103 protein-coding genes, 3 tRNA genes, 1 pseudogene and 1 riboswitch (2 of these 108 only partly in view) are annotated in these 113,741 nt (G+C 61.9%); of the genes and pseudogenes, 59 read left to right on the forward strand and 48 right to left on the reverse strand.

Going from position 1 to position 113,741, the window contains the following annotated elements:
- The 10 genes from JY96_RS20495 to JY96_RS20540 form a co-directional block, all read right to left on the reverse strand.
- Window positions 1-1,081, reverse strand: the 5' end (the start) of a protein-coding gene (locus JY96_RS20495) for a TonB-dependent siderophore receptor (RefSeq protein ID WP_081961510.1). The gene continues 1,160 nt to the left of window position 1, outside the view; the window shows 1,081 of its 2,241 coding nt (coding positions 1-1,081); its start codon is at window positions 1,079-1,081; the stop codon falls past the left edge of the window.
- Between the two features lie 16 nt (window positions 1,082-1,097).
- A riboswitch (TPP riboswitch) is annotated at window positions 1,098-1,207 on the reverse strand.
- Window positions 1,208-1,224: 17 nt separating this feature from the next.
- Window positions 1,225-2,298, reverse strand: coding sequence for an NAD(P)/FAD-dependent oxidoreductase (locus JY96_RS20500; RefSeq protein ID WP_035040259.1), 1,074 nt, complete (start codon window positions 2,296-2,298; stop codon window positions 1,225-1,227).
- A 27-nt stretch (window positions 2,299-2,325) separates the two neighbouring features.
- Window positions 2,326-2,649, reverse strand: a complete 324-nt coding sequence (fdxA, locus tag JY96_RS20505) for a ferredoxin FdxA (RefSeq protein ID WP_035040261.1) — start codon at window positions 2,647-2,649, stop codon at window positions 2,326-2,328.
- 62 nt (window positions 2,650-2,711) lie between these two features.
- Window positions 2,712-3,536, reverse strand: a complete 825-nt coding sequence (gene cobA / locus JY96_RS20510) for a uroporphyrinogen-III C-methyltransferase (RefSeq protein ID WP_052162810.1) — start codon at window positions 3,534-3,536, stop codon at window positions 2,712-2,714.
- Between the two features lie 26 nt (window positions 3,537-3,562).
- On the reverse strand, window positions 3,563-4,888 hold the full coding sequence (locus JY96_RS20515; RefSeq protein WP_035040262.1) for a sulfate adenylyltransferase subunit 1: 1,326 nt from the start codon (window positions 4,886-4,888) through the stop codon (window positions 3,563-3,565).
- Complete coding sequence (cysD, locus tag JY96_RS20520; RefSeq protein WP_035040265.1) at window positions 4,888-5,838, reverse strand: sulfate adenylyltransferase subunit CysD; 951 nt, start codon at window positions 5,836-5,838, stop codon at window positions 4,888-4,890. The genes JY96_RS20515 and cysD overlap by 1 nt, the downstream gene beginning before the upstream one ends.
- A 23-nt stretch (window positions 5,839-5,861) precedes the next feature.
- Window positions 5,862-6,644: a phosphoadenylyl-sulfate reductase gene (locus tag JY96_RS20525; RefSeq protein WP_052162812.1), complete on the reverse strand. Its 783-nt coding sequence runs from the start codon at window positions 6,642-6,644 to the stop codon at window positions 5,862-5,864.
- Window positions 6,645-6,661: 17 nt separating this feature from the next.
- Entirely contained in the window at window positions 6,662-7,168 is a 507-nt protein-coding gene (locus tag JY96_RS20530) for a DUF934 domain-containing protein (protein ID WP_052162813.1), read from the reverse strand.
- Window positions 7,169-7,191: 23 nt separating this feature from the next.
- Window positions 7,192-8,913, reverse strand: a complete 1,722-nt coding sequence (locus JY96_RS20535) for a nitrite/sulfite reductase (RefSeq protein ID WP_035040268.1) — start codon at window positions 8,911-8,913, stop codon at window positions 7,192-7,194.
- 96 nt (window positions 8,914-9,009) lie between these two features.
- Window positions 9,010-9,789 carry a sulfite exporter TauE/SafE family protein gene (locus tag JY96_RS20540; protein ID WP_035040271.1) on the reverse strand — a complete coding sequence of 260 codons (780 nt, stop codon included), beginning with the start codon at window positions 9,787-9,789 and terminating at the stop codon, window positions 9,010-9,012.
- Window positions 9,790-10,003: 214 nt separating this feature from the next.
- Between JY96_RS20540 and JY96_RS20545 the strand changes: the two genes are divergently transcribed.
- Window positions 10,004-10,828 carry a patatin-like phospholipase family protein gene (locus tag JY96_RS20545; RefSeq protein WP_235333997.1) on the forward strand — a complete coding sequence of 275 codons (825 nt, stop codon included), beginning with the start codon at window positions 10,004-10,006 and terminating at the stop codon, window positions 10,826-10,828.
- Here the strand turns inward: JY96_RS20545 and JY96_RS20550 are convergent, their stop codons facing one another.
- The gene (locus JY96_RS20550; RefSeq protein ID WP_052162814.1) at window positions 10,829-11,326 is read right to left on the reverse strand and encodes a DUF192 domain-containing protein; all 498 of its coding nucleotides are present in this window, start codon (window positions 11,324-11,326) and stop codon (window positions 10,829-10,831) included. It abuts the gene before it with no gap.
- Window positions 11,327-11,442: 116 nt separating this feature from the next.
- Here JY96_RS20550 and JY96_RS20555 point away from each other — a divergent pair, with 116 nt between their 5' ends.
- From JY96_RS20555 to JY96_RS20595, 9 genes are all read left to right on the forward strand, one after another.
- Entirely contained in the window at window positions 11,443-13,833 is a 2,391-nt protein-coding gene (locus tag JY96_RS20555) for a cation-translocating P-type ATPase (protein ID WP_052162815.1), read from the forward strand.
- A gap of 14 nt (window positions 13,834-13,847) precedes the next feature.
- The gene (gene ccoS / locus JY96_RS20560) at window positions 13,848-14,024 is read left to right on the forward strand and encodes a cbb3-type cytochrome oxidase assembly protein CcoS (protein WP_035040277.1); all 177 of its coding nucleotides are present in this window, start codon (window positions 13,848-13,850) and stop codon (window positions 14,022-14,024) included.
- A 48-nt stretch (window positions 14,025-14,072) separates the two neighbouring features.
- Complete coding sequence (ccoN, locus tag JY96_RS20565) at window positions 14,073-15,500, forward strand: cytochrome-c oxidase, cbb3-type subunit I (RefSeq protein ID WP_035040279.1); 1,428 nt, start codon at window positions 14,073-14,075, stop codon at window positions 15,498-15,500.
- 13 nt (window positions 15,501-15,513) lie between these two features.
- Window positions 15,514-16,143 (forward strand): cytochrome-c oxidase, cbb3-type subunit II, encoded by a 630-nt coding sequence (ccoO, locus tag JY96_RS20570; RefSeq protein WP_035043855.1) that lies wholly within the window; start codon window positions 15,514-15,516, stop codon window positions 16,141-16,143.
- Window positions 16,144-16,155: 12 nt separating this feature from the next.
- Entirely contained in the window at window positions 16,156-16,293 is a 138-nt protein-coding gene (locus JY96_RS20575) for a cbb3-type cytochrome c oxidase subunit 3 (RefSeq protein WP_035040282.1), read from the forward strand.
- Window positions 16,294-16,307: 14 nt separating this feature from the next.
- Complete coding sequence (gene ccoP, locus JY96_RS20580) at window positions 16,308-17,243, forward strand: cytochrome-c oxidase, cbb3-type subunit III (protein WP_035040285.1); 936 nt, start codon at window positions 16,308-16,310, stop codon at window positions 17,241-17,243.
- 136 nt (window positions 17,244-17,379) lie between these two features.
- Window positions 17,380-18,870 (forward strand): cytochrome c oxidase accessory protein CcoG, encoded by a 1,491-nt coding sequence (gene ccoG, locus JY96_RS20585; protein ID WP_035040287.1) that lies wholly within the window; start codon window positions 17,380-17,382, stop codon window positions 18,868-18,870.
- Window positions 18,871-18,891: 21 nt separating this feature from the next.
- Window positions 18,892-19,149 carry a hypothetical protein gene (locus JY96_RS20590; RefSeq protein WP_035040290.1) on the forward strand — a complete coding sequence of 86 codons (258 nt, stop codon included), beginning with the start codon at window positions 18,892-18,894 and terminating at the stop codon, window positions 19,147-19,149.
- Between the two features lie 106 nt (window positions 19,150-19,255).
- The gene (locus tag JY96_RS20595) at window positions 19,256-19,543 is read left to right on the forward strand and encodes a hypothetical protein (RefSeq protein ID WP_035040293.1); all 288 of its coding nucleotides are present in this window, start codon (window positions 19,256-19,258) and stop codon (window positions 19,541-19,543) included.
- A gap of 71 nt (window positions 19,544-19,614) precedes the next feature.
- Here JY96_RS20595 and fnr read toward each other — a convergent pair whose 3' ends face one another.
- Window positions 19,615-20,331, reverse strand: coding sequence for a fumarate/nitrate reduction transcriptional regulator Fnr (gene fnr / locus JY96_RS20600; RefSeq protein ID WP_035040296.1), 717 nt, complete (start codon window positions 20,329-20,331; stop codon window positions 19,615-19,617).
- Between the two features lie 193 nt (window positions 20,332-20,524).
- Between fnr and hemN the strand changes: the two genes are divergently transcribed.
- The 3 genes from hemN to icd all read left to right on the forward strand — a co-directional run bounded on the left by hemN (window position 20,525) and on the right by icd (window position 24,232).
- On the forward strand, window positions 20,525-21,949 hold the full coding sequence (hemN, locus tag JY96_RS20605) for an oxygen-independent coproporphyrinogen III oxidase (protein ID WP_052162816.1): 1,425 nt from the start codon (window positions 20,525-20,527) through the stop codon (window positions 21,947-21,949).
- A gap of 24 nt (window positions 21,950-21,973) precedes the next feature.
- On the forward strand, window positions 21,974-22,822 hold the full coding sequence (locus tag JY96_RS22620; RefSeq protein ID WP_052162817.1) for a sulfite exporter TauE/SafE family protein: 849 nt from the start codon (window positions 21,974-21,976) through the stop codon (window positions 22,820-22,822).
- Window positions 22,823-22,978: 156 nt separating this feature from the next.
- A complete protein-coding gene (gene icd / locus JY96_RS20620; RefSeq protein ID WP_035040301.1) occupies window positions 22,979-24,232 on the forward strand; it encodes an NADP-dependent isocitrate dehydrogenase in 1,254 nt (417 codons plus the stop codon).
- A gap of 84 nt (window positions 24,233-24,316) precedes the next feature.
- On the opposite strand, the gene JY96_RS20625 is transcribed toward icd, so the two are convergent.
- Entirely contained in the window at window positions 24,317-24,607 is a 291-nt protein-coding gene (locus JY96_RS20625) for a cold-shock protein (RefSeq protein ID WP_052162818.1), read from the reverse strand.
- Window positions 24,608-24,898: 291 nt separating this feature from the next.
- On the opposite strand from JY96_RS20625, the gene clpS reads away from it, so the two are divergent.
- Both clpS and clpA read left to right on the forward strand, forming a co-directional pair.
- Window positions 24,899-25,252: an ATP-dependent Clp protease adapter ClpS gene (gene clpS, locus JY96_RS20630; protein WP_081961511.1), complete on the forward strand. Its 354-nt coding sequence runs from the start codon at window positions 24,899-24,901 to the stop codon at window positions 25,250-25,252.
- Window positions 25,249-27,567: an ATP-dependent Clp protease ATP-binding subunit ClpA gene (clpA, locus tag JY96_RS20635; protein WP_035040306.1), complete on the forward strand. Its 2,319-nt coding sequence runs from the start codon at window positions 25,249-25,251 to the stop codon at window positions 27,565-27,567. The genes clpS and clpA overlap by 4 nt, the downstream gene beginning before the upstream one ends.
- Before the next feature lie 56 nt (window positions 27,568-27,623).
- Here the strand turns inward: clpA and JY96_RS20640 are convergent, their stop codons facing one another.
- The 5 genes from JY96_RS20640 to JY96_RS20660 are packed head-to-tail and all read right to left on the reverse strand — an operon-like array spanning window position 27,624 to window position 31,897.
- Window positions 27,624-28,421 carry a UDP-2,3-diacylglucosamine diphosphatase gene (locus JY96_RS20640; RefSeq protein WP_052162819.1) on the reverse strand — a complete coding sequence of 266 codons (798 nt, stop codon included), beginning with the start codon at window positions 28,419-28,421 and terminating at the stop codon, window positions 27,624-27,626.
- 4 nt (window positions 28,422-28,425) lie between these two features.
- Entirely contained in the window at window positions 28,426-28,926 is a 501-nt protein-coding gene (locus JY96_RS20645; RefSeq protein ID WP_035040309.1) for a peptidylprolyl isomerase, read from the reverse strand.
- 3 nt (window positions 28,927-28,929) lie between these two features.
- On the reverse strand, window positions 28,930-29,517 hold the full coding sequence (locus JY96_RS20650; RefSeq protein ID WP_081961512.1) for a peptidylprolyl isomerase: 588 nt from the start codon (window positions 29,515-29,517) through the stop codon (window positions 28,930-28,932).
- Window positions 29,514-30,815 carry a murein L,D-transpeptidase family protein gene (locus tag JY96_RS20655; protein WP_235333999.1) on the reverse strand — a complete coding sequence of 434 codons (1,302 nt, stop codon included), beginning with the start codon at window positions 30,813-30,815 and terminating at the stop codon, window positions 29,514-29,516. Before JY96_RS20655 ends, JY96_RS20650 begins: the two co-directional genes overlap by 4 nt.
- Window positions 30,816-30,835: 20 nt before the next feature.
- Complete coding sequence (locus JY96_RS20660) at window positions 30,836-31,897, reverse strand: nuclear transport factor 2 family protein (protein WP_052162820.1); 1,062 nt, start codon at window positions 31,895-31,897, stop codon at window positions 30,836-30,838.
- 276 nt (window positions 31,898-32,173) lie between these two features.
- On the opposite strand from JY96_RS20660, the gene cysS reads away from it, so the two are divergent.
- The 6 genes from cysS (at window position 32,174) to JY96_RS20690 (ending at window position 38,207) form a co-directional block, all read left to right on the forward strand.
- Window positions 32,174-33,565 carry a cysteine--tRNA ligase gene (cysS, locus tag JY96_RS20665; protein ID WP_035040312.1) on the forward strand — a complete coding sequence of 464 codons (1,392 nt, stop codon included), beginning with the start codon at window positions 32,174-32,176 and terminating at the stop codon, window positions 33,563-33,565.
- Window positions 33,566-34,261 carry a DNA-3-methyladenine glycosylase gene (locus JY96_RS20670; protein WP_052162821.1) on the forward strand — a complete coding sequence of 232 codons (696 nt, stop codon included), beginning with the start codon at window positions 33,566-33,568 and terminating at the stop codon, window positions 34,259-34,261.
- Window positions 34,262-34,292: 31 nt separating this feature from the next.
- Complete coding sequence (locus tag JY96_RS20675) at window positions 34,293-35,264, forward strand: acetyl-CoA carboxylase carboxyltransferase subunit alpha (protein ID WP_035040314.1); 972 nt, start codon at window positions 34,293-34,295, stop codon at window positions 35,262-35,264.
- Between the two features lie 35 nt (window positions 35,265-35,299).
- Complete coding sequence (tilS, locus tag JY96_RS20680) at window positions 35,300-36,664, forward strand: tRNA lysidine(34) synthetase TilS (RefSeq protein WP_035043873.1); 1,365 nt, start codon at window positions 35,300-35,302, stop codon at window positions 36,662-36,664.
- A gap of 117 nt (window positions 36,665-36,781) precedes the next feature.
- Window positions 36,782-38,038, forward strand: coding sequence for an aspartate kinase (locus JY96_RS20685; protein ID WP_035040317.1), 1,257 nt, complete (start codon window positions 36,782-36,784; stop codon window positions 38,036-38,038).
- 78 nt (window positions 38,039-38,116) lie between these two features.
- Window positions 38,117-38,207, forward strand: a tRNA-Ser gene (locus JY96_RS20690).
- Window positions 38,208-38,287: 80 nt separating this feature from the next.
- Here the strand turns inward: JY96_RS20690 and JY96_RS20695 are convergent.
- Window positions 38,288-39,160 carry an HDOD domain-containing protein gene (locus JY96_RS20695; protein WP_052162822.1) on the reverse strand — a complete coding sequence of 291 codons (873 nt, stop codon included), beginning with the start codon at window positions 39,158-39,160 and terminating at the stop codon, window positions 38,288-38,290.
- 196 nt (window positions 39,161-39,356) lie between these two features.
- Between JY96_RS20695 and JY96_RS20700 the strand changes: the two genes are divergently transcribed.
- Complete coding sequence (locus JY96_RS20700; protein ID WP_052162823.1) at window positions 39,357-40,394, forward strand: recombination-associated protein RdgC; 1,038 nt, start codon at window positions 39,357-39,359, stop codon at window positions 40,392-40,394.
- 22 nt (window positions 40,395-40,416) lie between these two features.
- On the opposite strand, the pseudogene JY96_RS22995 reads toward JY96_RS20700, so the two are convergent.
- A pseudogene (locus JY96_RS22995) lies at window positions 40,417-41,061 on the reverse strand (alpha/beta fold hydrolase); the annotation flags it as partial.
- On the reverse strand, window positions 41,058-42,110 hold the full coding sequence (locus tag JY96_RS20710) for a M14 family zinc carboxypeptidase (protein ID WP_052162824.1): 1,053 nt from the start codon (window positions 42,108-42,110) through the stop codon (window positions 41,058-41,060). The gene JY96_RS20710 and the pseudogene JY96_RS22995, both read right to left, overlap by 4 nt.
- 161 nt (window positions 42,111-42,271) lie before the next feature.
- Between JY96_RS20710 and JY96_RS23650 the strand changes: the two genes are divergently transcribed.
- Window positions 42,272-42,409, forward strand: a complete 138-nt coding sequence (locus JY96_RS23650) for a hypothetical protein (protein ID WP_161784375.1) — start codon at window positions 42,272-42,274, stop codon at window positions 42,407-42,409.
- A 12-nt stretch (window positions 42,410-42,421) separates the two neighbouring features.
- Here the strand turns inward: JY96_RS23650 and JY96_RS20715 are convergent, their stop codons facing one another.
- Window positions 42,422-43,366, reverse strand: a complete 945-nt coding sequence (locus JY96_RS20715) for a CysB family HTH-type transcriptional regulator (RefSeq protein WP_035040341.1) — start codon at window positions 43,364-43,366, stop codon at window positions 42,422-42,424.
- Between the two features lie 344 nt (window positions 43,367-43,710).
- Here JY96_RS20715 and JY96_RS20720 point away from each other — a divergent pair, with 344 nt between their 5' ends.
- The 6 genes from JY96_RS20720 (at window position 43,711) to JY96_RS20745 (ending at window position 51,749) form a co-directional block, all read left to right on the forward strand.
- The gene (locus JY96_RS20720; protein ID WP_152606599.1) at window positions 43,711-44,130 is read left to right on the forward strand and encodes a hypothetical protein; all 420 of its coding nucleotides are present in this window, start codon (window positions 43,711-43,713) and stop codon (window positions 44,128-44,130) included.
- 27 nt (window positions 44,131-44,157) lie between these two features.
- Window positions 44,158-45,102 carry an LD-carboxypeptidase gene (locus tag JY96_RS20725; protein ID WP_035040343.1) on the forward strand — a complete coding sequence of 315 codons (945 nt, stop codon included), beginning with the start codon at window positions 44,158-44,160 and terminating at the stop codon, window positions 45,100-45,102.
- A 119-nt stretch (window positions 45,103-45,221) separates the two neighbouring features.
- Entirely contained in the window at window positions 45,222-47,441 is a 2,220-nt protein-coding gene (locus JY96_RS20730; protein WP_052162826.1) for an ABC transporter substrate-binding protein, read from the forward strand.
- A complete protein-coding gene (locus JY96_RS20735; RefSeq protein WP_035040345.1) occupies window positions 47,441-48,424 on the forward strand; it encodes an ABC transporter permease in 984 nt (327 codons plus the stop codon). The genes JY96_RS20730 and JY96_RS20735 overlap by 1 nt, the downstream gene beginning before the upstream one ends.
- Window positions 48,425-48,437: 13 nt before the next feature.
- The gene (locus tag JY96_RS20740; protein ID WP_035040347.1) at window positions 48,438-49,877 is read left to right on the forward strand and encodes an ABC transporter permease; all 1,440 of its coding nucleotides are present in this window, start codon (window positions 48,438-48,440) and stop codon (window positions 49,875-49,877) included.
- A gap of 12 nt (window positions 49,878-49,889) precedes the next feature.
- Window positions 49,890-51,749, forward strand: a complete 1,860-nt coding sequence (locus JY96_RS20745) for an ABC transporter ATP-binding protein (protein ID WP_035040349.1) — start codon at window positions 49,890-49,892, stop codon at window positions 51,747-51,749.
- A 5-nt stretch (window positions 51,750-51,754) separates the two neighbouring features.
- On the opposite strand, the gene JY96_RS20750 is transcribed toward JY96_RS20745, so the two are convergent.
- From JY96_RS20750 to JY96_RS20760, 3 genes are all read right to left on the reverse strand, one after another.
- Window positions 51,755-52,312: a DUF6160 family protein gene (locus tag JY96_RS20750; RefSeq protein ID WP_035040351.1), complete on the reverse strand. Its 558-nt coding sequence runs from the start codon at window positions 52,310-52,312 to the stop codon at window positions 51,755-51,757.
- A gap of 297 nt (window positions 52,313-52,609) precedes the next feature.
- Window positions 52,610-52,885, reverse strand: coding sequence for a DUF4404 family protein (locus JY96_RS20755; RefSeq protein WP_035040353.1), 276 nt, complete (start codon window positions 52,883-52,885; stop codon window positions 52,610-52,612).
- An 88-nt stretch (window positions 52,886-52,973) separates the two neighbouring features.
- A complete protein-coding gene (locus JY96_RS20760; RefSeq protein ID WP_035040356.1) occupies window positions 52,974-53,777 on the reverse strand; it encodes a glutathione S-transferase in 804 nt (267 codons plus the stop codon).
- A 66-nt stretch (window positions 53,778-53,843) separates the two neighbouring features.
- Here JY96_RS20760 and JY96_RS20765 point away from each other — a divergent pair, with 66 nt between their 5' ends.
- On the forward strand, window positions 53,844-54,818 hold the full coding sequence (locus JY96_RS20765; protein WP_052162828.1) for a GlxA family transcriptional regulator: 975 nt from the start codon (window positions 53,844-53,846) through the stop codon (window positions 54,816-54,818).
- 37 nt (window positions 54,819-54,855) lie between these two features.
- Here JY96_RS20765 and fabI read toward each other — a convergent pair whose 3' ends face one another.
- Window positions 54,856-55,638, reverse strand: coding sequence for an enoyl-ACP reductase FabI (gene fabI / locus JY96_RS20770; protein ID WP_035040358.1), 783 nt, complete (start codon window positions 55,636-55,638; stop codon window positions 54,856-54,858).
- A 68-nt stretch (window positions 55,639-55,706) separates the two neighbouring features.
- Between fabI and JY96_RS23655 the strand changes: the two genes are divergently transcribed.
- The 8 genes from JY96_RS23655 to JY96_RS20805 all read left to right on the forward strand — a co-directional run bounded on the left by JY96_RS23655 (window position 55,707) and on the right by JY96_RS20805 (window position 65,722).
- Window positions 55,707-55,877: a hypothetical protein gene (locus JY96_RS23655; RefSeq protein WP_161784376.1), complete on the forward strand. Its 171-nt coding sequence runs from the start codon at window positions 55,707-55,709 to the stop codon at window positions 55,875-55,877.
- Between the two features lie 20 nt (window positions 55,878-55,897).
- Window positions 55,898-56,557: a ribosome maturation factor RimP gene (gene rimP / locus JY96_RS20775; RefSeq protein ID WP_035040359.1), complete on the forward strand. Its 660-nt coding sequence runs from the start codon at window positions 55,898-55,900 to the stop codon at window positions 56,555-56,557.
- Entirely contained in the window at window positions 56,554-58,029 is a 1,476-nt protein-coding gene (gene nusA / locus JY96_RS20780; RefSeq protein ID WP_035040362.1) for a transcription termination factor NusA, read from the forward strand. The genes rimP and nusA overlap by 4 nt, the downstream gene beginning before the upstream one ends.
- A 60-nt stretch (window positions 58,030-58,089) precedes the next feature.
- Complete coding sequence (gene infB / locus JY96_RS20785) at window positions 58,090-61,155, forward strand: translation initiation factor IF-2 (RefSeq protein ID WP_035040365.1); 3,066 nt, start codon at window positions 58,090-58,092, stop codon at window positions 61,153-61,155.
- A 95-nt stretch (window positions 61,156-61,250) separates the two neighbouring features.
- Complete coding sequence (gene rbfA, locus JY96_RS20790; protein WP_052162829.1) at window positions 61,251-61,670, forward strand: 30S ribosome-binding factor RbfA; 420 nt, start codon at window positions 61,251-61,253, stop codon at window positions 61,668-61,670.
- Window positions 61,667-62,668 (forward strand): tRNA pseudouridine(55) synthase TruB, encoded by a 1,002-nt coding sequence (gene truB / locus JY96_RS20795; RefSeq protein ID WP_052162830.1) that lies wholly within the window; start codon window positions 61,667-61,669, stop codon window positions 62,666-62,668. Before rbfA ends, truB begins: the two co-directional genes overlap by 4 nt.
- Window positions 62,669-62,686: 18 nt before the next feature.
- The gene (gene typA, locus JY96_RS20800; RefSeq protein ID WP_035040367.1) at window positions 62,687-64,513 is read left to right on the forward strand and encodes a translational GTPase TypA; all 1,827 of its coding nucleotides are present in this window, start codon (window positions 62,687-62,689) and stop codon (window positions 64,511-64,513) included.
- Between the two features lie 87 nt (window positions 64,514-64,600).
- The gene (locus tag JY96_RS20805; RefSeq protein WP_035040370.1) at window positions 64,601-65,722 is read left to right on the forward strand and encodes an enoyl-CoA hydratase/isomerase family protein; all 1,122 of its coding nucleotides are present in this window, start codon (window positions 64,601-64,603) and stop codon (window positions 65,720-65,722) included.
- 94 nt (window positions 65,723-65,816) lie between these two features.
- Here the strand turns inward: JY96_RS20805 and JY96_RS20810 are convergent, their stop codons facing one another.
- The 3 genes from JY96_RS20810 to JY96_RS20820 are packed head-to-tail and all read right to left on the reverse strand — an operon-like array spanning window position 65,817 to window position 68,954.
- Entirely contained in the window at window positions 65,817-66,809 is a 993-nt protein-coding gene (locus JY96_RS20810; RefSeq protein WP_052162831.1) for a DUF1839 family protein, read from the reverse strand.
- A 13-nt stretch (window positions 66,810-66,822) separates the two neighbouring features.
- Entirely contained in the window at window positions 66,823-67,737 is a 915-nt protein-coding gene (locus tag JY96_RS20815; RefSeq protein WP_035040372.1) for an amino acid--[acyl-carrier-protein] ligase, read from the reverse strand.
- 47 nt (window positions 67,738-67,784) lie between these two features.
- Entirely contained in the window at window positions 67,785-68,954 is a 1,170-nt protein-coding gene (locus JY96_RS20820) for an acyl-CoA dehydrogenase family protein (protein WP_035040373.1), read from the reverse strand.
- A 304-nt stretch (window positions 68,955-69,258) separates the two neighbouring features.
- Here JY96_RS20820 and acpS point away from each other — a divergent pair, with 304 nt between their 5' ends.
- From acpS to JY96_RS20840, 4 genes are all read left to right on the forward strand, one after another.
- Window positions 69,259-69,738 (forward strand): holo-ACP synthase, encoded by a 480-nt coding sequence (gene acpS / locus JY96_RS23000; protein ID WP_161784377.1) that lies wholly within the window; start codon window positions 69,259-69,261, stop codon window positions 69,736-69,738.
- Window positions 69,739-69,774: 36 nt separating this feature from the next.
- Window positions 69,775-70,032, forward strand: a complete 258-nt coding sequence (locus tag JY96_RS20830) for an acyl carrier protein (protein WP_035040375.1) — start codon at window positions 69,775-69,777, stop codon at window positions 70,030-70,032.
- Between the two features lie 82 nt (window positions 70,033-70,114).
- Window positions 70,115-72,628 carry a glycoside hydrolase family 2 protein gene (locus JY96_RS20835; RefSeq protein WP_152606600.1) on the forward strand — a complete coding sequence of 838 codons (2,514 nt, stop codon included), beginning with the start codon at window positions 70,115-70,117 and terminating at the stop codon, window positions 72,626-72,628.
- A gap of 32 nt (window positions 72,629-72,660) precedes the next feature.
- On the forward strand, window positions 72,661-74,445 hold the full coding sequence (locus tag JY96_RS20840; protein WP_035040385.1) for an alpha/beta fold hydrolase: 1,785 nt from the start codon (window positions 72,661-72,663) through the stop codon (window positions 74,443-74,445).
- Between the two features lies 1 nt (window position 74,446).
- Here JY96_RS20840 and JY96_RS20845 read toward each other — a convergent pair whose 3' ends face one another.
- Together JY96_RS20845 and JY96_RS20850 are read right to left on the reverse strand one after the other, a co-directional pair.
- A complete protein-coding gene (locus tag JY96_RS20845) occupies window positions 74,447-75,571 on the reverse strand; it encodes an acyltransferase (RefSeq protein WP_161784378.1) in 1,125 nt (374 codons plus the stop codon).
- A gap of 47 nt (window positions 75,572-75,618) precedes the next feature.
- Complete coding sequence (locus JY96_RS20850) at window positions 75,619-77,250, reverse strand: alpha/beta fold hydrolase (protein WP_152606601.1); 1,632 nt, start codon at window positions 77,248-77,250, stop codon at window positions 75,619-75,621.
- Between the two features lie 331 nt (window positions 77,251-77,581).
- Here JY96_RS20850 and dusA point away from each other — a divergent pair, with 331 nt between their 5' ends.
- Window positions 77,582-78,604, forward strand: coding sequence for a tRNA dihydrouridine(20/20a) synthase DusA (gene dusA, locus JY96_RS20855; protein ID WP_035040404.1), 1,023 nt, complete (start codon window positions 77,582-77,584; stop codon window positions 78,602-78,604).
- A gap of 69 nt (window positions 78,605-78,673) precedes the next feature.
- Here the strand turns inward: dusA and efp are convergent, their stop codons facing one another.
- Window positions 78,674-79,228, reverse strand: a complete 555-nt coding sequence (gene efp, locus JY96_RS20860; protein WP_035040407.1) for an elongation factor P — start codon at window positions 79,226-79,228, stop codon at window positions 78,674-78,676.
- A gap of 106 nt (window positions 79,229-79,334) precedes the next feature.
- Window positions 79,335-80,516 carry an elongation factor P maturation arginine rhamnosyltransferase EarP gene (earP, locus tag JY96_RS20865; RefSeq protein WP_035040410.1) on the reverse strand — a complete coding sequence of 394 codons (1,182 nt, stop codon included), beginning with the start codon at window positions 80,514-80,516 and terminating at the stop codon, window positions 79,335-79,337.
- Window positions 80,517-80,575: 59 nt separating this feature from the next.
- Between earP and uvrC the strand changes: the two genes are divergently transcribed.
- The 10 genes from uvrC (at window position 80,576) to JY96_RS20915 (ending at window position 92,457) form a co-directional block, all read left to right on the forward strand.
- Window positions 80,576-82,684: an excinuclease ABC subunit UvrC gene (gene uvrC / locus JY96_RS20870; protein ID WP_081961521.1), complete on the forward strand. Its 2,109-nt coding sequence runs from the start codon at window positions 80,576-80,578 to the stop codon at window positions 82,682-82,684.
- The gene (locus JY96_RS20875; RefSeq protein ID WP_235334001.1) at window positions 82,671-83,219 is read left to right on the forward strand and encodes a hypothetical protein; all 549 of its coding nucleotides are present in this window, start codon (window positions 82,671-82,673) and stop codon (window positions 83,217-83,219) included. Before uvrC ends, JY96_RS20875 begins: the two co-directional genes overlap by 14 nt.
- Window positions 83,220-83,248: 29 nt before the next feature.
- Window positions 83,249-83,815, forward strand: coding sequence for a CDP-diacylglycerol--glycerol-3-phosphate 3-phosphatidyltransferase (pgsA, locus tag JY96_RS20880; RefSeq protein WP_035040413.1), 567 nt, complete (start codon window positions 83,249-83,251; stop codon window positions 83,813-83,815).
- Window positions 83,816-84,059: 244 nt separating this feature from the next.
- On the forward strand, window positions 84,060-84,332 hold the full coding sequence (locus JY96_RS20885; RefSeq protein ID WP_035040417.1) for an HU family DNA-binding protein: 273 nt from the start codon (window positions 84,060-84,062) through the stop codon (window positions 84,330-84,332).
- Between the two features lie 29 nt (window positions 84,333-84,361).
- Window positions 84,362-84,437, forward strand: a tRNA-Val gene (locus JY96_RS20890).
- A gap of 410 nt (window positions 84,438-84,847) precedes the next feature.
- Window positions 84,848-87,319 (forward strand): methyl-accepting chemotaxis protein, encoded by a 2,472-nt coding sequence (locus JY96_RS20895; protein WP_161784379.1) that lies wholly within the window; start codon window positions 84,848-84,850, stop codon window positions 87,317-87,319.
- A gap of 306 nt (window positions 87,320-87,625) precedes the next feature.
- On the forward strand, window positions 87,626-89,563 hold the full coding sequence (locus tag JY96_RS20900) for a SurA N-terminal domain-containing protein (protein ID WP_035040421.1): 1,938 nt from the start codon (window positions 87,626-87,628) through the stop codon (window positions 89,561-89,563).
- Window positions 89,564-89,603: 40 nt separating this feature from the next.
- Window positions 89,604-89,679 (forward strand) — tRNA-His (locus JY96_RS20905).
- 90 nt (window positions 89,680-89,769) lie between these two features.
- Window positions 89,770-91,743, forward strand: coding sequence for a DUF6538 domain-containing protein (locus tag JY96_RS22625; RefSeq protein WP_052162834.1), 1,974 nt, complete (start codon window positions 89,770-89,772; stop codon window positions 91,741-91,743).
- Window positions 91,744-91,788: 45 nt separating this feature from the next.
- Window positions 91,789-92,457, forward strand: a complete 669-nt coding sequence (locus JY96_RS20915) for a hypothetical protein (RefSeq protein ID WP_152606603.1) — start codon at window positions 91,789-91,791, stop codon at window positions 92,455-92,457.
- A 133-nt stretch (window positions 92,458-92,590) separates the two neighbouring features.
- Here the strand turns inward: JY96_RS20915 and JY96_RS23005 are convergent, their stop codons facing one another.
- The 12 genes from JY96_RS23005 to JY96_RS23390 all read right to left on the reverse strand — a co-directional run bounded on the left by JY96_RS23005 (window position 92,591) and on the right by JY96_RS23390 (window position 105,592).
- Window positions 92,591-92,767 (reverse strand): DUF3606 domain-containing protein, encoded by a 177-nt coding sequence (locus tag JY96_RS23005; protein ID WP_081961523.1) that lies wholly within the window; start codon window positions 92,765-92,767, stop codon window positions 92,591-92,593.
- Between the two features lie 1,148 nt (window positions 92,768-93,915).
- A complete protein-coding gene (locus JY96_RS20925) occupies window positions 93,916-94,509 on the reverse strand; it encodes an ATP synthase F0 subunit B (protein ID WP_035040429.1) in 594 nt (197 codons plus the stop codon).
- Window positions 94,506-94,799 carry a hypothetical protein gene (locus tag JY96_RS23385; protein ID WP_152606604.1) on the reverse strand — a complete coding sequence of 98 codons (294 nt, stop codon included), beginning with the start codon at window positions 94,797-94,799 and terminating at the stop codon, window positions 94,506-94,508. The genes JY96_RS20925 and JY96_RS23385 overlap by 4 nt, the downstream gene beginning before the upstream one ends.
- On the reverse strand, window positions 94,786-95,247 hold the full coding sequence (locus JY96_RS20930; protein ID WP_152606605.1) for a hypothetical protein: 462 nt from the start codon (window positions 95,245-95,247) through the stop codon (window positions 94,786-94,788). Before JY96_RS20930 ends, JY96_RS23385 begins: the two co-directional genes overlap by 14 nt.
- 297 nt (window positions 95,248-95,544) lie before the next feature.
- Complete coding sequence (locus tag JY96_RS20940; protein WP_152606606.1) at window positions 95,545-96,024, reverse strand: hypothetical protein; 480 nt, start codon at window positions 96,022-96,024, stop codon at window positions 95,545-95,547.
- A 34-nt stretch (window positions 96,025-96,058) separates the two neighbouring features.
- Window positions 96,059-96,208: a hypothetical protein gene (locus JY96_RS23660; protein WP_161784380.1), complete on the reverse strand. Its 150-nt coding sequence runs from the start codon at window positions 96,206-96,208 to the stop codon at window positions 96,059-96,061.
- A 77-nt stretch (window positions 96,209-96,285) separates the two neighbouring features.
- Entirely contained in the window at window positions 96,286-99,234 is a 2,949-nt protein-coding gene (locus JY96_RS20945; RefSeq protein ID WP_035040438.1) for a hypothetical protein, read from the reverse strand.
- Between the two features lie 438 nt (window positions 99,235-99,672).
- Window positions 99,673-100,074, reverse strand: coding sequence for a KilA-N domain-containing protein (locus tag JY96_RS20950; protein WP_369796203.1), 402 nt, complete (start codon window positions 100,072-100,074; stop codon window positions 99,673-99,675).
- 2,194 nt (window positions 100,075-102,268) lie between these two features.
- Window positions 102,269-102,847: a recombinase family protein gene (locus JY96_RS20960; protein ID WP_035040442.1), complete on the reverse strand. Its 579-nt coding sequence runs from the start codon at window positions 102,845-102,847 to the stop codon at window positions 102,269-102,271.
- A gap of 998 nt (window positions 102,848-103,845) precedes the next feature.
- Entirely contained in the window at window positions 103,846-104,139 is a 294-nt protein-coding gene (locus JY96_RS20965) for a hypothetical protein (protein ID WP_035040444.1), read from the reverse strand.
- Window positions 104,140-104,404: 265 nt separating this feature from the next.
- Entirely contained in the window at window positions 104,405-104,848 is a 444-nt protein-coding gene (locus JY96_RS20970) for a hypothetical protein (protein WP_152606607.1), read from the reverse strand.
- A gap of 159 nt (window positions 104,849-105,007) precedes the next feature.
- The gene (locus JY96_RS23390) at window positions 105,008-105,592 is read right to left on the reverse strand and encodes a hypothetical protein (protein ID WP_152606608.1); all 585 of its coding nucleotides are present in this window, start codon (window positions 105,590-105,592) and stop codon (window positions 105,008-105,010) included.
- Window positions 105,593-106,200: 608 nt separating this feature from the next.
- On the opposite strand from JY96_RS23390, the gene JY96_RS23395 reads away from it, so the two are divergent.
- Window positions 106,201-106,407 (forward strand): hypothetical protein, encoded by a 207-nt coding sequence (locus JY96_RS23395; RefSeq protein ID WP_152606609.1) that lies wholly within the window; start codon window positions 106,201-106,203, stop codon window positions 106,405-106,407.
- Here JY96_RS23395 and JY96_RS20975 read toward each other — a convergent pair.
- Window positions 106,364-107,404, reverse strand: coding sequence for a sulfate ABC transporter substrate-binding protein (locus JY96_RS20975; RefSeq protein ID WP_081961527.1), 1,041 nt, complete (start codon window positions 107,402-107,404; stop codon window positions 106,364-106,366). The genes JY96_RS23395 and JY96_RS20975 overlap by 44 nt on opposite strands.
- A gap of 170 nt (window positions 107,405-107,574) precedes the next feature.
- On the opposite strand from JY96_RS20975, the gene amrB reads away from it, so the two are divergent.
- The 3 genes from amrB to amrS are packed head-to-tail and all read left to right on the forward strand — an operon-like array spanning window position 107,575 to window position 110,100.
- A complete protein-coding gene (gene amrB / locus JY96_RS20980; protein WP_035040451.1) occupies window positions 107,575-108,399 on the forward strand; it encodes an AmmeMemoRadiSam system protein B in 825 nt (274 codons plus the stop codon).
- Window positions 108,386-108,967, forward strand: a complete 582-nt coding sequence (gene amrA / locus JY96_RS20985; protein WP_035040452.1) for an AmmeMemoRadiSam system protein A — start codon at window positions 108,386-108,388, stop codon at window positions 108,965-108,967. Before amrB ends, amrA begins: the two co-directional genes overlap by 14 nt.
- Complete coding sequence (gene amrS, locus JY96_RS20990; RefSeq protein ID WP_052162836.1) at window positions 108,964-110,100, forward strand: AmmeMemoRadiSam system radical SAM enzyme; 1,137 nt, start codon at window positions 108,964-108,966, stop codon at window positions 110,098-110,100. The genes amrA and amrS overlap by 4 nt, the downstream gene beginning before the upstream one ends.
- On the opposite strand, the gene JY96_RS20995 is transcribed toward amrS, so the two are convergent.
- Window positions 110,079-111,128 carry an NADP(H)-dependent aldo-keto reductase gene (locus JY96_RS20995; RefSeq protein ID WP_035040455.1) on the reverse strand — a complete coding sequence of 350 codons (1,050 nt, stop codon included), beginning with the start codon at window positions 111,126-111,128 and terminating at the stop codon, window positions 110,079-110,081. The two genes, amrS and JY96_RS20995, sit on opposite strands and share 22 nt — an antisense overlap.
- 130 nt (window positions 111,129-111,258) lie before the next feature.
- Here JY96_RS20995 and JY96_RS21000 point away from each other — a divergent pair, with 130 nt between their 5' ends.
- Complete coding sequence (locus JY96_RS21000; protein ID WP_035043915.1) at window positions 111,259-112,545, forward strand: O-acetylhomoserine aminocarboxypropyltransferase/cysteine synthase family protein; 1,287 nt, start codon at window positions 111,259-111,261, stop codon at window positions 112,543-112,545.
- 32 nt (window positions 112,546-112,577) lie between these two features.
- On the opposite strand, the gene JY96_RS21005 is transcribed toward JY96_RS21000, so the two are convergent.
- Window positions 112,578-113,279 carry a VIT family protein gene (locus JY96_RS21005; RefSeq protein WP_035040457.1) on the reverse strand — a complete coding sequence of 234 codons (702 nt, stop codon included), beginning with the start codon at window positions 113,277-113,279 and terminating at the stop codon, window positions 112,578-112,580.
- Between the two features lie 119 nt (window positions 113,280-113,398).
- Between JY96_RS21005 and JY96_RS21010 the strand changes: the two genes are divergently transcribed.
- Window positions 113,399-113,741, forward strand: partial view of an NADPH-dependent FMN reductase gene (locus JY96_RS21010; protein WP_035043917.1) — the 5' portion only. 209 nt of this gene lie beyond the right edge of the window; 343 of the gene's 552 nt are visible here — the first part of the coding sequence; it begins with the start codon at window positions 113,399-113,401; its stop codon lies off the right edge, out of view.

Raw genomic sequence — 113,741 nt, forward strand, 5'->3', positions numbered from 1 at the left:
CGCCATAGGTGCAGCCGCCCAAGGGGAAAGCCGCACGGTCATTGGACTTGAGCCTCTGCTCGCCAAAAGTCACCGTGCTCCTCCAGCCTTGACCCCAGTCGCTGCGCAGGCGGACGGTGCCCGTGTTGCCTTCGAACTGAACAGGTTCGGTCCATGGCTGGTTGTTCAGGTTGAGGTTGGGGTCTACATCGTGCGCAGAAGGCAGTTGGCCACCCAACAGGCTGAAGCCGGGGACGCTGGGCTGGCTCATGTAGCTGTGTTCGAACTCGGCCTCGATCGTGTGGGCGGTGTTGATGCGGCGATCAACGGCCAAGGCGAGCAACTGGCGATGGCCCTTGGTGTTGTCCACATGCGTGGCCAGGCGTTCGGTTGCGGCGTTGAGCCGCACACCCCACTCCTGGCGATCACCGGTGCGCTCGCTCAGGTCCACACTGGCCAGCATGTCACCCGCATCGTCAACCGACATCGTCGCCGTGCGAACGCGCGCATCAGGCCGCTTGACCACCAGGTTCACCAGGCCACCCGGCGCGCTCACGCCCGCTTGCATGCCGCTGGTCCCCTTGAGCAGTTCCACCGACGCCTTGTTGTCCAAGGGCAGGCGCGTCTCGGCGTTGATGGGCAGGCCTTCTCGGCGGTAGTTGTAGGCGTTGTCCAGCGTGAAGCCGCGGATGGTCAGGTAGTCCCAGTAACCCACCGTGTTGTACGAGTCTGTGGTGCTGGCGTCGAGCTTGGTCAGGTCGGCCAGACGCGTGGCCTGGGCATTGCGCAGCGTGGCCTCGCCAAAGCTCTGCGCCTGCACGGGCTGCTGCCACGCGGGGCCGTCACCCAGCCCGGCGATGCTGGCACGAGGCTGCCTGGGGCCTTGTGCCGTGACATTGACGCTGGGCAGGCTGTCTGCCGAGCCTTCGCTTTGCGCGTGGCTGGTGGCGCTGCTGATCAGGCCAACGATGGCCAGGCCAAGCGGGGACAGACGGTATCGGGCCTTGCGTTGAACAAAGGCGGTGGTGGGCTTGTGCATTGACTGCTCCGGCACGAAACGATGTTGTGTCGTCTCGTGGTCGGCAGGCACGCTGGCGGACATGGCCTGGCGGCTTGTCCGGTGCGCATCGTTGCTTCCCTACGCGAGAACGACCTCGGTCAGGTTCAAAGGGTGTTTCTCAGCGAAGCGCGTCCGGTGTCGGACGGCCTCGCACCCCTAGCGAAGGCTGGATTCTACCGGCTGGCTCACCTGGCCACACCCAGGCGCTGGTGCAGCAGCGGGCTGGTGGTGGTGTAGAGCAGGTGCTGCGGTGCGTCCGGGTGCACGGTGGCGGCCGCATGGTGCGCCGCCAACGTGGCCTCGTGAAAGCCACACAGCAGCAGGCGCTTCTTGCCCGGGTAGGTGTTGATGTCGCCCACGGCGTGGATGCCGGGGATGCTGCTCTCGAAACTTGCGGTGGACACGGCCACCTGCTTGCGCTCCAGGGTCAGGCCCCAGGTCGTCAAGGGCCCCAGCTTGGGGCTCATGCCGAGCCGAACGAGCAGGTGATCCAAGGTTTGCGTGCGGGTCTGCCCGTCGGCGCCCAGTATCTGCAAGGCCGTCAGGTGCTCCCCTTCGACCTGCGCGGCCACAGGCATGCCCACAACCAGCTCGATCTGGCCCGCGGCCATCAAGGCGCGGACCTGCTTGTCCAGCTCGTCGTCTGCCTGGAACTGATCGCGCCGATGCAGCAGGCTCAAGCGCGCGGGGCGCTGTGCGGGGTCAGGGTGCTGCGCCATGTCGAGTGCGGCCGCCAAGGCCTCGTCACCACCGCCATGGATGAGCAGGTGCCGGCCAGCCCAAGGCATAGGCGCCTCAGCCTGTTCTGGCAGGAAGTAGTGCAGGTTGTGGACAGCTTCCAGCCCGGGTAGGTTCAAGCCGCGCGGCACAAACGCACCCGCGCCCGCCGCGATGAACACGGAACGCGCGCGCGCCTGCAGGCCTTTGTCTGTCTGGATCTCGAAGCTACCCTCGGGCAGCGCACGCAACTCGGACACCATGTGCCCCAGATGCAGGTTGCGAGGTGGCGCACCGGGTGCATCAGTGGGCATGAAGGGCGCGGCCTGGATCAGCAGTTGCTGGGTCAGTTCACGCCCTGTGCACACGGGCACACCGGGGATGTCATAGATGGGTTTGTCGGGGTACAGCGCCGTGCACTGGCCCCCGGCGTGCGGCAGCACGTCAATGATCTCGGCCTTGAGGCCCAGCAGGCCTAGTTGGAAGACCTGGAACAGGCCAACCGGGCCGGCGCCGACGACCAGGGCATCGGTGTGGATCATCGGCTGTGCCGCACGAAGTGCCAGCGATCAGCGGATCAGTTGATCCAGCTTGCCGGTCTTGTCCTTCCACTCCTCGGCATCGGGCAAGGCTTCCTTGCGCTTGGTGATGCTGGGCCAGGACTTGGCCAGGTCGGCGTTGATCTGGATGTACTGCTGCTGGTTGCCGGGCACGTCTTCTTCGGGGACGATGGCGTTGACCGGGCACTCGGGGATGCAGACCGCGCAGTCAATGCACTCATCGGGGTCGATGACCAGGAAGTTGGGGCCTTCGCGGAAGCAGTCCACCGGGCACACGTCCACACAGTCCGTGTATTTGCAGCGGATGCAGGCTTCGGTGACGACGTGGGTCATGTCTAGTCTCTTGAATCAGTTGAAGGTGAATAGGGCGAGATTCTACGGGCTGGGCTTGCGCTTTAGCCTTTCGCAGGGTCTCTTGCTTCGCCACAAAGGGCGATATGGGTCAAAGGTTGATCAGGAAGATCGGTGGCGCCCGCGCCCACGATGACCAGCGTGGGCCGCCCGGCGTGAACCGAGCTGGCGTCGCCCAGCGTGCCGACCGTGTGCAGGGTGTGGCGCATGTCGGGCCAACCGGCGCGAGAAACCACGCTGACCTCGGTGTCAGCAGGCCAGCCAGCATCCAGCAAGCCTTTGGACAGCGGGGCCAACTGACGCCCGGCCATGTAGAACACTTCCGTGTCTGCGCGCTGGCCCGGGCCCATGCCGCATTGCAGGTCGCCAGTGCGCGTCATGGCGGTGGTGAAGCTCACGCTGCGGCCCGTGCCTCGACGGGTCAGGGGGCGCTTGGTGGCGGCGGCGGCGGCCAAAGCCGAAGTCACGCCCGGCACCACTTCGCAGTCGATGCCCGCTTCGTGGAGCACGTGGAGCTCTTCCTCCAGCCGGCCGAAGAGGCTGGGGTCACCACCCTTGAGCCGCGCAACCAGGCCCCGCTCGCCATGAATGGCACCCATGGCCAGCGCCTGCTCGACCAGCAACTGGTTGATGCGCGTCTGGCCGTTGAAGTCGCTGCCTTCCTTGCCGGAAAAGCCGCGCTTGCCCACGTCGATCCAGTCCGCCTGTGGCGCCAGATCACGCAGTGTGGCATCAGCCAGCGCGTCAAACAGCACCACCTGCGCTTGCGCCAGCAGGCGGCTGCCACGCACCGTGATCAGATCGGCCTCACCGGGGCCGGCCCCGATGAAGACGACTTTGGCTGCAACGAGTGAGCAGGGTTTGTCCACGGATGCTTCCTTGTGCTGAAGGGCGATCAGGCCGCCTTGACCAGCAACGCGCCGCTGGTGCGGTTGGTCGTGGGGTCGACCACGATCAGGGCGCCGCCAACGCGGTTGTCCAGGTAAGGCTCAACCGGCAGTGGCTGCTGTGTCTGGATCTGCACGCGGCCGATTTCGTTGACGGCCAGCTCGCCAGCATCACGGTCTTCCAGCGTGTGGATGTCCAGGCGGTTGTCGATCGAGGTGATGCGCGCCTGCACCCAGCGGTTGCCATGGCGCACCCAGTACTTGCGGCCGACCACGGCGGGTTCGGTATCCAGCCAGGCCAGGGTGGCGGTGAAGCTGTCCGTGGGCTTGATGCTGCCGGGCGTGTGGATCCAGTCGCCGCGCGAGACGTCGACCTGGCGGTCCAGCACGATGCCGGCGGACTGGCCCGCTTCGCACGAATCGACCACCAGGGCCGAGTGACGCACTTCAGCCACGATGGCCGTCTGGCCGCTCGGGAACATCTGCACTTCGTCGCCGGCCTTGACGGCGCCGTGGGCAATACGGCCCCAGAAAGCGCGGTACTGGTGGCCCGTGCCGGAGGCAGAGGCTTCGCCTTCGCCCACGCTGTCGCGGGTCACGTACTGCACGGGGTGCAGCAGGGCGCCGTCGTGGCGCTCGTCGCTCGGCGGCAGTTCTTCCAGCACTTGCAGCAGCGTCGGGCCCTTGTACCAAGGCCAGTTGGCGCTGGGCGTGGTCACGTTGTCGCCACGCAGGGCGGACACGGGGATCACGCCCTTGCTGTCGATGCCGGCCTGTGCCGCGAAGGCTTCCAGCGAGGCCTTGACGTTGTTGAAGGCGGTTTCGGTGTCCTGCTCGATGGCGTCCAGCTTGTTGATGGCGAACACGATGTTGGGCACGCGCAGCAGGTGGGCCAGCAGGCTGTGACGGCGGGTCTGGGCCAACAAGGGCACAGGCGACGCTTTCCAGTCGATCTTGGTGATGTCGACCAGCACCACGGCGGCGTCAGAACCAGCGGCAGCCGTCACCATGTTGCGGGTGTACTGCTCGTGGCCTGGGGCGTCGGCGATGATGAACTTGCGCGTCTTGGTCGCGAAGTAGCGGTAGGCCACATCGATGGTGATGCCTTGCTCACGTTCGGCTTCCAGGCCGTCGGTCAGCAGCGACAGGTCGATTGGCGCACCGGCGGCGCGCTTTTCCAGCGCATCCAGCTGGTCGGCCAGGATGGCGCGGCTGTCGAACAGCAGGCGGCCGATCAGGGTGCTCTTGCCGTCGTCAACGCTGCCAGCAGTCAGGAAGCGCAGGGCCTTGTGGGCGAGCTCTTCGCGAGCTTCGTTATGGGTCACGGTAGTCATCAGAAATAGCCTTCCTTCTTGCGGCGCTCCATCGAGGCCTCGGACGTGCGGTCGTCCATGCGGGTGGCGCCACGTTCGCTCACGGTCACGTGCAGGGTTTCAGCGACGATGTCAGCCGGGTTGGCCGCATCGGATTCGACCGGGCAGGTGCAGGTCATGTCGCCCACGGTGCGGAAGCGCACGTCCACGGTCTCGATGGTTTCGCCTTCGAGCGCGGGGGTGACGTCGGTCAGCGGCACCAGCAGGCCCTTGCGGCGCATCACCTGGCGTGGGTGCTTGAAGTAGATGTTGGGCAGCGGGATGTTCTCGCGGGCGATGTAGAGCCACACGTCCAGCTCGGTCCAGTTGCTGATGGGGAAGGCGCGGAAGTGCTCGCCCGGCTTGATGCGGGTGTTGAACAGGTTCCACAACTCGGGGCGCTGTTCCTTGGGCTGCCATTGGCCGAAGCTGTCGCGGTGCGAGAAGATGCGCTCCTTGGCGCGGGCCTTCTCTTCGTCACGACGGGCACCACCGATCAGACAGTCGAAGCGGTTGTCTTCGATGGCTTCGAGCAGGGTCACGGTCTGGTGGCCGTTGCGCGATTCCAGCGGGTGGGCCAGGCGCACGGTGCCGCGCTTGATGGAGTCTTCCATGTGCGCGACGATCAGGCGCTCGCCGATTTCCTTGACGCGGCGCTCGCGGAACTCGATCACTTCAGGGAAGTTGTGGCCGGTGTCCACGTGCACGAGCGGGAAGGGCAGCTTGCCTTCCAGCTTGCCTTCGGCGTTCTTCATCTTGAAGGCCTTCTCGGCCAGATGCAGCACCACGCAGGAGTCCTTGCCGCTGGAGAACAGCAGGCCCGGGCGCTCGAAACTGGCGGCCACTTCACGCAGGATGAAGATGGCTTCTTCTTCCAGGGCGTCCAGGTGGCGGTGGTCTACATCCGCCAGCAATTGGTTCACATCAGTCATAGCTTCAACTTGGGTCTTCGATTTCAGTTTTTGTGGACGTGCAGGCCGCATTCCTTGGCCTTCTCGTCTTCCCACCACCAACGGCCGGCGCGGAAGTCCTCACCCACGGCGATGGCACGGGTGCAGGGCTCGCAGCCGATGCTGGGCATGAACTGGTCATGCAGCGGGTTGTAGGGCACGTGGTTGACGGACACGTAGTGCCACACATCGCCCCAGGTCCAGTCGATCATGGGGTTGAACTTGGCGCGGCCCTTGTCGTCCAGCTCGTGCGCGGCCATGTCGCCACGGTTGTTGGACTGCTCGCGGCGCAGGCCCGTGATCCACGCGGTGCGATCGGCCAGCATGCGGCTGAGCGGCTCCAGCTTGCGGATGCCGCAGCAGGCCTTGCGCAGGTCGATGCTCTCGTACATGGCCTTTTCGCCGTTCTTCTGCACGAACTCGATCACGGCTTCCTGCACAGGCTTGTAGACCTCGACGTGGAGGCCCGCGTCGGCATAGTGCGTTTCGATGGTGCCGATCAGCGAGGCCGTCTCGGGGTGCAGCTTGCCGGTTTCCAGCGTGCCAATGGCGATGGGCAACTGGTAACGCGCGATCAGATCGGTGACGATCATGTCTTCCACGCCCAGGCTGGTGGCCTGAACCACCTTGCCGTTGTGCTCGATGGCCGCAGCCTTGAGCAGCTCGACCGTGGCGTGCACCTTGTCCGCGTAGGTCGGGCTCGGGTTGTTGTACAGCGTGATGGCCGAACCGGCCGGCGCGGGCCCGCCGATCAGGGACGAACTACCGAGAGAGGATGTGTCGCTCATCAGCAATGCTCCTTGGTTCAGGCCGCGCGGCCAAACACAGGCTTGGTCACCTTGACATCGCCCTGGTAGTGGCCACGGGCTGCAAAGAACCCCAGCGCACGCTCGGCCGCGGCACGGTCCTGGTCACCGCGCAGGGTCACCGCGTCAAAGCCGGAGCGGGCCAGCAGGGGCATCATGTCCACGAGCACTTCACCCGTGGCGCGGATCTCGCCCTGGAAGCGGTAGCGGGCACGCAGGATGTGCGCTTGGCTGTAGGCGCGGCCGTCCACCCACTTGGGGAACTGCAGCACCACCAGGGCCAGCTTGGACGCATCGGCTTCCAGCACTTCGATGTCGGTGTCATTGGGCAGGATCACGCCAACGGGCTTGTAGTCGGCTGAGCCTTGCGCAGGCCACTGCTCGCGCACCGCGTGCCATTGGCCCAGTGTCAGCAGGCTGTGGCTCTTGATGGGCGGGTGAGACATGGGGCCGTCTTCGCCGCCAACCATGCGCCACTGGTCGTGATGAGGGTCGATGAATTTCATGTGCTTGTCCTTCCAGGCGCAGATCAGGCTGCTTTCGCCGAGTCTTTGGCCGTCGTGCGGCGAACGGCATTGGCCGCTGACTTGAACGGGTCGAGGCCAATGCGCTTGACCGTGTCGATGAACTTCTCGTTGGCGGCGCGCTGGCCTTTGTAGGTTTCGATCACGGCTTCGATCACATCGGTGACCTCATCGGCTGCAAACGAGGGGCCGATGACCTTGCCAGCGGTGCTGACCGGTGCATGGTCGGAACCGTCCGAGCCGCCCAGCGTGATCTGGTACCACTCGGTGCCGTCCTTGTCGACGCCCAGGATGCCGATGTGGCCGGTGTGGTGGTGGCCGCAGGAGTTGATGCAGCCGGAGATGTGCAGGTCGATGTCGCCGATGTCGTACAACTCGTCCAGATCCTGGTAACGCTCGATCAGCTCATTGGCGATGGGGATGGAGCGGGCGTTGGCCAGCGCGCAGAAGTCGCCGCCCGGGCAGGCGATCATGTCGGACAGCAGGCCCAGGTTGGCCGATGCCAGCGTGGCGGCCTTGGCCGCTTGCCACAAGGCAAACAAGTCTTCTTCGCGCACGAAGGGCAACAGCACGTTCTGGTCGTGCGTCACGCGCAACTCACCGCAGCTGAACTTGTCAGCCATGTCGGCGATGGCGTCCATCTGCACATCGGTCACGTCGCCAGGCGCCTGGCCCACGCGCTTGACCGACAGGTGCACGTTCTTGTAGCCCTGCACCTTGTGGCCCTTGACGTTACGCTCCAGCCACTTGGCGAACTGGGTCTTGTCAGACGCAGAGGCATCAGCGGGCAGGCCGTTGCCGGCGGGCGTGTAAGCCTTGACCAACTCGGGGTAGCTGAAGCCCACGTTCACGCGATCGAACTCGGCCTGCGGGATGATGTGCGCGGCACCGTCCACGTCACGCGTCAGGATGTCGCTGAACTCCTGATTGACCTGATCAAAGAACTTCTGGCCTTCGGCCTTCACCAGGATCTTGATGCGGGCCTTGTACATGTTGTCGCGGCGGCCGTAGCGGTTGTACACGCGCACGATGGCCTCGATGTAGACCAGGATCTGCTGCCAGGGCACGAAGCTGTTGATCACGGTGCCGATGACGGGCGTGCGGCCCATGCCGCCGCCCACGATCACCTTGAAGCCGATTTCGCCTTCGTCATCCTTGACCAGCTGCAGGCCGATGTCGTGCCAATAGATGGCGGCGCGGTCTTCCTTGGCGCCGCTCACAGCGATCTTGAACTTGCGCGGCAGGAAGGCGAACTCGGGGTGCAGGGTCGACCACTGGCGCAGCACTTCGCAGTAGGGGCGTGCGTCGATGATTTCGTCCTCGGCCACGCCCACCATGGCGTCAGCCGTGATATTGCGGATGCAGTTGCCCGAGGTCTGGATGCCGTGCATGTTGACCTCGGCCAGCAGGTCCATCACGTCGGCGCTCTTGGCCAGCGGGATCCAGTTGTACTGGACGTTCTGGCGCGTCGTGAAGTGGGCGTAGCCGCGGTCGTATTCACGCGCGATCTTCGCCAACTGGCGGATCTGCTTGCTGGACATCTCGCCATACGGCACCGCCACGCGCAGCATGGGGGCGTGGCGCTGGATGTACCAGCCGTTTTGCAGACGCAGCGGGCGGAACTCGTCGTCGCCCAGCTTGCCAGCCAGGTTGCGCTCCAGCTGGTCACGGAACTGTGCCGCGCGCTGGCGGACGAACTGTTTGTCAAATTCAGTGTACTGATACATGGCAAGTCTCCCGCACTCAAGCAGGGTGTCGATGTGTCAAGGTGCGCCTGGCACATCCCCGAGGGGATACTGTGCTGCGGCATGTCTCGTCGTGGATCAAGCCGCCAGCAAAACCTTCCTGGCGGCAAGGAGCAGGCAGGCGCAAAGCGCAAAACGCGTGATTGTCTCAGGCAAATGCTTGGTCAGCTTGGCTGATACCCAGATTGCGGGGATGGAACCGATCAGCAATTCGATGAGCAACATCCAGTTGACGTTGCCCAGCGACGCATGCCCGATGCCCGCCACGATGGTCAGCGGCACGGCGTGCGCGATGTCGCTGCCCACCAGGCGCTTCATGTCCAGGCGAGGGTAGAGCAGCAGGATCATGGTGGCGCCCAGGGCGCCGGCCCCGATCGAGCTCAAGGAGACCAGCACACCCAAAATGGCGCCACAGAGCACAGTCAAGGGTGCGCGACGCTCGCGGGTGATCCAGCGCTCCAGCCAGATGCCGACCTTGTGCCAAACGGGGCGAAACGCCACGGTCACCGCCGTCAGCAACAGCGCGATGCCCAGGGCGTAGGCCAAGGCGCTGCCCCCACTCTTGTGGATGCTGAACTGGTGCATGGCCACCATCGTGAGAATGGTGGCCGGGATGCTGCCCAGCAAGAGCTTCTTGACGATGTGATAGTCCACATGGCCTTCGTGGTGGTGCGCTATCGAGCCCGACACCTTGGTCAAACCGGCAAACCACAGATCGGTACCAATGGCCACCGCTTTGTCGAGACCGAAGACCGAAATCAGCAGAGGTGTCATCAGGGAGCCGCCACCAACGCCAGTCAGCCCCACAATCGAGCCCACTCCGGCACCGGCCCCAACGGCTGTCCAATCGAAATTCATTGAGACGCTGCAGCTTTCTGAACACGCTCACACGCCAGAGACGTGGAACAAGGTGAAGAAGCCTGAACTGTAGAAAACTTGCATATAAATGAAAAGAACATTTTTAGAAGTTGTTTATTCCTCAATGGAATATGGGGTGTCCAAGCGGCTGCTGACACTCGGGGCTGCGCTGTCCTTGAGTGCTTGCAGCGTGTTCCAGGAACCACCCGCGCCCATGCCTCCACCGCCTCCGGTCGTGGTCATGGCGCCCAAACCGGCACCTCGCCCCCCGAAAATCGGGCTGGCCCTGGGGGGCGGCGCTGCGCGTGGTTTCGCCCACATCGGCGTGCTGCAAGTGCTGGAAGAGCAGGGGATCAAGCCGGATCTGGTCGTGGGGACGTCTGCCGGCAGCGTCGTGGCCACGCTGTACGCCGCAGGCAAGACACCCGCCGAGCTCACCAATATGGCCATGACCCTGGACGAATCGACCATCACGGACTGGGTGTTTCCGGGGCGTTCCCTGCTCAAAGGCGAGGCCCTGGCCAAATTCGTGCGCAACCTGACCGCAGGTCGCCAGATCGAAAGCATGCGCATGCCGCTGGGCATCGTGGCGGCCGACCTTCAAAACGGCCAGCCCATCCTGTTTCGCAGAGGGGACCCGGGTATGGCGGTGCGCGCTTCCAGCTCGGTGCCCGGGGTGTTCGAGCCGGTCAAGATCGGCGGGCGCGAGTACATCGACGGTGGCGCCGTGTCACCGATCCCCGTGCGCTATGCCAAGCAGATGGGCGCCGACATCGTGATCGCCGTGGACATCTCGGCCATTCCCGAGGGCCAGCCGACCAAGGGCGCCGTGGACATCCTGTTGCAGACCTTCAACATCATGGGGCATGCCATCAGCCAGTACGAGTTGCAGGATGCGGATGTCGTGATGCGCCCCAAGCTGGAGGGCATTGGCAGCACGGAATTCAGCGCGCGCCGCCTGTCCATCCTGGCCGGGCGCGAAGCCGCCTTGATGGTGATGCCTCAATTGAAGGAGCGCATTGCCGCCAGGACGCGTTGATCAGCGAGGCGTGCCAAACGGCGCGCCGCTGAGCTTGCTGCCTTCCTTGAAGCCGCGCTTGGTGAACCAGCCTGTGTTCATCTCCAGCACGAAGCGAACAGGTTTGGTCGAGCAATGCGGGTCCAGCGTCTGAGGCTTCATCTCATCCACGTTTACGACCGTACCGTCGTCAGCGACAAAAGCCACCGCCAGCGGGATGAGCGTGTTCTTCATCCAGAAGCACTGCTGGCCGGCGCGCTCGAAGATGAACAGCATGCCTTCATTGGCGCCCATCGCGGTGCGGTACATCAGGCCGATTTCGTGCTCCTGAGGCGTCTCGGCGACCTCGGCCTTGATGTTGTGCATGCCCGCACCCAGCATCACGGTGGGCAGGTGTTGGGCACGGTCCTGGGCCAGCGCGGAGGCGGGGGCCGTGAAACCCAGAACAGCCAAGCTTGCGGCCACAGCAGCCGTTGCCCGGGCAGACAGGCGGGCAACTTGAAACACAATCCGAGACATGAACTTGATCCTTGTTGGGGTTAACCCGTAAATTTCCGTGTAGATTGCCGACCGGTGTCGCCTCAGGCACCCGTCTGGTCGGCCACCGCGGCAGCCAGACTGTATCAGCCAGCCCGATGACCCAGACGCCCATCCAGCCCTCCTTTTTGCCGCCCGTACCTGACCTGACTTCGGCGCAGGTTGCGGGCCTGGACGACCCGGCCTTGCTCGCGCAATGTGTGGTGGACGTGCCTCTGGGCAGCAGCCTTCGGCGCATTGGTCTGGGCCTGTCGGGCATGTACTGCGCGGCCTGCTCCATCACCATTGAAGACGCCATCCTGCGCGTGCCGGGTGTGCGCGAGGTGCAGGTGCAAGCCGCTTCCCAGCGGGCCCGCATCCTGCTGGACCCGGCCAGAACAAAGCTGTCCGAGGTGGTCGCCGCGGTGCAAAAGGCTGGTTACCGGGCCTGGCCTGACGCCGCCGCGCGTGCCGGCAACGAGCGCCTGATCGAGCGCCGCAAGCTCCTGTGGCGCTTGTCCGTAGCTGCTTTTTGCATGATGCAAATCATGATGGTCACGACCATGCAGTACGTGTCTGGCCCTGACACCATCCCCAAGGATCTGTGGAACCTGATGAACTGGGCGGGGTGGGTGCTGAGCCTGCCCGTGATGCTCTTTTCATGCGGGCCGTTTTTCTCCGGCGCCTGGCGTGCCGCCCGACAAGGGCGCATCGCCATGGACACGCCCGTGGCCCTGGGCATCGCCGCGACCTTCATCACCAGCACCGGCGCCACCTTTGGCGGCCAGGCGATCTTCGGCCACGAGGTCTATTTCGATTCGCTGACCATGTTCGTGACCTTCCTGCTGGGCGGGCGCTGGCTGGAGGGGCGCGCACGCGAGAAGGTCACCCAATCGCTTGAATCTCTGTGCGTGCAACTGCCCGAGGCGGTCGACAAGGTGATCGACGCTGATGCCAACCTGGCCGACGTGTCCGCGTCCCGAACCGAGTCCATCCCGATTTCGTCGCTCCAGCACGGTGACAAGGTGAGGGTGGCCGTGGGGCAGGTGTTTCCGGCTGATGGTCAGATCCTCGCAGGCCAGACCGATGTCGACGAATCCTTGCTCACCGGCGAGTCCCGGGCTGTGCGGCGCCAGGCAGGGCAGATGGTGGTGGCAGGCAGCATGAACCTGGGCTCGCCCGTCTGGATGACGGTTGAACGCCTGGGGCCGGACACCCGCTACCAGCAGATCGTCTCCCTGGTGCAGCAGGCCATGACCGAAAAACCAGGCTGGATGCGGCAGGCGGATCGCATGGCCGGGCCCTTTCTGTGGGCCGTCCTCGCACTGGCCGCGGGCAGCGCCATCGTCTGGCAGTTCATTGACCCCTCTCGCTCGGTCTGGGTGGCTGTTTCCGTGTTGGTGGTGACCTGCCCATGCGCTCTGTCGCTGGCCGCACCCTCGGCATTGCTGGCTGCAGCCGGGGCCATGGCCCGTCAGGGCTTGCTCGTGCGCCGCCTGGACGCCCTGGAAGCGCTGGCCCATGTCGACCGCATCTATTTTGACAAGACCGGCACCTTGACCGAGGGCGAGTTGCGCGTCGTGGGCCTGGTCAGCCAGGCCAGCGGGGAACAGGTCTCCGACGGGCTCACCGGCGCGTTGCGCGAACGCTGGCAGACGGCTGCCGCCTTGGCCTCGCAGTCGCAACACCCCTTGTCTCGCTCGCTGGTCAAGGCCGTGCAGGAAGTCGGCGGCTTGATGGGACAGGGCTGGCTGGATGTACGCGAGCTGGCTGGCAAAGGTGTGGAAGCGCGTGACAGCCAGGGCGTGAGCTGGCGCCTGGGCTCGCGCCACTGGGTGCTCGAAGGCGGCGACCAGGCCTTGCATGCATGGAGTGAAGGCCTGCCCGAGGCGCGCGTCTGGCTGGCCGCTCGCGCTCAGGGCGGTGAATTGCAGCCCGGCAGTGCCACCGGCTTCGTGTTCGACGAGACCTTCCGCGAGGAGGCCGGCCCCACGATTGCCCGCTTGAATGCGCTGCAGTGCCAGACCGCATTGCTTTCGGGGGACCAGGAAGGTCGGGTAGTTGCTGCGGCGCAACATCTGAGCGGGTGGGGCGAACTTGTGATCGCCAAGGCCCACGCCACGCCAGAAGACAAGCTGCAAGTGATTGCCCAGGCCCAGTCGCAGGGCCACCGCGTAGCCGTTGTGGGTGACGGCATCAACGATGCCCCCGTTCTGGCCAAGGCCGATGTCTCCATCGCGCTTGACCAAGGGGCGGCATTGGCGCAATCTCAGGCGGATCTGATCGTGGTGGGGGGGCGTTTGCTCGGGGTGCCGCTGGCCGTCGAAACCGCACGGCGTGCCATGCGCATCGTCAAGCAGAACCTGGCCTGGGCAGCGATTTACAACCTCAGCTGTATTCCGCTGGCCTTGATGGGCCTGCTGCCGCCCTGGCTTGCCGGCCTGGGCATGGCGCTCAGCTCGCTGGGGGTGGTCTTGAATGCACTTAGACTCGGCGCCTTTCGCTCGTAAGGCTGCCCTACATCATGGAAATCCTGTACGTCCTGATCCCCGTGTCCGTTTTACTCGTGCTGGCGATCTTGGCCGTGCTGGGTTGGGCCGTCAACAGTGGGCAATTTGAGGACATCGAACAAGAAGGGCTGCGCATCTTGCAACCCGAGGGGCAAGCAGATGGGGGCAACGTTGAGCCTCATCAAGATTAGATAGTGGTTTGCCCCCACAATTAAGTCTGTAACAAAGGAGAAGAAGAGATGGCAACCACCCACTCTGCCACGTACAACGATACGGTTGTCCGGCAGTTCGCCATTGCCGCCGTCCTATGGGGCGTTGTCGGTATGGCTGTCGGCGTCCTTATCGCGTCCCAACTGGCTTGGCCGGAACTCAATTTCGGCATTCCCTGGCTGACCTATGGTCGCCTTCGTCCCCTGCACACCAATGCGGTGATTTTTGCGTTCGGCGGCTGCGCCCTGTTCGCAACGTCTTACCACGTGGTGCAACGTACTTGCCAGACGCGCCTTTTCGCAGGCCCTCTGGCTTCGTTCACGTTCTGGGGCTGGCAACTGGTGATCCTGCTGGCCGCGATTTCGCTGCCCATGGGTTTCACCACCGGCAAGGAATACGCCGAGCTGGAGTGGCCGATCGACATCCTGATCGCTGTGGTCTGGGTGTCCTACGCCATCGTGTTCTTCGGTACCGTCGGTACGCGCAAGATCCGTCACATCTATGTGGCCAACTGGTTCTACGGTGCCTTCATCATCGCCGTGGCCCTGCTGCACATCGTCAACAGCGCTGAAATCCCCGTCTCGCTGACCAAGTCCTACTCGGCCTACGCCGGTGTGCAAGACGCCATGGTCCAGTGGTGGTACGGGCACAATGCCGTGGGCTTCTTCCTGACGGCAGGCTTCCTGGGCATGATGTACTACTACATCCCCAAGCAGGCCGGCATGCCCGTGTATTCGTATCGCCTGTCGATCGTGCACTTCTGGGCCCTGATCTTCACCTACATGTGGGCGGGTCCTCACCACCTGCACTACACCGCGCTGCCTGACTGGACGCAATCCGTCGGCATGGTGTTCTCGCTGATCCTGCTGGCGCCTTCCTGGGGCGGCATGATCAACGGCATCATGACCCTGTCGGGTGCCTGGTACAAGCTGCGCGACGACGCGATCCTGAAGTTCCTGATCGTGGCCCTGTCGTTCTACGGCATGTCGACCTTCGAAGGTCCGATGATGTCCATCAAGACCGTGAACTCGCTCTCGCACTACACCGACTGGACGGTCGGCCACGTGCACTCGGGCGCCCTGGGCTGGGTGGGTCTGATCTCGATGGGTTCGCTGTACTACCTGATCCCGCGCATGTTCGGTCGTACCACGATGTACTCCGTGTCGGCCATCTCGCTGCACTTCTGGGCGGCCACCATCGGCATCGTGCTCTACATCGCCGCGATGTGGATTGCCGGTGTGATGCAAGGCCTGATGTGGCGTGCTGTGAATCCGGACGGCACCCTGGTGTACTCCTTCGTGGAGAGCGTGAAGGCAACCTATCCGTTCTACGTGATCCGCGTGTCTGGTGGCTTGCTCTACCTGGGCGGCATGATCCTGATGCTGTGGAACACCGTGATGACCGCGACCAATGGCCGCGCCGTCAACGCGCCGATCCCTCAGCCTGCTCACGCCTGATAAGGAGAACAACATGGCTGACAAGAACCACAAGCCTTCACTCTTCTCCCATGAGAAGATCGAAACCAGCAACTTCCTCATGATCGTGCTGGTGCTGCTCGCCGTCAGTTTCGGTGCCCTGGTTGAAATCGTGCCGCTGTTCTTCCAGCACAGCACGACGCAACCAGTGCCGGGCCTGAAGCCCTACACCGCGCTGCAACTGGCCGGTCGTGACATCTACCTGCGTGAGGGTTGCTACAACTGCCACTCGCAGATGATCCGTCCCTTCCGCGCCGAGACGCTGCGTTACGGCCACTACTCCATGGCTGGCGAGTTCGTGTACGACCACCCCTTCCAGTGGGGCTCCAAGCGTACCGGCCCTGACCTGCAGCGCGTGGGCGGCAAGTACTCCGACGAATGGCACCGTGCCCACCTGCACAACCCGCGTGACGTGGTGCCCGAGTCGAACATGCCTGCTTACCCCTGGCTCGAAGAGAACAAGGTGGACCCGGCCGGCATGGCGCCTCGCATGAAGGCCCTGCGCATGGTGGGTGTGCCTTACACCGATGCCGAGATCAGTGCCGCCGCAGATGAGGTCAAGGACAAGACCGAAATCGAAGCCGTGATCGCCTACCTGCAGGTGCTGGGCACAGCTGTCAAATAAGGAGCAGCGCATATGGACATCATTGTCGTGAGAAGCATTTTCACCGTTGTGTGTCTGTGCGTTTTCGTGGGCATTGTTGCTTGGGCATACAAGCGCAGCAACAAGGCCCAGTTCGAGGAGGCAGGTCGCCTGCCCCTCGCTGAAGATTGACTGGAGGCTCATAAATGAGCGACTTCATTAACAGTGGATGGTCGTGGTATGTCATCGCGATCGTCGTCTTTGGTCTGGCTTATTGCGCCTTTGTGCTGATCGGTGCTGCCAAGCACAAGGTCATCTATGACGCGCAAGGCAATGTCGACAAGACAACGGGCCACGTGTGGGACAACGACCTGCGCGAGCTGAACAACCCGCTGCCGCGCTGGTGGCTGTTCCTGTTCATCATCACGCTGGCGTTTGCCGCTGGTTACCTGGCGCTGTACCCCGGCCTGGGTGACAACAAGGGCACCCTGGGCTGGAGTTCCAAAGGCCAGCTGGACGCCGAAATGGCCAAGGCCAAGGTGGAGCAGGACAAGATCTTCGCCGCGTTCAAGAACGCATCGGTTGAAGACTTGGCCCGTGACCCCAAGGCTCACGCCATCGGTGAGCGCCTGTTCCTGAACAACTGTGCGGCTTGCCACGGTTCGGACGCCAAGGGCAACAAAGGCTTCCCCAACCTGACGGACAACGACTGGCTGCATGGTGGCTCGCCCGAGAAGATCATCGAGACCATCACGCATGGTCGCCGTGGTCAGATGCCCGTGATGGCGCCCGCCGTGGGCAGCCCGGAAGAGGTTCGCCAGGTTGCGAACTATGTTCTGAGCCTGTCTGGTGCTGGTCACAACTCCATCATGGCTGAACTGGGCAAGGCCAAGTTCAAGCAGGTGTGTGCCGCTTGTCACGGTGCGGACGGCAAGGGCAATCAGGCCATTGGCGCGCCCAACCTGACAGACAAGATCTGGCTGCATGGTTTCGGCGAAGAGGCCATCATGAACATGGTCAACAAGGGCAAGCTCAACATCATGCCGGCACAGGAAACTCGCCTGTCTGAAGACCAGATCAAGCTGTTGGCTGGCTACGTCTGGAGCCTGTCGCACACGACCCAGACAGCACAGGCTCAATGAGGCCTTGATGCCAGCAATCAGGCCCTGTCATTCGCTTGATCTCGATCAAGCGGAGGGCTAAAGTCAGGCGGTGAACCATGCGTAGTGATACCCTGTAGGGTATTCGTCGGGTTCACCGCTTTTTCGTTTTTGTGCCATGACCGATACAAGCCCCTCCACCCCAGCGCCCAAGCGCATCATTCCCATTCAGGCCGCCGAGACCACGCCGCCTCAAAGCGACGCACGTCGGGAGGAGGTGGTGTCGCTCTACAAGAAGAGCGAGAAGATCTATGCGCGCGAAGTAGAAGGCTGGTTTCGCAACTGGCGCGTGGTCTTGATCTTCGTGACCCAGCTTGCTTTCTACGGCACCCCCTGGTTGAGCTGGAATGACCGTCAGGCTGTGCTGTTTGATCTCGGCACGCGGCGCTTCTACATGTTCAACCTGGTCCTGTACCCGCAGGACTTCATCTACCTGACTGCGTTGCTGGTCATCTCGGCTTACGGGCTCTTTCTGTTCACCACGGTGGCGGGCCGCCTGTGGTGCGGTTACGCCTGCCCTCAAACGGTCTACACGGAAATGTTCATGTGGATCGAAAACAAGATCGAGGGTAGCCGTGCCAAGCGCATGAAGATGGATAAATCGCCCTGGACGGCCGAAAAGCTCGGGCGCAAGGTGGCCAAGCATGCCGCCTGGCTCACCTTGGCGCTGTGGACGGGCTATACCTTCGTGGGCTATTTCACCCCGATCCGTGTCCTGGGCGCCGAGGTCGTGTCCTTCGGCATGGGTCCCTGGGAAATCTTCTGGGTGCTGTTCTACGGCTTCGCGACTTACGGCAACGCGGGCTTCATGCGCGAGCAAGTGTGCAAGTACATGTGCCCGTACGCGCGCTTCCAGAGCGCCATGTTCGACCGCGACACGCTGATCATCAGCTATGACGCCAAACGTGGCGAACCCCGTGGGGCACGTTCCCGCAAGACGGACGCACAGTCCAAGGGGCAGGGCGATTGCATCGACTGCACACTGTGCGTGCAGGTCTGCCCGACCGGCATCGACATCCGCAAGGGCTTGCAGTACGAGTGCATCGGCTGTGCGGCCTGTATCGACGTGTGCGATTCGGTGATGGACAAGATGGGCGCGCCGCGTGGCCTGATCCGTTACGCCACGCTCAATGCGCTGGACAACGGTTGGGGCCGCAAGGAAATGTGGGGCCGCGTCACCCGCCCTCGCGTGCTCATCTACACGACCATTCTGCTGATCGTCGTGGGCGCTTTCCTCACCAGTTTGTATTCCCGCCCGCCGTTCCGTGTGGACGTGGTCCGTGACCGTGGGGCGCTCGCCCGCATCGTGGACGATGGTTTCGTCGAGAACGTCTATCGGATCCAGCTGATGAATGCCAGCGAATCGGTTCAGAAGTACCGCGTGGGTGTGGAGCAGCTCAGCCAGTCCATCGTCAAGGGTGGTGACGAGTTAGTGCTGGGCCCGGCGGAAGCGCGGTGGGTGCCCATCGCTGTTCGGGTGCCGCCAGAAGTGGCCGCGCGCATGGGCTCCGGCGCCTTCGGCATGACCGTGGTGGTGGAGCAGCTTCGCCAGGGTGATCGGCCTCAGGTCGACGTTCGGGAAAAGTCGACATTCATGGTGCCTCGCTGAGCGCACCTTGCAGGAGTAAGCATGTCTCAAGTTGAAAACAACGCAGTCGCCAACATCGAGCAATCGAAGCCCTGGTGGCGCTATCCCATCGTGTGGATGGTGTTTGGTGGCCCGGCCGCCGTGGTGGTGGCTTCCTTGTTCACGGCTTCGTTGGCCATCAAGCACGTCGACCCGGTGCTGGACACGTCTGTTGGCCAGGTGAGGGCGCCATCCGAGGCACCCGCCATCCAGGCGCGCAACCATTCTGCTGAACAGTCTCGCGAGTCCGTGGATCGGTAAAACCCCTAGGGGGTATGCCCCCTTATTTAGGGGTTATTCCTCGCTCGTTGTGTGACCCGTCGTAGGAATATGTGACTTGTGTCCCAGTTCAACGAAGGAGAACCGAATGACACAGCGCGTACTGCACGCTGCCCAGATCTTGTGGCCTGCTTTCCTGATTGCAGGGGTTCTAGAGATGGTGGTGTTTTCGTGGGTTGACCCGACCCAGTTGCGGATCGGTCAGTGGCAACCTGATGCCCAGACAACCTACAGTCTCGCGTTCTTCGTGTTCTGGGGTTTGGTGACGCTATCGTCGCTGCTCAGCCACTGGATGATGCGGGTGTCTGACTCTCCCGCGCATGCGCGCAGAGTGCGTCGCCATGCACGCCGCCAGCAGGTGCACAACCACGCTTGAATGAAAAAGGCCCGCTGAGTGCGGGCCTTTGCTTTTTGGGTGGTGCCGGCGGTATCGGCAGTATTGATGCGTCAGCAGCGCACGCTGTTGACCAGCGCGCGCAAGCCGGCTTCATCCGTGATGCGGATGTCGCGCTGCTTCACTTCCAGCAAGCCTTCTTCCTGGAACTTGGAGAAGGTACGGCTGACGGTTTCCAGCTTCAGCCCCAGGTAGCTGCCAATTTCTTCACGCGTCATGCGCAGCACCAGCGCAGACGCGGAGAAGCCGCGTGCGTGCAGACGCTGGGTCAGGTTCAGCAAGAAGGCCGCCAGGCGTTCTTCCGCGCGCATGCTGCCCAAAAGCAGCATCACGCCGTGGTCGCGCACAATTTCGCGGCTCATGATCTTGTGGAACTGGTGCTGCAGGTCCGAGAACTCGCGCGACAGGTCTTCCAGTTGCGAGTAGGGGATCACGCAGACCTGGGAGTCTTCCAGGGCGATGGCATCACAGGCGTGGCGGTCGGTGCTGATGCCGTCCAGCCCCAGCAGTTCGCCGGCCATCTGGAAGCCAGTCACTTGATCACGCCCATCTTCAGATGAAACGCGTGTCTTGAAGAAACCCGTCCGCACGGCATAGACCGAGCGGAAGGGGTCACCCGTGTGGAACAGCGCGTCACCGCGCTTGACGGTCTTGCGTGTGGCCACCAGGGAGTCAAGGTGCGACAACTGGGGTTGCGACAAGCCCACAGGCAGGCACAACTCGCGCAGGTTGCAACTCGAACAGGCTACTTTGAATGTGTCGTATTTCATGGAACAGCCAGACGCGCCGCCTTGGTCGTGATGACAGGAATGTTGTTGGGCGGTCGAGTCAGAAACGTCTGCGATGGGAAATGTACTGTTCAGCATGAGGAACCTCAAAGGTTGCCCGATTGTTGCTGCTTCCGTGTCGCCGACCTTGAGCCAGATCAACCCAACTAGGCGACAGTTTGGCACAGTCCCCGGCATGAGTGAACCGGTCCTGCTATCAAATCACGTTGCGCCCGCGATTTCCCGCGAGATGCTGTCTCGCCTGGACGTAAGCGGTCCGCGCTACACCTCCTACCCGACGGCAGACCGCTTCGTGGAGGCGTACGGCCCCGCGCAGTACCTGCAAGCCCTGCAGCAACGCGTGGAGGGCGGTGGTGCGGTGGGTGGCGCGGCTACGCCGCTGTCCATCTATGTGCACATTCCGTTTTGCGAGTCGGTTTGTTATTACTGCGCTTGCAACAAGGTGATTACCAAGCACCACGAGCGCGCGCTGGAATACCTGGACGCGCTGCGCACGGAAATCGAATTGGTGGTGGCGCAACTGGGCCGTGGGCAAGCGGTGTCCCAGCTGCACTTCGGTGGCGGTAGCCCGACCTTCCTGACCGACGACGAGCTGGAGGGCCTGCTGGCCACCTTGCAGTCGGCGTTCCGCTTTGTGCCAGGTGGTGAATATTCGATCGAAATCGACCCGCGGACGATTGATGCCTCGCGCCTCAAGCGCCTGGCAGCCATGGGTTTCAACCGCCTGAGCTTTGGGGTTCAGGACTTTGACCCGCACGTCCAGCATGCCGTGCACCGCGTGCAGCCCTTCGAGCAGGTCGCCGAGTTGATGCAGGCGGCGCGCGCCGAGGGCTTCGAGTCCATCAACATGGACCTGATCTACGGCTTGCCCAAGCAATCGCTGGAGAGCTTTCAGCGTACGCTCAATCAGGTCACCAGCCTGAAGCCGGATCGTGTCGCGCTGTATGCCTACGCCCACCTGCCGCAGCGCTTCAAGCCGCAGCGCCGCATTGACGCAGCGGCCTTGCCCAAGGCCGAGGACAAGATCGGCATGCTGTCGATGGCCATCAACCACTTTGGCGCGTCGGATTACGACTACATCGGCATGGATCACTTCGCCTTGCGCAGTGACAGCCTCGCAGTGGCGCGTCGGCAAGGGCGCCTGCACCGCAACTTCCAAGGCTACAGCACCCACCCGGACAGCGATCTGATCGGGCTGGGCGTGTCGGCCATCGGTCGTGTCGGGGCCCATTACTGTCAGAACGCGAAGACGCTGGACGAGTACTACGACTCGCTGCGTCGGCGCGAGTTTCCCATCGTGCGTGGCCTCATGCTGTCGCGCGATGACCTGGTGCGGCGCGCGGTGATCATGGCGGTCATGTGCCAGGGGCGGGTGGACATCGAATCCATCGAGCTCGCCTACCTGATTGATTTCAGGCAATACTTCGCAGCTGAACTGCGCCAGTTGGAGCCGCTCGTGGAGTCGGGGTTGGTGCAACTGGAGTCTGACGGTGTTCGTGTTACAGCCTTGGGCTGGTATTTCGTGCGGGCCATTGCCATGGTGTTCGACAGGCACCTGCAAGCCGACAAGACGGTTGAGCGCTTCTCGCGCATCATCTGACCGTTTGACCAGGAGAGGCTGGGCATGCTGTCCAGCTTGATGCTCACTGCGTTCCTCATGGGCCTGGGTGGCGTGCCGCATTGCGCCGCCATGTGTGGTGCTGCATGCGCCGCCTTGCTGCCCAATGGTGTGCCTTTGCTCAGCCTTCTGGGGCGCTGTGTGGGTTACGCCTTGCTGGGGGCGGTCGCGGCCGTGGGTTTTGGTGCGGCAGCGCAATGGGGGCGCCAGGTCTCGTTTCTTCAGCCTTTGTGGGTCATGGCCCAGGCGCTGGCGCTGCTGCTGGGCCTGTGGCTGCTTTGGTCTGGTGCCATGCCTCGCCAGCTGGACGAGTTGGGGCAGGGCGCTTACCGTGCTTTGCGTGCCCGTTTGAATGCCACGCCGGTGTTTCGCGAGGGCGGCGCCTTGCGCGCCATCTGGCCGTTTGTTGCCGGCATGGCCTGGGCCATGTTGCCTTGCGGCTTGTTGTACGCGGCCGTGATGGTGGCCGCCTTGGCGCCTGACGCCATGGGCGGTGGCTTGGTGATGCTGGCTTTTGCCGTGCCGGGTGCGTTCGGCGTGTGGGGGGCGCCTGTGGTCCTCCGTCGGTTGGCCCGCATCGGGCGCGGTTCGGATGTGTCTGCGCCTGCCGGGCTTGGGCAAGGGGATGCCGCTGCGATCGTGCCGGTGTTGTGGCTGAGGCCGGAGCGCCCGGATGCTTGTGCTGGCAGCGCAGCCAGGAAGGCGCTCGCATCGACACCGTCTGGTGCGGCGCAGGCCGGCGCCGCGTTCGATCCACGTTGGGCCGTTCGCCTTTCGGGCTTGATGCTGGCGGCCATGTCCGCATGGGCCCTCTATCACCAGGTCATGGATCAGTGGCGGGCGTGGTGTGCCTGATCTTGCGCAAGGTCTGCGACGCTAATTGGCAACCTATACCGGTAATCCCCTGGTCTCATTGCGTATCAACTGATTTCGCTCGCGTAGAATTGTTTTCACGCTGTCGACATCCATGGCAGCGTTTTTCACGGAAACGCCAAACGCGGAGACCACAACATGTATCAGCACATCAAGGTGCCCGAGGGCGGGCAGAAGATCACGGTCAACCCGGATTTCTCGCTCAATGTCCCCAACAACCCCATCATTCCCTACATCGAAGGCGACGGCACCGGCTTTGACATCACCCCCGTGATGATCAAGGTGGTCGATGCCGCCGTTGCCAAGTCCTACGGTGGTCAGCGCAAGATCCACTGGATGGAGATCTACGCGGGCGAGAAATCGACGCGCGTTTACGGCCCCGACGTGTGGCTGCCTGAAGAAACGCTCAAGGTCCTGAAGGACTATGTGGTGTCCATCAAGGGGCCGCTGACCACGCCTGTCGGCGGTGGCATCCGTTCGCTGAACGTGGCGCTGCGCCAGGAGCTCGATCTGTACGTCTGCCTGCGCCCGGTGACTTACTTCAAGGGCGTGCCTTCGCCTGTCAAGGAGCCAGAAAAGATCGACATGGTGATCTTCCGTGAGAACTCGGAAGATATCTACGCAGGTATCGAATTCGAAGCCCAGAGCGACAAGGCCAAGAAGCTGATCAACTTCCTGCAGACCGAGTTTGGCGTCAAGAAGATCCGCTTCCCCGAGACTTCGGGTATCGGCATCAAGCCGGTGTCCAAAGAGGGTACCGAGCGCCTGGTTCGCAAGGCACTGCAATACGCCATCGACAATGACAAGCCCAGCGTGACCATCGTTCACAAGGGCAACATCATGAAGTACACCGAGGGTGGCTTCCGTGACTGGGCCTATGCCCTGGCCCAGAAGGAGTTCGGTGCTGAGCTGGTGGACGGCGGCCCATGGTGCAAGTTCAAGAACCCCAAGACGGGCAAGGACATCGTCGTCAAGGACGCCATTGCCGACGCCTTCCTGCAGCAGATCCTGCTGCGCCCGGCCGAGTACAGCGTCATCGCGACGCTGAACCTCAACGGCGACTACATCTCCGACGCGCTGGCGGCGCAGGTGGGCGGCATCGGTATTGCCCCGGGCGCCAACCTGTCTGACTCGGTGGCCATGTTCGAAGCAACCCACGGTACGGCACCCAAGTACGCCGGCAAGGACTACGTGAACCCCGGTTCCGAAATCCTGTCGGCCGAAATGATGCTGCGCCACATGGGCTGGTTCGAGGCCGCTGACCTGGTCATCAGCTCGATGAACAAGGCCATCCAGAGCAAGAAGGTGACCTATGACTTCGCTCGCCTGATGGAGGGTGCGACCCAGGTGTCCTGCTCAGGGTTTGGTCAGGTGATGATCGACAACATGTGATCAACAACATGTGGGCCCTGAGCCCCATGTGAGGTCCATGAAAAAAGCCCGCTCGATGAGCGGGCTTTTTGTTTGTTGCTGAACTCAGTGAGGCAGGCTCTGTCCGGCGCTGCCATGGTCTCTGAAGTGCATGTCGCTCAAAGCGTCCGGTGTGGCGTCAGCGATGACCCCATCAACCTGCTGGATGTTTTGCGCAAGCATGCCTTTCGGCCCGGCTACCAGGTCATATCTGACTTTGGAGCCTTGCTTGAGGGTTCGAAAGCCATCCATCTGGATGGCAGAAAAATGCGCGAAGACATCGCCCCCGCCTTGATCCGGTTCGATGAAGCCAAACCCTTTGGCATCGTTGAACCATTTGACAGTGCCTGTGGCCATACTGCCCCTCCTACGTTAATTTGTTGTCATTTTCCGAGTGCTGGAAGGGCCTGTCAAGTGCTGCGGCGCACCAAAATGATTGCCAATTGTGCGCAAATTTTGCGCCTTGTGAAAAAGTTGCCGCAAATCTTCTGATCGGGATATCGGTCTCAAATTGCACGAAGCTTGCTTGTCGCTTACACGGTCTCGAAAAAAGTCTTGTGTCTGCCGTGAATTTCCTACCCTTGAACTGAGGTCGGACACCCCAAGATCACATGACATGATCGCGGACCGTCTCGTAGAATCATTTTCATGACAAGTCTGTTTCCCGTTCTGTCGTCCGCGACGCCAAAAGGCCCTCTAGAGGATGGGCAAGGGGCCGCTGTCGCTGAAAAAGAAGAATTGGCGCTGGAGCCCCCGAAGCTCTATCAGGTCGTCATGCTCAATGACGATTTCACGCCCATGGAGTTTGTTGTCCTTGTATTGCAGGAGCATTTCCGGCACGACATCGAATCGGCAACGCAAATCATGCTAAAAATCCACCACGAAGGTCGTGGTGTGTGCGGGGTCTACACCAAAGACGTCGCGGCCACCAAGGTCGAACTCGTTCTTGCCGCCGCCCGCCAAGCCGGGCACCCCCTGCAGTGCATTCTGGAGACCGCATGATTGCGCAAGAGTTGGAAGTGAGTTTGCACATGGCCTTCGTCGAGGCCCGTCAGCAACGCCATGAGTTCATCACCGTGGAGCACCTGCTGCTGGCCTTGACAGACAACCCCTCTGCTTCCGAGGTGTTGAAGGCCTGCGCCGCGAATCTGGATGAGCTGCGCAAGAACCTGGACCAGTTCGTCAGGGACAACACCCCGACGGTGGGTGGCACGGATGAGGTCGACACGCAGCCCACTCTGGGTTTTCAGCGTGTGATCCAGCGCGCCATCATGCATGTCCAGTCCTCTGGCAGTGGCAAGAAGGAAGTGACCGGCGCCAATGTGCTGGTTGCGATCTTCGGCGAGAAGGATTCCCACGCGGTGTACTACCTGCACCAGCAGGGTGTCACACGCCTGGACGTGGTGAACTTCATTGCGCACGGCATCCGCAAGGCGGATCCTCCTGAGGCTGCGAAGTCTTCGGCGGAACCTGGCCAGGTGGAGACCGAGAAGGAAGAGGTCGAGGGCAAGGCTTCTCCGCTGGAGCAGTACACCCAGAACCTCAACCAGATGGCACGTGACGGCAAGATCGACCCGTTGATTGGTCGTGATTCCGAAGTCGAGCGTGTGATCCAGGTGCTGTGCCGCCGCCGCAAGAACAACCCGCTGCTGGTGGGTGAAGCCGGCGTGGGCAAGACGGCCATTGCCGAGGGCCTGGCCTGGCGCATCACGCAGAACGATGTGCCGGATGTGCTGGCTGACGCCGAGGTCTATGCGCTCGACATGGGTGCTTTGCTCGCTGGTACCAAATACCGTGGTGACTTCGAGCAGCGCCTGAAGGCGGTGATCAAGCAGCTCAAGGATCAGCCTGGTTCCGTGTTGTTCATTGACGAGATCCACACGCTGATCGGTGCTGGCGCTGCTTCTGGCGGCACGCTGGATGCGAGCAACCTGCTCAAGCCTGCCTTGAGTTCGGGGCAGCTCAAGTGCATCGGCGCAACCACCTTCACGGAGTACCGTGGCATCTTCGAGAAGGACGCGGCGTTGTCGCGTCGTTTCCAGAAGGTCGAAGTGGCCGAGCCCTCTGTGGAGCAGACCGTCGAGATCCTCAAGGGGCTGAAGTCGCGCTTTGAAGAGCATCACAGCGTGAAGTACGCGATTGGTGCGCTGCAGGCGGCTGCCGAGTTGTCGGCCAAATTCATCAATGACCGTCACCTGCCTGACAAGGCCATTGACGTGATTGACGAGGCCGGGGCGGCGCAACGCATCCTGCCCAAGAGCAAGCAGAAGAAGACCATCACCCGAGCCGAGGTGGAAGAGATCGTGGCGAAGATTGCCCGCGTGCCTTCTACCAGCGTGTCCAGTGACGATCGCTCCAAGTTGAAGAACCTGGACCGCGACCTCAAGAGCGTGGTGTTTGGTCAGGACGCGGCCATTGATGCCCTGGCTGCCGCCATCAAGATGGCGCGCTCCGGCCTGGGCAAGCCCGACAAGCCGATTGGCTCCTTCCTGTTCAGCGGCCCGACCGGCGTTGGCAAGACGGAAGTGGCCAAGCAGTTGGCCTACATCCTGGGTATCGAGTTGATTCGCTTCGACATGTCCGAGTACATGGAGCGCCATGCCGTGAGCCGCCTGATTGGCGCGCCTCCCGGTTATGTGGGTTTCGACCAAGGCGGCTTGCTGACCGAGGCGATCTCCAAGAAGCCGCACGCCGTGCTGCTGCTGGACGAGATCGAAAAGGCGCACCCGGACGTGTTCAACATCCTGCTGCAGGTGATGGACCATGGCACGCTGACGGACAACAACGGTCGCAAGGCTGACTTCCGCAACGTCCTGATCATCATGACCACCAACGCGGGTGCGGAAACACTGCAGAAGGCTTCGATCGGGTTCACGAACCCGCGCGAACTGGGTGACGAAATGGCCGACATCAAGCGGCAGTTCACGCCTGAGTTCCGCAACCGTCTGGATGCGATCGTGGGCTTCAAGGCGCTGGATGAGGACGTCATCCTGCGCGTGGTCGACAAGTTCTTGCTGCAGCTGGAAGGCCAGCTGGGTGAGAAGAAGGTCGAAGTCACCTTCACGGATGCGCTGCGCCGTTACCTGGCCAAGCGCGGCTTTGACCCGCTCATGGGTGCTCGCCCAATGCAGCGTCTGATCCAGGACACGATCCGTCGTGCGCTGGCGGATGAGTTGCTGTTCGGCAGCCTCGTGGAGGGCGGTCGCCTGACGGTCGACGTTGTCGACAACGACAAGGGTGAGCCAGAAGTGAAGCTGGACATCCAGCCCAACAAGAAGATCGACAAGACCAAGCCAGAGGCGGCCACGGCCGAGTAAGCCAAGCTTGTTGCTTCAGAAAATTGACCGGCTGATGGCCGGTCAATTTTTTTGTATCAACGGGGCAGCGGGATGCGCTGGAAGCCGCTTTCGCTCAGGCGCAGTACCTCTGCTCTGGGGGCGCCGTGGTCAAGGTCCCAGTCGCTCAGGACGTGGCGCATGGCACCTGTGGGGCCAAATGCTTCGTCGCCCGGATGATGTGTATGCCCATGGATCAACGCCGTGGCGCCCGCAGCCTTCATCCACAGCGTGGCGGCTGACTCATCCACGTCGGCCCAGTCCGCAGGGGTTTGGGTGTGCTGGTGCATCTGGCTGGCTTCGCGCATCTGGCGGGCTTGCGCCAGGCGAGCCTCCAGCGGATGCGCCAGGAAGCCTTGTTGCCACAGCGGGTTGCGGACCTGCGCCCGGAATTTCAGGTAGTCCTGATCAGACAGGCACAACTCGTCGCCGTGGATCAGCAGCATGGAACGCCCAAAGGCATGCAGCACGGTCGGGTCGTGGAGCTTGTGTGCACGGCAGGCTGCAAGCATCTGGTCGCCCAGCAGGAAGTCCCGGTTGCCCACCATGATGGCCAGATGCAGACGCGCGCCAGTTTTGGCGAGCAGATCGACGCAGGCTGCCTCGTAGGGCTGGCCGCGCATGTCATCGCCGACCCAGGCCTCGAACACATCGCCCAGCATGAACACCGCGTCAGCTGGTGTGTTGCCGAGATAGTCCGCCAGCGCACGCGTGGTGCGAGGCAGGCCTTCGTGCAGGTGCAAGTCCGAGATGAAATCAATACACCGCCACGAGGGCGGTGCATGAAGGATGTCCGGCTGCGGGAAAGGGGGGCAGGGCCCCCTCACATCAGGCATCGTGTCAGATGACAACGGCCTTGGTGATCATCACATCTTCAAGGGGGACGTCATCATGGAAGCCCTTGCGACCCGTCTTGACCTTTTCGATCTGGTCGACCACCTCGGTGCCCGCCACAACCTTGCCGAACACGGCATAACCCCAGCCTTGAGCCGATTCCGACTTGAAGTTCAGGAAGTCGTTGTTGGTGGCGTTGATGAAGAACTGGGCGCTGGCCGAGTGCGGGGCGCTGGTACGTGCCATGGCGATGGTGTACTTGTCGTTCTTCAGGCCGTTGTTGGCCTCGTTCTGGATCTCGCCCTTGGTGGGCTTTTGCTTCATGCCGGGCTCGAAGCCGCCGCCTTGAATCATGAAGCCTTTGATGACGCGGTGGAACACCGTGCCATCGTAGTGGCCCGCGTTCACATAGTCGACGAAGTTGGCCACGGTCAGGGGGGCCTTCTCTTCGTCCAGTTCCAGGCGGATCACGCCTGCGGTGGTGTGCAGTTCAACGGTCTTGGTCATGGCTTATTTTTCGATGGTGGCTGATTTGATGATCACGGGTTGGACGGGCACGTCGCCGTAGGGGCCCTTCTGGCCGGTTTCAACCTTGCGGATTTTGTCGACCACGTCCATGCCCTGCACGACCTTGCCGAACACGGCATAGCCGTTGCCATCAGGTGAGCGGGCTGCGTCGAGGAAGGCATTGTCCTTCACATTGATGAAGAACTGGGCAGTAGCCGAGTCGGGAACGTTGGTGCGCGCCATGGCAATGGTGCCGCGGACGTTGCTCAGGCCATTGCGGCTTTCCAGCGGGATCGGCGCACGCGTGGGCTTTTCCTTCATGTCGGGTGTCATGCCGCCACCCTGGATCATGAAGCCGTCGATCACGCGGTGAAACACCGTGCCGTTGTAGTGGCCGGCCTTCACGTATTGCACGAAGTTGTCGACGGTCTTGGGTGCCTTGGCGGCATCCAGCTGGACCACGATGTCACCCAAGCTGGTGGCGATCTTTACGTTCTGGGCCAGGGCCAGTTGGGCGCTGGCCAGGGCCAGGCCGGCGATCAGCCACTTGGCGCCCATTTTGAGGGCAGGCTGTGTGCGGTGCAGAGTCATCCAATCACTCCTTCATAGAAGATTTTCCAGAGGCCGCCTTCTTTACCCCAGTATTGACGTTTGACGGCGCCGGTGCGTTGACCGTCGGAGACCTCCCCGAATGTCACGACCAGGATATCGCTCTTGTCCTTCCACCCCAGAATGGCCACGTCCTTGAGTTGCAGCGCGCGCCCGCGTTGTTGCATGACTTCCTTTTCAAGTGTCTGGCGCCACTGGTTCAGGTCACGCGTGCCGTTGGCAAACTGCGGTGAGTAAAAGGACATCAGCCGGTTGAGGTCGCCGCTGGCTCGGGCAACGCGCCAACCCTCGATCAGGTTGTGCAGGCTGCGGCGTTGCGGTTCGGTTTTGACGGGCGTGACCCACTGGAGCGAGCGTGCTATGACCACAGGCGTGGTGCGGGGCTGGACGCGGTCGAGGATGGTCTGCAGTTCGGGGTTGGCCAGAACCACGCAGCCGTCGGTGCTGTTGGGGCTGCGCGCGTAGCTGTCGCTGGGGACGCCATGCAGCCAGATGCCGCCGCCCGTCTTGCCCAGGCGCCTGTCGTACTCGTTGGGGTAGTTCAGGGGCAGGGCGCCGATGCCGTAGAAGTCGCTGAGCTTCTTGGCGTCCAGGCGGCTGGTGATGTAGTAGACCCCCAACGGGGTGCGCTGGTCGCCTTCGAAGCTCTTGTCGGCACCCAGTCGGCCGATCGACGCGTAATGATCGGCAACGAGTTGCAGGCCATGGGGGCCGTTCTCGAACAGGTACAGACGCGACTTGCTGGCATCAACCGCAATGGCGTGTCTGGTGGTTGGGGGGAGCTCGATGAACTGGGTGGGCAGGGCGCCAGGTGGCGGGCGATCGCGCAGTGCCTGCAGCCGGCGATCAGCCTCCATGCGCAATTGATCCAGGCGTTGTGGCGCCTTGGCGGCCAGCGCTTTCGGCGCGTCCCCCATGGACGGCAGTGGCTTGGTTTGTGCCACGAGCAGGTCGGCATAGACCAGTTGGGCCAACTGGAAGTTGGGCACGTCCCGGACCAGCGCTTCGGCCTTGCTCAGCGCCTGGCGCGTCTGACCGACGCCCACCAGCCGGTAGATCTCCAGCAAGCGAGCTTCGGCGGGGGCGGATTGAGCCTGGAGCGCTGGCAGGCGCTCGGTTTGCTGATGCGATGCCTCGTGAGACGCCGCGTGGGCCTTGACGCGCGTGACGCGCGCGCAAGCGGGCGCCGCAGCCAGGCCGGCGCCCAGCGCAAACACCCCAGTCACCAGCAGGCCGCGCAAAAGCGGCGCCTTGAGCCACTTGCTCGCGTTGGCGGGCAAGCAGCGAAACTCACGACCCATCACGACCCAGCGCTTTCCTTCACGATCAACCAGTTGTTGCCGGAGCGCACCATTTCCATGCGCTTGCCACTGCTGATGCTCAGGCTGTCGGCCTTGTAGTCCTGGTGGAAGCGCACGGTGGCCTTGTTGCCGCTCACGTCAACTTTGATGCCCGAGATTTTCACAGAAATGCTGCGCTTGCTGGTGATGCGGTCGCGACGCTCCTGTTCCCAGGCCTTGCGGGTCTTGCCGCCGTTGAAGTCGCGGGCATAGGCAGCGAAGTAGCCGTCCATGTCCTGCTTGCTCCAGGCGGAGGCCCAAGCCTTGAGGGCGGATTCGATCTCATGCTCTCGCGCGGCATTGTCGTTCTTGGGTTCTGCTGCCGGTGCAGGCGCCGGCTTGGCCACAGGAGCGGGTGCGGGGGTGGCCGCTGGTGCAGGGGCCGGCGCCGGTGTGGGCTTGGGGGCTGCTACAGGTGCGGGTGTCGGTGCAGGGGCAACGGGTGCTGGCGCCGGTGCGGCGGACGCGGTCGTGATCGAGTTGCGGTCCTTGGGGAACAGATCGCGGATCATGGCCAGCTTGGGGGCCACCTGGGAGCGTGTATCGATCTGCAGCGCCTTGGAGTAAGCCTGGCTGGCCAGCTTGGCGTAGACATCACCCAGGTTCTCGTACGCGGTGGCGTAGCTGGGGTTGGTGCGGATCGCCATTTCCAGCGCCGTGCGAGCCTTGTCGTACTGGCCTTGCTGCGCGTAGAGCACGGCCAGGTTGTTGAAGGGCTCAGGCAACTCGGGGAAGTCTTCGGTCAGCTTGGTGAAGGTCGTGATGGCTTCGGGTGTGCGGCCGGCTTGGGACAGGCTGATGCCGCGCAGGAAGCGCATCATGGGGTCACGCGGCTTGCTGGCCAGGAATTGGTCGGCTTTCTGGAGGGCTTCGGCATTCTTGCCGGCAGCGAGCAGTTTCTGGACATCAACGATGTCATCGGCGCGCACGCTCAAAGCGGTGAGAGAGAGGGCGGCAACAGCCAGGCACTTGGCGGCGATGGCTGTGAAACGAAGACCAATGTGAGGCGCAACAGCTTGCATGGATTGGTGTACCAGTTTGTTTGTGATGAACGCTGGGTCGCGCTGGGTGCCGTGAAACGATAGCGCATTCACGGATGCGCAACAGCTTGGCGCAAACCTCCGGAGAATAGCAGGCCGCTTGTTGGCGGTGACTTGTCAATCACCCTCATGGTCGAGCGGGCCGCTATACTCAACGAATTGTATCTGAGCGGCGTGGTCGCTTAACGTCTTGTATCAGGTGTTGGTGCAAGCCAACCATGTTCGAATACATTCGCCGCAGATCCCCCAGTTTCCCCCATGAGTTTGCGCCTTTTCAATAGCCTGTCGCGTCAGATTGAGCCCTTTGTTCCCATGACGCCCGGCCAGGTCCGCATGTATGTGTGCGGCATGACCATCTATGACTACTGCCATGTGGGGCATGCCCGCATGATGATGTCGTTCGATGTGGTCCAGCGCTGGTTGAAGGCCTCGGGCTATCAGGTGAACTATGTGCGCAACATCACCGACATCGATGACAAGATCATCCGCCGCTCGGTGGAGCGCGGCATCACGATCCGTCAGTTGACCGACGAGATGACGCGCGCCATGCACGAGGACATCGCCGCGCTCGGGATCGAGCCGCCTACGCATGAGCCCCGTGCCACCGAGTACGTGGGGCAGATGCTGGACCTGATCAGCAAGCTCGAAGGCAAGGGCCTGGCTTACCGCGCCAGCAATGGCGATGTGAACTACGCGGTGCGCAAGTTCGAGGGCTATGGCAAGTTGTCCGGCAAGTCGCTGGATCAGTTGCGCGCTGGCGAGCGTGTGGCGGTGGACGAGGGCAAGCAGGATCCGCTGGACTTTGTGTTGTGGAAGGCGGCCAAGGCCGATGAGCCGGCTGATGCCAAGTACGAATCCCGTTACGGCACGGGGCGCCCCGGCTGGCACATCGAGTGCTCGGCCATGGCCTGCACCTTGTTGGGCGATCAGTTTGACATCCATGGCGGTGGTCTGGATCTGCAGTTCCCGCACCATGAGAACGAGATCGCACAGAGCGAGGGTGCCAGCGGCAAGCCTTTGGCCAACTATTGGCTGCACAACGGCTTTCTGAACGTTGACAACGAGAAGATGTCCAAGTCGTTGGGCAACTTCTTTACCATCCGCGACGTGCTCAAGAGCTACGACGGCGAGACGATTCGCTTCTTTGTGCTCCGTACGCACTACCGCAGCCCGTTCAACTACAGCGATGCCGGCCTGGATGACGCCCGCAGTGGCCTGCGCCGTCTCTATACAGCCCTGGACAGCATCGATCTGTCGGGCAAGGCCGTGCCGGCCATTGACTGGGGCAACCCTTATGCGGCGCGCTTCAAGGCCGCGATGGACGAGGACTTCAGCACGCCCATCGCGCTGGCCGTGCTGTTCGAGCTGGCGGCTGAGCTCAACCGCTCGCAGTCTGTCGAGACCGCCTTGCTGTTGAAGTCGCTGGCAGGCGTGCTGGGCATTCTTCAGCAGTCGCCCAAAGCCTATCTGCAAGGTGATGTGGCCGCCTCCGGCGTGGACGTCAAGGCCATTGAGGCCCTGATCGTGGCACGCGCCGACGCCAAGAAGGCGCGCGACTTTGCGCAGGCTGACCGCATCCGTGACGATTTGCTGGCCCAAGGCATCGTGCTGAAGGACAGCGCGCAAGGCACCACCTGGGTGAAGGCTTAAATGGGTACGTCTTCTGCCAAGCCGCCTGTCGCGGGTGAGGTTGCCAGCGCCCTGGTGACCCCGCCTTATTGGGACGACGCGTGCAAGCACTTGTCCAAGCGCGACCGCGTGATGCGCAAGCTGATTGCCGATCACGGTTCAGCGCGGCTGTACAGCCGTGGGGATGCGTTCACCACGCTGGCGCGCTCCATCGTCGGGCAGCAGATATCGGTCAAGGCGGCGCAATCCGTCTGGGAAAAGTTGCTGACCTTGTTCGGGCATCAACCCCCTGAGCAGCGTGGGCCCTTGTCCGTGCAAGGTGTGCTGGCGCAGTCGCCGGAGAACCTGCGTCAAGTGGGTTTGTCTGCGCGCAAGGTTGAGTACATGCGTGACTTGGCCAAGCACTTCGACGAGGGGCAGGTGCACGTCGAACAATGGCAGCAGATGGACGATGAGGCCATCATCGAAGAGTTGATCGACATCCGCGGTATTGGCCGCTGGACTGCCGAGATGTTTCTGATTTTTCACTTGATGCGGCCCAATGTGTTGCCGCTGGATGACCTGGGCCTGATCAAGGGCATCAGCATGAGCTACTTCAGCGGTGAGCCTGTCTCACGCGCAGAGGCCCGCGACATCGCTGAAGCCTGGGCGCCGTACCGCACGGTCGGCACCTGGTACCTGTGGCGCAGCCTTGATCCGCTGCCCGTGGAATACTGACAGGCCTGGAGTCTGAGAAAGGACGATCGCCATGAGCAAAAGACACTTTCTGGAGTTCGAGCAACCCATCGCCGAGCTGGAATCCAAGATCGAAGAGTTGCGTTACGTGCAAAGCGAATCGGCTGTTGACATCTCCGAAGAGATCGACCGCCTGAGCAAAAAAAGCCAGCTGCTCACCAAGGACATCTACTCGACACTGAGCCCCTGGCAGGTCACGCAGATCGCGCGTCACCCGCAGCGTCCTTACACACTGGACTACGTGAACGAGCTGTTCACGGACTTCCAGGAAATGCACGGTGATCGCCATTTCTCTGACGACCTGTCCATCGTGGGCGGCCTGGCTCGTTTCAATGGCCAGCCCTGCATGGTGCTGGGCCACCAGAAGGGTCGTGACACCAAGGAGCGCGCGATGCGCAACTTTGGCATGTCCCGCCCTGAGGGCTATCGCAAGGCCTTGCGCCTGATGCAGACGGCCGAGAAGTTCGGCCTGCCGGTCTTCACGTTTGTGGACACGCCGGGCGCCTACCCCGGGATTGGCGCGGAAGAGCGCAACCAGTCCGAGGCGATCGGCCGCAACATCTTCGAGATGGCGCGCCTGGAGGTGCCCATCATCACGACCATCATTGGTGAAGGTGGCTCGGGCGGCGCGCTGGCCATCAGCGTGGCCGATCAGGTGCTGATGCTGCAGTACTCGGTGTACTCGGTGATCTCGCCCGAAGGCTGTGCGTCCATCCTGTGGAAGACGGCGGACAAGGCGTCTGATGCGGCTGAGGCGCTGGGCATCACGGCGCATCGCCTCAAAGCCCTGGGCTTGATCGACAAGATCGTGAGCGAGCCGGTGGGCGGTGCCCATCGTGATCACAAGCAGGCTTGCGCCAACCTCAAGCGAGCTTTGAACGACGCCTTGCGCCAGGTCGGTGACCTGAAGGTCAAGGATCTGCTTCAGACCCGTTATGACCGGCTGCAAAGCTATGGCCGCTTCAATGACACCAAGGAGCATTGAGCTCCGTCGACACGGCTGACCCCCGGGGTGCTGTGATGTCGAACGATGCATCGCAGCCATCGGTTGTCGCTGTCGCTTTCAGCGGCGGCAGGGATTCGACCGCGCTGCTGCACGCGACAGCCTGTGCTGCGTGTGAACACCCTGGCGCGCTGGTGCTGGCGCTGCATGTCCACCATGGTTTGAGTATGCAGGCGGATGCCTGGCTGGCGCATGCCGAGCAGGTCTGTTCGGATTGGGCTCGGCGGGGCCTGCCTGTGCGCCTGGTGAGCCAGCGCGTGCAGGTGGACCTGAGCAAAGGCGCCAGCGTCGAGGCCCAGGCGCGGCGAACCCGTTATCAGGCGCTGGCCGACATGGCCCGGGAGGCGGGGGCAAGCATGGTCTTGCTGGCCCACCATCGTCGCGATCAAGCTGAGACCTTTTTGTTGCAGGCGCTGCGTGGTGCGGGGCTCAATGGCCTGGCTGCCATGCCCCCTGAGCTGGCGCGTGAGGGCGTGCGCTGGGTGAGACCCTGGCTGGCGCATCCACGCGAGGCCATTGAAGCCTACGTGGCCCACCATGGCTTGAGCTGGGTCGATGACGACAGCAACACGCACACCCGCTTTGCGCGCAATCGCTTGCGCCTGGACGTGTGGCCGGCCTTGCTGGCGGCGTTTCCGCAGGCCGAAGCCAGTCTGGCTGCATCCGCGAGGCGTTTGCAGGATGTGTTGCCGGGCGCCGAATCCTGGCGCGACGAGTTGGTGGCATCGCTGTCAGTGCCTGGGTCGAACGATGGTGTCGAGCGCGCGAGTGCGCATCTGAATGCGGCGCAGTGGGCGGAGTTGTCCGGCGCGCTGCGGCGGGAGGCCTTGAGGCACTGGTACCGCATGTTGGCCGGCCAGAGCCTCGCGGCCACGTGGGTGGAGCGCCTGGCGCACGAGGTGCCGGGCTTGGTGTTCCAGCAAAAGTCCTTGCAGTGGCCGGAGATCGGGCTGGGGCTGTATCGGGGCGAGCTTGTTTTTTTGGGGTTGACCAAAGATGCGGGGGGCGCTCGGTCGCAGCCCATGCCGGGCGCCGTGTCGCTGAACATTGATGCCCCAGGCCTGTACCCGCTGGCGCCGTGGCCTGGGCATCTTCGTGTCTCGCCTGTTTTCAGCGGCGGTGTACACCTGGCCGCGCTGAAGGGCGCACAAGCCCGCCCCAGGGCCGGCGGCGAGCAGTTCCAGGCGGGGCCAGGTCGGCCGGCCCGGGCCCTGAAGAAGCAGTACCAGGCGCTGGGCGTGCCCCAGTGGTGCCGTGGCGGCCCCCTGATCTGGTCTGGTGCTGAACTGCTTTTTGTGCCCGGGCTGGGGGTCGACGCGCGTTGCGTGGCCCCCGAGGGCGAGCCTCAATGGGGCCTCGAATGGGTGCCGGCCCCGTGTTGAATGACGGGTTTTTGCAGCCTGACGAGCCGCTGAGGCTAAAATAGAGAGTTTGATCGCGCACGCTTCGTGAGTTTCTCTGGTGTGTTTCACGCGCGGTCTTTTCCAACAACATCTGACATGGCACTGATCGTTCACAAATACGGCGGCACGTCGATGGGCTCTACCGAGCGCATCCGCAACGTGGCCAAGCGCGTGGCCAAGTGGGTGCGGGCGGGTCATCAACTCGTGGTCGTTCCGTCGGCCATGAGCGGTGAAACCAACCGTCTGCTGGGCCTGGCCAAAGAACTCTCCGCGAACCCCAGCGCTCGCGAGCTCGACATGATTGCCGCCACGGGCGAGCAGGTGTCGTCCGGCCTGTTGGCCATCGCGCTGCAGGCCGAGGGCCTGGAGTCGGTGAGCTACGCTGGCTGGCAGGTGCCGATCAAGACGGATTCGGCTTTCACCAAGGCGCGCATCGAAAGCATCGACGACGCCCGCGTGCGCGCCGATCTGGCTGCTGGCAAGGTGGTCGTGATCACGGGCTTCCAGGGCGTTGACCCTGAGGGCAATATCACCACCCTGGGCCGAGGCGGTTCTGACACCTCGGCTGTGGCCGTGGCGGCGGCGATGAAGGCTGACGAGTGCCTGATCTACACCGACGTGGACGGCGTGTACACGACCGACCCGCGCGTGGTGCCCGAGGCTCGTCGCCTGCAGGCCATCAGCTTCGAAGAGATGCTGGAAATGGCCTCGCTGGGCTCCAAGGTGCTGCAGATCCGCTCGGTGGAATTCGCCGGCAAATACCGTGTGCCCCTGCGCGTGCTGTCCAGCTTCACGCCCTGGGATATCGATCTGGCTGAAGAAGCCAAGTCGGGCACGCTCATCAGTTTTGAGGAAGACGAAAAAATGGAACAAGCCGTTGTTTCGGGCATCGCGTTCAACCGCGACGAAGCCAAGATCACCGTGGTCGGCGTGCCCGACACCCCCGGCATCGCCTACCAGATCCTGGGCAAGGTGGCCGAGGCCAATATCGACATCGATGTGATCATCCAGAACGTGTCGCATGACGGCAAGACGGACTTCTCGTTCACCGTCCACCGCAACGACTTCGCCAAGACCGTCGAGCTGCTCGAATCCAAGGTGCTGCCGACGTTGGGCGCCGCCAAGGTCGTGGGTGACCCCAAGATCTGCAAGGTGTCGATCGTGGGCATCGGCATGCGCAGCCACGCTGGTATCGCCTCGACGATGTTCAAGACCCTGTCTGACGAGAACATCAACATCCAGATGATCACCACCAGCGAAATCAAGACTTCCGTCGTGATCGACGAGAAGTACATGGAGCTGGCTGTGCGCGCATTGCACAAGGCATTTGGCCTGGAAGAAGCCAAGGCCTGATCTGCGTTGCGGATCAGCGTTGTTTTGAGCGCAACAAGCTGATGGCCCTCAATTCTGGGCTAGAATGCTAGCTGTGCTGGAGATGTGGCCGAGTGGTCGAAGGTACTCCCCTGCTAAGGGAGCATACGCCAAAAGCGTATCGAGGGTTCGAATCCCTCCATCTCCGCCAGAACAAGAAGCCCCCAAGTGAGTGATCGCTTGGGGGTTTTTCTTTTCTGTCGCACGTTTCGAGCTGGCGGCCTGGCCCGTTCAGGCTTCCGCTGTGAAGCGGTCGTACAACTCGTCAGCCCAGTTGTCGACATCATCTTGTGATACGGACAAGGTCTTCAGCGAACGCGCGCCACCCTTGACCCACTCGGCGTGGGCATTGAGGCCCTGAAATCGCTGGATGATGTGCTCGACCACCAGGCACAGGGCGATCAGTTCATGGACCTGGCTTGGCTGGCTCTCTTCCAGGTAGTCATAGTCGTGGTGCAGTTTCACGGCGTTCGCCACGTCGGGCGTCAGCCCCCAGGAGCGGGCCAGCAGCGCGCCGATGACGGTGTGGTCGGTGCCGTGGCGATCCTGCTCGATGTAGGTGAGCGGGTGTTCGCTGCGATTGGCCTGTTCCAGCGTGTCGATGTAGGAGGGCTGCGCAAAACGCTGGGCGAGCAAGGGGATGCCCACATCGGCGAACAGGCCCATGGTCTGCGCAGTGTCAGGCTCCAGCCCCACCCGGCGCGCCAGCAGGCCCATGGCCTGGCTGCGTTTGGATGAGACATCCCAGAAGCGATAAAGCGCGGGCCCGTTGGTGGGCAGCACCTTGCGCAATGCGATCTCGGTGAGGATGTGCTCGCAGCGCTTGAACCCGAGGATGCTGAAGGCCTCGGGCACCGTCGAGATGCGGCGGCTGAGCCCCAGCCAGGGCGAGTTGACCAGCTTGAGCAGCGCAGCGGACATGGCCACGTCCGAGTTGACGATGTGCACCAGCCGGTCGATGCGGGGTTCATCCCGCTCCAGCTCCTGCTGAAGGTCGACCAGGGAGCTGGGTCGAGGTGGGATGTTGATGTCTTTGAGCAGAACCTGGAGGTCCAGTTCGGCTCGACATGTTGAGCCCGTGGGGGCTTCTGTCGTGATTGGCATACGTACTCCCGTTTGTATGCCTTCATATCGCCTTGTTTGTTACGTTCTGAATCCGAAAATGTGAGATTTGCCCTGAATTTTTGCTGAAACCAGAAGAGGGCTGGGGGCCGCTTCAGTCCGCTACACTCAAGGCCTCGTTGCAACGCCTCTGATCCGTCAGGGGCGTTTGCACTGGTGGGTTTGTAGAAGGTCGAACGTGTTCAAGAATCTGACGGTGTATCGAATCGGGCCGGACTGGTCGGCCGAGGCTGCCACGATAGAGGCGGCGCTGGACAAAGAGCGTTTTGTGGCCTGTGGCGCCACGCAGCAGAAGTCTTCAGGCTGGGTTGAGCCGCGTGGCGAGGCGCATGCCCCGCTGGTCGAGGTCGTGGACGGCCACTTCCTGCTCAAGTTGATGACCGAGCAACGCGTGGTGCCGGGCTCGGTGGTGAAGCGCCGGGTGGAAGAGATCGCCGAGCAGATGGAGAAATCCACGGGCCGCAAGCCTGGCAAGAAGATCATGAAGGAGCTCAAGGAGCAGGCGCTGCTGGAGCTGCTGCCCATGGCCTTCACCAAGCAGTCGGTGACGCGGATCTGGATCGCCCCGAAGCAGCGCTTGTTGATGGTGGACAGCGGCAGCCAGTCCAAGGCCGAAGAGGTCGTGACCATGCTGATCAAGGCGCTGGACGGCCTGGCGCTGACCCTGGTGCAGACCGAGATGTCGCCAGCTGTGGCCATGACGCATTGGCTGGGCTCGGGCGAGCCGCCGTATCAGTTCACGATCGACCGCGAGTGCGAGCTCAAGTCCACCGATGAGATGAAGTCCATCGTGCGTTATGCCCGCCATGATCTCGATACGGACGAGGTCAAACAGCACATCGTCAGCGGCAAGGTGCCCACGCGTGTGGCCATGACCTGGCGCGACCGTGTGTCCTTCATCCTGAGCGAGTCCATGCAGCTCAAGAAGGTGGCCTTCCTGGACGTGGTGTTTGAGGGGCCGATGGCCGTGGCCGGCAAGATGGACAAGGGCGAGGCGTTCGACGCGGATGCGGCCATTGCCACCGGCGAGCTGATCGAGCTGATTCCGGATCTGCTGGAAGCGCTGGGCGGTGAGCAGGTCATGGGCCTGGGTTCGTCGGCGCCATCTCCTGATGCTCGGGCTGAGACGCCGGCGTCGCCAGCCAGGCCTGAATCTGTTGCGCCACCCAGGGCGCTGCATCCAGTGGCAGATCATGCCCCGCCGTGGGATGCCTGAGTAAAGGTACTTGCCAGCGCTGTGCCAGGGCGGCCGAGCAGCTGGGGTGGACAAGCTGGTCGCCTAAAGCGTTGAGGATCAGCATGGGGACAGGCGGCTTGGCCTGCGGTGCCCGGTAACGGGTGGCCGCCCACAACTGGCGCAGGCCGTTGGCCGTGCTGACCGGGTGCGCGGCCCGCAGCTGCAGCCAGTGTTTCAACGTGGCTTGCGGGTCTGCCGGGTGGCGCGTGGTCATGGCCATGATGGCGCGCTCCCAGTCCTCGGCACTGGCGCGTGTCAGCAGCAGTTTGAAGATGCGGGGGTAGTTGCGGGCCTGCAGCCGGTGCCAGAAGGGGCTGTAGGGGCGCAAGCTGGTGTTGATCAGCACGCAGCGTGTCAGTTCTTCAGGGTGAGCATGGGCCCATGCCACGGTCACCATGGCGCCCAGGGACATGGCCACCACGTTGTAGGGCGGTCGATGCCCTTGTCTGGCGAGCGAGGTCCGCAATGCCTCGACCATGTCTTCCACCCTTGTGGGGCTGGTTTGATCATGCAGCACGCCATTGCCGGGCAGATCCGGTGTCAGCAGTTGGCTGCCGGAGGGCAGGGCCGCCATCAAGGTGGGCACGAACGCGCCCCAATGGCCTTGTTCGCGTGTGAGGCCGCGCAACAGAATCCAGGTGCTCATCGGACGAGGCCTTTGTGTTTGCGGTGCGGCAGGTCGGGGTACCAGCGCGCCAGTGCCTGCCGGTGGTGCAGGTCACGCTCGTGCTCATCCGGTTGCCACCGCGTGTGGCTGGCCACGGCCCGCGTCATGAAATCCAGCAAGACCATGTGGCGCCGCAGCACGCGTTGTTGCCGATGGGCAATGAGTGGATTGAACATGCCGTGGCGACTGAAGAGCTGGCGTGGGTTCTTCTTGACCCATAGCCAGGAGCCCATCTCCAGCGTCAGCGGCAGGAAGACATGCTGCGGATGCCGCTCGCGTGCCAGCAGGTAAAGGTGATCCCACAGGTCGCCGTGGGTGAGGTAGTGCAGGCTCTGCGGTTCGAAGACGTAGCGGTGGTAGGCCTGCGCCTGGTCGAAGATGCGGTGTAGGGCATGCATCTCGGCGAGGTGTGTGATGGGCTTGCTGGTGTGGGCAAAAGGGAACCAGATGCGGTCTTGCAGGCCAAAGCCCGAGTGGCAGTCGATGGCGGCGCTGAAGGGGCTGGTCAGCAAGCTGCGCTCAACGGTCTGGCACAGTGCGTGACTTTCTTCCTGCATGGGCGCGTCTTTGGGGCCTCGGTACCAGGGCAGGGTGGCACTCAGGCGCTGGCCTCCGATGAGGAAGGGCGTTTCTTCCTTGGCGTCGACGGGCGCGTTGCGCATGAGGTCCACGCCCTGCGGGTTGGCGCGCGTGCCTTGCCAGAGGCCGCCGGGGTTGACCAGCGGCATGAAAACCAGGCGCACCTCGCCCAGCAGGGTGTGCAACAGGCTGTCCCATTTCAGGCGGTGCACCAGGCTGCCCAGATAGGCCAGCACGACTTCGGCACCGATGCGCTCCAGCCCATGAACGCCGCCAAAAAAACCGATGGCCGGCGCGGCTGGGTCCGTGCTGCCCATCGTGATCGACAGCACGTCAAATGCATGCGAGCCCATCTGGACCTTGCACATGACCTGGGCGTCCATGTGGCGGCCGCCCAATTCAATCAGGCGATGCAGTTCATCCAGTTCGGGCAGGGCGGTGGGGGGCACGCGGTGGGTGTGACGTCAGGCGACGTGCTGGGCAGTCAACAAAACCCAGCAAGCTAGCTTGTGCACATGTCAGGCGTGCGACAAGCGGCGTACCCCCTTGTCATGGGTGTGTCACGAGGGGCTCGTAAGGTGCGGTTCCATTCGGACTCGGGAGCACCTGCATGGCCCGTCATCACTTAGGTCGACAGTTTTTCAAGCTGGCCGTATTGAGCCTGGCTGCCCTGGGTGGGCTGCTTGAATGCGCCGCCCTGCTGCGCGCTCGTCTGGCCAGCCAGATCGCGCTGGTTCGCCAGGCCTGAGCGTTTGCTGCTTCAGATATCGAACTGCTCGCCCGCTTCGGCGCCTGCCGCCATCTCGACCACCTTGCGGGTCAGCGGCGGGGCGAAGGTTTCGATGAAGCTGTACACATAGTTGCGCAGGAAGGCCCCCTTGCGGAAGGCCAGGCGCGTCATGTTGACCGCGAACAGGTGGCCTGCCCCCAGGCCACGCAGGTTCAGGTCTCGGTCTTCGTCAAAGGCGATGGCCGCGACGATGCCCACCCCCATGCCCAGTTCCACATAGGTCTTGATCACATCGGCATCCATGGCCGTGAGCACGATGGATGGTTTGATGCCCTCGCGCTTGAAGGCGTCGTCGATGTGGGAGCGGCCGGTATAGCCCTCGTCGTAGGTGATCAGCGGGAACTGAGCCAGCCGCTGCAGCGTCAATGCCTCGCCGTGCAGCAGCGGGTGATTGGGCGGCACCACCACGGCGTGGGACCAGGTGTAGCAGGGCAGGGTGACCAGCTGGGGGTATTGCGTCAGCGATTCGGTTGCGATGCCAATGTCGGCCTCACCGTTGATCAGCATGCTGGCCACTTGCTGGGGCGAGCCCTGGTGCAGGCTGAGGGTGACCTGCGGGAACATCTCCCGAAAATCCTTGACGGCTGATGGCAGGGCATAACGCGCTTGCGAGTGCGTGGCTGCAATCGACAAGGGGCCGACACCATGCTCGGAAAAGTCCCTTGAGGACTGCCGCAGGTTGTCTGCGTCTGTCAGCAAGCGTTCGATGATGGGCAGGACCTGGGCGCCCGGTTCGGTCAGGCCGGTGAGACGCTTGCCTGCGCGCACAAACAGGTCGATGCCGAGCTCCTCTTCCAGTTCACGGATCTGGCGGCTGACGCCAGGTTGTGAGGTGTGCAGCGCATTGGCTACTTCCGTCAGGTTGAACCCACGGCGTACGGCCTCGCGGACGGAACGCAGTTGCTGGAAGTTCATAGGCGGTATCTGTAAATGCGAAGACTGCATTTTCTCTATGCTTATTTATGAGTAAAACATATATTTGCTTCTATGGATATGCGAAAAGCGCGCTAGATGCCGGTGCGGCCGAAGCTTGAGGGGTGCTTTGTAAACGGTTGATACAGCCCTGCGCCTGGCACGCCTGAGCTTGCCTGGTCGGCGTTTCGTCTGGAGGCGGCCGACGTTCTCGATCGGGGCGGTTTGTTCCACAGATTTCCGAGTTCCTCGCGAAATCCTTCACGCGTCGCGTTCATCGACCACTGGACAGCCGGCTGACGGTATGAGTTGCTGGGAACACGTGTCCCACTTGTTCGGAGTCCGTCATGCAGGCAAAAACAATTTGTTTCAGTTTCGTCGCTGGCTTGCTGCTGGCGGTGGCCAAGCCCGCCTTCCCTGGCGTGCCGGATGACATCAAGCGCGACTTTGCCCACGCCGTGTACGACGGCTCACCCGAGCTGGTGCACAACCGCAACCCTCAGCCCATGCTGCGTGCGGTCATCGTGCTGAACGTCAAGCTGGACGAGTCCGAGAACTGGCGCGCCGAGGTGCTGCGCACGAACGATGAGCAACCTGAGATGCTGGCGCGCGCCATCGAAACCGTGCGGCGTGCGCCCCATATCCCGCTCAGCGAAGCGGCCAAGGCGGAGCTGCGTCGCAACGGGCTGATCGAAGCCTGGTTGTTCGACAACGATGGCAGCTTTCAGGTCAAGACTTTGGCCAAGGCGCAGCGCAGCGGGCTTTGAGCGCGCTGGCTCGGTCAGAATAGCGGGATGACTGATGCCCGCTCCTCCCTGATCATCTTCAGCCCCTCCGGCATCGTGCCGACGGCTGCCCCTGTTCGCAAAGCCGCCAAGCGTCTGCAGGCCTTGGGTTTTGATGCCTCGGTGGACGAGTCCGCGCTGACCAAGCACCAACGTTTTGCGGGTGACGACGATGTGCGCCTCGCGGCGATTCACCGCGTGGCTAAGGCCGCACCCGATGTGATCCTGGCCACCCGCGGTGGATATGGCTTGAGCCGCTTGCTGGACCGAATCGACTGGAAGCTGCTGGCGCGCAGTGTGGAGCGCGGATCCGCCTGGGTGGGCTACAGCGATGTGACGGCCTTGCAGTTGGGCGCTTTGGCTCACAAAGCCGCAGGCCCGGCCAAGGTGGGCGAGGGCGTGAGCGCGGGCTTCTGGGCCGGCCCCATGGCCTGTGACGATTTCGGTCGCGCAGACAGCCTGGAGGGGGGGGATGACGTCACCCAGGATTGTTTTGTGGAAGCCATGACCGGCGAGCTGGAGGCCGTGGGCTTTCGCACTGAACATGGCGCCGATGGGCTGGAGGTCAGCGGGCGCTTGTGGGGCGGCAACCTGGCCATCGTTCAGGCCATGCTGGGCACGCCGCATTTCCCCAAGATCAAGGGCGGCGTATTGTTCCTGGAAGACGTCAACGAGCACCCCTATCGCATCGAGCGCGCCCTGCTGCAATTGCATCAGGCGGGTGTGCTGGCGCAGCAAAAAGCCATCGTGCTGGGGGCCTTCACCGAGTACCGGAAGTCGCCGCTGGACCGGGGTTACAACCTCAAGTCGGTCATCGCCTACCTGCACACGCAGGTCAAGACGCCCATCCTGACCGGGCTGCCTTTTGGTCATGTCCCCGTGAAGCTCAGCTTGCCCCTGGGGCGCCAGGTCAACCTGGTGGTGCAAGGGCGCGACGCTTTTGTGATGTGGTGATCCCCCTGGGCTGAAGCGCCTGCAAGCCAAGCCACAATAGGCTCATGCACATTTGGCTGGAAAGCATTCTCCGCGCATCCAACGGGCTGGCTGTTCTCGGGCGAGCCTGGCGAGCGCCGATGCGCCTGCTGCTGCTCGGCTTGCTGGCAGGCGCCTTGCAAGCTTGCAACAACAGCCCGTACCCTGAAGGCGCCGCCGACAGCAACACGCTGTACACGGCGTTCAACGAGCGCTCCCCGCGCTACCTGGACCCGACCTCGTCCTACAGCAGCAACGAAACGCCATACACCTACCAGATCTACGAGCCGCTGTACGCCTACCATTACCTCAAGCGCCCTTACACCTTGATCCCCAGGGCGGCCCAGGCGGTGGTGGCGCCCCACTACATCGGCAAGCAAGGGCAGGCCTTGCCGGACGATGCGCCCGCAGACCAGATCGCCGAGAGCGTGTATGAGGTCAAACTCAAACCCGGCATCCAGTTTGCGCCGCACCCGGCCTTTGCCAAGGATGCGCAAGGCCATTACCTGTATCACCACCTCACGCGCGAGCAGGTTGGCGGCAAGCGCAGCCCCTGGCAGTTTGAACATCAGGGCACGCGCGAGCTGGTGGCCGAAGACTATGTCTACGCCATCAAGCGCCACGCCACCACGCGCACGGCCGCGCCCGTGTTCGGTACTTTCTCGGAGTATGTGGTGGGCCTGGCCGATTACGGCAAGCTGATCCGCGCCGAAGACAAGAAGCTGCGTGCCGGCCTGCCGCCCTCTGCACGCGACAAACCTTTCCTCGACTTCCGCAAATGGCCGCTGGCAGGCGCGCAGGCCGTGGACAAGTACACCCTGCGCATCCGCATCATGGGCAAGTACCCGCAGTGGAAGTACTGGATGGCCATGACCTTCCTGGCGCCCGTGCCCTGGGAGGCCGATGCCTTCTACGCGCAGCCTGGCATGGCTGACAACGGCCTGTCGCTCAACACCTGGCCGGTGGGCACGGGGCCTTACATGATGTGGGACTACGTGCAGGACCGCCGCCACGTGCTCAAGCGCAATCCCAACTATCGGGGTGAGCCTTATCCCTGCGAAGGCACGGCCCAGGACAAGGCTGAAGGCCGCCTGGCCGATTGTGGCAAGCGCACCCCATTCATCGACACCATCGTCTTCAACATCGAAAAGGAAGCGGTACCCCAGGACACCAAGTTCCGCCAGGGTTATCTGGACATCCCCGAGTTCGACCAGATGAGCTACGGCACGGCCTACAAGATCCAGATGGAAGACTCGCCGGATTTCAACAAGGAGTTCACCGACAAGGGCATCGTGCTGGCGCGCAATGTGGACTTGTCCAGCAAGTACATGGGCTTCAACTGGCTGGACCCGGTCGTGGGGCAGGGCGACACGCCCGAGCAGCGCGTGCGCAACCGCAAGCTGCGCCAGGCCTTGTCGATCGCCATCGACTGGGACGAGTACAACCGCATCTTCCCCAAGGCGGCGGGTGAAGTGGCCCAGGGGCCGCTGCCAGGTGGGGTATTTGGCTCCCGCCACGGTACGCCTGAGGGGCTCAACCCCGTGACGCACAAGCTGGTCAATGGCCTGATCGTGCGCCGCCCCATCGAGGACGCCAAGAAGCTGCTGGCCGAGGCCGGCTACCCCGATGGCCGCGACGCCAAGACCGGCAAGCCGCTGGTGCTCAACTATGACTACGGCGCGCCCGCCACGCCAGAGGCCAAGGCCACGCTGGACTGGACGAGCAAGCAGTTCGCCAAGCTCGGCATCCAGCTGGAAATTCGCGCCACGGACTACAACCAGTTCCAGGACAAGGTACGCCGCGGCAAGCACCAGATCTTCAGCTGGGGCTGGTTGGCCGACTACCCGGATGCCGAGAACTTCCTCTTCCTGCTTTACGGCCCGGGCGCCAAGTCCGTGCACGATGGCGAGAACGCCGCCAACTACCAGAACCCCGAGTACGACAGGCTGTATGCCAAGCTGCGCTTCATGGACGACGGCCCGGCCAAGCAGGCCGTGATCGACCAGATGGTGCGCATCCTGCAAGAAGATGCGCCATGGTCATGGGGCTACTTCCCGTATGCCTCGGGGGCGTACCACCGCTGGGTGCACAACGGCAAGCCAAGCATCATGGTGCGCGACCAGGCCCAGTACTACCGCATCGACACCGCCGAGCGGGCACGCAGCCTGCGAGAATGGAACAAGCCGATCTACTGGCCGCTGGCCCTGCTGGTGCTGGTGCTGGCCGGCATGGGCTGGTGGGCTGTGCGCATGATCAGAGCCCGCGAAATGCAGACGGCGCAACCGCCTGATGCGAGCGGTTCCTTGAGCAAGGGGCGTTGATGCTGAACTATGTGCTGCGCCGACTGGCTTATGGCTTGCTGATCCTCATCGGCGTCAACCTCATCACCTTCGTGCTCTTCTTCACGGTCAACACGCCGGATGACATGGCGCGCCTGAACATTGGCGGCAAGCGTGTCACACCGGACCAGATCGAGAAGTGGAAGGTCGAGCGCGGCTATGACAAGCCCCTGCTGTTCAACGACAAGTTGAGTGGCGCCGACAAGCTGACCGAAACCGTGTTCTGGGATCGATCTGTGTCGCTGTTCAAGTTCGATTTCGGGCGGGCAGACAATGCCAGCGCCGGCGACATCGGCTACCAGATCCGCCAGCGCATGGGGGTGAGCCTGCAGCTGACGGTGCCCCTGTTCCTGCTGGGCCTGCTGGCCAGTGTGATCTTTGCCCTGTGGCTGGTGATGTTCCGCGGGACGCGCATCGATTTCTGGGGCGTGGTGGCCTGCGTGTTCATGATGTCGATCTCCAGCCTGATCTACATCATTGCCGGGCAGTTCCTGTTTTCACGCATGGCCAGGCTGGCGCCCATCTCGGGTTACGCCAATGGCCTGGATGCCTTGCGCTTTCTGGTACTGCCGATCGGCTTGATGCTGCTGGCCAGTCTGGCCGGGCAGGCCCGTTTCTACCGCACGCTCTTTCTGGAGGAGGCGGGCAAGGACTATGTGCGCACCGCGCGGGCCAAGGGCCTGGGCGAAGTGCGCGTGATGCGTGCACACGTGCTGCGCAACGCCATGCTGCCCATCATCACCAGCGCGGGTGGCCTGCTGCCGGGCCTGTTCATGGGCGGGCTGCTGACGGAGAGTTTCTTCGGCATCCCCGGCCTGGGCGCTTACACCATTGATGCCATTGCCAGTCAGGATTTCGCCATCGTGCGTTCGATGGTGTTTCTGGGGGCTGTGCTGTACATCCTCTCCAACATCCTGATCGATGTGGCCTATACCTGGGCTGATCCTCGGGTCCGGATGCAATAAGGCGGGAACGCACATGGGATTCAAGGCCGTCGTTTTGTGGACCGATGTGGTGCTGTGGCTCATGCTGATCGGGCTGGTGCAGTACGTTCGCGTGGTGCGTAGGGATGAGGCTCTGCGGGCGACCTGGCAGCGCGTGTTCGTGACGCCCGCCGGCATGGCCTCGGCCGTGGTGCTGGTCGTGATGCTGGCCGTGACCCTGGCCGACAGCCTGCATTTCAGGCTGGCCTTGCCCGCGGTCAATGGTGGAGCCCAGGCCTATGACACGCGCACCCTTTCTGTGCTGGATCTGGGCTTGCGCAAGCTCATCGACAGCCGCGAGAACAGCTATTCCAGGCCCTTGGCCACTTACGGCTTCACCAAGGAAACCGTGCCACCCAAGCTGGGTGAAAAGCCGGTGCTGGACGAGAACGGCCTGCCGGCCTTGCCCAAGCGGGTCTTCCCGCGCTTGAAGCATGGTGGCGCTGGCCTGCAGGATGCCGAAAGAGATTGGGCGCCCGATGTGGCGCAGCGCCTGCTGGCCGGAACGGCTGGTGGTGTGGCGGTGGCCTTGCTGCTGTTTGCCTTGTGGCGCAAGCGCATGGGCGAGGACAACCCCCTGGCCTGGCGCGCTGCCTGGATGACCGCCAGCTGCATGGCGCTGTTGTTGTCCTGGGGTGTTGCATTGAGTTGGGGGCAGGGCTACCACGTGCTGGGCACCGACCGCACGGGCAACGATGTGCTCTACAGCACCATCAAGAGCATCCGCACCGCCTTCGTGATTGGCAGCCTGGCGACCATCGCCACCATCCCGTTGGCATTGGCCTTCGGGATCGCGGCGGGTTACTTCAAAGGTTGGGTGGACGACGTGATCCAGTACATCTACACCGTGCTGTCCTCGGTGCCCAACATCCTGCTGATCGCGGCGTGCGTGCTGATGATGCAGGTGTTCATCGACAAGCACCCGGAGCTGTTCGAGACCGGCCTGGAGCGTGCCGATCTCAAGATCTTCCTGCTGTGCGTGATCCTGGGCGTGACAGGCTGGGCGGGGCTGTGCCGTCTGCTGCGCGCCGAAACCCTCAAACTGCGAGAGCTCGAATACGTGCAGGCGGCCACGGCCTTTGGGGCCACGCCATGGCGCATCATGCGCCGCCACATCCTGCCCAATGTCATGCACCTGGTGCTGATCACCACGGTCATCGAGTTCTCGGGGCTGATCCTGTACGAGGCGGTGTTGTCTTATGTCGGCATTGGCGTGGACCCGTCCATGAACAGTTTTGGCGGCATGATCAACCAGGCGCGTGGCGAGATGTCGCGTGACCCGGTCGTGTGGTGGTCCTTCGCCTCGGCCTTCGTGTTCATGGTGAGCATCGTGCTGGCTGCCAACCTGTTTGCCGACGCCGTGCGTGATGCCTTCGACCCGCGCGCCCGTGTCTATCGCCCCGTCAAACCCTCGGCCAAGGCCGTGACCGCCTGAGGACCAAGCCCCATGCTGCAACTGCAAGATCTGCAAGTGGTGCTGGAGGCCGATGCGGGCCTGGTGAAGGCGCTCGACGGCATCAGCCTGACGCTGCAACGTGGCGAGACCTTTGCCCTGGTGGGCGAGTCCGGCTGCGGCAAGAGCATGACGGCCCTGGCGATCATGCGCTTGTTGCCAGACAACGGCCGTATTGCGCGTGGCCGCGTGGCCTTGAGCAACCACGTGCCGGATGCCAAACCCACCGAGTTGTTGTCCCTTCCCGAGTCCAGCATGCGCAAGGTTCGCGGCGGGCGCGTGGGCATCATCTTCCAGGAGCCCGCCACCAGCCTGAACCCGGTCATGCGGGTGGGCGACCAGATCGTGGAGGCCATCGAAGCGCACACCAGTCTGCGCGGCGCATCCGCGCGTCGCAAGGCGGTCGAGTGGCTCAAGCGCGTCGGCATCCCGGAGCCTGAGCGCCGCGTTCACAGCTACCCCTTCGAGATGAGTGGAGGGCAGAAGCAGCGCGTGATGATCGCCATGACGCTGGCCGCCGAGCCCGATTTCCTGATCGCCGACGAGCCCACCACCGCGCTGGACGTCACCATCCAGAAGCAGGTGCTCGATTTGCTCAAGGCGCTGCAGAGCGAGCGCCAGTTGGGCCTGCTGCTGATCACCCATGATCTGGCCGTGGTGGCCGACATGGCGCACCGCGTGGCCCTGATGTACGCCGGGCAGATCATCGAAGAGGCACCCGCCCCCACCTTTTTCAAGCAACCCCGTCACCCGTATGCGCGCAGCCTGTTGCAAGCCTTGCCGGATGCCGCCTTGCGGGGGAAGCGGCTGGCGGCCATCAGCGGCACGGTGCCGCCCTTGTGGCAGGCATTCGTCGGCTGCCGGTTTGCGCCCCGCTGCGAGCGCGCCCAGGCGCAATGTCAGACACAAGCCCCGCATCTCGAGGCCAATGGCGGCAGCGTGGTTCGTTGCTGGTTCCCGATCGAGTCAGGCCAAGGGGCGACGGTCGTCCAGGCCAGCGAGCGTGAGCAGCCTTTCAGCCAGGCCGAATCGGTGGCCGAACAGCTGCTGGAAGTCAAAGGGCTGAACGTGCGTTTCACCTCAGGCGGCGGGCTGTTGCGGCCGCGCCATGTCGTGCAGGCCGTGTCAGACGTGTCTTTTGGTGTTCAGGCTGGCCGCACGCTGGCGCTGGTCGGCGAGTCCGGCTGCGGCAAGACCACGACGGGCCGTGCCATCGTGCAGCTGCTGCGCGGGCAGCCTCACATCGAGGTGTCTGGCGAGGCCTGGCTGACAACGGATCAGGGCCGCCAGAACCTGTTTGCCATGCAGCAGGCCGCGTTGCTCAGCGCGCGCCGCTCGGTGCAGATGGTGTTCCAGGACCCGTTCGCGTCCTTGAACCCACGCATGCGCGTGCAAGACATCCTGCAGGAGGGGTTGCTGATCCTGCGCCCTGACTGGTCGGCTGATCAACGCATGGCCCGTGTCCGCGAACTGGTTGAGCGTGTGGGCCTGCGTTCGGATGCGCTGCAACGCTTCCCGCATGAGTTCTCGGGTGGGCAGCGCCAGCGTCTGGCCATTGCGCGCGCGCTGGCGGTGGAGCCTCGGGTGCTGGTGTGTGATGAGCCCACCTCTGCGCTGGACGTGTCCGTTCAGGCGCAGATCCTCAATCTGTTGCGCGAACTGCAGCAGCAACTGGGGCTGGGCATGCTGTTCATCACCCACAACATGGGCGTGGTGGCTTATCTGGCTGACCACGTGGCGGTGATGCAGCAGGGCAAGGTGGTGGAGCAGGGCGAGGCGCAAGCGGTGCTTGAAGCACCGCAGCACGATTACACCAGGACGCTGCTGGCCGCCGTGCCTCGCCGCCCCGTCTGATCTGGTCAGTGCGCCCAGATCCAGATCTTGGTGCCCTGCATGTCGATGTTGTTGATGGCGAAGCTGCCAAACGACTGGTTGCTGTTGCCCATCGTGATGGACGCCACCGTGATGCTGGGTGTCAGGCGGCTGTCCAGGTGCGCGTTGGGGAAGGCGAACTGCACCACGTCGGATGAGCCGTCGTAAATGCCGGCGCCCGTGGGGTTGTCAACGGCGTCGTAAGGCAGCAGCTTCACCGACTCATGCACGGCGTTGCGGAAGCCGATGTACTTGGTCATCGACTGCAGGATGGATGTGGTGATTTCGCCCGAGTCCAGGATGTCCATGGTCATCACGAACATGCCTTTGATCCCGATGTTGTTGAACGAGACCGAACCGCCGGTGGCGTCGGTGTCCTTGTAGACAAAGGAACCGATGTTGATGTTGAGGTCGCCGGCGATGGAGACGCCATCCTGGCCGCTGATTTGCCTCAGATCCTGATCTTGAACGGGGCTCATGGCAGAGGCAGCCAGACCAAGGCCGGACAGAACGATGGCCACGGCGGAACGCTTGAACATTGTCATGTGATGTTTCCCGAAAGAGTGTGATACCTGAACCTGCATGGCTTGCAGGTGGACGTTGTCAGGTTCTGCGCACGGGAAACGGCCACAGCGGCCCTGGACAAGAGGCACAGCCGGATCACGTTTTGGTGAACCTGATCTGTGCATCCTGACGCACATGGTCGTGCTTGCCTAGGTGATAAGCGCTTGAAACAACAGTCTGTTTGAAATGGGCTACATGATTTTGGCGTGCTCAGGCAAAACAGGGCGCTTTGCAGAGGGTTGATGGCGCCTATTTGTTTGAAACGACTGGTGCGCCGTTCAAATGCCCATCTTGCCCAGGGTGTCCATCACATCGCGCAAGGTGCTGGCCAGATAGGGGTGCTCGCTGGCAAAACGCGCTTCGATTTCCGTGGCGCGCTCCCCCAGCGATGCTTCGTCGGTGTCGCGAGCCTGAGGGCTGCCTTGTGCCAGCACTTTCTGGATGTCCTGATCCAGCGCCTGCAACTGCTGCTTGAGCTGGCCGTCAACCGGTTGCCCCGATTCCAGTTCTGCCTGCAGCTTCTTCAACAACGCTGCCAATTCTTGTTTGTCCATGTGATTTCTCCGGTACACGCTTTGATTCTGCCAAGCCCGCTCGGCGGTGCATAGGGCAAGGCGTCATCATCGGCGTGATCCAGGTCATTCACGCGCCCAGTCTCCGTGCTTGTGGTGAAAACGCGCCGCCCTGAAGGCTGCCGCGGTGTTTTGCATACGTCTGCCTGACCCATTGCAGGGCGGGGCGGTCTCGCCATGGCGCAATGGCGGCGGCCATGCTTCGGGCGAACTGCGGGTCGCCGTAGACAGGGTGTTCGGCCGGGCAGGCAATGGGTGCCAGCAGGGATGCGGCCGTGATGTCCGCCGCCGAGAAGCGATCCTGAACCAGGTAGATGCGCCCATCTCGCAACTGGCCTTCCAGCCAATCCATGGCTTGCGTGATGCGAGCGCGCGCAATCTCACTGTGCTTGGGTGTGATGTGCAGCTTGCGTTTGAACCCCCAGCGGATGATGGGGTAGGCGGCACGGATGAACGCGGCCTGGCCTGGCGTGGCGTGCTCCACCCACAGGCGCTTGATGTGTTCGTCGGCCGTGCCGAAGCTGTTGGCATACAGGAAGCGCGCCACGTCTTTGCCAATGGCGTCGAAGCGTTGCTCTACCTCGCGGACCTGTTTCATGCCGTTTTGGGGCAAGGCGTCCAGCGGGCCAAGGTTCTCCGCCAGCCAATCGAGGATGCGGGGGCTGTCCTGAATGGCCCGATGAGGTGTTTGCAGGATGGGCAGGGTGGTCTGCCTCCGTTTGCCCATGCGCAGGGCTGGCACCATGTGAAAAACCGGTGTCATGCAGACCTCTCGGTAGGGGAGGCGGCTGTGGTCCAGCGTCCAGCGAATCTTTTCGCTGTAGTGCGACATGGCGAAGGTGTAGAGCGTCAGGCCAGGCGTGGCGGAGTTCATGAGGGTGAGGGTGTGCGGGGAATGGCGCCATTCTGGTCAAGCCGCCAAATCCCTACAATTGGCGTCATGGACATCTTTGAGGCTGATATAGACAAGTCACATCGCGTGGGGGTGCTGGTCTGTGCACAGGCCAGTCTGGCCAGCCTGGGCTTGCTGATGGACGTGTTCCGCATGGCCAATCAGATGCCAGGCTCGCATCGCTTCGAATTGGTGCGGGTGAGCAATGACGGCGCGGCTGTTCGTCATCCCGACGGTGTATTGAGTGTGGATGGCGGTGTGGCCTTGCTGGCTGGCGCGGATCTGGTGGTGGTGCCATCCATGTGGACGCAGGGCGCAACGGCAATCGAGCACAACCCACGGTTGGTCGAGGCCCTGCGCGATCTGCCTGAGCATGTGCTGGTGGTGGCCATGTGCTCCGGTGCCTACATGCTGGCGGCCACGGGGCGCTTGGCGGGCAAGCGCGCCACCACGCACTGGCTGCTGGCAGAGGGCTTGCAGGCGCGTTACCCGGAGATTCAGATCGATGCGGCCGACAACCTGGTGCAGGAGGGCGGCTTGATCTGCTCGGGCGGCTCGCTGGCGGGTGTCGATGCTTGCCTGTACGCGGTGCAAATGCTGACCGACCGTGCCACAGCCAGGGGGCTGGCCGCCATGCTGGTGACCGATCTGAACCGGGGGCCTCAGTCTCGCTTCATGCCTTCATTGGGCATGCGGCGCCATGCAGACAAGGAAATGCGGCGACTGCAGGATCTACTGGAATCGCGTTGCCACGAAGCTTGGGGCTTGGGTGACATGGCGGCGCGGGTGCATGTCAGTGTGCGCACCTTGCAGCGGCGTTTCCTGGCGGCCACTGGGATGACACCTGTCCAGTATCTGCAGGCCGCGCGCATCGAGCGCAGCAAGGATTTGCTGGAGTTGGAGCGCCTGCCGGTGCCCGAGGTTGCTGCCCGGGTGGGCTACCAGGACCGGGTGGCCTTCGGGCGCCTGTTCAAGAAAATGGTGGGGATGACCCCCGCGGCTTACCGCCAGAAGCACCGGTGAGGGCGCTTCTGCGGCAGCTTCTTGCGCCAAAAAAGGCTTACTCGTTGCCGCCGGCCATCACGTGGCTGAAGCCGCCATCCACATAGGTGATTTCGGCGGTCACGCCAGCGGCCAGGTCCGACAACATGAATGCGGCCACATTGCCCACATCTTCGATGGTGACGTTGCGTCGCAGCGGCGCGTTTTCTTCCACCACGCTGAGGATCTTGCTGAAGCCCTTGATGCCCGAGGCAGCCAGCGTCTTGATCGGGCCGGCCGAAATGCCGTTGACGCGGATGCCCTTGGGGCCCAGGCTCGCGGCGGTGTAACGCACGCTGGCTTCCAGTGAGGCCTTGGCCAGGCCCATGGTGTTGTAAGCCGGCACGATGCGCTCTGCACCCAGGTAGGACAGCGTCACCAAGGCGGCGCGTTCGTTGAGGTAGGGCAGCGCGGCCTTGGCCATGGCGGGGAAGCTGTAGGCCGAGATGTCGTGGGCGATGCGGAAGGATTCGCGCGACAGGCCTTCCAGGAAGTCGCCGGCGATGGCCTCGCGTGGCGCAAAGCCGATCGAGTGCACAAAGCCATCGAACTTGGGCCAGACCTTGGCCAGGTCCGCAAACATGGCGTCGATCTGTTCGTCGCTGCCGACATCACAGTCGAAGATCAGTTCGGAATCGAATTCCTTGGCGAACTCGGTGATCCGGTCCTTGAAGCGCTCGCCCACATAGCTGAAGGCCAGTTCGGCGCCCTCGCGTTTGCAGGCTTTGGCGATGCCGTAGGCGATCGAGCGGTTGGACAGCAGGCCGGTGATCAGCAGGCGTTTGCCGGCAAGAAATCCCATGAGGTCTCCATAAGGGGTGCTAAACCAGGCGCGGATTTTGGCATGGCAATGTGCATAAAAGAGAATTTGTGGCCGAAGTCTTGATCGAGCGCGTTCCTCAGGGTAAAATGCAGGATTGGCTGCTTTTTGACAAGCCTTTCGCGTTTGCGGGGCACAAAGCAGCACGTCTCGTGTTTGTCACGAATGGGCGGGTCTTCCAGCCCATTTTTTTTGCTCGACCGTTTTTGAAGATCGCTTGACTGATCGTTTTCACGACTGAATGACCTGGCTCAAAGTAGTTGAAACCACCGTAACCGGCCTCGGGTACGAGCTTGTGGACTGCGAACGCAGTTCGCAAGGTTTGCTTCGCGTGTACATCGATCGCCTGCCTGGTCAGGCCTACGATCTGCCCGGCGATCTGGTCACGGTAGACGATTGCGAGAAGGTCACGCGCCAGCTGCAATATGCGCTGGAAACGATCGACGCAGATTACGCCCGCCTGGAGGTGTCATCGCCCGGCGTGGATCGCCCGCTCAAGACCCCGGCGCATTTCGCGCGCTTTGTGGGGGAAGAGGTCGCGATCTCGCTGAAGGTGCCTTTCCAGGGGCGCAAAAAATTCAGTGGCATCTTGTGTCAATCACAGGATGCTGAGCCTGCCCAGATCGAATCGGGGCAGGCCTGGGGGCTGGTGCTCAAGGCACCGGACGCCGACAAGCCTTTGTCCAAGACGGCCGCCAAAAAGCTGGCCAAGGAACAGGCCAAAGGCATCGTGCAGCCCCAGGAAGTAGATGAAGTTTTGGGTTTCACGCTTGATGAGATTCGCGAGGCACGCCTGGTGCCTGAGGTGAGTTTCAAAGGGCGTAGCGGTCGGGCGGCAACCCCGGCTGCTGGTGATGTTGCCGTAGATGAGGCGCAAGAACTCGGAGGTCAGAAGAAATGAATCGCGAATTGCTGATGTTGGTGGACGCTATTTCTCGTGAGAAGAGCGTGGACCGTGATGTGGTGTTTGGTGCGGTCGAGTCCGCCCTGGCCTCTGCAACCAAGAAGCTGTACCCCGGCGAAGTCGATATCCGTGTGGCGATCGACCGCGAAACCGGTGTGTACGAAACCTTCCGCCGTTGGCACGTGGTGCCCAACGAGGCTGGTCTGCAACTGCCTGACGCTGAAATCCTGTTGTTCGAAGCCGAGGAGCAAATCCCCGATATCGAAGTTGACGACTACATCGAAGAGTCCATCGAGTCCGTGCCCATTGGCCGTATCGGTGCGCAGGCCGCCAAGCAGGTCATCCTGCAAAAGATCCGTGACGCCGAGCGTGAGCAGTTGCTCAACGACTTCCTGTCTCGTGGCGAGAAAATCTTCGTCGGCACCGTCAAGCGCCTGGACAAGGGCGACATCATCGTCGAGTCGGGGCGCGTCGAAGGCCGTCTCAAGCGCACCGAGATGATCCCCAAGGAAAACCTGCGCTCCGGCGACCGTGTCCGTGCCTACATGCTGGGTGTGGATTCGCTGGCCCGTGGCCCGCAAATCATGCTGTCGCGCTCGGCGCCTGACTTCATGATCGAGTTGTTCCGCCAGGAAGTGCCCGAAATCGAACAAGGCCTGCTGGAGATCAAGAGCTGCGCCCGCGACGCCGGTTCGCGCGCCAAGATCGCCGTGCTGTCGCACGACAAGCGTGTCGACCCGATCGGCACCTGCGTCGGCGTGCGCGGTTCGCGCGTCACCGCCGTGACCAATGAACTGGCTGGCGAGCGCGTGGACATCGTGCTGTGGTCCGAAGATCCCGCCCAGTTCGTGATCGGTGCGCTGGCCCCAGCCAACGTGCAATCCATTTTTGTGGATGAAGAACAGCACGCCATGGACGTGGTCGTTGACGAGGAAAACCTCGCCATCGCCATCGGCCGCGGTGGTCAGAACGTGCGCCTGGCGTCCGAGCTGACAGGCTGGCGCATCAACATCATGTCGGCCGAGGAATCGGCCCAGAAGCAGGCTGTCGAGACCGACTCCATCCGCAAAATCTTCGTCGACAAGCTCGACGTGGACGCGGAAGTCGCCGACATCCTGATCGCAGAAGGGTTTACCAGCCTGGAGGAAGTGGCCTATGTGCCGCTGCAGGAAATGCTGGAAATCGAATCGTTTGACGAAGACACGGTCAATGAGCTGCGCACCCGCGCGAAGGATGCTTTGCTGACCATGGAAATCGCCAAGGAAGAAGAAGTCGAGACTTTGTCGGAAAATCTCAAGGGTCTGGAAGGTTTGACCCCCGAGTTGATCGCAAAGCTGGCTGAAGCTGGAATCCACACCCGTGACGACCTGGCCGATCTGGCCGTGGACGAACTCACCGAGATCACGGGCGTGTCTGATGAACAAGCGCGTGCCCTGATCCTCAAGGCCCGTGAACACTGGTTCGCCTGATCGCTCCCAGCAACAAGCTCTCGACTCATTTAAGCAAGCATCATCGCAAGGATTAACACAATGGCCGTGACCACCGTCGCACAATTCGCCGCGGAGCTCAATCGCCCGGCTGCGACACTGCTGGAGCAGCTACAGTCTGCGGGCGTACCCAAGGGTGCACCTGAAGACGTGCTCACGGAAGCCGACAAGGAGCGTCTGCTGGATCACCTGCGCACCGCCCACGGCTCCGCCGGCGGCGATCGCAAGAAGATCACGCTGACCCGCAAGTCGACAACCGAAATCAAGCAGGCCGACGCATCGGGCAAAGCTCGCACCATCCAGGTCGAGGTTCGCAAGAAGCGCGTGTTTGTCAAGCGCGATGAAAACGTGAGCGACGAGGCCGCACAAGCCGCCGCTGCGCAGGAAGAGGCCGAACTGGCTCGCCGCGAAGAAGAAGCGCGCACCCAGGCCGAAGCACTGCGAGTGCAGGAAGAGCAACTGGCTGAAGCCCGTCGTCAGCGCGAAGAACAGGAACGCCGCGAGAAGGCCGAAGCTGAAGCACGCGCTGCTGCGGCGGCCGAACGCGCCGCCCGCGAGCTGGCTGAGCGTGAAGCGGCTGCGGCCACCAAGTCGCCCGCCAAGATTGCTGCGGAAGATGCCGCCGAGCGTGAGGCTGCTGTAGCCCGCCGCGCAGCTGCGCAAGAAGCAGCACGTGCCGAGGCCGCTGCCTTGACGGCTGCTGCGCAACGCGGCGCCCGAGGCGGCGTGCTCAAGGCCGCATCCGAGAAGGCTGCTGAGAAGCCCGCCGAAACCGCGCCCGTCGAAGCAGAGGCCAAGGTCGAAGCCGTCGTCAATGCTGAAGCGACGGCCGCAACGGCCAGCGCTGCGCCTGCCGCTGAAGCGCCCAAGTCCCCTGTGGTGCGTGTCGTCAAGGCTGCTGATCGCGAAGCCGAAGAAAAACAGCGCCTGTCCGACCTGGCCAATCGCCGCAAGGCCGCCGAGGCCGAGGCTGCTGCCATCCGCGCGATGATGAACGCGCCCAAGAAGGTCCTGACGGCCAAGAAGCCCGAAGAACCCAAGCCTGCCGAGGCGGTTGGCAAGGAAGGCATCAAGGGCACGATCCACAAGCCCAAGGGCGCCCCAGGCACGCCTGGCGCCGCTGCGGCTGGTGCCAAGCCTGGCGACAAGAAGTCGGTCAAGTCCGAGAAGCTGTCGTCGAGCTGGGCCAATGACGAGAAGAAGCGTGGCGGCCCCACGCCGGCAAAGGGTCGCACCGATGCCGCTGCACCTGGCCGCAACAGCTGGAAGGCCCCGGGCGGCAAGGGTGGTCGCCGTGGCGATCGCGGTGACCGTGAGAGCCAGTCCAACTTCGTGGCGCCGACCGAGCCGCAAATCATCGAGGTTCATATTCCCGAAACCATCTCTGTGGCCGACCTGGCTCACAAGATGTCGGTGAAGGCTTCCGAAGTCATCAAGCAGATGATGAAGCTGGGTCAGATGGTCACCATCAACCAGCAGCTGGACCAGGAAACCGCCATGATCCTGGTGGAAGAAATGGGCCACAAGGCGTTTGCCGCCAAGCTGGACGACCCGGATGCCTTCCTGGAAGAGGAACACGAAGACCAGGCGGCCGAGTCGCTGCCGCGTGCACCGGTCGTGACCGTGATGGGTCACGTCGACCACGGCAAGACCTCGCTGCTGGACTACATCCGTACCACGCGTGTGGCCTCGGGCGAAGCCGGCGGCATCACGCAGCACATTGGTGCCTACCACGTTGACACGCCTCGCGGCATGATCACCTTCCTCGACACCCCGGGTCACGAGGCCTTCACGGCCATGCGTGCTCGCGGTGCCAAGGCCACCGACCTGGTGATCCTGGTCGTGGCGGCCGACGACGGTGTCATGCCCCAGACGAAGGAAGCCATCCACCACGCCAAGGCGGCCGGTGTGCCCATCGTCGTGGCGATCAACAAGATCGACAAGCCGGGTGCAAACCTGGACCGCGTCAAGCAGGAACTGGTTGCCGAAGAGGTGGTGCCTGAAGAGTACGGCGGTGATTCGCCCTTCGTGCCGGTGTCGGCCAAGGTCGGTACCGGTATCGACGAACTGCTGGAGCAAGTGCTGCTGCAGGCCGAAGTGCTGGAACTGAAGGCGCCTGTTGCATCCATGGCCAAGGGCCTGGTGATCGAAGCCCGTCTGGACAAGGGCCGCGGCCCTGTGGCCACCGTGCTGGTGCAGTCCGGTACGCTCAAGCGTGGTGACGTGGTCCTGGCTGGTTCCAGCTACGGCCGTGTTCGCGCCATGCTGGACGAAAACGGCAAGAACGCTGTCGAAGCCGGCCCGTCGATCCCTGTGGAAATCCAGGGCCTGACCGAAGTGCCGGGCGCTGGCGACGAGTTCATGGTGCTGAGCGACGAACGCCGTGCCCGTGAAATCGCCACCTTCCGTCAAGGCAAGTACCGCGACGTCAAGCTGGCCAAGCAGCAGGCCGCCAAGCTCGAGAACATGTTCGAGAACATGGGCCAGGGCGAGGTGCAGACGCTGGCATTGATCATCAAGGCCGACGTGCAAGGTTCGCAGGAAGCACTGGCCACGTCGCTGCTCAAGCTGTCGACGCCCGAGGTCAAGGTCCAGATCGTGCACGCCGCCGTGGGTGGCATCAGCGAGTCGGACGTCAACCTCAGCATCGCTTCGAAGGCCGTCATCATCGGGTTCAACGTCCGTGCGGACGCTGGTGCCCGCAAGCTGGCCGAGCACAACGGTGTGGACATCCGCTACTACAACATCATCTATGACGCCGTGGATGAGGTGAAGGCAGCGATGGGCGGCATGCTGGCGCCCGAACAGCGCGAAGAGGTCATCGGCTCTGCCGAGATCCGTCAGGTGTTCATCGCCTCCAAGATCGGCACCATCGCCGGTTGTATGGTCACCAACGGTGTGGTTCGCCGCAATGCGCGTCTGCGTCTGCTGCGCGAGAACGTGGTCATCTACACAGGCGAGCTGGAAGGCCTCAAGCGCTTCAAGGACGACGTCAAGGAAGTGCGCGAAGGTTTCGAGTGTGGCCTCAACATCAAGGGCTACAACGACATCAAGGAAGGCGACGTCCTCGAGTTCTTCGAAATCAAGGAAGTGGCCCGTACGCTGTAAACAAACGCACAGGCTGCTCCCCAAGCAACCCCGCCTGAACCCAGGCGGGGTTTCTGCTTGAAGGGCAGCCGCAATGTCTGCAGCAGGAATTCACCATGCGCCATAAACGTTCTACCCCCAACCGCGCCAACCGCGTCAACGACCAGATCCAGCGTGATGTGGCCGAGTTGATCCGCGACCTGAAAGACCCTCGCATTGGCAGCATGGTCACCATCACCAATGTGGAGGTGACGCCCGACTACGCCCACGCGAAAATTGGTTTCTCGCTGCTGGTGGGTGATCCGGTGGAGTGCGAAAAGGGCCTCAACGAGGCAGCCGGCTACATCCGCAATGGCCTGTTCAAGCGCCTGCAGATCCACACCGTGCCGACGCTGCATTTCCACTTCGACCGCACCACCGAGCGCGCGTTGGAGCTCAGCGCCCTGATCAACCGCGCCGTGGCCGACAAGGCCAAGGACGCCGACGAGCAGCCGCCAGCCCAGGCTGGCGACAAACAAGAGGGCGAGCCAAGTTGAACAAGCCTGTGCGTCAGCCTCGTCGCCAACTGCATGGCGTCATCCTGCTCGACAAGCCGCTGGGCCTGTCGAGCAATGATGCATTGCAGAAGGTGCGTCGCCTGATGCGCGCTGAAAAAGCCGGCCATACCGGCACGCTGGACCCATTGGCAACGGGCTTGCTGCCGCTTTGCTTTGGTGCTGCCACCAAGTTCTCGCAGGTGTCCCTGGACGCCGACAAGCGCTACACCGCCACGCTCAAGCTGGGGCAGACGACCTCCACGGGCGACGCCGAGGGTGAGATCCTGCAGACCCGCCCTGTGACGCCTGATCAGGTCAACGCCCACCGCATTGCCGACGCCTGCCGGGCTTTCACGGGTGAGATCGCCCAGATCCCGCCCATGCACTCGGCGCTCAAGCACCAGGGGCGCGCGCTCTACGAATACGCACGCGAGGGCGTCGAGATCGAGCGCGCCCCTCGTCACGTTACGATTCATGCCATTGACATCGTGCGCTGGCAGGATGACTTGCTGGAGCTGGATGTCCGCTGCAGCAAGGGTACGTATATCCGCACGCTGGCCCAGGACATTGGCGAGCGGCTAGGCTGCGGCGCGCACCTGATCGGCTTGCGTCGCACTGGTAGCGGTGGTGTCACACTGCAAGGCGCGGTGACGCTGGAGGCGCTGCAGGCCATGAGCGAAGCCGAGCGCGACAGCCACTTGCAAGCAGCCGATGTTTTGTTGAATGATTGGCCCGATGTGTTGCTGACCGAGTCTGAGGCCGCGCGCTTCCTGACCGGCTTGCGTCGCCGTACCCATCTGCCTGATGCGCCCCAGGTGCGCGTTTATGGCCCTTTGCCGGGTCAGGACAAAACCGCAGGCCGCGTCTTGCTGGGCAGCGCCCACATCAAGGCCGGCGAATTGATCCCGACCCGTCTGCTCAGCCCTGCAGAAGTGCAAGGCCTGCTGATGCAGACCACTGACGAAGCCGAGCAACGTCAGCCCGACCCTGTTCTTTGATTTCAGACGAGTGATTCTATGAGCACCCAAATCCGCAATATCGCGATCATCGCCCACGTTGACCATGGCAAGACGACCATGGTGGACCAACTCCTGCGCCAGTCCGGCACCTTCGCCGAGCACGAAAAGGTCGTCGACACCGTGATGGACAACAACGCCATCGAACGTGAACGTGGCATCACCATCCTGGCGAAGAACTGCGCCGTGAGCTGGGAAGGCACGCACATCAACATCGTCGACACCCCGGGCCACGCGGACTTCGGCGGTGAGGTCGAACGTGCCCTGTCCATGGTGGACGGCGTGGTGCTGCTGATCGACGCGCAAGAAGGCCCGATGCCGCAAACGCGCTTCGTGACCAAGAAGGCGCTGGCCCTGGGCCTCAAGCCCATCGTGGTGGTCAACAAGGTTGACAAGCCCGGTGCCAAGCCTGACGCCGTGATCAACGCCGCTTTCGACCTGTTCGACAAGCTGGGCGCCACCGACGAGCAGCTGGACTTCCCCGTGGTGTACGCCTCGGGCATCAACGGCTGGACCTCGCTGGAAGAGGGCGAGCCCGGCGCGCAATGGGGTCCCGACATGTCGGCCCTGTTCAACACCATCCTCAAGCACGTGCCGCCCCAGAAGGGTGACCCTGCTGCCCCGCTGCAGCTGCAGATCTCGGCGCTGGACTTCTCCACCTTCGTGGGCCGCATCGGCGTGGGCCGCATCAGCCAGGGTACGGCCAAGCCCGGCCAGGACGTGGTCGTGATGGAAGGCCCTGAGGGCAAGCCCGTCAAGGGCCGCATCAATCAGGTGCTGACCTTCCAGGGCCTGGACCGCGTGCAGGTGACTGAAGCCGGCCCCGGCAACATCGTGCTGATCAACGGTATCGAAGACATCGGCATTGGCGTGACCGTGACCGATCCGCTCAACCCGGCACCGCTGCCCATGCTGAAGGTCGACGAGCCCACGCTGACCATGAACTTCTGCGTGAACACCTCGCCGCTGGCGGGCCGTGAAGGCAAGTACGTGACCAGCCGTCAGATCTGGGACCGCCTGCAAAAGGAGCTGCAGCACAACGTGGCCCTGCGCGTGAAAGAAACCGACGAAGACGGTATCTTTGAAGTTTGCGGTCGTGGTGAACTGCACCTGACCATCTTGCTGGAAAACATGCGCCGTGAAGGCTATGAGCTGGCCGTGTCCAAGCCCCGCGTGATGTTCAAGGACATCGACGGCGTGAAGTGCGAGCCCATGGAACTGGTCACTGCCGACGTGGAAGAAATCCACCAGGGTGGCGTGATGCAGGCGCTGGGCCTTCGCAAGGGCGATCTGGTCAACATGGAGCCGGACGGCCATGGCCGCGTGCGCCTGGAATACCGCATTCCGGCCCGTGGCCTGATCGGCTTCAGCAACGAGTTCATGAACCTGACGCGTGGCTCGGGCCTGATCTCGTCGATCTTCGACGGCTACGAAGCCCACAAGGGTGAAATCGGTGGCCGCAAGAACGGCGTGCTGATCTCCATGGACGACGGTGAGATCTTCACTTACGCCCTGGGCAAGCTGGACGACCGCGGCCGCATGTTCGTCAAGCCGAACGACCCCGTGTACGAAGGTATGATCGTCGGCATCCACAGCCGCGACAATGACCTGGTGGTCAACGCCACGCGTACCAAGCAGCTGACCAACTTCCGTGTGTCCGGCAAGGAAGACGCCATCAAGATCACGCCGCCGATCGACCTGACGCTGGAATACGGCGTGGACTTCATCGATGACGACGAGCTGGTCGAGATCACACCGAAGTCGATCCGTGTGCGCAAGCGCCACCTGAAGGAACATGACCGCAAGCGCGCTTCCCGCGAGGCTTGAATCCGGACAGGCCGCGAAAGCAGGCCGGGTAGGATACGGGGGCTGCATCTGCAAGGGTGCAGCCCTTTTTCTTTTGGAGTGACGTTGATGGAAAGTCTGGTTCTGACAGAGGTGGTCGGCGGCCTGGGTGTGATCACGCTCAATCGCCCGAAGGCGCTCAATGCCTTGTCGCTGGAGATGGTGCGGGAGTTGCGTAACGTGCTGTCTGGTTGGGCCACGGATTCGGCGGTGCTGGGCGTGCTCATGCGTGGCTCTGGCCGCCCAGCTGAAGCGGGCAAGCCGCAGGGCGCCGTCCACTTTTGTGCAGGCGGCGACATCCGCTTCATGTACGAAGCGGCCATCACCGGCGACTTGACCATCGACGACTTCTTCACTGAAGAGTACGCACTCGATTACCTGATCCACACCTATCCCAAGCCGGTGGTGGCGTGGATGGAGGGCATCACCATGGGCGGCGGCATGGGCCTGGCGCAGGGCGCGACCTTGCGCGTGGTGACCGAGCACGTGCGCATGGCCATGCCCGAGACGCGCATCGGCTTGTTCCCCGATGTGGCTGGCGGCTACTTCCTGTCGCGTTGCGCCGGCTCGCTGGGTGAGTACCTGGGCATTGTGGGGCCGCATCTGCATGTGACCGATGCCTTGACCTTGGGGTTGGCAGACGTGCACGCGCAGGCAGCCAGCCTGCCGGCTTTGCTGGCCTCGTTCAAGGGCTCGCATGCCACTTCATCAGACGAATTGCTTGAACGGGTGCGTGCGCACGCGGAGGCGAACGGCCTGGGCCAGTTGCCCGAAGCCACGGTCACCGTGCACCTGGAGCAGATCAACCGCCACTTCAGCCTGCACACCATGCCCGAGATCGAGGCTTCGCTTCATTCGGATGACAGCGAGTGGGCCAGGCAGGCGCTCAAGCAGATGGCCGGGCACTCGCCCTTGATGATGTGCGTGACGCTGGAGCAGATCCGTCGTGCGAGGTCAATGAGCCTGGCTCAGGTCTTCCGCATGGAGCGGGACATGGTTCGCCAGTGCTTTGCCTTGCGCAAGGGCAAGGACAGCGAGACGGCGGAAGGGGTGAGGGCGCTGGTCATCGACAAGGACAACCAGCCCCGCTGGCGCCCGAGCCAGCTCAAGGAGGTGGACATGGCCGAGGTCGAGGCCTTCTTCGTGAGCCCTTGGCCTGCGGTGATGCACCCGCTTCGCGACCTGGCTTGAGCCTCATACGGAGCGAGCCGTCGCCGAAGAAAAAGGCCCGGTCTACCCGGGCCTTTTGCTTGAACGCCGCGCGTCCGGTGCATTGGATGAGGCGTCAGATGTTGGCGTCCAGGCAGGCCATGCCCTGTTCCCAGGATGCCGCCATCTCGCCGAAGACCTCGGTCGGGTCCATGGCACGCTTGGCATTGACGGCACGGGCGACCTTGAGGATCAGCGCCTTGTTGCCTTGCGCGATCTGCTGAAAGTGTTGCACGGCTGGTGCCAATGCCTCGGCGCGCTTGGCGCCGCCGATGTCGCTCAACCAGGCCAGGTTGACGGCACCCAGCTCGAATGCCGCGCCCAGCTGGCGAATGGTGGCGAAGGCCCAGGCGTGGTAATGCGCCAAGCCCTTTTCATGCAGCATCGGCAACTCCCGGCCGAAGCGTTCGGCGAAGCGCGTGATCGGGTTCGTCAAGGGGCGACGCGCAAGATGCTTGCGCCACAAGGCCGTGGACATTTCCGCCAGCTCTTGCGGGCTGCGGCGCACCAGGCGATCAAAACGCACGGTTTCCGCAAACAGCGGCATGAAGGTCGGATCAGGTGCCGCATCCAGCCGGAACAGCTTGCGGAAGTCTTCGCCGTCCACCTCGAAGTAGCCCGCGTTGTGGAAGTAGCCCATGCGGCCCGCATCCAGGTCCAGATCGGCGATCACGATCGTCGTCTTGGTGTGCGTGTTGCGGTAGTCGGTGCCGGCCGTGTCCGGCAGCCAGAAGGCATCGGCCTCGGTGCTGATCAGCTTGCCTGCAGGCAGGTGTTCGACAGCGTGTTCGACCAAGGGGCGCCAGACGTTCAACTCCTGCACATCCACGCCATAGAGCTCGTACAGCTCCGTGTGTGGTGGCTTGAAGAAGGTCCACTGGTCACCTTCGAAGTCGATGGTGGTGGCGAAAGGCATGATCGGCACCGGATCGAGCTGGAGCGCTTGCAGCACTTCGATCCAGATGTCGATGTAGCAGTTTTTCTCCACCCAGATGCGCTCCTCCGAGTGCAACTGGTTGCGGACATAGCCGGCCGCTTGCAGGCCGGGCAGGGCTTGGTAGCGTCGCATCGTGTTCAGGCCATCAAGACCACAGTTGCTGGCGAACTTCTGCAGGCCAGTTCTCAGGCTTGAAGCCGTGGTGCTTGAACAGCGCCATGGTCACGCGCTCCAGACCGAAGCCCAGGCAGGCCGTGTTGGCGGCGTTGCCGTCTGGCGTCTTGATGTCGAAGGTGTCGCCAAAGTGGGTCTGGTGGAAGTTGAACGAGCACACGGCTGTCGGATTCTCCTTGGAGATCACCGGCACCAGCACCTCGAACTTGAGCTTGGCCTGCTTCTGGTTTTCGGCCAGGATCTTGCCGCCGCGGCCAAAGAAGGGGTCCGATGCCACATCGGGTGTGGCGGGCAGGCCCAGCGAGGTCAGCAGCTTGACGCCGCGATCCAGCCACATGTCGCGCCAGGAGATCACCTGGTCAGGGGTGCCCACACGGACGAACTCGCGCACGCGGAACGATTGCATGCGGGTCGGCTCATGGGAAGGCTCATGACGGTACACCCAGTTGGTCATGGTAACCAGGCGGCCTTCCGGCGGCACCGTGCCGGTGAAGGTCGGGTAAACGGGGTAGCAGGCAGCGGGGTTCAGCGTCACGCCGGTCTGGCCCAGCAGATCGCCCCAGGGCTCGCCGGAGTTCACACGTTCGGCCAGGCGCAGCGCCTCCAGGCCGTTGCCAAAGAAGCTGTGCACCGAGCCACACAGGTGCGGGAACGAGTCCATGTAATGGACCTTCTCCAGGATGCCGCGGTCAATGACGGGCGGGAAGGTGTAGATCTCGGCGCCGTCGTTCTTGGACAGTTCGGTCACCAGGCCGTTGAAGCGCTCCAGCACTTTCTCGAACACGGCACCGCGACCGAATGTGCCAGCCTGGGCTGTCGGCACGATCAGGCCGTGTTCAACCAGGCCTTCATAAAGCGTCTTGGGGTCAAAGGAATCGGGAATCATGTCTAGCGTCCTCTCAAATTCTGTATATCAGTTTGCGCTCAGGCAGCTCACTCGTCCTTGAGCACGAGCAGCATCGATGCACCTTTGCTGGCGATGCGCTCGTTGGAGATCATCAGAGAGGCCGACAGCACGTCGCGGTAGTGGCGGCCCAGGGAGAAGGGTCCGTCGTTCTTGTAGCCAAGGATGCCGACGATCTGCAGGGCCTTGTGCACGATCTGAGGGGCGGCGTCGGATGCGCCAATCTTCAGGTTGACCATCTTCAAGCCCCAGGACATGCCCAGCAGATCTTCTTCCTTGCCGGCGGCCGTCAGCTCGTCGAACTCGGTGGCCACGGATTGCCAGTTGTTCTTCATGGCCTGCAGGTCCACGGACAGCTTGGCCAGCTGTTGGGCCGTGGGCGGCGTCACGCCGGGGTTCTTGCGGGCTTCGCCGCGCACATAGGCGGCCGCCTTGGAGAAGGCGTCATTGGCGATGCCCCACCACAGCGCCGCCCACAGGATGTGGGAGTAGGGCACCATGGTCATGGCCGAGATGTCGGCGAACGGGACGGGCAGGATCTGGCCCACATCGCCGCTCGACTGCAGGTCGAAGCCAGGGCTGCAGGTGCCGCGCATGCCCATGGTGTCCCATGTGGTGGTTTGCGTCAGCTTGCCGTCGGTCTTGCGGACCATCACGAGGGCCTGGTCGTTCTTGGGGGCCGACTCGTCGCGGCGGCAGGTCACGAGGATGGCGTCAGCATGCGCACAGTAGGAGCCTGTGGTGGCCTGCTTGTTGAGGACGAACTTGTCGCCTTCACGCTGCACGGCGCAAATGCTGGAGCGGGTGTCACCAAAGGTGCCTACTTCCGACGTGATCGAGGCCAGCACGGGCTGGGTTTCCACGATTTCGGCCATGTAGCGCTTGAACAGGGCGCTGTCACCATGGTGACGCGTGATGCAGACCACCTGGATGAAGTGCATGGCCAGCACCATGCCGCTGGAGCCGCATGCCCCCGAGATCGTGGCGCACAGCAAACCCAACTGCTTCATGCCCAGCCCGGCCCCGCCGAACTCTCGGGGGACTGGTGCCGACAATACTTTGGCCTCTTTCAACGCGGCGATGGTTTCCACCGGGAAACGGGCCTTGGCATCCACATCTCTCGCGTGAACGGCGGCGACCGTGGTGGCAATCTGGCGCACAGCCGCGTGCAGGGTATCGAACTCAACAGTGTTGGACATGTTCAGGGTGCTTTCCTCAATGAACGAATATTACGCTGCCCCACCATAGGGGGCGTCCCCCCCGCCTGGGGTGGTTAATGTTTCCCAAGCCCGCTGGAAAGCGAATTTGACGCGCACTATGATCATGCCTGTTTGAAATGCTTCGCAGTTTGTCGGTTTGAGTGCGTGCGTGCTGCTCCCCTAAATTTAGGGGGGGAGTGCATGTGACCAACTTCACAGGCGGTCGCAACGGGCTTGCGGCATGCTTCGGGCTGCTTGTGTCGATAATACAAATTCCTTTGCGGCCAGGCCGCGCTGTCCGGCCATGGCTGATTTTCCTGTATTGCCAGATTTTCCTGTTTCGATCGGGGCCAAGCTCGATTCATCTGCTTGTCAACTGAAGGTGGGCATGGATCTGGTGCAAATCAGCCGTATCCAGGCATCTGTCGATAAATTCGGCGCGCGTTTCATGCAGCGAATTTTCACGGAGCATGAAACGGCATATGCCCTTGGCACGCCGGTGTTGCAGTCCGAGCGGCTGGCTGCCCGTTTTGCAGCCAAGGAGGCGACGATGAAAGCATTGGGTCTGGCCGACAAGGGGGTGGCCTGGCGTGACATGGAGGTTTTCCGATTTCCCGATGGCCATTGCGAGTTGCGTTTGCACGGGCTGGCTGCCGAGTATGCAAAACGCCACGGTGTCGAGCAAACCGCGCTGACACTGAGCCATGACGGCGATTACGCGGCAGCGATTGTGGCGGCCGTGGTGCGCATGCCTGCCGAGGCAGGCCAAGCAGATTTGATTTGATTTTTTATTTTGTCTTTGACTTGAACTGAAGTGACCATGACTGATATCACCGCTATCGACGCCCAGATCCGTACCGTCTTGAAGGACCATGCCCGTTTGAGCAAGGACGCCATGACCCTGGACGTGAACGAAGATCTCTACCAGGCTGGTATGACTTCGCACGCCAGCGTGAACGTGATGCTGGGCCTGGAGGGAGCCTTCGACGTCGAATTCCCTGACCACATGCTCAAGCGCAATGTGTTCAACACCGTGTCATCGATCCGCACCGCTGTGGTGGAGTTGATCGGCCAGTGAGCATTGCGTGTTGATGCTCAACAAGGGACGTCTGACAGATCAGACAGGGAGCCATCTGCAAAACCTCGACGAAGGGTGGCAGATGTGCAGCAGCACGCCCGGGCAATACGCCTCTCCGGCCGAGTTGCCCGATGGTGTGAACTGGATTGGCGCGGCGCATCTCGGGCCCGTGGCGCACGTTCTGCGTCAGCAGGGCCTGTGGTCTCTGGACGCTGGCCCCCGTCGCTTTGACGCGGATGACTGGTGGTTTCGGCTTCGTTTCGATGTGGACGACTGGTCGGCCGCGCAGTCGCGCATCCTGGGTTTTGACGGGCTGGCCACGGTGGCCGAAGTCTGGCTCAACGGGCAGCCCATCCTGTCGAGCAGCAACATGTTCCTTGCCCATCGCTGCATGGTCAGCGAATGGCTCCGCGCCGAGGGCAACGAACTGGTGATGGTGTTCCGGTCGCTCGACCAGGCCTTGACCAAGCGCCGCCCGCGCCCGCGCTGGCGCGCCCCGATGATCGAGAACCAGCAGATTCGCTGGTTTCGCACCACCGTCCTGGGGCGCACACCTGGCTGGACGCCGCCCGCCGCGCTGGTGGGGCCCTGGCGTGGTGTGTGGCTGGCCACGCAAGCGCCTGTCGCCTTGCGTGAACTGCACCTGCAGCCGAGGGTGGAGGGCTCGCAAGGGTTACTTGCCATTCGTTGCGGCCTTGACCTGGCCGATGGGCTGGCGCCAGAGTCCGTCCGGCTTGAATTGAGCCGCGGTGAACGTCTCCTGAGCATCGACCTGGCCGAGGCAGATGGCTGGTCGGGTGTGCTGTGTGTGGACGACGTGGACTTATGGTGGCCGCACACGCACGGTGAGCCTGCGCTTTACGCCGCGAGTCTGCAAGTATGCGTAGCCGGGCAGGTCGAGCCGACAAGGATGGACCTTGGGGCCGTGGGCTTTCGCACTGTGTCGGTGGATCGGCAGGGTGATGGCTTTGCCATCCGAATCAACGGCGAGCCCATCTTCTGCCGCGGTGCCTGTTGGACGCCGCTGGATGTGGTCACGATGGATGCCGCAGATGCCCGTGCCTATGCAGGGGCAATTGCACAGGTTCGCGAAGCCGGCATGAACATGATCCGCGTGGGTGGCACCATGAGTTACGAGGCGGACGCCTTTTATGACGAGTGCGATCGTCAAGGCGTCATGGTGTGGCAGGAGCTCATGTTCGCCAACATGGACTATCCGGAAGATGCCGAGTTTCTCGCTTCGGTCCAGCAGGAAGTTCATCAACAGTTTCAGCGTTGGCAGGGGCGACCGTCCCTGACCGTGTTGTGCGGCAACAGCGAGGTTGAGCAGCAAGCTGCGATGTTTGGCGCCACACGAGATCGTTGGGCGCCGGCCTTGTTCCATGAAACCTTGGCGCGTGCATGTGCACAGGCTCATCCGGACGTGCCGTACTGGCCGTCGAGTGCGCATGGCGGCGCCTTTCCTCACCAGGGAGATGTGGGCACGACCTCGTACTACGGTGTGGGCGCCTACATGCGCTCGCTGGACGATGCGCGTCGCTCCAACCTGAAGTTCGCGACGGAGTGCCTGGCTTTCTCGAACGTGCCGGAGCCCTCAGGGCTGGCCAGCATGCCTGGTGGCTTGTCTCTGCGGGTGCACCATGCGGCCTGGAAAGGGCGAGCCCCTCGCGACTTGGGTGCCGGGTGGGACTTCGAGGATGTGCGTGACCACTACGTCGCCACCTTGTTCGAGACGGACCCGACACGTTTGCGCTACAGCGACCACGACCGCTACCTGACCTTGGGGCGCGTGGCGACAGGCGAGGTCATGGCCGCCACTTTTGCCGATTGGCGCCGCGCCGCATCGTCGTGCCGCGGCGCCTTGGTCTGGTTCTTGCGCGACCTTTGGCCGGGCGCAGGTTGGGGGGTGGTGGACAGCAACGGCCAGCCCAAATCTGCCTACTACCATCTCAAGCGTGCGTTGCAGCCTGTGTCGCTCTCCCTGACGGACGAGGGGGGCAATGGCCTGTATGTTCATGTGCAAAATGAAGCGCCGCGTTTGTTGCAGGCGGAAGTCGAGGTCACGGCCTATCGGCAAGGGCACACGCAGGTGGGGCAGGGCAAACAGACCATTGAGTTGCCCGCACACGGAAATGCCTCCTGGCCCCTGATGGCCTGGTTCGACTGGTTTGCGGATTGGTCCTGGGCATACCGCTTCGGCCCTGCCAGTGCCCACGTGCTGACGGCGGTGCTCAAGGCATCCGATGGGCGTGAACTGGCTCGCGCTTTTGCCTTTCCAACGGGGATGGCCTTGCCGCAGGAGCGTGACTTGGGTCTCAGCGCATCGGCAATCGCCATCGAGCCGGGTGTATTCGAGATCACGGTGACGGCCACGCGGTTCGCACAGGCCGTGCATTTTGATGTCGATGACTTCGTGTCGAGCGACGCCTATTTCCACCTGGCACCAGGGCAGCGGCACACCGTGAGGATGCATATGCTGCCAGGCAAGGCCGTGCCTGCAGCGATAACGGGAAGCGTGCGGGCGCTCAATCTGGATGGGCAGGTCGCCATTCAAAGTAAACAAGACCAATCTGTCTTGCATCAAGGCTCGGATTAGCTTCCGATTTGAAATCGGTCGGTTTATAGAACATGGCATACCCTTCGCAGAATTCATGTGTCCAGCGCAACGCCTTTTATTTCGGTGCGCCGGAGGCATCCCTTTTTGGCGTTTTCCACACTGATCAATCAGTTCCCCCGCGCGATTGCGTGGCGGTCATTTGCCAGCCTGTTGGCTTCGAGTACATACACGGCCATCGCTCAGTGCGTCATTTGGCTGATGCGCTCGCTCGCCAGGGCGTGCCCGCGCTGCGGTTTGATTACCATGGAACGGGCGACTCCACTGGTAGCGACCTGGATGCCGATCGCGTTGGCCGATGGATGAAGGACATCAGGGAGGCAATCGATGCCGCTCGCTCCATCAGCGGCAGGACGCGGGTGTGCTTGCTGGGGATTCGCCTGGGTTCTGCATTGGCGACCATGGTGTCCGCGGAAATGGGCGTCGAATGGCTTGTGCTGTGGTTTCCGGTGGTGTCGGGGCGGCGATATGTGCGGGAACAAAAAATCGTCGCGAGCACCAACTCGGCCTTGACCGAACAGGTCGATGCCGGGGCGCCGATGGAGGTGGCTGGTTTCCTGCTTGCTCAGGAAACCCAGGCCTCGCTCGCTACCCTGGATGTGCTGGCCGCGCAAAGCAAGCCGTCTGGCGGGGTGCTGTTGATCCAGCGAAAAGAATTACCCAGTGAAAATAGTCTGCGGGACCATTTTTCATCGCAGGGCGTCATGGTTGATTCAATTGACTGCCCAGGGTACGCCGACATGATGGCAGAACCGGTAGACACGGTGGTCCCACAGGTGGCCATTGATTCAACCGTGGATTGGCTGGTGCGACATACGCAGGTCATGACGACCCAGTCGATGAATGTGGACCTGCCTGCGAAAATGGCCTATGAGTTCACAGCAACAGATGGCCTCTCTGCACCATTGATGGACCAGGCATGCCGATTCGGTGCGACGAATGAACTGTTTGGCATTTACACCCGCAATGTGTCCTCAAACAAGAAGCTGCCGGCTGTGGTGCTGCTTAACTCGGGCGTGGTGCACAGCGTAGGCGCCAATCGGGTCAATGAGTTGCTTGCACGTAATCTGGCGGTGCTGGGCTTTCCTGTTTTTCGCTTTGATCTGCAGGGTGTTGGCGAGAGCGTGGCCACACAACCTGAACTCGAGAACAAATCCTACCCGGATACGGCGCAAAGGGATATTGATCTTGCCCTGGATTATTTGACGAAGGAATTCGCCTGCAAGCAGTATGTCGTCGTCGGGCTGTGTTCCGGTGCCTATCATGCATTCATGGCAGCGGGGGATTCTTTGGCGCACCCTGTGAGCGAGGTTGTGATGATCAATCCGCCAAATCTCAACTGGAAGGAAGAAGGCTTTCTCTTCGGCGAGTTTGGTCAAGTTGTTCAGTATCGAGCGTCTGTACGCAGTGGCGACAAGTGGATGAAGTTGCTGAAAGGGCAGGTTAATATATTTAACCTGATCAAGGTTGTCTATTTCTACGTGGCCAACCCTGCCAAGCGATGGCTGGCATCCATTTTTGAAGTGCTGCGCCTGACATCCGGTGGTTTCGTGGCGCATCGTTTGAGATCGCTCTATGCACGCAATCGCCATGTAACCGTATTTTGTTCACAGGAAGACCCAGGGTGGGATATTCTGTTGCATGGCGCACGGGTTGCCGTGAATTGGGGGCTTCGGCGTGGAAAGCTGACTTCCGAATTCGTTCCTGGGGCAGATCACACTTTTACGAAATACTCTACGCGCCTGGACTTGGTGGCCAAGTTGCGAGCCCATCTGTTGAAGCAATACGGCGGAAGCTGAACTAATTGACGAACTTGTTCTTGATGCGCAGGAATGGAAGTTCGAACAAGTGATAAGAGATGACGGCCAGCCCTAAGGTCAACAAGCTGGCTGCTATCACATAGATGATATTGATCGCGAGGGACGTGGATGCGTACTGTTTGATGAGCGGGATGCCAATAAATACATGGATCTGGCGCTGAAAAACATACATCCCGTAGCTGTATTTGCCAAGGATGCGAAGCGGTTTCCAACTGAGCACACCCGCCGGCCGAGGGGCTGAAACTTGCTCGCGATCGAGTGTTGCCGCAATCAGCACAGTGAGCGCGAAAAACAAAGCCAATACGCCGTATCCGAACACTTGCCCCTTCAACGAGGAGCCATAGCTGCCTGTCAATGTAATGGCCAAGACGCCGAGCGCCACTGCAATGAACTTCAGCAAAGGTGTGCGCGCCTTGATCCAATTGTAGACTTCCGGCATGCGCATCAAGACGGCCGCGGCCGAGCCGGTGGTGAGGGCGTCCACCCGACACGGCGTCGCGATGTATACCGCCTCCTCTGGAAAGCCGTTGTTTCGCATCCAGTATCTGACCATCATCCCGGCTATCAAAACGATCAGGCTTATTTTCAACAGGCTTCTGGGCGAGGCGAAATAAATGACCAGTGGCCAAATCAAATAAAATTGTTCTTCCAGTGCCAGCGACCAGTAATGGGAGAAGCCAATCCCTACGTCGGTGTGCCAGTTCGTCAGGTATAGCCAGAGACGGGCCTGATGCGCGGCGTCGCTCTGGTAAACATCGGGCATGTGCCCAATGCCGGGTAGTATGATGAAGGCCGCAATCAATGTGGCGTAATACAGCGGGAATATCCGCAACGCCCTGCGGATGTAGAAGTTCTTGAAATAATGAGGCCGATGTCTCGTGTCAAGAAGAATGCCGGTGATCAGAAAGCCACTCAGTACGAAAAAAAGCTGAACGCCAGCCCAGCCGAAGGCAAAGAAGCTATGAACAAGTCTGGATACCACCGAGTCGACCTGACCCAGGAGTGTCAGGCTGTGCACCAGAACCAATGCTATGGCTATCCCACGAAGTCCATCCAGTCTGGGCAGGTAAAGGCTCAAGCCGGGTTGTTGGCTGGGGTGGCTCATGATCGACACGTTGCTTTGTTTTGTTTGGGCAGGTATTTGAGGTTGCATTAATTGCCTGTGCGCTCAAGCAGCGATCTGATGGCATTCAATGCCTCGGATCGATGCCATTGACGGTGCATGGCGTGGTCCAGTTTTTCCAGTTCATTGATCGTCAAGGAATTGAAAGAGGTTTTTCCGGCTATGGTCATGCCCAGTTGTTCCCGAAGATACCGTATGCCCATGTCATCTTTCTCAAACCAGAAATCAATAGGGAAACGGGATGCCTGGATTTTTTCCAGCCATTGTTGGACGGCTGCTTTTCTGCTGGGGTCCGTCCATACTTTTTGATCGTCCTGCCAGCACCATGCGATTGACTCAGGCATGGTCGCCCAAACCGGGTCACCGGTCTGCCAATAAAGTTGCGGATTGAAGGCGATGAGGCCGTCGATCAGCAAGTTCTGGCAGTCACGCAGGGAAACCCATGCGCTGGCGCACAGGCCGACAAATATGATTTTGTTGTCTCCGCGCTCAGTCAGGGCTTTGGCAATTTGATGGGCGTCATCCACCGCGTGTGAATCGTATGGTCGCCCCGGTGCAAAGCCATTGTCCGGGCTCTCTCCCCACCCCTGGAAGTCGACTCGAATGGTTCGGTAGCCGATGGCTGCAAGTTGTCGCCCCAGCTCAACCCAGGCTCGACCAGGTCCGATATGTGGTTCGGAGCCCGTGTTCAGGAAGACCACGGTAGCGCGCGGCGTCTGACTTGCCGGGTTGCATTCAATCCCGACCAGCTGGTCTTTGCCAAGTCGCACCTCGCGCTCCGTGAGCATGGCGCCGTCATGGCTGAAGTGGCCGCTGTCCTGATTGAATTTGCCTGATTGAAGCAGGCCCGTGCCGCATTCTGTTGCCTGAGGGCGCAGCCAGTCGACGATGGCATTCAGGTGTGCAGTCGGTGTCGTGGCATATTCGGTGGGGACATCCAGCATTTGATCGGCGCCCTCAATGGCCTGCTGTTCGAGCAAGGCGCCGCTGCCTTTCAGCTTTTCCATGAAATCTTTGCTCGAAGGTTTGTCGGGGCGGTCCAGGATGAGAGCGCGTGCCGTGGTTTGAACGGCATCAACGGACAAGGCGCTCAACTCGGCCAGCAATTCTGATGTGAACACGCACCCAGCCAGGAAGCGTGTGCCACTTCCGCCGACGGTCAGGCTGTCTTCCGGGGCCTGGCTGGACAGCAATTGCAACTCCTTGACGTAGCGGCGGCCAGCCGTCACGGGTATCCATGCCACGACGGCGTTTGCGTCGACCTCTTGCGCCAAATTGAGTGCCAGGAGTGCACCGATTCTCAGTCCCACCAAGGCAATGGATGTCACGCCTGTTTTCCGCAACTCAAGGGCGCTGAGCTGGATGTCACGTTTCCACTGGCTCAGTATGCCGGCGTCCCATTTGTCTCCGGATGAATCTCCGGTTCCTCGGTAGTCGATTCTCAGTACGCTGTGCCCCGACCTCGCGAGTTGCTCAGCCAGATCGCGCAGGGCGCGGTGGGTGGTCCAGTATTCGTACCCGATGGGCGGCAGCACTATGACACCCGACTTGCCATTTGATTTTTCGGTTTCGCTCAGCCACGAGATGATCGGTTGACCGGGCTCTCCAAACCAATGCGCTTGTGTCGTCACTGATTCAGGGGTGGAGTGGGGCGCGGTCATGGTGGGCAATTTTCTATGCTGATTGTTCGATTGTCCTGCTTTGGCCGACAGCGGTGCGCATGGAGGGTACCTTGAAATCGGTGGAAATGCCCCACGCACGGCCCTTCGCGCCACGACGCGCAAATCCTGGCACTGCAAAAGGTACACTCTGTGCCCGCCAGTTATCAGTAAGGCGGAGGCTGGTTTGCTGGGCAAGTCCGGGTGATGTCACCCCACTGGCCGATGTGAAAAGGCTGTGCCTGTCCTGCCTTTGGGTATCTTGTCGGTTGAGTGTGTCATGTCGGCCTTGTCTGTTGATTCTTCTGGGGCGCTTGTGCCCAGCCCGTGGCGCATGTGCGTTGCGCCCATGCTGGATTGGACCGATCGGCATTGCCGCTACTTCCACCGCCTGCTGAGCCGCCACGCGCGCCTGTATACCGAGATGGTGACCACCGGGGCCTTGCTCCACGGTGATGTCGACAGGCATTTGCGTTTCAACGAGGAAGAGCACCCGCTGGCCTTGCAGCTGGGGGGCAGCGAGCCCGATGACCTGGCGCAGTGTGCGCGTCTGGCTCTGCAATGGGGTTACGACGAGGTCAACCTCAACTGCGGCTGCCCCAGCGAGCGGGTACAGCGCGGTGCGTTTGGGGCCTGCCTGATGTCCGAGGCAGGCCTGGTGGCCGAGGGCGTCAAGGCCATGCTCGATGCGACGAGCGGTGATGCCCGCATGCCCATCACGGTCAAACACCGCATCGGCATTGACCAGATCGAGCACTATGACTTCGTGCGCGATTTCGTTGGCACGGTGGCAGAGGCTGGCTGCCAAGTGTTCATCGTGCACGCGCGCAATGCCTGGCTCAAGGGCTTGAGCCCGAAGGAAAACCGAGAGATCCCGCCCTTGCGCTACGAGTTTGTGCACCAGCTCAAGCGTGATTTTCCAGCGCTGACCATCGTGCTCAACGGTGGCCTGGCCGATAACGCATCCTGTCTGGCGCAACTGCAGCCTGGTGCGGTGCTGGATGGTGTCACGCTGGACGGCATGATGGTGGGGCGCGCGGCCTATCACACGCCCTGGATGATGGCCGAATGGGACCACCTGTTCTTTGGCGAGGATGCCGCCACCTCGCCCCAGGATCGTCAAGCGGTCGAAGCGGCGATGGTGGCCTACGCCCAGCGCGAGATCGAGCGTACGGCCGGCCAGGCTCATGGTGAGGTGCGCTGGTCAGCGGTCATTCGCCATGTCCTGGGGCTGTACAACGGCTTGCCTGGTGCGCGCCGTTGGCGCCAGGTATGGTCGGATCACACGCTCAAAGGGCTGCCACCAGCCGAGGTCATGGCGCTGGCGCACCAGCGCGTTGCACCAGCCGCATCCTGAGCCAGGCGGGCCCGGCATGAAAAAAGGACACCTTGAAGGTGTCCTTTTTACTGGAGGCGATCTGAATGATCAGACGCGCTTCTTGTACTCGTGGGTACGGGTGTCGATTTCGATCTTGTCGCCGTTTTCAACGAACAGGGGGACCGAGATTTCGAAACCGGTGCCGACGATGCGAGCAGGCTTCATCACCTTGCCGGAGGTATCGCCCTTGACGGCGGGTTCGGTTTCGATTTCACGCACCACGGTGGTGGGCAGTTCAACCGAGATGGCCTTGCCGTCATAGAACACGACTTCAGCTTCCATGCCGTCTTGCAGGTAGTTGATGGCGTCGCCCATGTTCTCGGCTTCGATCTCGAACTGGTTGTACTCTGCGTCCATGAACGCGTACATCGGGTCGGCGAAGTAGGAGTAGGTGCAGTCCTTCTTGTCCAGGACGATCTGGTCCATCTTGTCGTCGGCCTTGAACACCACTTCGGCGCCGGCGCCGTTCAGCAGGTTCTTCATCTTGATGCGCACGGTGGCAGCACCGCGACCGCCGCGGCTGTATTCGGTCTTGAGGACGACCATCGGGTCCTTGCCCTGCATGATCACGTTGCCAGCGCGGATTTCTTGTGCGAGTTTCATGTTGGATTCCCGGGTCGGGTCTGAAATTGAATCTGGAAATAAATCTGGAAATCGGGGCTCGGATCGTGGCGTTGAGGGCTGGGCGATCGAAGCAAAGCCTCTTATTTTAACCCGAGCTTGCAATGAATTGCAGCAATTGGCTTGTGAGATCTTGCTGGGCCAGCAGCCGCACGCGCGCTTTTTCGCTGTGTTTGCGCCAGGGCGCATCGGGCGATCGCCAGTCCGGCAGTTGGACCGGCATGGGGCCCAGGCGGTTCCACGCGAGCCACCAGGCACGGACTTCCGCCTGAAGCGCAGCCGGCCAGCCTGCCTGCCAGCGCGCCATGAAGGCGTCGAGCTTGGCCGCGTGCACGCCATCGTCCTGCTCATAGATGTGCCAGATGTGGGGGCGCCCCGCCCAGAGCGCACGCACGGCCGAGTCCTCGCCGCGGACCAGATTGAGGTCGCAGCACCACAGCAGCCGGTCGAAATCCGCCTGAGGCAAGGGGGGGAGTTCATGCAGGCGCGAGGCGAACGCGGGGGCCGCGGCTCCTTTGGTTTGCACCCATGCCCGGGCCAGGCGGGTGGCGGGGCCTGGTGTCAGCAGGACGTGGGTTTCGGGCCCTTGGTGCGCCAGGGCCGCGAGTCGGTCCAGCAGGTCTCCAACAGGTGCTGACTCGTAGCAGAACAGCAGCACCAGATGGGCATCGGGGGGCAGTTGCAGCCCCAGCTGGCTCAGCCAGTGCTGTCTGGCCGAGCTTGACCCCGTTTCGCTTTCACGTCGTGCAATCAAGCCTGGCTCTCGCAGCAGCCCGCCTGTTGCGGCGGTGAAGCCAGGGTAGAAAAAACGCTTGTGGAGCCCCTTGGCCACCCCCGACCACACGGGAGACCGCAGGCCGTGGCTGCGCTCTACATAATCCTCTGCGCTCAGGTATTCCAGGTTGACCCACTGCGCCGAGCTGCCCTGGGTTGCCCGGGCTTGCATGCGAGCCAGAAAGGCGTCAGGTGGGTCACAGCCAAAGGCCTCGACCACCACGTCGCCGGCTTGCACACCGGGTGCGACCACGTCCAGCTGCTGCGCGTCCTGCCAGTGGCAAACCGTGACCCCGGCCTGACCTTGCCCCGTGGGGATGCCCATGGCTGCGTCGGCCTGCCAGCGCACCTGTGGCGCCATCCAGGCCAGCGCCTGGGCGTCGTCCACCCACAGGCGGACCTGGTGGCCGCGCTGCGCCAGATCGCAAGCCAGGCGCCAGCACACACCGATGTCACCAAAGTTGTCGATCACGCGACAGAACACGTCCCAAAGCATCGGGGGATTATGGCAAGCGCCGGTGCCAGGCCGGATGTTGTCAGTGACAATCCTCGCCTATGAGCTTGCCGTCAGACCCTGAACCCAAAGATGCCCCGGCGCAAGACGAGGGGGCAAACCAGGAGCAGGCCCGAGCCCAGGTATGGGATCGCCTGCTCGCGGAAGTGGCCTCCTTGCCCGCGCTGCCTGGCGTGTACCGGTACTTCGATGCCCGGGGCGATGTGTTGTACGTGGGCAAGGCCCGCGACCTGAAGAAGCGTGTTTCCAGCTACTTTCACAAGAACCACGGTGGCTCCCGCATCGGGCACATGGTCTCGCGCATCGTGCGCATGGAGACCACGGTGGTGCGCAGCGAAGCCGAGGCCTTGCTGCTGGAAAACAACCTCATCAAGACGCTCAACCCGCGCTACAACATCCTGTTTCGCGACGACAAGAGCTACCCGTATCTGAAGATCTCGACGCAGGCTTTCCCGCGGATGTCCTACTACCGTGGTGCGGTGGACCGCAAGCACCGCTACTACGGTCCGTACCCCAATGCCTGGGCGGTGAAGGAAACCATCCAGCTGATGCAGAAGGTCTTCCTGATCCGCACCTGTGAGGACGCGGTCTTCAAGAACCGCAGCCGGCCCTGCCTGCTCTACCAGATCAAGCGCTGCAGCGGGCCTTGCGTGGACCTGATCAGCAAGGACGAATACGCGGCCAGCGTCGGTCAGGCCGAGCGCTTCCTCTTGGGGGAGCCGGAGGCGGTGCTGGAAGACCTGCAGGGCCGCATGATGGCCCACGCCGACCGGCTGGAGTATGAGAAGGCCGCCGAGATCCGCAACCAGATCAAGTCGCTGTCGACGGTGCTGCATCAGCAGTCGGTCGAGACGGTGATGGACAAGGATGTGGATGTGCTGGCGGTCAAGGTCAACGGTGGCCGTGCCTGCGTGAACCTGGCCATGGTGCGCGGGGGGCGCCACCTGGGTGACCGGGCGCATTTCCCGGTGCATGTGCAGGATCACTTGCAGGTGCCCGATGAGGCTGGCGAGCCTGGAGAGGTGGGTGAGGGCGGCGAGGGCGGAGCAGAGGCCGACTCGATCGTGAGCGCGACCGAAGTCCGGGTGCTCGAAGCCTTTCTGGCGCAGCACTATATTGGTGGCGCGGTGCCGTCCATGCTGATCCTGAGCCATCCGGTGGCCCCGGCGCTGATCGAGGCCTTGGGCGAGCAGGGCGGGCGCAAGATCACGGTGGTGCACCAGCCACGCGAGCAACGGCGCGCCTGGCTGGACATGACCATCAAGGGCGCCGAGCTGTCCCTGGCGCGCTTGCTCAGCGAAGAGGGCTCGCAGCAGGCGCGCACCCGTGCGCTGGTCGAGGCCCTCAATCTGGATCTGGACTTCGACGCCCGTGAGGCGGGGCTGGAGGTGGATGCCGAGGGCTCGGCGCCTGATGCGTCGGCAGACGCAGCGATACCGGAACCGGCCCAGGCCGAGCCCGCGCAGGCCAGTGCCCCAGCCCCGCGCGACCCGCTGGCAGGTTTGCGCATCGAGTGCTTTGACATCAGCCACACGGCGGGCGAGGCCACGCAGGCCTCTTGCGTGGTGTACGAGCAGCACAAGATGCAGCCATCTCAGTACCGCCGCTACAACATTCACGACATCACGCCGGGTGACGACTATGCCGCGATGAAGCAGGCGCTGGAGCGCCGTTACAGCGCCGCCGGCACCAAGGCCGCGCGCGTGCCTGACCTGGTGCTGATCGACGGGGGCAAGGGCCAGGTCGCGATGGCGCGGGACGTGTTCCAGGCCTTGGGGCTGCCGCTGTCCATCATCGTGGGCGTGGAAAAAGGTGAAGGGCGCAAGGTCGGGCTGGAAGAGCTGGTGTTTGCCGACGGACGGCCCAAGTTGCAACTGGCGCCCAGCTCGGCTGCCTTGATGCTGGTGGCCCAGATTCGCGACGAGGCGCACCGCTTTGCCATCACCGGCATGCGCGCGAAACGTGCCAGTGTGCGCACAGGCGGCAGCCGGCTAGAGGACATCGCCGGTGTCGGGCCCAAACGACGTGCGAGACTGTTGCAGCGGTTTGGCGGCGTGCGGGGCGTCGCCTCCGCCAGTGTGGAAGAGCTGGCCAGCGTCGAGGGTATCTCGCGTGAGCTGGCCGAGGAGATCTATCGTGCATTGCGTTGAAGTGCAGTCTGTGCGTCCGCCGATCGGGCGAGCGGCCGCGGCCGGCCTGGCCTGGGTCTTGGCGCTGAGCCTTGCGGGCTGCGGCATGTTCAAGAAGGAAGAGCAGAGCGCGGCCACCAAACCGCCCGCTCCGCCGGCCACCCAGCCCGCCCCCATGACCGTGACCACCTCCAAGGGCGTGATCAAGCTGTCACCACCGGAGACGCCACGCAGTTGGGCCGACGCCCGTCAACAGGCTGCGCACCGCTTGATCGCTGCCAACCCCGACACCACCTACATGAGCAAGCCGCCCGACATCCTACTGGCCATCCCGGTCTTGAGCATCGAGCTCAATGGGGACGGCAGCATCCGCCGCATCGCGGTGATGCGCTACCCCAGCCAGGCGCGTGAAACGGTGGCCATGGCCATGGCTGCGGTTCGCCGCGCTGCGCCGTTTGGTGATGTCAGTCGGCTGCCCAAGCCCTGGAAATTCAATGAGACCTTTTTGTTCGATGCGGACAAGAAGTTCAAGCCGATGACGCTGGACCAACGTTGAAGCGCCCCGTTCGGGGGCACAATGCAGCCATGTTCTGGACCTTGCCCACCTTGCTCACCTGGGCGCGGATCGTCGCGATTCCGCTGATCGTGGGTGTTTTCTACCTGCCTTGGCCCATGGCCAAGATCAACCTGCTGGCCTGCGTGCTGTTCGTGGTCGTGGCCCTGACCGACTGGGCGGACGGCTGGCTGGCACGGCGCCTGAACCAGACGTCGGCCTTCGGGGCCTTCCTGGATCCGGTGGCGGACAAGTTCCTGGTCTGTGCATCCTTGCTGATCCTGCTGCAACTGGAGCGCGTCACGGCCTTGGTGGCACTCATCATCATCGGGCGGGAGATCGCGATCTCGGCCCTGCGTGAATGGATGGCGCAAATCGGCGCCTCACGCAGCGTGGCCGTCCACATGCTGGGCAAGCTCAAGACGGCCTCTCAGATGGCCGCCATCATGTTGCTGCTCTACGACGGCGACATCGCGGGCGTGATCCACACACGCCAGTGGGGCACCTGGCTCATTTATGTGGCCTGTGGCCTGACCATCTGGTCCATGGCGTATTACCTCCAGAAGTCCTTGCCCGACATCCGCGCCAAGGCGCGTTGAACGCGCGGCGGGCAAATCGCCGCTGCCAACACGGGCTTCCTACCCCTCATTGCCCACGCGCTGTCAAGCGTGCATATCCGCGTCTTGCGCCTGTTCGGCCGCATGTTGAATGGGCATAGAATGAATTTTCCGGTCCTCAGCCGGGTCGAGCAGTCCTTACGGTGCGGTCCCCTGTCGGCTCAGCGCTGCAAGCACGCCAGATTTTTTGGAACTCGTTTCGTGGCATCTTTTGAGGGGATTTTTCGTGAACAAGTCCGAGTTGATCGAGCACATCGCCCAGCAAGCTGATATTTCCAAGGCCGCAGCCGGTCGCGCCCTGGAAGCTGTCATTGGTGGTGTGCGTACCACACTGAAGAAGGGCGGCACCGTGTCGCTCGTTGGGTTCGGCACCTTTGCCGTCAGCACCCGTGCTGCACGCACAGGGCGCAACCCCCGTACCGGCGACGCCATCAAGATCAAGAAGGCCAAGGTGCCCAAATTCCGTCCGGGCAAGGCGCTGAAAGACGCGGTGAACTGAGGCTAGAATACGGCCCCAATTAGTCTGTCGGGTGCTTAGCTCAGTTGGTAGAGCGGCGCCCTTACAAGGCGTAGGTCGGGGGTTCGAGCCCCTCAGCACCCACCACCGGCAAGCCTGATCAAGCAACACACATCAACCACCTGGCGCAACGCAGGTGGTTTTTTGTTTTTGCCCTACGTATTGCACTCGGGCACTCGGCGCAAACCTCGAATGTCTTGGTGAATTGAGTCAATTCGAGCACTAATTCGCAACACGCTGTCACATATTTGCCTCAGGCCAGCGCTGCGACTTCAGCTTGGGCAACGTGCTCCGATATCCAGAAGCAGATTCCTCGTTTTGTGGTTTGAGGTGGCTTTTGCTGCATGAGGCCGATCAGGTTTGTTGCGGGCCGCGTGCATCGCTTCATCTGACTGCGTTCCGACTACCTTGCCCACAACGTGTTAACCGTAGGACTTTAGGTAGCCCATATGTCTTTAAACCTGAATTTACGTAACCGGTTGATCGCTGTGTCGATCGTGGTTGCACTCCCCTTGTTCGCGCTGGCGGGCATGCTGCTGGGGGCCGGCACCATGTTCGTGGTGTTGCCCATGATGTTGATGGCTGGCGCCGGGTTCTGGCTGTGGCGGGACAGCTTGCAGGCACAGCGGCAACAAGAGGCGCTGGCCGCGGTCAGCACGCGTTACAGCTCGGCGCTGGAAGGGGTCACCGTCAATGTCATGATCGCCGACGAGTCCGGCACCATCACCTTCGCCAACCGCGCCGTGCTGAACATGCTGGCGCGCGCAGAAAGCGACATTCGCAAAGACCTGCCGCAATTCAATGTGCGCGAGGTCGTGGGTTCGTCCATCGACATCTTCCACAAGAATCCCGCACACCAGCGCATGCTCCTGGCTGATTTGCGCGCTGCGCATCGCGCCAAGCTGCGCATGGGGGAGCGTCACTTTGCGCTCACGGCAACGCCGGTCTTTGGTGGCGACGGCAAGCGGCTGGGCACCTGTGTGGAGTGGGCCGACCAGACGGCCGAGGTCTTGAGCGAGCAAGCCATCGCCGCAGCGCTGGATGCCGCCACGAAGGGGGACTTCTCTCACCGCCTGCAGGCCATCGAGGACGCGCCGGCCTTCTTTGAAGTTCTGGTCAAGCAGGTCAATGGATTGCTGCACGCGTCCGACCTGGGCATCCGGCAGATCGGCGACGAGGTGCGTGAGCTGGCCAAGGGCAAACTGTCTGTCGAGACCGGCGACACGCTGGCTGGCAGTTTGGGCTCGCTTCAATCCGATGTGCGCTCGCTGCAGCAAAAGTTGTTGACGCTGATCGCCGAGATGAACCGCATGTCGAGCGAGCACGACCGAGGTGACATCGACGTGGTCATCGACGTCGACCAGTTTGAGGGCGACTTCCGCTCCATGGCGCAAGGCATCAACCAGATGGTCGGCGGGCACATTGCCGTCAAGAAGAAGGCCATGGCCTGCATTGCCGAGTTCGGCCGGGGCAACTTCAACGCACCGCTGGATACCTTCCCGGGCAAGAAGGCCTTCATCAACGAAACCATCGAGAAGGTTCGTCACAACCTCAAGGGCCTGATCGAGGAGATGAACCGCATGTCGAGCGAACACGATCGTGGCGACATCGACGTGGTCATCAATGCGGATCAGTTCGAGGGCGACTTCCGCGCCATGGCGCAGGGCATCAACGACATGGTGACCGGCCACATCGCGGTGAAGAAGAAGGCCATGGCCTGCATTGCCGAGTTCGGCCGGGGCAACTTCGAGGCGCCGCTGGACGCCTTCCCGGGCAAGAAAGCCTTCATCAACGAGACAATCGAGCAGGTTCGATCCAACCTGAAGGCCCTGATCACGGACACGGCCAAGCTGGTTGAAGCGGCTCGCGCAGGCTTGCTGGACACCCGCTCCGACGCTTCGGCTCACTACGGCGACTTCCGTCGTATTGTCGAGGGCATCAACGCGACGCTGGATGCGGTGATCGAGCCTGTCAACGAAACGGCTCGCGTGTTGAAAGCGCTTGAGAACGGAGATCTGACGCAGGTTGCCAGCACCCACTTCCAGGGGCAGCTCAAGGCGCTGTGCGAGAGCGTCAACAGCACGGTTTCCAAGTTGGCGGAAGTGGTGGGCAGCGTCAATGACAGTGCCAACAGCTTGTCCAGCGCAGCGGAGCAAGTGAGTTCGACCGCTCAATCGTTGAGCCAGGGCGCCAGCGAGCAGGCTTCGAGCGTGGAAGAAACCTCGGCGTCGATCGAGCAGATGTCCGCCTCGGTTCAGCAGAACGCTGACAATGCCCGGGTGACCGAAGGCATGTCCAGCAGGGCCGCCAAAGAAGCCTCCGAAGGTGGTCAGGCCGTGCGTGACACCGTGCTGGCCATGAAGACCATCGCCGACAAGATCGGCATCGTGGACGACATCGCCTATCAGACCAATCTGCTGGCGCTGAACGCCGCGATCGAAGCCGCCCGTGCGGGCGAGCATGGCAAGGGCTTTGCCGTGGTGGCGGACGAGGTGCGAAAGCTGGCCGAGCGCAGCCAGGAGGCCGCACAGGAAATCGGCGAGGTGGCCAAGAACAGCGTGGCCCTGGCAGAGCGGGCCGGTGCCTTGCTCGACACGATCGTCCCGTCCATCTCCAAGGCTTCCGACCTGGTGCAGGAAATCGCCTCGGCGTCCAATGAGCAGTCTTCGGGCATCGGCCAGATCAACACGGCCATCACCCAGCTGTCCCAGCTGACGCAGGAAAACTCTGCGGCTTCCGAGGAGTTGGCCGCCACGGCTGAAGAGATGAGTGGCCAGGCAGATCAGTTGCAGGAGTTGATGACCTTCTTCAACACGGGGACGCCATCCACGTCGCGCTCGCATGCCCGAGCCAGCTCGAGCATGGTCAAGGCCGTGCCTGTGCCGGCCAAGCCCAGACCGAGTGTCACCCGCAAGCCTTCTCGAGAGGTGTCTGTGAGCCACAAGGATTTCGTTCCTTTCGACGCCTGAGCGCCAGGGCATTCCTGTTGCGTCCCTGCGTCATTGGCGTCGAAATCAAGGTAATATCCGCGGGCGTCTACCGCTATCGGTTGGCAGCTTCGGTTGGTGGGTTCTGTAACCTATTGATTAATAAGGTTAGCTACTTCCTTACAAGGCGTAGGTAGGGGTTTCGAGCCCCTCGGCACCCACCACCGATAGCAAATAAAAAGGCGAACCACGGTTCGCCTTTGTGTTGTCTGAGGCCAGCATGCTTGCGGCCGCAGATCCAAGCCACAGAAGGCCCTGAAGACGGCCCGCAACAGTTGGTTCATCGACATGTTTGATTTCGTTCGCAAACACACCCGCATCCTCCAGTTCCTGCTGGTTCTGCTCATCCTGCCGTCGTTCGTGGTGTTCGGCATCCAGGGGTATTCGCGCTTTGCCAGCGACGAGGGTGCGGTGGCCAAGGTGGCTTCCCAGAAGATCACGCAGGCCGAGTGGGACAACGCCAACCGCAATGCGGCCGAGCGTTTCCGCGCCCAGCAGCCCGATATCGACGCGAAGGTGTTCGATTCGCCCGAGTTCAAAAAGCAGTCGCTCGAACAACTGGTGCGCCAATATGTACTGGCCGCAGCGGCGCATGACCAGAACCTGAACCCGCCCACGGCCCGCCTGGTTCGCGTGTTCTCGTCGGACCCCCAGTTCGCGGCGCTGCGCAACGCCGATGGCTCGCTCAACAAGCAGGTGCTGGAAGCACGCGGCATGACGCCTGCCCAGTTCGAGGCCTTGCTGCGCCAGGAGCTGACCGTTGGCCAGGTGCTGGCTGGCGTGGCCATGACCGGTCAGACGTCCAAGCTGGCCAACCGCCAGGCGGTCGACGCCTTGTTCCAGGTGCGTGATGTGCAGTGGTTGAAGCTGGAGCCCAAGCAGTACGCTGCGCAGCTCAACCCCACGCCCGAGCAACTGCAGGCCTACTACAAGGACCCCGCCAACGCCAGCTGGCTCACGGCGCCCGAAAAGGCCGATGTGCAGTACGTGGTGCTGGATCTGGACACCTTGAAGAAGCGTGTCACGGTCAATGAAGACGACCTGCGCCGCTCCTACGAGGAGAACAAGGGCCGCTTCACCGCTGCCGAAGAGCGCCGCGCCAGCCACATCCTGATCAAGGCCGAGAAGAGCGCGTCCGCCGAGCAGAAGAAGGCCGCCAAGGCCAAGGCCGAGCAGCTGCTGGCCCAGCTGCAAAAGAACCCTTCGTTGTTTGCCGAACTGGCCAAGAAGAACTCTGATGACCCCGGCTCTGCGTCGAATGGCGGTGACCTGGACTTCTTTGGCCGCGGCGCGATGGTCAAGCCTTTCGAGGATGCTGCTTTTGCACTCAAGCCAGGCCAGCTCAGCGGCGTGGTTGAGAGTGACTTCGGCTACCACATCATCCTGTTGACCGCCGTGCGCGGTGGCCAGCCTCAGCCTTTCGAGGCTGTGCGTGGTCAGCTGGAAGACGACGCTCGCAAGCAACTGGCGCTGCGTGAATATGCCGGTGCAGCCGAGAAGTTCACCAATGGCGTGTACGAGCAGTCCGACAGCCTCAAGCCTGTTGCGGATGAACTCAAGCTGACCATCCAGACAGCCACCGACGTGCTGCATGAGCCTGGTGCGAAAGACCAGGGCGTGCTGTCCAACCGCCGTTTGCTGGACGCCTTGTTCGACCCGGTCAACCGCGCCAAGGGCCGCAACACCGAGGCCATCGAGGTGGGTGGCAACAAGCTGGTGTCGGCCCGCATCGTCAAGTACAGCCCGGCCAGCCGCCAGCCGTTTGAAGCCGTGGCAGACAAGGTGCGCGAGCGCTGGGTTGCCGCAGAGGCACTGAAGGCTGCCCGCAAGGATGCCGAAGCGAAGATGGCGTTGTGGAAGCAGTCGCCTGACAAGGCGCAACTGCCTGCATCGGTTCAGATGTCTCGCAAGCTGGTCTTTGCTCAGCCGCCTCAGGTGCTGGATGCCGCCTTGCGTATCCCGGAAAAGCAATTGCCCGCCTGGGCTGTGGTGGACCTGGGTGCCGAAGGCACTGCCTTGATCAAGGTGAACAAGGTCTTGCCGATCCAGATCTCCGAGCAGGAGCTCAACGAAACCGAATCCCAGTTTGGCAACTACTGGGGCAAGGCCGAAGCCGAGGCCTACTACCGCGCGCTCAAGCGCCAGTACAAGGTGGAGTTCGTCAACGACGGCAAGAAGGTGATGGAAAAAGCGGCTGAACCGCAAAAATCTGCGTCAGCTTCGTGAAAGCACTGAAAAATCGCGCTATAATCGTAGTCTTTCAGCGGTGGCTATAGCTCAGTTGGTAGAGTCCCAGATTGTGATTCTGGTTGTCGTGGGTTCGAGTCCCATTAGCCACCCCAAAACACCTCAAACCCTCTAGTAGACTGGTTCTCCTAGGGGGTTTTTGCTTTGCACTGTGTATTGTTGCTATGTAGTGTTGGGAGTTCGGGATGAGCAAGGAAGCCCCCGAAGTGAAACCGTTCCCCGGTGTGAGACGCGTCCCCCAGTCAACGAACTGGCAATACTGGAAGCGCAACCCCGATACCTTGAGGCATCACCCGGCGATTGCTGATGAGCAGTGGGCCTTCCGTGGCTCTCTTGGCACAGCGGACCTGCGCGAAGCTAACGCAAGGGCGGCGGCAAAGCTGGCCGAACTGGAGGCCCATTGGGCAACCCTGCGGGCTTCGCTGAAGGTCACTAGCCCCGCTGATATCACTGCCCCATTGCGTGATGCCATTGCACAGAAGGTGAGGGCGCTTGTTCTTTCTGAGGACGAACAGCTTAGGTCTGATCCTGTGCGCCTTGCATCGTCCCTTGCGAGCTGGTGGAGCAATCAGGAAGAAGCCCTCAAGCTGGCCTATGAGATGGAGCACGGTGTCCCCCGTGTGGCCGGGCCTCGCTCTGAGGAGGAGGAAACCACAGTCCAGACTGAGCCGAACCCCAAGCCCTACAGGCCCCGCATGGTTCCTCGGTGGCTTACGAGCGCTGGACAGTCTGAGGTCTCCATGTACGTCCAGGCGGGCCGCCCAGAGGTCGCTCTGTATGAACTCTTGCCGTTGCTTCAACAGCGGCACGAGGGGGCGGCGGCACAGGCTAGGGCGGCCATGGCCCGCGGATCATTTGGCCCGTACCTTCTGGTAGCTGACAGTGTAGCCAAGGCCCTAGGGGTGAACTTGGGCCAAGATGGCTGGACCAAGCCTGATGCTAAGGCGCTCAGGGATGAATGTCAGCGTGCCTACTTGGATGCCCTGGAAGGCCTTGCGCAGCGTGACAGGGGCATGGTCGTGGACACGCCAGTGGTCCTCCCTGTTGCCGTTGTGGAGCCCACGCAAGCGGCGCCTAAGGCGTCCACTGCGCTAACTCTGGGCGCGGTGGTCAAGTCTGTGCTGGCCTCGTATCCTGAGAACGACTACAGGCGCAAGATAGGTTCTGTCACTGGCCTCATGCTTGAACTGCTAGGCGATACCACCGAGGTGCAGACCATCCGGCAATCACAGATCACTGGCTTCATGGCCGACATTTGCAAGTTGCCTGCGGATTGGTACACGTTGAAGAAGCAGGGCGTCTCTGTGGCTTCGATGCTGGAGCAAGAGCACGCGAAGTGCATGTCCCCTACGACCTTCAAGACCACCTACAAGGCCGCTATGGGTGCCTTCTTGGAGCGTGCCAAGCATGAGTTCCAAGACCAGGGGTTCCCGCAGGGGCTGAGTGTTAAGTTTGCAAACTACAAGGGCACACGGGAAGAGAACGAGGTTCAACAGCGCAACCTGAAGCCTCAAGAGCTGGTGCGCCTCTTTGGTTCAAAGGAGTATGCGGAGCTGGCCTCATCGCCCGATACCGCCCATAAATACTGGCTCCCGCTTCTTGCTCTGTATAGCGGTGCGCGGCCTCGTGAGCTTTGCCAGATCAATCCTCAAGTGGACTACGGGGTGGAGGATGACATCCCGTTCTTCCTCATCTCAGCGAAGACAGCAGCGGACGCGGATGTGGTCAAGACAGTGAAGACAGGGGAGGAGCGACACATCCCCATTCACCCGGAGTTGGTGCGCCTTGGGTTCCTTGTGTACGTCAATAAGGTCAGGAAGCAAGGAGCCCGAAGGTTGTTCCCAGGCTTCGCCGTTCACAAGGGCAACCCGTATGCGCGGGCCGGTGACTGGTTCTCTGACTTCCTTGAGGAGCTGGGACTCCGCGATGAGACCCCCAAGGCCATGGTGACAGGCATCTACGCCTTGAAGAAGACCTTCATAACCGAGGCTGCCCGCTTGGGGCTGCGCTTTCAGCCCATCACGGGGCACGTAGAGGAGAACCTGTCGCGGGTCCTCAGGGAGAGCTACGTGATGGACGAGGTGCCACTCAAGGATAAGCTGGCGGTGCTAAGGCAGGTTGTATTCGCCGTTGATCCGCACGCAAGCGGCGGTGACTAGAGCTGTATGCAGCGCGCAGGCCGATTTTTTTTTTTGGGGTGGGGAATGGACTTTGAGGTTTTGATTAAGGCGGCGGGGATTTTTATTGGCATGGTCGCCGCCGGCTCGGGCGCATTCAAAACCGCCATGGACTTGTCTCAGTTGCGAAGGGGGCGCCTACGCGAAGAATATAAGTTCGCGCGGGAGTTTTTCGCCGACTTCAAGGAAGATAAGGCCATGCATCCCTTCTTGAGAACAAAGGGTCTTCAGGCGATTGCGGGCACGGCCGACATCAACCCGAGCGAAATCCAATACCTGCTGACACTCAAGGGTGCTCCACAAGCAATCAAGGACTATGTCTTTGGTAAGAAGTATTTGCAGCACCTAGAGGGCGTCGGCAATCTTCAAGTCAACTTCAAGGATCGCTATAAAAATCCGGGGTACAGGAAGCTGCTTAAGAGTTGGTACATATTTTGGTATGGGGTGAGCGTGTTCGCTGCTGGGTCTCCGTTCATCTTCTCCAGTTTCTTCGCGCGCGGCGGGAATACTTCAGTAGGACTATTCCTCGTCACGCTAGCATTCTTCAGCCCCTATGCATTTCTGGCACTGAGGGCTGGCGTGCGGGTCAGTCGCGCGGAGCATTTGGTGTCTACGCAGGAGGCTCATACGCAGGCCATCATCATGCCGAGTGGTAGCAAGATCATCGAGGAGCCTTCAGCAAAAAAACCAAGCTGAGCGCCCGTCACGATGCACGGTGAGGAGTAGCACTCGAAGTCCTGGGAATAGCTATGTCATGGATGCGCTGCTACCGAAGTGTGGGCGCTTGGGAGCAAAAAGGGCGCCCGAAAGCGCCCTGAATGTAGCGGGCTTATTTGCCCAAGTGTCTGCGTACTGCGGCCGCAGAGTGGCCAACCGTACGGACAGCGTCCTTCAGTTTCTGTTCAGTCACCCCAAGGGTCTGAGTCCAATAGCGGACTTCCCAAGGTTCAGTAAGGCTGATCTGGCTTGCGTCTTGAGGACGCTTCAGGTTTAAGTTGTCGCTCATGATTCTGGAAAGGCTTTCTGCCAAGTAGGCATTGCAAAAAGACACCGCCTTGAAACCAGAAATCCGATACCATTAAAACTGCACTGAGTATCTGAACTCAAGCACCCCTGGCGGTATACGACTGGGGTAGAACTCGCCGGGGGACCGCAATTCCCTCGGCGTTTTCGTTTCTGAGGCGCATTATGCAACGTTCACGGGCACTGTGAATGCATACAGTTGGTTGCCTGAAGGGGCTTGTTAGCACTCTGTTGTGACGAGTGCTAATCGCGTGTAACCTTCATGCCCCTAATGTGGTGCAGTGTAGGCTTTGGTCCGAAATACCAAGTTATGTCCGGTGTTCTGTCCCGTCGTTTGATGGCGTGATTCTCAGTTGCACCGCTATTGGCCCGCCATTTCGCGCGTGATGGACTCCGCCGCGTTTGCTTGCAGGCGGACAGTCAAAGAGGTATGAGCCCATGTGCGCATAGATTGCTCCTTGTCGTTGAGACATGGGGTATCCGTTGCGAGGGCGCTTAACTGTGCTCTTTCAGCAAACTGTCAGGCCATCCCAACGTTTCCGCAGGGGTGCCCCCGACATACTTCGACGCATTACTCGATGTGAAGGGGGAAAGAATGTTGGGAATGGGGAGAGCGGGCATCCTGTCAATTGGGCTGATGGTCGCGGGGGTGCTCGCCGGGCAGTTGATGGCGAATCCACCCAGCGAGGAGCGGCTGGTCGTACTAAGTGAGCCCTTCAGGCTCATGGTGATTGAGCAAATGCAGGCGCCCCTGTGCGTGCCTTGGCGGAGCGTCAGAGTTGGGGAGGCGGAGCCTGTTGGGATGAGCAACGCCCGCTCGGACGCTTGCGCTCAATTCGCAAGATATCGAAATTCCGGGATATACGGCGGAGACCCGCCCAACGACCCGTTTGAGTACAACATGATGACGTGGGAGCTTAAGGCGCAATTGGAGGCGGACACCCTACACGCCTATGCGTGGGAGCTTGGGCTTCCCCTCGGCTGCTTGTTGTCCCTGTGTGCCGGTCCATTTCTGAGGCGAACATATCGGCGCGCGCGCGGGGCTCACGACGAAAGTTAAAGAAAGACAGATGCGCGCACGGGTGCACGCTTGAGGTAACAGGCAGGCCCACTCAGGGGCCCACCATCAACCTACCAGGGCGGATCTAAGCCCTCATCGTCTGCCGGGCACCAGTCACCCTCGTCTAACAAGTCGTCGCCCTGTGAGGCCGGCTGGGTTCCTTCCTGAGCCACTGGCGAGGGCTCATCCCATGGTGGTGGCTCAATGGCCTGTGGCCCTTCGGGCTGTGTGACCACATCTTCCCCGCCTGCCTGTGCCCGTGCCTTGTTTGCCTCTCTGGTGGCCTTGGCCTTCTCCAGCATCTTGGCCTTGTCCATGGCCTCCCGCTGGGCTGCCTTGATGATGTCTTCGGCTTCCTTGCGGGCATTGGCCAGGATGGCCCTGGATTGCTTGAGGACCAGCCGGGTGGCCTCGTCCATCAGCTTGTCCATGACCTTGGCCCGTAGGTCCTTCTCGATGCTGCGCTCCAGCTCGGCACACTTGGCGCACTTGTTGGACGAGGTCAGCCTGAGCGCCCCATGCTTTGAAGACCTGCGGCAGTAGTACTTGGATTGGAAGACCTTCAACCTCTGCGCCTTGGCTTGGTCACGGGTGATGGGCGGAGTGAACTCCTCTGTGGACGAAAGGCGGCCCATGAAGCTGCCCAGGTAACTGGGTTCATTCATGGATGACCTTTCGGTGTCAGAGGCAGCCACCAAGGAAGGTGACTGCACATGACCATCCCAATCAGGATTGACCAAGGATGTAGTACCCAATCAGGGAACCCTATTCCATGGTCAGCAGGCGAAGCCGTTCCATGGTCGTGAGCTTTAGGTCCACCAAGGTCATCTTGGGTTGTCTTCGCTTCGCTCATCTTCTCTATTCTTATCTTACTGAACAGGAACGAACACGCGTTGAACACTTGTTGAACAGGTGTTGCTGCTGTGTTCATGCGCTGTTGATCAGAATTCTTCATAGGCGCCTGCTGTTGGTTGAGCCGGGGGTAGGGTGGGTGTCGCAGCCGGAGGGGCGCTGCTCCTCGCCCGTGCGCTTGCCTTACCTGCTGCTGACTTCTTCTCGATGCTGTCCAGCGCGGCTGCGTGTTGTTCCAGTAGGTCCGGGATGGTCCAGCAGTCGCACTCTGGTTCAAACCCAAAGTCAGGGCTGACCACATCCCGAATCTCTGCATCGGTCATGGTGTCCTGTTGGGCCATGCGGGCCAGTTGAGCCCGTGAACGTTCCACCTGTGCGGCGCTTATGGGCTTGCAGTCGGTCATCCAGTAGTGGGTACGGAGGATGTGCCGAAGGGCAATCTGGCGGGCGTTCAGATTGTGGCTGTAGGTCTGCTCTTGGGTTGGATAGGTCTGGTGCCAGCCCATGAGGGCGGAGGGCTTACGGGTGGCTCTGGCGGATGGGTGGGACATGGTTGCGTTGTTCGTTGATTGCGGTCAGGCGTTGGTGGTCGAGGATCAAGAGGGCAAAGGTCTCATTCAGGGACGGACGGACCCCAGTGGCCGCCTCTTGCTTGCGTTGGGTGTCCTTCACATGATTGAAGGCACTCATTGGGATGGGGATGGTCCGCATCACTGCGGGCTCTGCGTGTTGGTGGTTCATGATTTGTGGTTCTTTGAGTGAGGCGGGTGGCCATACAGGCGCACCAAAGCACTGCACCCCGGTGAGATGGGGCACAGTGCTGCGCTTCGGGTGGGATCAGGTGCCGGCTAGGCCTTGCCTTGGGAGGCCATCTTGTCCAGCTTGGATTGCTGCTGGGACTGGTTGTAGGCCCCCATCGCCTGGGTGCCAATCTGGAGCATGGTGCCCACTTTGGATGGCGCCGTGATAGCCTTGATTTGGGACAGCGCGTTTTGTCGGCTGGCGATGGACGCCTGACCAATCTCGGCCATGGCGTTACGGTTGTTGGCGTTCACAGTGGCGAGGTTCTCATCCTGCTGGAGTTGCTGGACGGAGCGACCACGGCTCACGGTGTTGCCACCCCCGTATTCACCTGAGATGGTGTCCAGGGTTGCCATGTCGGCCAAGGCTGCCTTGTGGGCCGCGTGCATCTCATCGGCTGCTGCGGCGTTCTGCTGCTCCATCTGCCTGGAGAGGTCCGCCTGCCGCATGTCCTCGGCCTTAGATAGGGCCTCGCTTTGGTTCTCGGCGGCCTTAACGCCTTCCTTGTGTGCCTGGAGGGTGGCCATGATGGACAGGCCCGCCATGGTTGCGGTTACTGGATCACACACTGGGCAGGTCCTTTGCAGGGGCGCTGGGGAGGGGAGGAAAGCCCCAGGGGTTCTCCAGCTCATCCCGCAGGATGTCCCGCATGGTTTGCGAGTCTGCGGCGTCTTGCGGTTGTTCGCTGGGGCTTTGTTGGTCGTTGCTCATGGCTTCGTTGGTCGTGTTGAGTTGGAGGAAAGGGGAGGGGAAAGGGGAGACACAGGCGGATGCCCGTGCCCATCCCGTCACTGAGAGGCCACCGAGAGGCGGGCCTTCCAGGCGGGGAGACCTTGGAGGAGCGAGGCGCGCAGGTCCAAGGCGCGGGTGTCCTCGGTGCGCTGGCCCTGCTGGTTGGTGTAGTAGGTGCGCAGCTCAGACCGGAAGGCCTGCGTGTCACCCTTGGCCAGGGCAGCCCATGCCTTGCGGTATTGGCCGGCATCCCCGGTTTGGTAGGCCACATCTAGCATCACTGCCTTCTGCGGTGCGCTCAGGGATGCCCACAGTCCAGGCTTCACACCCTCGGCCACCTTCTTGACCCGCTCGTCCACGCGTCGCATGGTTAGCTGGGTCAGCCATTTGGCCTGCTCGGGTGTGAGTGCAGCTTTCCCCGCCTTGATGTCTTCAATGCGGTTGGGCGGGACACCCACGGCCTGGAGGTCGGCGGCAGTGGTCGAGGCGTTGCCCTTGAGGTTGTAGCCTGCGCCGATGTTCAGGCCCGCACCCCGGGCAGGGTCACTGTACGCAGACAGCACCACACCTTCACGGACTGTGGCCAGGGAGGCCGCCAGCTTCACATGGTCAGCGCTGGGCACGCTGCCCGAGTCATCCCCGAAGGCAAGGCCCAGCGCCGTCCTTGCGGTCAGCTTGGGGTCCACCCGCACACTGCCTCGGCTCACCTCCAGGGTGTTGTCCCCTGTGGGCTTGCCCAGGTCAACTGCGGGCCCGCCCGTGAGCTTGGCCATGGTGGCCTTGTGTTGCTGGACATCGAGGAGGCCCACATCGGTGGACGTGAGGTAGCCCGTGGATTTGCCCTTAGCGAGGAGCACCGGGTCAATCATGGAGACATCCTTGCCGGCCCGAATGTCCTTCACAACCTGATAGAGCTGCTGGGCTTCCGCAGGCTGTAGGTTTGTCTTCACGTCATACCTACGCATGATGTCGGCGAAGGAGATGTGATCCTTGGTCTTCTCACTGACCCCGTTAACCACCTTCACTGCATACACCCCGGTGTCCCCTACGGGCTGATACCGGATGTAGGACCCCGAGGGGAATTCCCCAGCCTTCTCCAGCTGGGCGGAGTAGGACTGTGTGAGGTCCGAGAAGGCATCACCAGCACGCTCAGAGCCTTGCCCCGAGGGGACACGCACGGCACGCCGGGTGGTTGCATCCATGACCCAGTTATCCCGGGCCATGCTTTCCACCTTGGCCATCACTTCGTCCTTGCTGTACTGGGGGTTGGCCTTCCAGAATTCTCGGACCTTCTGAGCCGTCCAGTCGCCCACCTCCAAGTCATTCTTGGGGCGGCCATTCATGCCCAGGGCGCCACCCCAGAGGCGGAACATGGCGGACCCTGTGACACTCTTCTTGGCTGTCTCCTCCACCTCCTTGAGGAAGGCAGGGTCACTCTGGCGCTTCACTGCGCTGGCCTTGGCTTCCGGTGAGTTGGCCATGTAGGCGTTCTCGTAGGCCGTCTTGGAGTCCCGCCCGAAGTCATACGCCTGGGTGTTGTAGACCCTCAGGATGTCATCGGCCTCACCCTTGAAGTACAGGTCACGGTACTGGGGTGACCCCGACAGGGCGCGGTACAGGGCAGCCGAGGCCAGGAACCCCGAGGAGGGGCCCTGCTGGTCAGGCATGGAGGTAACCGAGGTGCCCACCAAGCGGGTCAAGGCTTCCATGGGGATGGACGCCCGGGACTTGGAGTGCGCCTGGATGATCTGCTCGGAGAGGGCCTGGATGGTGCTCTGGCGCTCGGCCTCGGGCACGTTGGCACCGTCAGCGAAGACACGCCATGCAGCCGTGGCAGCGGGCCCCAGCTTGGCTTCCATGACCTTCTTCTGGATGTCGGGCTCATAGCGGCCCAGCATGCCCGCATCGTAGGCACTCAGGGCTTCGTTCTCCAGCGCCTTCTTGGCCATGCGGTCCCGCGCTTGGTTCACGTAGGCGGCCCCCTGCTCGGCGGACAGAGAGTTCTTCCCCACGTAGTCGCGGATGTAGTCCTCGGTGACGGCTGCGGGGTTCTCATCCACCAGCTTGTCCAGCTTCACCCGGGTGGTGTAGCGGTCGCCCTCGGTGGCCTCGTGCATGCGCTGGTCACGCTGGGTGGCCGCGTGGCGCTTGTGGGCGTCGATTGCTTCCGACAGGTCCGGGGCCAGGATGCGCAGGGTGCGCCCGTCCGCATTGGGTGCATCAAAGACATCGAACAGTTCAGGCTTACCCCCGGCCTGTTCACTCATGGACGCAATGCGCTGGAGGACAGCCTTGGTGGCGGTCTCCGGGTGGACCTGAATGGTTGCCCCTTGGTCAATGATCCAGTGGGCCTTACTGGCCAGCTCCTCGGGGGACTGGTCCAGTGACATGCCATTGCTGGCAATCTCGGCCATGGTCTGCTTGCGCTCGCTTTCATGGCGGGCCACGAGCCTGGATGTGTCTGCGGCCTTGATGCGCTGGGTCACCTCATCCAAGTGTGCGCCCATGATGGCCACTTGGCTGGGGTCTTGAAGACCAGTCAGGGCCGTGCGACGTTGGTCCGCCAGGAAGGTCTCCACGTTGAAGTCAGGGAGGTCCTTCTGGTTCTCATACTGGGCGGTGACATCACCAGCCACTTGGAGGGCGGAGCGCTGCGCCAGTGTGTGCTTGAACCGCTCACGGTACAGCTCACCAAAGGCCGGGGGCACATCCGATGGGACCGCAACGGGGGCGCCTGTCAGTGCATCGCGGGGGTGTTCCTCCTTGTATGCCTTGGCGTCCGCCTGCTTGAATGTCTCGTCCCGAGTTTCGTTGTGCGAGGCGGTTAGGTACTTCTGAAGCTCAGGGTTGAGCGCCTGGAGGCCATGGAGGAGGCCTGCCACATCGGGGCTGACTGCCTCGGGGGCGATGTCGTGGGCGTTCACCCTGGCCACCACCTGGGACCTGATGGGCGGTTGCGATGGCTGGAGCTGGGGGCGGGGCGTGAGGTTCTGTGTGTCGTTCATGTTCGTTGGTCGTTGGTCGTTGGATAGGATGCCCATCACCGCCTGTGTGAACCCTGGGGAGGGAATGGGTGGGGGCTAGAGGCGGGGTTTAGGGGCCGTTTTTTGCCCATGCCGCAGCCCCGCCCTCGATGGATAGGGGCGGAGCGCAGCGATTTGGGCGAAGCAGGCAGGTGTGCTCAAGGCCTCCACTGCCCTGGGGAATGGGCTGGAGGAGAGCTAGAGGCGGGGTTTAGATGCCCGTGGTGGGGCTGCTCTTTGCACCTCATCAACCCGCTTACCTGTGAAAATCACGGATAAGGGGCTGATGCCTTACGGGGGAAGTGAGCGTGCTTCGGGGAGGGGCTGGGTTCAAACAGTGGAAGTCCCCAGATTGGGATTGCCCTTATCACTGAAATTCTGGGATAAGGACCTGACCAGCTCTAGCCAATTCATTGAATTTCAATGTTTTGCGGCGAAACCCGGCTGACTGTGGCCCAGCGCAGAGGGGCCCTTGAAGGCGTCCGAGCTAGGCGTTGCCCCGCGTACCAGCTCCTCAATCACCATGTCACACCAGACGGAGAACTTCACGTCCAGCCAGCGGGCGAAGAACACGGCCAGCTTGGGGTGCGCCCAGGTCCCGCCGTGGTGCCCACGCTTGGTGGTGCTCAATTCACTAATTTTTAGGGATTCACGGAGGGCTCCCAGGTATTCAGCCGTAGTCGGGAGAATCCAGAAGTTGTCCAGGCGCCTACCGAAGGCCTGCGCGGCGGCGGTCATGTTGAACCAGCCGTCAGCACGGAATGTCAGGGCTTGGCCAGTAGCGGGGTAGGTGCGGGTAACGAGGGCGGTCCGAGCCCAAATCCCTGGATTTCAGTGATTTGGACCGGGTAGTCCCCTGGACTCCAGGGTACTGACGCAATTCCCCGGAATTCGGGGGATTTGAAAGTGACCAGGGCACTCGCCGATAGGGCATCAGACACTAGCCACCCATCTGGACAGGAGGGCTCCAACCTTGGGGCCGGATACAACCTCAATAGACCAGCCGCCCCATTCAAAGACAAACAAGTCTGAGCCCAGGCGGTATGCGTCACGATGGCCTGACGGCCTGTGCCCACTGCGAGGTAGTATTGAATAGGACACTGACCACTCGGCGGCCCAGTCTTCTGGCGTCCAAAGGCGGGAGACAACAGGGCCGGCCACCGGCCCCGCTATTTCATAGACCAGCCTTATCAGGCTAGAGGCAACGCCAGCTAGTCCCGAAGTGACTCTGAGGAAGTAGGCGAGCACCCGGAGCACCCGGGGCATTTTTGAATAAGACATGGAGCATCCCTATGCACATCAACATTGATGTGAAGAGATGGTCTCAAGGGCAGGCGGAAGGGGGAAGGGGATAGCCCACTGCACTACAAGCCTAACCATCTGGCAACTATCGCCAAGGGGAAAGTATGCGGCTTCGCGGGGGCACGGACCGTGCAATGAGTTAACGGACCAAATCATGAGCCTTCACTATAAGGGCCCGCTGGCGGCGATGCTTGCATGCCTTCACCGGGTGAGGGCGGAATACAACACCTAAGGCGCCTCAGTCCTCCGAACGGTGCTCGCTAATAATGACTGGAAGGACCTTTCGCTTGTTCCTTGGCCGTTGTGGGTAGGCGTGCAGCGTTGCAGTGATGGCTGCACGGCCACCATTCGCTATGCGGTCCACCACCATATCTGGGGGCTCTTGTCCATCGATGTGGCCCCATCGAAAATGGATAGATGGGGCTCTACGCTCTGTAGTGTTTTTTGTCGCCCCAGCAAGCAAGCACAGAAGGCCCTCCGCGTTGACCAAGTGGACCACCTTGCCGCCATCTGTGGCCGCCTGCTTCCTCCGTGCGCGTTCGGGGACATACTTTATGCGGTACAGGGGGATGCCAATGGCCTCACATACATCTACCGCATCGAACCACGGGCTGGAGCCATCTGACTGCACATGAACCCATGCGGGAGTCTTTGGCACATCCATTTCAGGGCGGGCCTCTTCTTGATTTGTGTCCATGTTCCACCTAGGTAACTAACGGCGCCGACTGTAGTTCAGTGCCACGGAACTAGGAGCCCCCAATGGGTGGGATGCGGGCATCATCCCCCGGAAACTCATAGGAATTCCAACGAGTATCTACACGGGATGTCGGCTCCAGGCTCAACCATACGGGCGGTGAACTCAGGGGAGAGCTGGTCCACCACGATGAGGCTGGAGCATTTGTCCAGTTGGTAGACCTGAATGGTTCGGGGGCAAGGGCCTGTGTTGACCACTTCCTGCAATGAAGGGAGTGTCACAACGCTGCGGAGGGCAAGGCGCTCAATGGCCACTTTCACGTTGTCATGGCGCACATCCAGCCGGTCAGCTCGGCAATTTCCTTGCTGGACATCGTGGTGGACTGGGAAGTGGAAGAGGCGGGAATCAGGTTCATGTGCCCTAGAAACGAAAAAGGCGGACCGAAGCCCGCCCCTGCTCAACATGTGAGCTACCGCACCAATTAGCGTTTGCTATTCGGCGTAGTTTTCACGGGAGTCCAGGTGTTACCCGGCTTCGTGGTTGGGGGCATTGGGCGGTGGTCGGGGACCGTCGAGTAGTTCGGGACCTTGCCGCCGTTAGGCTTTACCTCTTGAAAGATGCCGCCGCCATTGCCGGTGTTTTGACCGGGCTTGAGATTTGCTGCCATAGGATGTCCTTTGTGAAAGCAGCTAATCCCCGAGTTGAGAAACCCTAAACTGTGAATCTGGGGGGTTCTCCAACTCAAACGTTTGGCGTAACCTCAGAACACTGCTCGTAGCAGGACCGGCAGACTTATCGGGAATCTTTAAGCCTTGCCTTGGTGCTCCTCTGCGTCAACAGGGGGGCACCAATCTCGCCTTGGCACTCCCGACTGCTGAGTGCTAGTGAGCACTATATCTAGTGTCCGGGGACGATTCAAGCACTATCAGTAGTGTTTGGCCGTGGAATGGGGGCTATTGCATTGCAGCATTGGCACTGTATAGAACCCCATGCATAATCGCAGGTCGCCCTAATGCACATTTAATGTGATGTGCAGTACCGCTTGACCGTTGAAGTGGACAGGCCGAACTGCTCGGCTGTCTTGGCGATGCTTGCCCCGCTGGACGCCTTCCACGCTTTGACCTCCTTGGGGTCTGCTGCCTGTGGCCTGCCCATGCTGGCCTTGCCCTTGTGTGTCTTCCCGGTGCGCTCCAGGGACTCCCGGGCGGCCTGTCTGCCTGCTGCGGTGCGCTCAATGATGCGCTGACGCTCCATGTCTGCCACCTGCGCCAGGACGGCCAGGATCAATTCGCCCACGCCCTTGGCGATGACCCCCAGGCCATGCACGTGGACCTCAACGCCATTGGTCAGGAGCTGGCGCACCGTGGCCTGCACGTCGAGGGCATCGCGCCCCAGGCGGTCCACCGCGTAGACGTGGAGGGTGTCTCCCTCACGGATGAAGTCCAGCAGGGCGGCAAAGCCCTTGCGGTCCTTGGCCGGTGTTGCTCCACTCACGCCTTCGTCAGAGAACTCCCTGTCAAAGCCCCCGCCCATGGCTGCACGCTGGGACTCAATGGACTGATCTGTGGTCGATACCCGAAAGTAGGCAAGGCGGGACACTGGCGGCTCCTGTTTGGCTCAAAAGATATGTGTACATTGTGAGCCTGGATCAAAAGTGAAGTCAATTACCTTTTGATCTGCCTGGGGTGGCTCTGTGGCGGATGGTCCACAAGGTACAAATTTTGAGCCTATTGGGGGTTCTGCTGGTGAAGCGTTTCACCACGACAGGCGGCCTTGCTTCTGGGAGGATGCGCAGCGTGAATGGCTTGCGATGAGCCCCCACGGCCTGGGCGTCAATTTGTAAAACGCTTTAACTGTTCGCAGGGCACTGGGCGAGGAACCATTGCGGCCATGACTTCACGCCAAACATTGGAAGACTGCAATGCCCACTGTCAAAGAGTTGCTTACCGCCTTGCCTCCCATCCTTCGCGCCCTTCAAGACAGCCCGATGGCCTGCCTTGTGATGGTCTGCCTGTCTGCCTTTGCGCTTGTGGCCTATGCCATTCACAAACGCAACTGATCATGCTCAGGCTGGTCCATTCCGCAGCAGGGCTGTCGGGCTTGTTCCCCTCCTTAGTTCAATGGATAGAAAGGGCCCATACGGGTGCCCAGCACCACAGGCGGCACGGTGCGGAGAATGGTGGGGGCCACGGGGGGAAGCCGCGCTGGGCGTTGATCAGATACCCCCTCGGAAATTCTTGGTGAAACATCCACCCAGCCCCTTTGCGGTCTGCTTGGCTGGGGCTGCGTCTGCACTGGATGTTGATGGCCGTCGCTCGGAGGTCACAGGGGGATTCACAAAGTCACTGTGATCCTCCAGTCTGGCGCCTTCCGAAACAAAAGAAGAGGCATTTAATGTCCGTAATTGAGACACTCGCGGGGTTACTCCCCACCACCCTGAAGGTCCTGAATGACAACCCCATAGGGGCCATGGCGCTAATCTGCTTCGCGTCGTATGCGTTTGTTGCTTTTGTCGTCTACCAGCTCAAGTGACCGCCGGGACGCAAAAGGGGCCGCGAAGGGCCCCAGTGTGATGGTGTGAGTGGTCGGCAGGCCTCTCAGCACTGCGGCACGGGTTCCAGCTTCAGCAGCTTTGTGACCCGTGCGTCCCAGCTCTTGGGACAATATAACTCCAGGGTCCACGATGCGACCTCAATGCTGAAGAAGCCAGAAGACACCTTGCGGATGCAAGAGGCAGACAGTGGCTGTTCACCCCAGAGGCAATAGAACAGGTTGAAGCCCACAGGGGACCGCTTTGCTATCGGTGCGGTCACCGGCCAGATAACGGCCCAGACGATGCGCGACAGGTAGGCAACAACGAAGCGGAACAGGCGGAACAGTGTGGATTTCATGGTCTTCTCGTTAGGCGTCAAAAGTGACGCGGAAGCCATGATTTCAAGGAAACGAGCGCGGGAACAGTCAATGTCCTACTGCTCTGTGAGGGTCCACAAACGGCAACTGTTTACCTGTGGAAACCGTGGGGCGTGGCCCTGAGCGCACCCGCAAAACTTCGATGCGGAGCCATCGGCGGGACGGTGTGTGCCTGACGCCAGAATGAGCAATCACTATACCCAGCGCATGCACAGAAGCGACAGGTTAGAGGGGGGAAAACAACAATCAGGGCTGATTAGGACACCCCTCGGAAATTTGCTGTGTCTTCTTTCGAGACACTCTCGGCTTCTGTGGGTAGGCGTTGGCCAAGGCCTCCATGAGCGCCCGCGCTGCGCGAATCTGGTGGCTCTCTAGCTTTGGGATGCCTTCATATTGCGGGTACAGAAGGCGCACGCTTTCCAGCGGCGGCGCAGTGCTTTCACTCTCTGCCTTCAAGCTCAGTGCAAGAAGGCCCAGGGCATTGACTGCACGGGTCTTGCGGCCATCTTCCCCGGTCACCTTGGAAGCCCACTCAGGCGGCATCCAGTCAGCACTAGACAAGGGGATGCCAATGGCCTTGCAGACATCTTCGGCCTTGAACCAGGGGCCACCTGGGGCCAAGATGATTTCAACGAATTCAAGGGGCCTGCGGTGCTGAGGGTCAAGATCGATACCTGTTGATTCATTCAAGCGGCGCTCCCTATGCTTTGTTTCGCGGGACTGTATCGCCGAATGCTGCTCCCCGAAACCCTCTTAGGTGGGGCCTCAATGAATCACAATGCCTGCATCTCCTCAATACCCCGCGTCCAGCTCTGGCGGTTCAATTACTAGGGATGCTCGCATAACGTATCATTTGTCGGATGGACCAGGATCAATTACGGTTACTCTAAATTTATTTTGAATAAGCCATCTATCAAGATCTTCTAGCTCCGCTTTGGATTGATATATAACCATCGATTTCTCTGGTGCCAAATACTTAATTACAAGATTGCCTGAGCTTGATATTAATAAGCTATATGTTTCCCATCCTACGGCTTCGAAGGCGGCTGCCGTCATTCCAATGAGTGCTTTGTAAGGGTTTAAATTCTTGTGTTTGAATTTTACATACCCGCCGCCGAACAGAGTTTCGTTCCAACCGGGTCGTGGGGCGGCTGCTTTTTTCTTTTCTTGCTTTTGCTGCGTTTGCCCCCAGCTTGAAGGGGAGCTTGCATAGGGATTTTGAAGCTCGGCCGCGAGCGCATCAAATCCAAGAAGTACTTTGCGTACCATGCTTTGAGCTAGTGCCCCGCATTGCCTTTGGGAAATAATTCTCGTTGCATAAGCAGTTCTGATAGTCTGCCTGCAAAGTGTGACCCCATCGCGAGCCCCCTCTCGCTTTACTTTTGCTAACTCATTAAGAGCCCAGCGAATCTGATTGTCAGAATCTCCGCACATATTTATACCTTTAAGTATGAATGTTAAAGATAACTGCGACCACCCAAAATGCTCACTCGAAGTCTGCTTGAAGTTCGGTGTCAACGGCCAAAGCGTTTCGGGCGAAAAGCAATGTAGTCTGGATTTCGCGTTGCGAACAACCCCGTGCTACTGCTGGGCCTTTTCAATTCTCCTTTGGTTCCCGTCTCGAGACGCTTCAGCGGGTACTTCACAATGGCCGCTGTCAGTGCAGCTTGAACACGCGTAGCTTGAACCACCGCCGCGCTCTTAGTCTGGTGGTGATAGCATTCAGCTACGAACCCCAGCTATGTATTGTTGAGCTTGGAGGTGTTCTGTAAGTGGTTGATTTATATGGAATTTGTCTGAGGCATTCAGCATCCCATTAGCCACCCCAGCAAATAAGTAAACGCCGGCAAGTTCACGCTTGCCGGCGTTTCTCATTTCGGCGTCTTTGCTGCACATACTTCTGTCAACCGCCACCTGTTGCAGCGGTACTGGCGCCTGGCGGACGCACGATCGCTGGACTTGCTGGCATGCGTGAGGCTGCCCGACCTGGCTGATCGGTTTGGTGGGCTGGATATGACCACCAGCGCGCTGGACGTGGCAGCTTGTACCAGCAGCTGATGGGCATCAACACCACCCTCGTCAGCGTTGGGCATCGCTCGACGATCCTGAAGTTCCACAAGCAGGTGCTGGAGCTCAAGGGCAACGGCCAGTGGCAGGCACACAAGGCGAAGCTGAACGCCATGAGCACGGCCAGAAAGCGAATGACTACTTCTTCAGGTAGATCTGGTCGAACACGCCGCCGTCACTGAAGTGGGTCTTCTGGGCCTTGGCCCAGCCGCCGAAGAGCTCGTCGATCGTGAACAGGCTGATCGTGGGGAACTGCCTGGCGTACTTGGCTGCGGCCTTGGGGTCAGTGGGGCGGTAGAAGTTCTTGCCGGCGATGTCCTGGCCTTCGACGGAATACAGGTACTCCAGGTAGGCCCTGGCCACCTCACGTGTGCCGCGCTTGTCCACCACCTTGTCCACCAAGGCTACAGGGGGCTCGGCAAAGATGCTCACGGCGGGGTAGACGATGTCGAACTTGTCTCGACCAAACTCGGCCAGGGCCAGGTGGGCTTCGTTTTCCCAGGCCAGCAGCACGTCGCCTTGGCCGCGTTCCGCGAAGGTCACGGTGGAGCCACGGGCGCCCGAGTCCAGCACGGGCACGTGTTCGAACAGCGTCTTGATGAAGGCGCGGGCCTTGGCGTCGTCACCGTTGTGCCTCTTGAGGGCATAGCCATAGGCGGCCAGATAGGCCCAGCGCGCGCCTCCAGAGGTCTTGGGGTTGGCCGTGATCACGGCATTGCCGGGCTTGACCAAGTCGTCCCAGGTCTTGATGGCCTTGGGGTTGCCTTTGCGAACCAGGAAAACGATGGTGGAGGTGTAGGGCGCGCTGTTGTGCTTGAACTTCGTTTGCCAGTCCTGTGCCAGCAGTCCCTTGGCGGCGATGGCGTCAATGTCATAAGCCAGGGCCAGCGTGACGACATCGGCCTCCAGCCCGTCGATCACCGAGCGGGCCTGTTTGCCCGAGCCACCATGCGAGGCCTTCACGACCACGTCGTCTCCGGTCCGGTCCTTCCAATACCTGGCGAAGGCGGCGTTGTATGCCTGATAGAGCTCGCGGGTGGGGTCATACGACACGTTGAGCAGCGTGACCTCCTTGGCCTGGGCGACCGCAGGAACCAGGGAGGCCACGCTGACAACAGCAACGAGGGTCGCCGCAGCCAGTGCGTTGAGTGTGCGGCGGGATGTGGATTGAATTTGCATGTTGATGCTTGACTGAGAGCGATGGATGAGCTCATGCTAAAAAGCCCCGCACCAAACCGGAACGAATGATTGCGTTCGTGCATATGAGCGCTTCGCATACCTCGGGCAGGCTGCGGCCTATTGATCTGGTTAAAAGCGGCCCCATCTTCCTATCTGTCAAGGAGGAAGCCATGCACACCGTACGCCCAGCTGCCGTGGCCGGCACGTTCTACACCGCGCAGGCTGCCATGCTGGCGGGCGAGGTCCGGCGCATGCTGGATGAGGCCAGCCAGACGGTGCCGGCGCTGCCTGCCTGTCCCAAGGCGCTCATTGCCCCGCATGCCGGTTATGTCTATTCCGGGCAGATGGCCGCGGCCGCTTACGTGACCCTGGTGCCGTGGCGGGCGTCCATCAAGCGTGTCGTGCTGTTGGGCCCCGTGCACCGCGTGCCTGTTCGTGGCCTGGCCTTGCCCGGTACGCAGGCCTTTGTCACGCCGCTTGGCGAGGTGGCCATTGACCAGGCTGCGGTGGCGGCGCTCGGGGCGTTGCCTCAGGTGGTGACCAGCCCTGCAGCGCATGCCCAGGAGCATGCGCTCGAAGTGCAGTTGCCTTTCCTGCAAACGGTGCTGCCAGACTTCGAGTTGCTCCCTCTGGCCGTGGGCGATGCCACGCCTGCAGAAGTGGCCGAGGTGCTCGATGTGCTGTGGGGCGGCCCTGAAACCTTGATCGTGATCAGTTCTGACCTGTCTCACTTCCTGCGCTATGAGGCTGCTCAAGCACGAGACCGGGATACCGTTCAGCACATCCTGCGTTTGCAAGCCTCGCTTCATCATCAACAGGCGTGTGGCGGCACCCCCATCAACGGCTTGCTGCTTTCCGCAGCGCAACACCATTTGCGGCCGCACCTGCTGGGCATGTGCAACTCCGGCGACACGGCTGGCGACAGGCAGCGCGTGGTGGGCTATGCCTCATTGGCCTTTCTGGAAGATCAGGGCGGGCAGCATGGATCACACTGAACAAGGTGCGGCACTGATCGCGTTGGCCAGACACGCGATTGAGCGCGCCATCCTGCCAGCGCGGCAGGCGCAGCCTGAACGCCATCGAGAGGTGGCTGCGGCTGACGATGAAGCCGCCTGGCAGGCCTGGGGCGCCAGCTTTGTGACGCTGACCGAGAACGGGCAATTGCGCGGTTGCATCGGCACGCCCGAGGCCTGGCGGCCACTGAAGGACGACGTACAGGCCAACGCGGTGGCCGCCGCATTGCGAGACCCACGTTTTGCACCGCTTCAGCCCCGGGAGTGGCCCGGCGTGAGGGTGGAGGTATCGGTGTTGTCGCCTCTTGAGGCCATGGAGTGCGCCAATGAGGCCCAAGCCCTGGCCAAGTTGCGACCGGGTGTCGATGGCCTTGTGCTGGCTTGCGGCCGCCATCGCGCAACCTTCCTGCCCCAGGTGTGGGAGCAGTTGCCTGCACCAGCCGTGTTCCTGGCACAGTTGAAGCGCAAGGCTGGCTTGCCAACTCATTTCTGGTCACCCGATTTGCGCCTTCAGCGCTTTACCGTACACAAGTGGAAGGAGCCAGCATGAGCGGCTCAACGTTGAGTTCTTATCCTGCCCAGTACTGGCATGCGCTGGACGATGGGCGCATCCAGTGTGACCTCTGCCCGCGCGATTGCAAGCTGCATGACCAGCAACGTGGTGCCTGCTTTGTTCGCCAGCGGCAAGGCGAAGGCATCGTGCTCACCACCTATGGTCGCTCGTCCGGTTTTTGCGTCGACCCCATCGAGAAAAAGCCGCTCAACCATTTCTACCCGGGCAGCAGTGTCTTGTCCTTTGGCACAGCGGGCTGCAACCTGGCCTGCAAGTTCTGCCAGAACTGGGACATCAGCAAGTCGCGGGACATGGATCGGCTGATGGACCAGGCTTCACCCGAGCAGATCGCCGACGCCGCTGTGCGCGGTGGTTGCCGCAGTGTGGCCTTCACCTACAACGACCCCGTCATCTTTGCCGAATACGCCATGGACGTGGCGGACGCCTGTCACGAGCGTGGCATCAAGACCGTGGCCGTGACCGCGGGCTACATCCACGAACAAGCTCGGCGGGACTTCTTTGCCAAGATGGACGCGGCCAATGTGGACTTGAAAGCCTTCACCGAAGACTTCTATTTCAAGCTCACCGGCTCGCACTTGCAGCCCGTGCTGGACACGTTGGTCTACCTCCGGCACGAGACCAAGGTCTGGGTAGAGCTCACGACCTTGCTGATCCCCGGCCACAACGACTCGGACCAGGAGCTCACCGCCCTGAGCCAGTGGGTGGCGCGTGAACTCGGCCCTGATGTGCCCTTGCATTTCTCGGGCTTTCATCCCGACCACAAGATGCCTGACGTGCCCGCCACGCCCAAGCACACCTTGGTGAGAGCCCGCCAGATTGCGCGGGATCAAGGGCTGCGCCATGTCTACACCGGCAACGTGCACCATGCAGAGGGTGACGCCTCACATTGCCCTCAGTGCGACAGCCAACTCATCGAGCGCGACTGGTACCAGATCAAGCGCTACCGATTGACCCCGGAAGGCACCTGCCCGGATTGCGGTACCGCGCTGGCTGGCCACTTCGCGGAGCAGGCCGGGCACTTCGGGGCGAGACGCATCCCGGTGTTCCTGGGGGGGGGAAAGAAGTCTGCCAGCCTTGAGGGCCGACCTCAAGGCGATGGGTTGGGGTAGCGCTGGTGGATGGCCTCGATGCCCTCCAGCACCTCGGCAGACAAGGTCACATCAATGCTGGCGATGTTGCTGCGCAGCTGATCCAATGTCGTGGCCCCGATGATGTTGGCCGTCACGAAGTCCCGGCTGTTGACGAAGGCCAGCGCGGCTTGCGCCGGGTCCAGGCCATGGCGACGGAACAGGCTGACGTAGTCGTAGGTGGCTAGCTCGGCGTTCTCGCCCTTGTAGCGGTTGAACCGTTCAAACAGGCTGAGCCTGGCTCCTTCGGGCCGTTGGCCGGCCAGGTATTTGCCGCTCAATACACCAAACGCCAGCGGCGAATACGCCAGCAGGCCCACCTGCTCGCGGATGGCGATCTCAGCCAGCCCGATCTCGAAGCTGCGGTTCAACAAGCTGTACGGGTTCTGGATGCTGGCGATGCGAGGTAGACCCAGGTTGTCCGCCAGATGGATGAAGCGGCTCATGCCCCATGGCGTCTCGTTGGACACGGCCACGTGCCGGATCTTGCCCGCCTGCACCAGCTCCTGCAGGGCGGACAAGGTTTCTTCGATGGGCGTGGGCTGCTGATCCTTCACATGGACGTAGCCCAGTTGGCCAAACATATTGGTGGGACGATCCGGCCAGTGCAACTGATAAAGGTCGATGTGGTCGGTTTGAAGGCGCTGCAGGCTGAGGTCCACCGCTTCAAACAGGTTGTCCCGGGTGTGAGCCAAACGCCCACCGCGAACATGGCCGGGGCGAGCAGGTTGATGTGAAGGACCGGTGGCCTTGGTGGCCAGCACGATGTCGTTGCGGCGTCCGGTCTTCTTGAGCCAGTTGCCGATGTACTGTTCGGTGCGGCCTTGCGTTTCCGGACGCGGCGGCACCGGGTACATCTCGGCGGTGTCGATCAGGTTGATGCCTGCATCCAGGGCCAGGTTCAGCTGCGCATGGGCATCGACCTCGGTGTTTTGCTCGCCCCAGGTCATCGTGCCCAGCGCGATCACGCTGACATTCAGGCCGGTTCGGCCAAGCGGGCGGTATTGCATGGGCTCTCCGTTGCAGTTTGGAACGACTATATCTGGCCAACGCATGTCCACATGCGTGATCAGCCCTTTACACGGGGGCGCGATTTTCCTATCGTTGCAAGCCCTGATCACCCCACTGAGAGACGACGGCATGAGCAAAGAAAACTGGAAGTTCGAGACCCTGTCGGTTCACGCAGGCTATTCGCCCGACCCCACGACCAAGTCGGTGGCCGTGCCCATCTACCAAACCGTGGCGTACGCGTTTGACAGCGCGCAGCACGGCGCGGATCTCTTTGACCTCAAGGTGCCGGGCAACATCTACACCCGCATCATGAACCCGACGCAGGATGTGCTGGAGCAACGCATCGCGGCGCTGGAAGGCGGCATTGGTGCCCTGGCACTGGCCTCCGGCCAGGCCGCGGTGACTTACGCCATCCAGACCATTGCCGAAGCGGGGGACAACATTGTGTCGTCCACGGCGCTGTATGGTGGCACTTACAACCTGTTCGCCCACACGCTGCCGCAGTTCGGCATCAGCACGCGTTTTGCCGACCACCGTGATCCGGCCAGCTTCGAGCCCTTGATCGACGATCGCACCAAGGCCATCTTTGTCGAGTCACTGGGCAACCCCTCGGGCAACATCACCGACATCGCCCGCATCGCCGAGATCGCGCACCGTCATGGTGTGCCCCTGATCGTCGACAACACCGTGCCTTCACCTTATCTGAGCCGGCCATTCGAGCACGGCGCCGACATCGTGGTGCACTCGCTGACCAAGTACCTGGGCGGCCATGGCACCAGCCTGGGCGGCGCGATCGTGGACTCCGGCAAGTTCCCCTGGGCGCAGCACAAGGCACGCTTCAAGCGCCTCAATGAGCCAGACGTGAGTTACCACGGCGTGGTCTACACCGATGCCCTGGGCCCCGCCGCCTACATTGGGCGCGCCCGCGTGGTGCCGCTGCGCAACATGGGCGCGGCCATCTCGCCTTTCAACGCCTTCCTGATCCTGCAAGGAGTGGAGACATTGGGCCTGCGCATGGACCGCATCAGCGAGAACACCTTGAAGATCGCCCAGCACCTTCAAAAACACCCACGCGTGAAGTGGGTGAACTATGCCGGCCTGGAAGATCACCCTGAAAACCCGCTGGTGAAGAAGTACCTGTCGGGCAAGGCCTCGGGCTTGCTGACCTTTGGTGTGCCTGGCGGGCGAGAGGGCGGCGCGCGCTTCCTCGATGGCTTGAAGCTGTTCACCCGCCTGGTCAACATTGGTGATGTGCGCTCGCTGGCCACGCATCCGGCGTCCACCACCCACCGCCAGTTGTCGCCGGAAGAGCTGGCCAAGACCGGGGTGACCGAGGACACGGTGCGCCTGTCCGTCGGTATCGAGCACATCGATGACCTGCTGGCAGACCTGGACAGCGCCTTGGCCCAGGCCTGATCTGCCTGATTGGCTTGACCGGGCGGCGGTCCTTACACTGCCGCTCCGAACAGCTTGCCCGCACCGGCCGTGATGGCCATTGCCAGCGCACCCCAGAAGCTGATGCGCGCTGCGCTTCTGAGTGTGGATGCGCCTCCAGCGCGGGCGGCGAGCGCTCCCAGGCCCGCCAGGAAGACCAGCGAGGTGCCCGATACCCAATAGATCAAGCCCGATGCCGGTGCGAATGCCGTCACGGCCAATGGCAGCAACGCGCCCGCCGAAAAGCTGGCAGCAGACGCCCACGCAGCCTGAAACGGTTTGGCACCCAGGGATTCGCTGAGCCCCAGCTCATCGCGGGCATGAGCCGCCAATGCGTCATGGGCCATCAGTTGTTCGGCCACTTGGTGGGCCAGTTCTGGTGAGAGCCCTCGGCTTTCGTAAATGCCGGTCAACTCACGCAGCTCGCCTCCTGGGTCGGCAGCCAGCTCGGCACGCTCGCGAGCCAGATCGGCGTGCTCGGTATCGGCCTGCGAGTACACCGACACGTATTCACCGGCTGCCATGGACATGGCCCCGGCAAACAGGCCAGCCACCCCGGTGACCAGAATGCTGCTGGTGCTGGATTGCGCAGCGGCCACGCCCACGATCAGGCTGGCGGTGGAAACAATGCCGTCATTGGCGCCCAGCACGGCCGCACGCAGCCACCCGATGCGGTCAGTGCGATGGCGTTCATTGTGACGAAGCCAGGATGTCATGGTGCGCTACGCTCCCGTTTGCGGCCCCGGCAAGGGCAGGGGTTTCGCGTTTCGATGAGTATAGTCATCCGCTGCCAGCAAGGCAGTTGTCCTGTCCTCCCATCCTTCAGGAGATGTTCATGGCTCACTATCAAATCGCTGTTGTCGTGGGGAGTTTGCGCCGCGACTCCTTCAATCGCCAGTTGGCCAGCGCACTGGCCAGGCTGGCGCCGGCGGACTTCACGTTCAAGCAACTGTCGATCGGTGAGCTGCCGCATTACAACCAGGACGATGATGCCGCGCCCGCGGAATCAGTCAAACGCTTCAAGGCGGACATTGCGGCTTCACTCGGCCTGCTGTTCGTGACGCCTGAGTACAACCGCTCGATCCCAGGGGTGCTGAAGAACGCGCTTGACCATGCTTCTCGGCCTTATGGGCAAAGCGCATGGAAGGGCAAGCCTGCGGGCGTGATCGGCGTGTCGC

Source organism: Aquabacterium sp. NJ1, assembly GCF_000768065.1.
Lineage (GTDB): Bacteria > Pseudomonadota > Gammaproteobacteria > Burkholderiales > Burkholderiaceae_C > Aquabacterium.

Bases quoted from the DNA above. Each gene is read 5' to 3' on its own strand.
- JY96_RS23660 (WP_161784380.1), bottom strand. From the start codon at position 96,208: ATGAGCAACGACCAACAAAGCCCCAGCGAACAACCGCAAGACGCCGCA.
- amrB (WP_035040451.1), top strand. From the start codon at position 107,575: ATGCACACCGTACGCCCAGCTGCCGTGGCCGGCACGTTCTACACCGCG.
- JY96_RS21000 (WP_035043915.1), top strand. From the start codon at position 111,259: ATGAGCAAAGAAAACTGGAAGTTCGAGACCCTGTCGGTTCACGCAGGC.
- typA (WP_035040367.1), top strand. From the start codon at position 62,687: ATGAGCACCCAAATCCGCAATATCGCGATCATCGCCCACGTTGACCAT.
- ccoN (WP_035040279.1), top strand. From the start codon at position 14,073: ATGGCAACCACCCACTCTGCCACGTACAACGATACGGTTGTCCGGCAG.
- JY96_RS20805 (WP_035040370.1), top strand. From the start codon at position 64,601: ATGGAAAGTCTGGTTCTGACAGAGGTGGTCGGCGGCCTGGGTGTGATC.
- JY96_RS23005 (WP_081961523.1), bottom strand. From the start codon at position 92,767: ATGAGCGACAACTTAAACCTGAAGCGTCCTCAAGACGCAAGCCAGATC.
- JY96_RS20625 (WP_052162818.1), bottom strand. From the start codon at position 24,607: ATGGCCACAGGCACTGTCAAATGGTTCAACGATGCCAAAGGGTTTGGC.
- hemN (WP_052162816.1), top strand. From the start codon at position 20,525: ATGAGTGAACCGGTCCTGCTATCAAATCACGTTGCGCCCGCGATTTCC.
- JY96_RS22620 (WP_052162817.1), top strand. From the start codon at position 21,974: ATGCTGTCCAGCTTGATGCTCACTGCGTTCCTCATGGGCCTGGGTGGC.
- JY96_RS20750 (WP_035040351.1), bottom strand. From the start codon at position 52,312: ATGACAATGTTCAAGCGTTCCGCCGTGGCCATCGTTCTGTCCGGCCTT.
- JY96_RS20965 (WP_035040444.1), bottom strand. From the start codon at position 104,139: ATGAAATCCACACTGTTCCGCCTGTTCCGCTTCGTTGTTGCCTACCTG.
- efp (WP_035040407.1), bottom strand. From the start codon at position 79,228: ATGAAACTCGCACAAGAAATCCGCGCTGGCAACGTGATCATGCAGGGC.
- amrA (WP_035040452.1), top strand. From the start codon at position 108,386: ATGGATCACACTGAACAAGGTGCGGCACTGATCGCGTTGGCCAGACAC.
- pgsA (WP_035040413.1), top strand. From the start codon at position 83,249: ATGTTCTGGACCTTGCCCACCTTGCTCACCTGGGCGCGGATCGTCGCG.
- JY96_RS22625 (WP_052162834.1), top strand. From the start codon at position 89,770: ATGAGCAAGGAAGCCCCCGAAGTGAAACCGTTCCCCGGTGTGAGACGC.
- JY96_RS20830 (WP_035040375.1), top strand. From the start codon at position 69,775: ATGACTGATATCACCGCTATCGACGCCCAGATCCGTACCGTCTTGAAG.
- JY96_RS20530 (WP_052162813.1), bottom strand. From the start codon at position 7,168: ATGAAATTCATCGACCCTCATCACGACCAGTGGCGCATGGTTGGCGGC.
- acpS (WP_161784377.1), top strand. From the start codon at position 69,259: ATGGCTGATTTTCCTGTATTGCCAGATTTTCCTGTTTCGATCGGGGCC.
- JY96_RS20515 (WP_035040262.1), bottom strand. From the start codon at position 4,888: ATGACTACCGTGACCCATAACGAAGCTCGCGAAGAGCTCGCCCACAAG.
- JY96_RS20815 (WP_035040372.1), bottom strand. From the start codon at position 67,737: ATGATTCCCGATTCCTTTGACCCCAAGACGCTTTATGAAGGCCTGGTT.
- JY96_RS20720 (WP_152606599.1), top strand. From the start codon at position 43,711: ATGCAGGCAAAAACAATTTGTTTCAGTTTCGTCGCTGGCTTGCTGCTG.
- JY96_RS20715 (WP_035040341.1), bottom strand. From the start codon at position 43,366: ATGAACTTCCAGCAACTGCGTTCCGTCCGCGAGGCCGTACGCCGTGGG.
- JY96_RS20650 (WP_081961512.1), bottom strand. From the start codon at position 29,517: ATGACTCTGCACCGCACACAGCCTGCCCTCAAAATGGGCGCCAAGTGG.
- JY96_RS20555 (WP_052162815.1), top strand. From the start codon at position 11,443: ATGACCCAGACGCCCATCCAGCCCTCCTTTTTGCCGCCCGTACCTGAC.
- JY96_RS20915 (WP_152606603.1), top strand. From the start codon at position 91,789: ATGGACTTTGAGGTTTTGATTAAGGCGGCGGGGATTTTTATTGGCATG.
- JY96_RS20945 (WP_035040438.1), bottom strand. From the start codon at position 99,234: ATGAACGACACACAGAACCTCACGCCCCGCCCCCAGCTCCAGCCATCG.
- ccoO (WP_035043855.1), top strand. From the start codon at position 15,514: ATGGCTGACAAGAACCACAAGCCTTCACTCTTCTCCCATGAGAAGATC.
- ccoG (WP_035040287.1), top strand. From the start codon at position 17,380: ATGACCGATACAAGCCCCTCCACCCCAGCGCCCAAGCGCATCATTCCC.
- clpA (WP_035040306.1), top strand. From the start codon at position 25,249: ATGATTGCGCAAGAGTTGGAAGTGAGTTTGCACATGGCCTTCGTCGAG.
- JY96_RS20590 (WP_035040290.1), top strand. From the start codon at position 18,892: ATGTCTCAAGTTGAAAACAACGCAGTCGCCAACATCGAGCAATCGAAG.
- JY96_RS20845 (WP_161784378.1), bottom strand. From the start codon at position 75,571: ATGAGCCACCCCAGCCAACAACCCGGCTTGAGCCTTTACCTGCCCAGA.
- rimP (WP_035040359.1), top strand. From the start codon at position 55,898: ATGACCTGGCTCAAAGTAGTTGAAACCACCGTAACCGGCCTCGGGTAC.
- amrS (WP_052162836.1), top strand. From the start codon at position 108,964: ATGAGCGGCTCAACGTTGAGTTCTTATCCTGCCCAGTACTGGCATGCG.
- earP (WP_035040410.1), bottom strand. From the start codon at position 80,516: ATGCTTTGGGACGTGTTCTGTCGCGTGATCGACAACTTTGGTGACATC.
- JY96_RS20840 (WP_035040385.1), top strand. From the start codon at position 72,661: ATGGCATACCCTTCGCAGAATTCATGTGTCCAGCGCAACGCCTTTTAT.
- ccoP (WP_035040285.1), top strand. From the start codon at position 16,308: ATGAGCGACTTCATTAACAGTGGATGGTCGTGGTATGTCATCGCGATC.
- JY96_RS20925 (WP_035040429.1), bottom strand. From the start codon at position 94,509: ATGAATGAACCCAGTTACCTGGGCAGCTTCATGGGCCGCCTTTCGTCC.
- JY96_RS20675 (WP_035040314.1), top strand. From the start codon at position 34,293: ATGAGCAAAAGACACTTTCTGGAGTTCGAGCAACCCATCGCCGAGCTG.
- JY96_RS20740 (WP_035040347.1), top strand. From the start codon at position 48,438: ATGGGATTCAAGGCCGTCGTTTTGTGGACCGATGTGGTGCTGTGGCTC.
- JY96_RS20540 (WP_035040271.1), bottom strand. From the start codon at position 9,789: ATGAATTTCGATTGGACAGCCGTTGGGGCCGGTGCCGGAGTGGGCTCG.
- JY96_RS20930 (WP_152606605.1), bottom strand. From the start codon at position 95,247: ATGTCCCACCCATCCGCCAGAGCCACCCGTAAGCCCTCCGCCCTCATG.
- JY96_RS23650 (WP_161784375.1), top strand. From the start codon at position 42,272: ATGGCCCGTCATCACTTAGGTCGACAGTTTTTCAAGCTGGCCGTATTG.
- clpS (WP_081961511.1), top strand. From the start codon at position 24,899: ATGACAAGTCTGTTTCCCGTTCTGTCGTCCGCGACGCCAAAAGGCCCT.
- JY96_RS20550 (WP_052162814.1), bottom strand. From the start codon at position 11,326: ATGTCTCGGATTGTGTTTCAAGTTGCCCGCCTGTCTGCCCGGGCAACG.
- JY96_RS20900 (WP_035040421.1), top strand. From the start codon at position 87,626: ATGTTTGATTTCGTTCGCAAACACACCCGCATCCTCCAGTTCCTGCTG.
- infB (WP_035040365.1), top strand. From the start codon at position 58,090: ATGGCCGTGACCACCGTCGCACAATTCGCCGCGGAGCTCAATCGCCCG.
- JY96_RS20525 (WP_052162812.1), bottom strand. From the start codon at position 6,644: ATGAGCGACACATCCTCTCTCGGTAGTTCGTCCCTGATCGGCGGGCCC.
- ccoS (WP_035040277.1), top strand. From the start codon at position 13,848: ATGGAAATCCTGTACGTCCTGATCCCCGTGTCCGTTTTACTCGTGCTG.
- JY96_RS20810 (WP_052162831.1), bottom strand. From the start codon at position 66,809: ATGCGACGCTACCAAGCCCTGCCCGGCCTGCAAGCGGCCGGCTATGTC.
- nusA (WP_035040362.1), top strand. From the start codon at position 56,554: ATGAATCGCGAATTGCTGATGTTGGTGGACGCTATTTCTCGTGAGAAG.
- JY96_RS20575 (WP_035040282.1), top strand. From the start codon at position 16,156: ATGGACATCATTGTCGTGAGAAGCATTTTCACCGTTGTGTGTCTGTGC.
- rbfA (WP_052162829.1), top strand. From the start codon at position 61,251: ATGCGCCATAAACGTTCTACCCCCAACCGCGCCAACCGCGTCAACGAC.
- JY96_RS20500 (WP_035040259.1), bottom strand. From the start codon at position 2,298: ATGATCCACACCGATGCCCTGGTCGTCGGCGCCGGCCCGGTTGGCCTG.
- JY96_RS20695 (WP_052162822.1), bottom strand. From the start codon at position 39,160: ATGCCAATCACGACAGAAGCCCCCACGGGCTCAACATGTCGAGCCGAA.
- JY96_RS20640 (WP_052162819.1), bottom strand. From the start codon at position 28,421: ATGCCTGATGTGAGGGGGCCCTGCCCCCCTTTCCCGCAGCCGGACATC.
- JY96_RS20670 (WP_052162821.1), top strand. From the start codon at position 33,566: ATGGGTACGTCTTCTGCCAAGCCGCCTGTCGCGGGTGAGGTTGCCAGC.
- JY96_RS20645 (WP_035040309.1), bottom strand. From the start codon at position 28,926: ATGACCAAGACCGTTGAACTGCACACCACCGCAGGCGTGATCCGCCTG.
- fdxA (WP_035040261.1), bottom strand. From the start codon at position 2,649: ATGACCCACGTCGTCACCGAAGCCTGCATCCGCTGCAAATACACGGAC.
- icd (WP_035040301.1), top strand. From the start codon at position 22,979: ATGTATCAGCACATCAAGGTGCCCGAGGGCGGGCAGAAGATCACGGTC.
- JY96_RS20835 (WP_152606600.1), top strand. From the start codon at position 70,115: ATGTGCAGCAGCACGCCCGGGCAATACGCCTCTCCGGCCGAGTTGCCC.
- JY96_RS23385 (WP_152606604.1), bottom strand. From the start codon at position 94,799: ATGAAGAATTCTGATCAACAGCGCATGAACACAGCAGCAACACCTGTT.
- JY96_RS20725 (WP_035040343.1), top strand. From the start codon at position 44,158: ATGACTGATGCCCGCTCCTCCCTGATCATCTTCAGCCCCTCCGGCATC.
- JY96_RS21005 (WP_035040457.1), bottom strand. From the start codon at position 113,279: ATGACATCCTGGCTTCGTCACAATGAACGCCATCGCACTGACCGCATC.
- JY96_RS20940 (WP_152606606.1), bottom strand. From the start codon at position 96,024: ATGGCCACCCTCCAGGCACACAAGGAAGGCGTTAAGGCCGCCGAGAAC.
- cysS (WP_035040312.1), top strand. From the start codon at position 32,174: ATGAGTTTGCGCCTTTTCAATAGCCTGTCGCGTCAGATTGAGCCCTTT.
- JY96_RS20660 (WP_052162820.1), bottom strand. From the start codon at position 31,897: ATGCAAGCTGTTGCGCCTCACATTGGTCTTCGTTTCACAGCCATCGCC.
- JY96_RS20735 (WP_035040345.1), top strand. From the start codon at position 47,441: ATGCTGAACTATGTGCTGCGCCGACTGGCTTATGGCTTGCTGATCCTC.
- JY96_RS20730 (WP_052162826.1), top strand. From the start codon at position 45,222: ATGCGCCTGCTGCTGCTCGGCTTGCTGGCAGGCGCCTTGCAAGCTTGC.
- JY96_RS20975 (WP_081961527.1), bottom strand. From the start codon at position 107,404: ATGCAAATTCAATCCACATCCCGCCGCACACTCAACGCACTGGCTGCG.
- fnr (WP_035040296.1), bottom strand. From the start codon at position 20,331: ATGAAATACGACACATTCAAAGTAGCCTGTTCGAGTTGCAACCTGCGC.
- JY96_RS20755 (WP_035040353.1), bottom strand. From the start codon at position 52,885: ATGGACAAACAAGAATTGGCAGCGTTGTTGAAGAAGCTGCAGGCAGAA.
- JY96_RS20685 (WP_035040317.1), top strand. From the start codon at position 36,782: ATGGCACTGATCGTTCACAAATACGGCGGCACGTCGATGGGCTCTACC.
- JY96_RS20595 (WP_035040293.1), top strand. From the start codon at position 19,256: ATGACACAGCGCGTACTGCACGCTGCCCAGATCTTGTGGCCTGCTTTC.
- JY96_RS20765 (WP_052162828.1), top strand. From the start codon at position 53,844: ATGGACATCTTTGAGGCTGATATAGACAAGTCACATCGCGTGGGGGTG.
- JY96_RS20545 (WP_235333997.1), top strand. From the start codon at position 10,004: ATGCCTCCACCGCCTCCGGTCGTGGTCATGGCGCCCAAACCGGCACCT.
- JY96_RS20535 (WP_035040268.1), bottom strand. From the start codon at position 8,913: ATGTATCAGTACACTGAATTTGACAAACAGTTCGTCCGCCAGCGCGCG.
- JY96_RS20760 (WP_035040356.1), bottom strand. From the start codon at position 53,777: ATGAACTCCGCCACGCCTGGCCTGACGCTCTACACCTTCGCCATGTCG.
- dusA (WP_035040404.1), top strand. From the start codon at position 77,582: ATGTGCGTTGCGCCCATGCTGGATTGGACCGATCGGCATTGCCGCTAC.
- JY96_RS20995 (WP_035040455.1), bottom strand. From the start codon at position 111,128: ATGCAATACCGCCCGCTTGGCCGAACCGGCCTGAATGTCAGCGTGATC.
- uvrC (WP_081961521.1), top strand. From the start codon at position 80,576: ATGAGCTTGCCGTCAGACCCTGAACCCAAAGATGCCCCGGCGCAAGAC.
- JY96_RS20745 (WP_035040349.1), top strand. From the start codon at position 49,890: ATGCTGCAACTGCAAGATCTGCAAGTGGTGCTGGAGGCCGATGCGGGC.
- JY96_RS20850 (WP_152606601.1), bottom strand. From the start codon at position 77,250: ATGACCGCGCCCCACTCCACCCCTGAATCAGTGACGACACAAGCGCAT.
- JY96_RS23390 (WP_152606608.1), bottom strand. From the start codon at position 105,592: ATGTGCGGAGATTCTGACAATCAGATTCGCTGGGCTCTTAATGAGTTA.
- tilS (WP_035043873.1), top strand. From the start codon at position 35,300: ATGTCGAACGATGCATCGCAGCCATCGGTTGTCGCTGTCGCTTTCAGC.
- fabI (WP_035040358.1), bottom strand. From the start codon at position 55,638: ATGGGATTTCTTGCCGGCAAACGCCTGCTGATCACCGGCCTGCTGTCC.
- cysD (WP_035040265.1), bottom strand. From the start codon at position 5,838: ATGACTGATGTGAACCAATTGCTGGCGGATGTAGACCACCGCCACCTG.
- JY96_RS20820 (WP_035040373.1), bottom strand. From the start codon at position 68,954: ATGTCCAACACTGTTGAGTTCGATACCCTGCACGCGGCTGTGCGCCAG.